Consider the following 113,415-nt stretch of genomic DNA (forward strand, 5'->3'; position numbering starts at 1 on the left):
CGCGCAAGAGTCGCTGACCATCATCGAAGGCTGGACGTTCAAGCAGATGCGCCTGGCGATGGCGAATCACCCGGGACTCAAGCACGATACCGTGGGCCTGTCCGACAAGGAACTGATGGCGAAGATCAGCCCTGAATATGTGCTGCCGGAAGGTCTGTTCTTCCCGGACACGTATCTGTTCGCCAAGGGCGCCAGCGAAATGCAGATTTTCAGGCAGGCGCACACGGCCATGATCGGCCGCCTGTCCGAAGCGTGGGACAAGCGCGATCCGGCCTTGCCATATAAAAACCCGTACGAAGCGCTGATCATGGCTTCCATCGTGGAAAAGGAAACGGGACAAAAGTCCGAGCGCGCCATGATCGCCGGCGTGTTCGTCAACCGCCTGAAGACGGGCATGCTGCTGCAGACGGACCCGACCGTGATCTATGGCATGGGCGACAATTACCAGGGCAAGATCCGCAAACGCGACCTGGAAGCGGACACCCCGTACAATACCTACACGCGCGGCGGCTTGCCGCCCACGCCGATCGCCCTGGCCGGTGCGCAATCGCTGACGGCGGCGCTGGCGCCGGCCCGCACGCAGGCGCTGTATTTCGTCGCGCGCGGCGACGGCACCAGCCAGTTCTCGGCCAACTTGCCCGACCATAACCGCGCCGTGAACCAGTATCAGCGTTAATATCATCACAAGATTAAGAGTTTCATGACACAACACTATCAACCCCGCTTCATCACCTTCGAAGGCATCGATGGCGCGGGCAAGTCGACGCATATCGGCTTTGTCACCGACTACCTGCGGCAAAGGGGCGTGAGCCTCGTCTCGTCGCGCGAACCGGGCGGCACCAGCCTGGGCGAAAAGCTGCGCGAACTGCTGCTGCATGAAAAAATGCATCTGGAAACGGAAGCCTTGCTGATGTTCGCCAGCCGCCGCGAACACATCGCCCAAGTCATCGCACCCGCCCTGGAACGGGGCGAGTGGGTCATTTCCGACCGCTTTAGCGATGCCAGCTTCGCCTACCAGGGCGGCGGCCGCGGCATGGATCTGGGCAAGATGGAAGCGCTGGAAGCATGGGTGCACCCGCACTTGCAGCCGGACCTGACGTTTTTGTTCGACGTGCCGCTGGCCGTGGCCCGCGCCCGCCTGGACGCCACGCGCGCGCTCGACAAGTTCGAGCAGGAGCGATCGGACTTCTTTGCCGCCACGCGCAACGAGTACCTGCGCCGCGCGGCCCAGTTCCCGGAACGCTTCCGCATCATCGACTCCACGCAAAGCATTGCCGACATCCAAGTGCAACTTGCGCAATTACTTGATATTTTGCTCGAACAAAGCGTCGCAACACACTGATTTACAAAGAATAAAATGACCAGTTCTCTCTATCCGTGGCAACAGGACGCCTGGCAGCAATTGCAAGCCTTGCGCCCGCGCATGCCGCACGCCATTTTGTTCCATGGCGCGCAGGGCATCGGCAAGGCCGACTTCATCGAGCATTTTGCGCAAGCGCTGCTGTGCGAAGACGTGCGCGCCGACGGCCATGCCTGCGGCGCTTGCGCCTCGTGCGGCTGGTTTAGCCAGGGCAACCATCCCGATTACCGCCGGGTCCGTCCGGAAGCGCTGGAAGACGAGGTGGCCGACGACGGCGAAGAGGGCGAAGGCGCGAAGAAAAGCGCCAAGACCAAGACGCCGTCGAAAGACATCAAGATCGAGCAGATCCGCAACCTGGCCGATTTCATGAACATCTCCACGCACCGCCAGGGCTTGCGCGTGGTGGTGCTGTACCCGGCCGAGGCGCTGAACACGCCCGCGTCGAACGCCTTGCTGAAGACGCTGGAAGAGCCGCCGCCGGGCACCTTGTTCCTGCTGTCCTCGAACAGCCTGGACCGCTTGCTGCCGACGATTCTGTCGCGCTGCAGGAAATTCGCCTTGCCCATGCCCAGCCACGAGCAGGCCTTGACGTGGCTCAAGCAGCAAGGCTTGAACGATGCGGACAGCTGGCTGCGCGAGCAGGGCGGCGCACCGCTGGCCGCGCTGGCCCAGTCCGAGTCGGGCGGCCGCGAAGAGACGGAACAGTTGCTGCAAGTGCTGGCCAATCCCGGCGTCGAAGCGGCCCTGAAGGCTGCCGACAAATTGCAGAAGGCGCCGCTGGCGCCGCTGGTGGCATCGCTCCAGCGCTGGCTGTACGATGTGTTTTCCGTCAAATTGTCGGGCACCATCCGCTACTACCCGCGCCACCGGCGCGAACTGGAAGCGCTGGCAGGACGCATCAACGTCAGCCGTCTGATGGCCGCCATCAAGGCGGCGAACGAGCGCCGGGCGATTGCCGAGCACCCCTTGTCGCCCAAGCTGTTCCTTGAAGATATGCTGCTCGATTACGCTTCCAGTTGCCAATAAAATCAAGCGCTTGCGTTGCTGATTTAATGTAACTTCTCTTTGTGGCGTTTGCCACGCTTGGCCCCTGGTGTTACAGTCAAGGCACTGGACAGCAATGGAGGCGTGCATGAAACGAGTCACTGGCATCGGCGGCATCTTTTTCCAGGCGCAAGACCCAGCCGCGCTGCGCGCCTGGTACCAGCGCCACCTGGGCCTGGACGTGCAGCCCTGGGGCGGCGCCGCCTTTAGCTGGACGCATGCGGACGGCCAGCCCACGGCGGGTACCACCATCTGGTCGGTGGCGGCCAGGGACAGCGAGCAATTCCTGCCTGGCAAGGCTTCCTTCATGATCAATTACCGGGTCGACGACCTCGATGCGCTGCTGCAAGCCTTGCGCGACGAAGGCTGCACGGTGCTGGACAAGGCGCCCGATTCGGAATACGGCCAGTTCGGCTGGGTCATCGATCCCGAGGGCAACAAGGTGGAGCTGTGGCAGCCGCCACAGGGGCAGTAGGCGGAACCTGCCTCGTTCAGCGATAATACCGGCTCAGATAACGATCCCTATTTATTATGCGCGACATTATTGCTGGATTCCTACGCTTCCAAAAAGAGGTTTTTCCTGAGCGCCGCGAGTTGTTCAAGACCCTGGCCACGGGACAAACCCCGAAGGCCCTGTTCATTTCCTGCTCGGACAGCCGCATGGTGCCGGAACTGGTGACGCAGCGCGAACCCGGCGAACTTTTCGTGATCCGCAACGCGGGCAACATCGTGCCATCGTACGGCCCGGAACCGGGCGGCGTCAGCGCCACGGTTGAATTTGCCGTGTCCGCCTTGAATGTAAGCGACATCGTCATTTGCGGCCATTCCGATTGCGGCGCGATGAAGGCGATCGCCACGTGCGCCTGCCTCGACCACATGCCGGCCGTGCGCAGCTGGCTGCACCATGCGGACGCGGCGCGCATGATCAACGAATCGGTCGACCATCCGACGGAACAGTCGCGCATCGATGGCATGGTGCGCGCCAACGTGGTCGCGCAACTCAATAACCTGCGCACCCATCCTTCGGTGGCCTTGGCCATGGCGCAACACCGGCTGACCCTGCACGGCTGGGTGTACGACATCGAGAACGGTTCCCTCGACGCGCTCGATGAGTCGACCGGCAACTTCGTGCCGCTCGCGGAACATCCTGCCTCGCAGATGTAATCGGCTGCAAGCCTCCGAACCGCCCCGGCAGGGGACGCGCCGCCGCCGTTCCCCTGCCAGTTTTTGCTCCCTCCGGTACAATCCCGCCTTATGTATATCGATTCCCATTGCCATATCAATTTCCCCGAGCTGGCCGCTCGCATGCCCGAGATCCTCGCCAAGATGGCGGAGAACAAGGTGACGCACGCCCTGTGCGTGTCCGTCGACTTGCCGGACTTCCCGCAGGTGCTGGCCCTGGCCGAGCAGTATCCGCATATCTTTGCGTCCGTCGGCGTGCATCCCGATTACGAGGATACGCCCGAGCCGTCAGTGGAAGACCTGGTCCGCCTGGCCGACCACCCGAAGATCATCGCCATCGGCGAGACGGGCCTCGACTATTTCCGTTTGACGGGCGATCTCGAGTGGCAGCGCGAGCGTTTTCGCACGCACATCAAAGCTTCAAGAATCACGCGCAAGCCCTTGATTATTCACACAAGAGCGGCCAGTGAAGACACGATACGCATCATGCGCGAAGAGGGGGCTGGCGTGGCCGACGGCGGCGTGGCCGGCGTTATGCATTGCTTTACGGAATCGCTGGAAGTGGCGCGCGCCGCCATCGACATGGGTTTCTATATTTCGTTTTCCGGCATCGTCACCTTCAAGAGCGCCAAGGATTTGCAAGCCGTGGCCCTGGAAGTGCCGCTCGAGCGCATCCTCATCGAGACGGATTCGCCGTACCTGGCGCCCGTGCCGTTCCGCGGCCGCATGAACGAACCGGGCTATGTAGCCCACGTGGCGGAATACCTGTCGACCCTGAAAGGCATCCCACTGGAGCAGGTGGCGCGCCAGACGACGGACAATTTCTTCAAGTTATTCAATCAGTTGCCATAACTTCTTAAGGTCAGACATGATGAAAAAACTCGCGCTGGCGATGCTGCTGTGCTGCGCTAGCGCCAGCCACGCGGCGCCGGAACCGGATGCCTTCTTCCGTGCCGTGTCCGTCAACAACGCCAGCGGCGTGCGCGACATGCTGGCCGAGGGCATGAACCCGAACCAGCCCGACGCGCAGCGCGGCGACATTCCCCTCGTGCTGGCCTTGCGCGACGATGCGGACCGGGTTTTCAAGGTGCTGCTCGACGCACCCGGCATCGACATCGAAGCCCGTTCGGCCAACGGCAACACGGCGCTGATGATGGCCGCCTATAAACACAAGCAGGACGCCGTGAACGCCTTGCTGGCCAAGGGCGCCAAGGTCAACCAGAGCGGCTGGACGGCGCTCCACTATGCGGCCTCGGCAGGCGACTTGCCCATCATGAAGATTTTATTGGGCCGCGACGCCGTCGTCGATGCGCGCGCGCCCGCCAACGTCACGCCGCTGATGTTCTCCGCTCGCGAGGGGCAGGAGGGTGCCGTCAAGCTGCTGCTGTCGTGGGGAGCGGACGCCAGCCTGAAAAGCGACCATGGCTGGACTGCCGCGCAGTTCGCCCAGGCCGGCGACAAGCCGGGTGTGGTCGCCATCATCGAAGCGGCACAGAAGGCGCGCGCGGCCAGAAAGTAATCTTCTGGCAATATTTTCCATGCCAGCGCTGAAATTGGCATGGAATTGCCTCTCAGCTCAGCCCTTTGTTCTCCGTGCCGATTAACGATAATGATCGTGTCGCATTAATCAGGAGATTTTTCGCATGGGCAATCACATCAACGTCAGGCGCCGGCTGGTTTGTCGCCGCCCCTCGCGCAGCCCGTGCGATAACACTGCTTTCTGGAATGACAAAACCGATCGGCCATCGGAGCCAGACTCCAAGAGGACAGACATGCTGAATGAACGAGAAATCGAGAGTTGTTATCTGGGGCAATTTATCCCCGTCCATTACCACCACAATATGTTGATGGACCAGAACCGCATGCACGGGTTCAAGTCGGCGATCGATTACGCGGTGAAGCCTGGCATGAAAGTGCTGGAGCTGGGCGGCGGCACGGGTGTGCTGTCGTGGTTTGCGGCCGCGCGCGCCGACAAGGTGTGGTGTGTGGAGTTCAATCCGGACATGGTCAAGGAAGCGCGCAAGATGCTGGCGCTCAATCCCAACGGTGAAAAAGTCGAAGTCGTCCACGCGGACGCCTTCGAATACCTGCCGCCCGAGCCCGTCGACGTGGTCATCTGTGAAATGATCCATGTCGGCATGCTGCGCGAAAAGCAGGTGGAAGTGATCGAATCGTTCAAGCGCCGCTACCTGGCCCGCTTTGGCGGCCCGCTGCCCATCTTCCTGCCCGAAGCCGTCATCATGGCCGTGCAGCCGATGCAGCAGGAATACGATTTCGAGGGCTTTTATGCGCCCATCGTGCAATTCCAGGAAACCACGGCCATCCACCCGGGCGTGCAGGAGCTGGCGCCGCCTTCCGTCTACAGCATCATCGACTTCAGCCAGCCGACGGACAGCGTCTTCGGCTTCGACGGCAAGTTCGTCGTCGAGCGCAGCGGCACCCTGAACGCCTTGCGTTTCGTCACCAAAAACATCCTGGCCGTCGTGCCCGAGCGCTCGACCACGATCGACTGGCTGAACCACTACATGTGCTTGCCGCTGGCCACGCCGGTGGCCGTGAAGGCGGGCGACGTGCTGCAAGTGAGCTTCCAGTACCGCGCCGGCGGCTCGATTCCTTCGCTGGAAACATCGATCCGCGCGCAGGTGATCTATGACGTGAACCTGCAGCCTGTTACGCAGAACGCCGTCTACGCCTGAGTGTCATTAACGTAAAGGCAACGCCGCAGCGATTTCGTCCTGCGGCGTTTGTCCATTCAGGGTATATTTCGTCTTTTACCCACTGGACAGCTTTACTATCATGGAACAGATCGATCAGCGTTACCTCGTGCAACAGAACAAAATCAGCGATGGCGAGACCAAGCCGCCTGTGTTTGCCAAGGTAATGCGCAGCAAGGAAGGCGTGTTTGAAGGCGTGTCCTTCATCAAGTCGAAGGACAAGGCCTCCATCCTGACCATCGAAGATGCCAACCAGGCCATCAAATGGGCCACCAGCAAGAAGCCGAATGCGCATGAATACATCACGAAAGTGATTTGCGTCGGTCAATAAAGGTATCCGCAGGCGCCGTTCATTCCCGTTTTTGCACCGTTCATCCCCCCAGCACGCAGTTCATCGCACGGCCGTTGCCGCCGTGGCGGCGCTTGCATATAGTGGCCTCACGGTAGCGGGGCAAGCACGGCTTGCTCCGCACATTTCATTCTAGGGGGACGCAATGCTGGGATTTGTGCTGTGGCTGCTGCTCTTGCTCGTATGCTGGCCCCTGGCCTTGCTGGCCCTCGTGCTGTATCCGCTGGCCTGGCTGCTGTTGCTGCCATTCCGCTTGATCGGCATCGGCGTGGAAGGCGTGTTTGAATTGCTGCGCGCCATCGTCATGTTGCCGGCCCGCGTGCTGGGCGGCGGCCCGCGATAAACCAGATATTTTCCATAAAAAATGGCGCCCTCGGCGCCATTTTTGTTTGCGGTACTGCTTGGCTTACAGGTCGACCATGAAACCGGCGCCGATCGATTTCTGCGAATAGTTGTAGTCGATCAAGCTCTGGCCATAACCGGAGAACAGTTGCAGATAGCCTTTCAGGTTGGCCTTCAATGGGAAAGCCCAGCTTGCCTGCATGGAGCCATGCTTCTTGCTGAAATTGCGGCGGGCCGTCACGGCATACTCGTGGCCCTTGTTGCGGTAGCTCACGCGCAAGTCGCCATGCCCCAGGTAATCGGTGATGTCGATATTATCATTGTCGGTCTTGCCATTGTCGAGGCGGTGCCAGACACGGGCCGTGACAGCCAGATTGTCTTTTTCCATGCCCAGTTCGGCATACACGCGGTTCCAGCTGCGCGATAGCGTCGACGTCTGACCGTTGGACTGGTGCACGAGGCCGAAGTTCAGGTAATTGAATTCCACGCCCGCGAAATTCTTGTTGATCGGCATGATCAGCATCAGTTCCGGCTGGTAATTGGTCTCGCGGAACGGGCTCGAGGCCTTGCGGTTATACGCTTGCCAGAAACTTTGCTGCGTGTAGCCGAACCACATGTCGAGCGGCGTGCCGGCGATGTCTTCCAGCAGCTTCATCTTGAAGCTCAGCTGGAACGTCAGTTCCACATGCTGGCTCTTGATGCCGGCCGGCGTGAAATCCTGGAACGGCTCGTCGTTGGACGCATCGCTGTAATTGGCCAGCAGCAGATAGGTGTCGCGGTGCGGGCGGAAGTTGAACAGGCCGCGTTTCGAGGCCTCGTTGAGTTCCCACGATTGCTGGGTGCGCGAAATCGGCGCTTCCGGCGGCGCCGCGCCTGTCTGTGCGACGGCAGGAATGGCCGCGTTGACAGCGTCCGGCGTGGCCACGCCAGGCGGACTGACGGGAGTGATGGGGGCGGCCTCGGCTGCCGCTGCCAGGGTGACGGCAGCGGTGGCGGAATCACCGCCGGCCGCGATGGTGGCTTTTTCCGCCGCCTTGGCCAGGGTGTCGAAGCACCCCAGGCGGGCGCTGGCGTCGCCAAGCACGGCGCAACGCTGCATTTGCTGTTCCAGTTCGCCGGCCATGGCCAGCGCCGGCGATGCCAGCAGGGAAGAGAGGATTATTTTTCTTAGTTGGATAGTCATAGGCTGAGTAGGGCATGTCGTTCGGTGCGCACCTGGGCTGCATGCCGGCGGCGTCGCCTTGCATGGCCGGATGCCATGCGTATTGATTTTTATTAATCTTTGTTGAATTAAAGTTCAAAAATTAACGTCTGGAAGTATAGCCGAATCCGCAATTAGTCTCCGTGCGCCTGACGTGTGTGCGCCTGCCAGTGTTGCGTGCATGGTAAACAGCCCGCTGCCGTGCCGGCCAAATCGATGTCTGCTACACTGGAAAACCGGGTGCCGGGGCTAGCCATGGAGATTGTGATGACCCGCAAAACACCTATCGAGCGCTACCGCAACATCGGCATCAGCGCCCATATCGATGCCGGCAAGACCACCACCACCGAGCGCATCCTGTTTTATACGGGGGTCAATCACAAGATCGGCGAAGTGCACAATGGTGCCGCCACCATGGACTGGATGGAGCAGGAACAGGAACGGGGCATCACCATCACCTCGGCCGCCACCACGGCCTTCTGGAAAGGCATGGCCGGCAACTTCCCCGAACACCGCATCAACATCATCGATACGCCCGGCCACGTGGATTTCACGATCGAGGTCGAGCGTTCGATGCGCGTGCTCGACGGCGCCGTGATGGTGTATGACGCCGTCGGCGGCGTGCAGCCGCAGTCGGAGACCGTCTGGCGGCAAGCCAACAAATATCACGTGCCGCGCATCGCCTTCATCAACAAGATGGATAGGGTGGGGGCCGATTTCCTGCGCGTGCGCAAGCAGATCGCCGATCGCCTGAAGGGCGTGGCCGTGCCCATCCAGTTGCCGATCGGCGCCGAAGACCATTTCACGGGCGTGATCGACCTGTTGAAAATGCGCGCCATCACCTGGGACGACGCCAGCCAGGGCGTGCAGTTCAGCTATGGCGAGATTCCCGCCGAGCTACAGGCGCAGGCACAGCAGTGGCATGAGCACATGGTCGAACACGCGGCCGAAGCCAGCACGGAGATGACGGAACGCTATCTGAATGGCGACACCTTTACGGAAGCCGAGCTCAAGCAAGCCTTGCGCGCGCGTACCATCCGCAACGAAATCGTGCCCATGCTGTGCGGCAGCGCGTTTAAAAACAAGGGCGTGCAGGCGATGCTCGACGCCGTCATCGAATACCTGCCGTCGCCCATGGAAGTGCCGCCCATCATGGGCCATGACGAGCACGATAACGAGGTGGAGCGCCATCCCACGGACGACGAGCACTTTGCCGCGCTCGCCTTCAAGATCATGACGGACCCGTTCGTGGGGCAATTGACGTTCTTCCGCGTGTATTCGGGTGTGGTGAACTCGGGCGACATGGTCTACAACCCCACCAAGAGCGCGCGCGAGCGGCTGGGGCGCATCCTGCAGATGCATGCGAACGAGCGCAAGGAAATCAAGGAAGTGTATGCGGGCGACATCGCCGCCGCCGTGGGCCTGAAAGCCGTCACCACGGGCGACACCTTGTGTGCGCTCGATCACATCATCGTGCTGGAAAAGATGATCTTCCCGGAACCCGTGATTTCGCAGGCGGTCGAACCGAAGACCAAGCCTGACCAGGAAAAGATGGGCATCGCCCTGAACCGCCTGGCGCAGGAAGACCCGTCGTTCAAGGTGCATACGGACGAGGAATCGGGCCAGACCATCATGTCGGGCATGGGAGAATTACACCTGGAGATACTGGTCGACCGCATGCGCCGTGAATTCGGCGTGGAAGCCAATGTCGGCAAGCCGCAGGTGGCGTACCGCGAAACCATCACACGTGCGGTGGAAGACGTGGAGGGCAAGTTCGTCAAGCAATCGGGCGGACGGGGCCAGTACGGCCACGTGGTGCTGAAACTTGAACCCTTGCCGCCAGGCACCGGCTACCAGTTCGTCGATGCCATCAAAGGCGGCGTGGTGCCGCGCGAATTCATCCCCGCCGTCGACAAGGGCATCGTCGAAACCTTGAAGTCGGGCGTGCTGGCCGGCTATCCGGTCGTCGACGTGAAGGCAACGTTGACCTTTGGCTCCTACCACGACGTCGATTCGAACGAAAACGCGTTTCGCATGGCCGGTTCCATCGCCTTCAAGGATGGCATGCGCAAAGCCCATCCCGTGCTGCTCGAACCGATGATGCAGGTGGAGGCGGAAACGCCGGAAGAGTTCATGGGCAACGTCATGGGCGACCTGACGGCTCGCCGCGGCATGGTGCAGGGCGTCGACGACGTCCCCGGCGGCGCGGGACGCATCGTCAAGGCCCTCGTGCCGCTGGCGGAAATGTTCGGTTACTCGACAACGCTGCGTTCGCTGACGCAGGGCAGAGCCACCTACACGATGGAATTCAAGCACTATGCGGCCGTGCCCAAGCATATCCTCGACCAGGTGGCATCTGCTGGCAAAGCGAAGTAGGTCGGATTAGGCCCAGCGGGCCGTAATCCGACACCATCGTTGGCCTGAACCGCTGGTGATGGTGTCGGCTTACGCGCTGTGCGCTAACCCGACCTACGCTCAAGATGGCGTACGGGCCTTTCCCATTTTCGGCGCCACTGTTACATTAACTGCCAGTCCACCAACACAGGAGAGAGCATGGCCACCGCAGAACAGAAGCAGGAAGGACAGCACCGCGACAGCAGCGACTTTGTCATCACGCAGACTTTCGACGCACCACGCGAACTGGTGTTCCGCTCATGGGTGGAACCGGAGCGCCTGGCGCAATGGTGGGGCCCCGTCGGCTTCGAATTGAGCGTGCTGGCGCTGGATCTCAAACCGGGCGGTGTTTTCCACTACGGCATGCGCGCCGACAATGGCTACGAGATGTGGGGCAAGTTCACTTACCAGTCTATCGAAGCGCCCGAACGCATCGTTTCCATCCTGTCGTTTGCCGACAAGCAGGGGAACGCCGTGCAGCACCCCGTCAGCGCTACTTGGCCGCTGGAATCGTTCAATGTCATGACCTTGACCGAGGAGAATGGCAAGACGACGATGACGTTACGGTCCACGCCGCACAAGGCGACGGATGAGCAGCATGAGACTTTTGTCGAGGGGCATGAGTCGATGACGCAGGGGTTCAGGGCGACCTTCGCCCAGCTAGCCCAGTACCTGGCGCGTGTTCAGTGATCGTATTGTTTTGATTGCTTAAAAACGGCGGGCCAGAGCCGCGGGCCTGAGAAAATGTCCATGGCTGCGTTGCTTGGGCTCGCCGTACATGCGTACTGTCTTCGCCCGCGCGCCTTGCCCTGGCCATTTTTCAGGCTCGCTGGGCCCGGGGAGCCTTTGTTTGAGGCGCGGGTGGGTTCTTGCTATAGTTGTCAGTTGAGTAACATCTGGTATCGGTCAATTCAGACTTCGACGTGCCGAACAGGCAAACCATTTAGCAGGGCCGTCTCGTACACGCGTTTTGCCAAGTCTTCATCTTCAATCAACAGTACCCTATGGTTTAATCTATTTGTCGACAGGTATCGCACTGCGTTGACTGGCTCCTCCAGCACAATCAGTTCTTCTTTGCGAGCGAGGGCGGCAATGGTGCGGGCTTCCTTTGATTCAAATTCCCCTAAGGAAAATACCTGGCAGCCATGCAGTCGTGCCGTTACTTGCTGGAGAGGTAGTGTCTTGAATTCTTCTACTATCTTTCTTGCGGACATGCGTTCTCGTGCCGATCCGCCGGTTATGGAGAACTGCAAAGACAGCGCGATATTGTTGCCTGCGATGTACGTGAGTTCCCAACCTGGCTGAGAACCGTCCCACAGATATTGATACTGGTGCATATCGTCGTGTTTCGTCATGATTAAAGGCGCATTCTCAGTCAGATCACCGATGCCGTGGCGCCGGATACCATAGTGCTTAGCATGCGCCAGAACATCCCGCTGCCTTGTGTGTGGATTGTTGCCTGTTCCTCATGTTCCAGCTCGTCCCTGAGGATTGCTCTAATGGCGCCAGTTGCATCATCGCCGTCGCTCAACATGGAGAGTAGGTGCCGCAGATGCTGATGGCCGCTTGCTCTCCCGCATGGTTCACCTTCATTGCCCGGTTCGAAAACTGCGTATTCGCATGCATTGATCGCGTACCTTATTGATTCTTGTCGTTCTCCATCCCCAACATCCCCCGAACCACCACCAAAATCATCTCCCAAGCATTCGACGTCGCCGCAATCTCGTCATAGTGACTTGCCCCCGGCAAAATCAGCACCTCCGCATGGTCACCGGCTTTCACGGCTTTCGCTGCGTAATCGTGTGCCACGCGGGGCGGGGAGATGGTGTCCAGTTCTCCCGTGACAAGGACGGTGCGGCTGCCGTTGGGGATCAGGTCGGCGGCGTTGGTGTCGCTGTAGATGTCGGGGCGCTCGGTGCTGGCGCTGCCTGCCAGCTGGGCGATGTCGCGCTCGCAGCTGGTCTTGATCAAGTCCTTTTCATGGCGCAGGTCGGCCAGGCCGCCCAGGCTGACGATGTTTTTGACTGGCAGGAACTTGTCGCGGTACAGGGGGCTGGTCTTTGGCAGTTTTTCCCGTCCGGCGATCCATTGCACCAGCTGGCCGCCGGCCGAGTGGCCCATCGCCAGGATGCGATTCACGTCCAGCTGGTATTGGGGCGCGTGCTGCTGCAGGCTGTCGAGTGCCGCGTGCATGTCTTCGTAGGTGCCCGGATAGCCGCCGCCCGGCTCGTCGACGCGCCGGTACTCGACATTCCACACGGCGATGCCTTGCGCGACGAGGGCGCCGGCCACGTTGCGCATCTGCTTGATGCCGCCAAAGGCCACCGTCCAGCAGCCGCCATGCACGAGCACGACGACGGGGAACGGGCCGCTGCCGTCGGGTAGGAACAGCTGCGCGTATTGCGACGGCGCGGGGCCATAGGCGATCTGCGCCGTGGGCGGGGGGCCGTTCAGGGCCAGGTAGTCGTCCAGGCTCATGGGGGCAGCGACGGCGCCGTGGGCACAGGCGAGCAGGGCGGTGGCGATCAGGGAGGACGGCAAGGAGGTAGGCATGCTGGAATTCGCTTGAGAAGAGAGCAACACTTTAGCATAGCGGCACGTGCAAGTAGAGATCAAGCGATGCGCTGTTTTCCTCCTGCAAGAGGGTTGCCCCATGGTATATTCCGGGCATCAGTTTTCCCCTTATCGACACGGTGCACGCAAACAACATTCTTTCCTTGCTGGACGCCGAGCATAGTGCGCTGGGCAGCATTGCGGCAGGCGCTGACCTGGCCCACGCATTGGAGCATTTGTTGCTGGCGCTGCAAGCGCTGGCCGACGGCGGCGCCCATGCCTGCCTAGTGCTGATCGACGAGTCCGACCGCTTTTGCGGCTTGTCCGCGCCCAGCCTGCCACAAGACCTGTGCCTGGCCTTGCGCCACGGCGGCGAACAGCCATCCCCGTTCGGCACGGCGGCCTTTTCCGGCGCGCCCGTGTATTGCGGCGATATCACGCGCGACGTGCACTGGAGCGCGGCGCGCAAGGAAGCCTTGCTGCACGGCTACCGCGCCTGCTGGGTTGCCCCCATATTCGGCGCCAAAGGGCATATCCTGGGCGTGCTGGGCCTGTTTTTCCAGGTGACATGCCATCCCACGCAACCGGAGATCGAACTGCTGGCGCTGGCCGCGCGCGTGGCCGCGCATGTCATCGAGCGGGGCCAGCTGGAACAGGCGCTGCACGACAGCCGCGAACACTTTCATTACGCCATCGAACTGAACACGCAAGTGCTGTGGACGGCCGATATCGACGGCAAGCTCGACTATGTCGCGCAGCGCTGGCGCGAATGGACGGGCGGCAACGGCCTGGGCACCAACTGGCTGGAAGCCATCCACCCCGAAGACATTCCCCATTCCTTGGCGGCCTGGAGCGAAGCGGTGGGCAGCGGCCAGCCTTTCGACCAGGAAATGCGCGTGCGCCGGCAGGATGGCCAGTACCGCTGGGTGCATTCGCGCGCATATTGCCGCCGGGACGAACGCGGCCAGGCCGTGAAATGGTATGGCTCGTGCGAGGATATCGACGAACATTGGCAGGCGCGCAATGCCTTGCTAGACAGCGAGGCGCAGTTCCGTTCGCTCGCGTCCACCATGCCCAACCAGGCCTGGCTCGCGCATGGCAGCGGCGCCACCTACTGGGTCAACGAACAGGTGTGCGAATACACGGGACAATCGATGAAGTCGCTCGTGTCCAGCGGTTTCCGCCACTGCGTGCATCCAGACGACGTGCAGACCACGCAGAGAAGCTGGGACCGGGCCGTCGCCACCGCCAGCGCCTATGAACAGGAGTTCCGCATGCGCCGCGCCAGCGATGGCGCCTACCGCTGGTTCCTCGCGCGCGCCTTGCCCCTGTTCGACGAGGCGGGCAAGGTGCTGCGCTGGGTGGGCACGAATACGGACGTGCAGGAACAGAAGAACGTGCTGGAAAAGATGGCCTACCTGAATTCCTCGCTGGAAGTGGAAATGGCCAACCGCACGGCCGACCGCGACCGCATGTGGCGGCTGTCGACCGACATCATGCTGGTGGCCGATCTGTCCGGCATGATCATCGCCGTCAATCCCGCTTGGAGCAAGATACTCGAGCGCCCGGAAGTCGAATCGCTGGGCATGGACTTCATCAGCCTCGTGCATCCCGACGACCGCATGGCAGCCTTGCAGGACTTGTCGCGCCTGGCCCATGGCGCGCCCACCTTGCGCATGGAAAACCGCTACCGGCGCCGCGATGGTGGCTACCGCTGGATTTCCTGGACGGCCGTGCCGGCGCAAAAGCTGATCCATGCCATCGGCCGCGACGTCACCGATGAAAAAGAGGCGCGGCTGGCGCTGGTGCGCAGCGAGCAAGCTTTATTGCAGGCGCAAAAGCTCGAATCGATCGGCAAGCTGACGGGTGGCGTGGCCCACGATTTCAATAACGTCCTGCAGATCATTTCCGGCAATTTGCAGTTGCTGAAACTGACGGTGGCCGACAATCCGCAGGCGGCCCGCCGCCTCGATTCGGCCGCCTCGGCCGTCGAGCGGGGCGCCAAGCTGTCGTCGCAGCTGCTGGCCTTTGCGCGGCGCCAGCCGTTGAAACCGCTGGTGACGGACCTGGGCCGGCTGCTGCGCCGCATGCATGAGCTGATCCGCCGCGCGCTGGGCGAGGCGATTACCGAAGAAACCTTCATCAGCGACGGCCTGTGGCATACGCTGGTCGACCCGAACCAGATGGAAAACGTGCTGCTGAACATGGCCATCAATGCGCGCGATGCGATGGACAAGGGCGGGCGCCTGACTTTTACCCTAAGCAACGTCACGCTCGACGCCGCCTACGCCAGCCAGCATGCGGACGTGCTGGAAGGGCAATACGTGCTGCTGACCATCACCGACACGGGCCATGGCATGGAGCGCGACGTGATCGACCAGATATTCGAGCCCTTCTTCACCACCAAGCGCGAAGGCGAGGGCACTGGCCTGGGCCTGTCCATGGCGTACGGCTTCATCCGCCAGAGCGCGGGCCACATCAAGGTGCACAGCGCGCCGGGCGCCGGCACGACGTTCAAGATTTATCTGCCCCGTTCGTTGGAAAAACTGGCCGAACCGCCACCGAGCCTGACGGGCCCCGTGCTGGGCGGTGGCGAGACCATCCTCGTCGTGGAAGACGATGCGCCCGTGCAGCACACGGTGGTCGATATGCTGCGCGGCCTCGGCTACGACGTGCTGCATGCCGATGACGGCGCCTCGGCCCTGGCCCTGCTGGGCACGGGCGTGGCCATCGACCTGCTGTTTACGGACGTGGTCATGCCCGGCCCCGTCAGCAGCAAGGAACTGGCACAGCAGGCCAGGCTGCTGCTGCCGGAACTGGCCGTATTGTTTACCTCGGGCTACACGCACAACGCCATCATGCAGGGCGGGCGGCTGGACCCGGGCGTGGAGCTGTTGAGCAAACCGTACCAGCGCGAAGACCTGGCGCGGCGCATCCGCCATTTGCTGGCCGACCGCCGCCTCGTGGGCGCGCCCGACCCGTCCGGGCGGCGCATCCTGCTGGTGGAAGACAATGACGATGCGCGCGAAATGACGACGGAAATGCTCAATATGCTGGGGCACACCGTGCACGGCGTGGCCAGCGCGGAAGCGGCCATGCCGCTGTTGGCCATGCCGGGCCTGGACGTGCTGGTGACGGACATCAGTCTGCCCACGATGTCCGGCCTGGAACTGGCGCGCCATGCGCGCGCGCACTGGCCGCAGCTGGACGTGGTGTTTGCTTCCGGACACGACTGGGGCGCCAGCCTGATGCAGGACGCCAGCGCCCGTTTCCTGCGCAAACCGTTTGGCCTGGAAGAACTGGCCAGCGCACTGAAGGCGCGCCGGCTCGACGTTTACTAAACAGTTAGGCTGGCGCCAGCAAGGCTTGCTGCAACTGCTCGACGCTAAATGGTTTGACGAGGAAGCGCGCCTGCGGGTCCAGCACGCCGGAATTGGCCGGCGCATGGCCGGTGGAAAACACCACTTCCAGCTGCGGCTGCTCGCGGGCCGCCAGCTCGGCCAGCTCGACGCCCGACATCCGCGGCAGGCTGATATCGGTCAGCAGCAGTTCCAGTCCCGGCGTGCCCAGCAGGGGCAAGGCTTCTTCGGCCGTGCCCACGGCCAGCACCGTGTGGCCCAGCATGGCCAGCAGGTCACCTGTCATCGCGCGCGCGTCCGCATTATCTTCCACCAACAAAATATGTCGTCCCGCCGGCTGTGCGGGTGCGGCTGGTTGCGGCGGCGCCAGCTGCGCGCGGTACTGGTGCAGGGCCGTCACGTGGCGGCCATTGGCCAGCAGGTGGCGGATGCGCCGCGCCAGGTCTTCGCGCCGGTACGGTTTGCTCAACAACTCCACGCCCGGTTCCAGCCGGCCGCCCTGCATCATGGCGTCCTGCGTGTAGCCCGAGGTAAACAACACGGCCAGCTGCGGCAGCAGCACGCGGGCCTGGCGCGCCAGCGCCGTGCTGGCCACCTTGCCTGGCATCACCACGTCCGTAAACAGCAGGTCGATGGGCACGCCGCTGCCGATGACGGCCAGCGCGCTTTCGCCATCGCTGGCGCGCAGCACGACGTAACCGAGGCCGCGCAGCATGTCGACCACCGTCGTCTGCACCTGCACATCGTCTTCCACGACAAGGATGGTTTCCTTGCCGCCCAGCACGGGGCCGTCCAACTGCAGCGGCAGTTCCGTTTCCGCTTCCAGCGAGCGCGGCAGGTAGATGCGGAAGGTGCTGCCATGGCCAGGCAAACTGTCCACCGTCAGGTGGCCGCCGCTCTGGCGCAGGAAGCCGTAGGCCATGGAAAGGCCCAGGCCCGTGCCTTCGCCTTCTTTCTTTGTCGTGAAGAACGGCTCGAAAATCTTGTCCAGCAGCTCGGCCGGAATGCCCGCGCCCGTATCCGAGACGGCCAGCAGCACGTAGTCGCCGGGCGCCACGTCCGCATGGCGGGCCGCGTAATCGCTGTCCAGCACGATGTTGCTCAGCTCGATGGTCAGCTGGCCCTGGCCATCCATGGCGTCGCGCGCATTGATGGCCAGGTTGAGGATGACGTTTTCCAGCTGGTGCGGGTCGACCAGAGCACGCCAGCAGTCGTCGGCCAGCAGCCAGCGCGTTTCGATGGTTTCGCCCGTGGCGCGCCGCAGCAGCTCTTCCGTCGAGTGCAGCAGCTGCGCCAGGTCCGTCACCAGCGGTTTCAATGGCTGGCGCCGCGCAAAGGCCAGCAGCTGGGCCGACAGCTTGGCACCCCGTTCCACGGCGGCCGAGGCGCTGGCGATGCGCTTGGCGGCCAGCGGGTCGCTGTCCAGGCTCAGCTGCAGTAGTTGCAGATTGCCCGAGATAATTTGCAGCACGTTATTGAAATCGTGGGCCACGCCGCCCGTCAGCTTGCCCAGCGCTTCGAGCTTTTGCGATTGCAGCAGGGCCATCTCGCTGTGGCGCAACGATTCCTGCATGAGGCGCAAGGTGTTTTGCGCCTCTTTTTCCACGGTGACATGGCGCCCGGTGGCAAATATCAGGTCGCCTTCGGTGGCCGTCACCCACGACAGCCAGCGGTGGCCGCCATCGCGGTGCCGGTAGCGGTTTTCAAAGCTGGGCCTGGCCTCTTGCGTCACTTGCGCCAGCGCCTGGCGCGTGACGGCCGCATCTTCGGCCAGCACGAAGTCGAACAGGCTGCGGCCCAGCATTTCCTCGGGCAGCCAGCCCAGGATGGCGCCGGCGGCCGGGTTGACGGCGGCAAAGCAGCCTTCGGCATCGATGGCCACCATCAGGTCTTGCGCGCTGCGCCACAGGCGCTCGCGCTCGCTGTTGCGCGCGGCCAGTTCCGCTTCCAGCTTCTTTTCCACGGTAATGTCGCGCGCGCTGCAATACACCTTCTCGCCCTCGGGCACGGCCACCCACGACAGCCAGTGCCAGCCGCCCAGCTTGTGGCGGTAGCGATTTTCGAAGCGCAGCGCCGGCTGGCCCTGGTTGGCCGCATCCCAGGCCGCATAGGTGCGCGGCAAGTCGTCCGGATGGATCAGCTCAAAAAATTTCGTCGTGCGGATTTCCTCGCTAGACCAGCCCAGGGTGGCTTGCCAGGCGGGGTTCGAGTGTTCGAAATAGCCGTCGAGGTTAAGCACGCCCAGCAAGTCGGGACTGACGTTCCAGGTGCGGCCGAATTCGCGCGTGCGCTCGGCCACTTGCGTTTCCATGCTGGCAGTCAGGGCGCGCAAACGCGATTCAGCCCGGGCCCGCAAAATGGTCGACCAGACGCGTTCCGACACTTGCACGGCCAGTTCGATCTCGTCCGCATGCCACAGGCGCGCCGCGCTGCTGTGCACGACGAACAGGGCCGCCAGCTGGCCATCCTTGGCAATCGGAATGTTCAGGAAGGCACGGATGCCAAGACGCGCGAACGCGGCCAGCGCGGCCGGCATGGCTGTGCGCGGGTCGCTTGCCACATCGCTGACGGCCAGCGCCTGGCCGGTGGCAAGCGCATCGGCCAGGCGGGCCGCATAATCGCCGAGGAAATACTCGCCGGCGGCGCCCGGTGCCAGACCATCGCTCCACGCATGCTGCAGGGTGGGGCACTGTAGGGTCTGGTCGATATCGAAACAGGCCACTTGCTGGGCGCCCAGGCGCTGTCCCAGCAGCTGCGCCGACAGGGAAAGAATCTCGCCCGTGTCTTGCAGCAGGCGCAGCCGGCGTTCCAGTTGCAGCAAAAAGGCGACGCCGCTGGCGCCGGCCTGGCTGCGGGGGACGGGTGTGCTGGTCATGCCGGCCTCAGCTGCCGGCCAGCGGCAGGGTGACGCTGAACAGGGCGCCATTGCCGGGCTGGCTTTGCAAGGTGATGGCGCCGCCATGCGCATCGACCAGCTGCTTGGTGATGAACAGGCCCAGGCCCAGTCCGCCTGTGCGGTCCTGGTGCATGACGCGCTCGAACGCGTCGAAAATGCGCTCCTGGTCGCGCGCGTTGATACCGATGCCATGGTCGCGCACTTCGATGACGGCGCTGTTCTGCGTGTGCGCCAGGCTGATTTCCACGGGCTGGCCCTGGCCGTAGCGCACGGCATTGCTGATCAGATTGACAACGATCTGTTCGACGCGGAAGGCGTCCCAGAAGCCGTGGATGGGCTCGAAGGCCATCACTTCCAGTACGCTGCCCGTGGCGGCCGCATACGGGCCCAGGTCGTCCGCCACGCGCCGCACGAGGCAAGTCAGGTCGACGGCTTCGCGGCGGATCGACAGCTTGCCGCTGGTGATGCGCGACACGTCGAGCATATCGTCGATCAGGCGCACCATGCTGCGGATTTGCCGCCCGTCGCGTGCCACCATCTTGCCCAGCTTGTCCGGCTCGAAGGCGGCCAGGTTGCCCCGTTCGAGGTTGACGGTGCGCATCTGCGTTTCCAGGAACAGCGTGTTCAACGGCGTGCGCAGTTCGTGCGCCACCATGGACATGAATTCATCGCGCAGGCGCAGCGAGCGCTGCAGTTCAGCCTGCGTGGCGCGCAATTCCTTCAATAACGCTTCCTGCTGCTGGCGGCTGTGCTCGAGCGCCTGCACCTGGCGCCGCGTCTCGCTGCGCTGCTGGTGCAGGGCGACAAACACGTTGACCTTGCTTTGCACGGCATTGATGTCGAGCGGCTTGTGCAGGAAATCGACGGCGCCGCTTTCATAGCCCTGGAAGGAAAAATTCATTTCCTTGCCGGCCGCCGTGACGAAGACGATGGGGATGTGGCGCGTCTTTTCCGTGCCGCGCATCAATTGCGCCAGCTCAAAGCCATCCATCTCCGGCATTTGCACGTCGAGGATGGCCAGCGCGAAATCGTGCTCGAGCAGCAGGGCCAGCGCTTCTTCGCCGGACGAGGCCTGATAGACGCTGCGGTCGCTTTCGCGTATCAGCGCGTTGAGCGCGCGCAAGTTCTCCGGCAAGTCGTCGACGATCAGCAGTTTGGTGCTTGTTTCATTCATCATGTTTCATTCCTGGCATGTGCCGTCCAGCGTAGTGGGAAGCGGCGTGCGACGGCGCACGCTTGCGGTAGAGCTTTTCAGGACCCGGCAATGGCTCGAAGTCGGGGGCAAAGCGCGTGAAATGCGTGCTTTCCTTGCTGCCCAGTCCCAGGAATCCCCGGTGGCACAGCGAATCGTGGAACAGGCCCAGGGCCCGTTCCTGCAAGGTTTTATTAAAGTAAATCAAGACGTTACGGCACAAAATCAATTGCGTTTCAATAAACACGCTGTCCGTGGACAAGCTGTGGTCGGCAAAGTTGATTTTGTCGAGCAGACGCTGCTGGAAACGTGCCGTGGCATGCTCGACCATGTAATAGTCGGCCAGCTGGCCCAGGCCGCCCGCGGCCAGGTAGTTGGCGCCATATTCTTCAAGCCGGTGCAGCGGATAGGCGCCGCGCGCGGCCGTGGCCAGCGCTTGTGGATTAATATCGGTGGCGTAGATCGTGCTGCGTTCGAGCAAGCCTTCCTCGTGCAGCACGATGGCCAGCGACAGCGCTTCTTCCCCCGTGCAGCAGCCGGCCACCCAGATGGTCGGCGACGGGTAGGTTTTCAGCACGGGCACCACGTGTTCACGCAAGGCGCGGAAAAATGCGGGGTCGCGGAACATTTGCGTGACGGGCACGGTCAAAATCTGCAGCAGGTCGCCAAAGGCGGCCGGGTCGTCCAGCACGCGCTGCTGGAGGGCAGGCACATCTGCACAATGCAAGCGGTCTAGCGCATGATTGAGGCGGCGCCGCTGCGAGGGCAGGGAATAGTCGCGAAAATCATAGCTGTAGCGCTGGTACAGCGCTTCCATCAGCGCGTGCAGCTGCGCGTCCGTGGTGCGCTGGGACATCAGATGCGTTCCATCTTCGGCATCCACACGCGCAGCAGCGAATACAAACGATCAAGGTCGATCGGCTTGGCCAGGTAATCGGACGCGCCCGCCTGCAGGCATTCTTCCTGGTCATTCTTCATGGCCTTGGCCGTGATGGCGATAATCGGCAGCTTGTTGTAGCGGCCATCGGCGCGGATCAGGCGGGTCGCTTCCAGGCCATCCATGCCCGGCATCATGACATCCATCAGCACGAGGTCGATATCGTCCACGCTGTTGAGCTTGCTGATGGCTTCGAAGCCGTTGCGGCCGATTTCCACCACCACGCCTCGCTGTTCCAGCGCATTGGTGAGGGCAAAGATATTGCGCACGTCGTCGTCCACGAGCAAGATCTTGCGTCCTTCAAACACGCGTTCGCGGCTGCGCACCTGCTGCAGCATGCCCTGGCGCTCGCTCGACAGTTCCGATTCCACCTTGTGCAGGAAGAGGGTGACTTCGTCGAGCAGGCGTTCGGGCGAACGGGCACCCTTGATGATGATCGAGCGCGAATACTTCATCAGGTCCGCTTCTTCCTCGCGGCTCAGGTTGCGGCCCGTGTAGACGATGACGGGCGGGAACGAGCACAGCTCTTCATGCTCCATGCGTTCGAGCAATTCGTTGCCCTGGATATCGGGCAGCTTCAAGTCGATGATCATGCAGTCGAAAATCTGCGTTTTGAGCAATTCCAGCGCCTGCTCGCCCAGCGCCACGGCCGTGATCTCCACGTCGTCGTCGCTGATCAGGTGCACCACGCTTTCGCGCTGGCGTTCGTCGTCCTCTACCAGCAGGATGCGCTTCATCTGCTGCGTGAATTTCGATTCGAGCTTGCGGAACACTTCCTTCAGCTGCTCGCGTGTGCGCGGCTTGGTGGCGTAGCCGATGGCGCCCAGCTGCATCGCTTCCTGGATCTGGTCGTTGCCAGACACAATGTGCACAGGAATGTGGCGCGTCAGCGGGTTTTCCTTGAGCTGCTGCAAGACCAGCAAGCCCGGACGGTCCGGCAAGCCCATGTCGAGCAGGATGGCGTCGGGCAGGAATTCCTCGGCCAGGCGCAAGCCTTCATCGGCGCCGTGCGCCACCAGGCAGCGGTATTGCATTTCATGCGCGAGGTCGAACAGGATGCCGGCAAACGACGGTTCATCCTCGATCACCAGCACGGAACGCTGGCCCGTCTTGGCGGCCGGCACGCTGTCGCGGTCATCTTGGAAGGTGGGCAGCGGCACGGGCTTGGCGGCGGGCGCCGGCCTGGGCGCGGCGGCCGCGATTTTTGCAGGCGCTTGCAGCACTGCGGCCGGGGCCGGCTCTGCTTCCACGGCGCGCTCCGGCATGACGGCCGGCAGCACCAGGGTAAACGTGCTGCCCTGGCCTGGCGTGCTGGCCAGCTCGATGCTGCCGCCCAGCAAGGCGGCCAGGTCGCGCGAAATCGACAGGCCCAGGCCCGTGCCGCCATAGCGGCGGCTGGTGGTGCCGTCGGCCTGGTGGAAAGCGTCGAAAATCTTGTGCTGCTGGTCGTCGGCAATGCCGATGCCCGAATCCTGCACCTGGAAGCGCACCTGGCCATCCGCGCCGCTGCTCACGTGCAAGCTCACGGTACCCGTATCGGTAAACTTGATGGCGTTCGACAGCAGGTTTTTCAGGATTTGCTCGAGGCGCTGGCGGTCGCTGACGAGCGACGGCGGCGTATCCGGCGCTATCTTGACGCTCAGTGTCAGTTTCTTTTGCTGGGCCTGGGCGCCAAACAGCATTTTCATGCTGCTGAGCAGTTCGTCGAAAGGCACGCTTTCCGGCGTCAATTCCAGCTTGCCCGCCTCGACCTTGGAAATGTCGAGGATATCGTTGATGAGGGTGAGTAAATCGTTGCCGGCCGAATAGATGGTTTGCGCAAACGTCACTTGCTCCGGCGTCAGGTTGCCGCTGGTGTTGTCCGACAGCAGTTTCGACAGGATCAGCGAGCTGTTCAGCGGCGTGCGCAGCTCGTGCGACATGTTCGCCAGGAATTCGGACTTGTAGCGGCTGGCCCGCTGCAGCTCTTCCGCGCGCGCTTCTAGTTGCGCGTGCGCCTGGACGATGGCCATGTTTTTCTGGTCCAGCGACAGCGCCTGCACGGCCAGCTGCCCGTTCGACTGCTCGAGCGCCGCCTTTTGCTCTTCCAGGTGGGCTTGCGACTGTTCCAGCACGCGCGACTGCTCGCCCAGCTCTTCATTGGCTGTGCGCAGTTCTTCCTGCTGCACTTCCAGTTCTTCATTCAGTTGCTGGGTTTCTTCGAGCACATTTTGCAGGCGCTGGCGGTACAGGGCCGCCTCCAGCGAGGTGCCGACGTTTGCCGCAATCAGGTTCAGCCATTCCTTGGCGCGGGCGCTGACGGGATGCGTAAAGCCCAGTTCGATGACGCCGTTGACGACGCCTTCATTGTTGACGGGCGCCAGGACCAGTTCCAGCGGCGCGCCGCGGCCCAGGCTCGACGTCACGGTCAGGTAGTTCTCGGGCACTTGCTGCACATGCTTGAGGCGCTTTTCGCGCGCCGTCTCGCCCACCAGGCCTTCGCCCACCTTGAACACCTGTTTTTCCTTGACGCCCTGTTCGTTGAAACCGTACACGGCCGTGCGGCGCAGGCTGCCATCCTCGTCGACGACGTACAGGGTGGCGATGGCCACGTCGAGGCGGTGGGCGAGGAAATCGAGCACGTGCCGTCCCAGTTGCGGCAAGCCCAGCTGGCCGCTCGTGTGGGCCGCCAGTTCCGTCTGCCCCGTGCGCAGCCACGCTTGCTCCTGCAGCACGTCGTTGTCCTTGCCGCGCTGCTCGAGCGCATCGTTGTAGATATCGGAAAGGCGCAGCAGTTCGCGCCGTCCCAGGTAGGCGAGCAAGCCCGACAATCCCAGGCTGAGGATGAGGAATACGACGACGGCCAGCATGGTGCGGCTTTCGGCCGTATCGGCCCGTTCCTGGCGCAGCCGCTGTTCCATGGACAGGAAGGCGAGGAATTCGCGGCGGATTTCGTCAAACTCCAGCTTGCCTTCGCCCTGGCGCACGCGCGCGAGGAATTCCTGGTTGTTGCGGCGCTGTGCGATCACGCCTTCGGCGTAATCGAGCCACTGGCCTTGCAGCGCGCGGATGCGGCGCAAGCGGTCCACCTGGATGGGGCTGTCAGATACCAGGTCCAGCAGGGTGGTCATTTCCACGGCGATCTTGGCCTTGCCCGATTTATACGGCGCAAGGAAAGTTTCATCGCCCGTCAGCAGATAGCCGCGCATGCCCGTTTCCAGGTCGACCGACAATTTCATGACTTCATTTGCATTGCCGATCACCCGTTCGGAATGCTCGACCGAGCGCAAGGCCGACAGCAGGTAGGCGATCAGGGCGACGAACACGAGGGCCGTGACGACCCCGATGACCAGTGGCAAGGTCACGTTGCGGGCGAGGATGCGGCGAAAGCTGAAGGAGTCGATCGGGGTCTTGGTATTCATCATGTCCGTGTAAGGCTGTCGCGAAAAAATCAATTTTAATTGAAATGCAAGATTTCTGGTGGTCAAGCATAGCGTGCGCTAGCATAACAGCCTTGGGGCATTTTTCGCAGGCGCAAGGTAGTGCAATGCGGGGCAGCGCACAGATGAAGGTAGAGGAAAAATCAAGCTGGCCACGATTGAGGCAGATCAAAGAGATTGGTTGTTGACATCCTAAGATGCAGGAGGTGGCGACGTCCAAGCGGACGGCCGCCGTGTGCAAACCAGCCCATGCAGGAGGACATCATGGCTAATCAACTGATCCGTCGCGATCCGCAAAACCCGCTAGCACGTTTCGACCCGTTCAGCGACATGGAAGAATTCATGCACGACTTTTTCGCACCCGCCTTGCGCTTGCGCGATGGCGGTTCGGCACGCATGCGTGTCGACATTTCCGAAACCGAACAAGCCTATCAGGTACAGGCGGACATTCCGGGCGTCAACAAGGACGATATCAAGGTCTCCATCGACGGCAGCCGCGTCTCCATCAGCGCCGAACTCAAGGATGAGCGAGTGACGCGCGACGGCGGCGGCAAGACCGTGCGCAGCGAACGCGAGTACGGCCAGCAGTACCGCAGTTTCGTTCTGCCGCACGAGGTGGACGAGGCCGGCGCGCAGGCCCGCTATGAAAATGGCGTGCTGCTGCTGGACTTGCCGAAGAAGGAAGGCACGGGTGGGCGGCAACTGTCGATACAGTGAGCCGGGCCGGGCCGGGTTTTAGCTGCGTAGGTGAGATTAGCGCAGCGCAATCCGGCAATCTTCGTGGCGGCGCCTGTCGGCTTACGCCCTGCGGGCTAAGCCGACCTACGAAAAAACGCCGGACGGTGCCGGCGTTTTTTGGGGTGTTACGGGTGGCGGGGCGCTGCCACCCCAGTTGCCTCTCTATATATGTCAGTTTTAGCTGCGTAGGTCAGATTAGCGCAGCGTAATCTGGCCATCTTCGTGGCGGCGCCTGTCGGCTTACGCCCTGCGGGCTAAGCCGACCTACGAAAAAACGCCGGACGGTGCCGGCGTTTTTGGGGTGTTCCGGGTGGCGGCGCGCTGCCACCCGGATTGCCTCTATATATATGTCAGTCTATATGTCAGTCGCGGATTTCCAGCGCCCTGTTCAGGCTCAGCGCGGCCAGCGAGGCGACGGCACCCGACAGCAGGTAGAAGCTGACATAGGCGAGGCCGAAGTTGGCCGACAGGCCCAGCGCCACGAGCGGTGCGAAGCCGGCACCGACCAGCCAGGCCAGGTCGGACGTCAGGGCCGCGCCCGTGTAGCGGAAGCGGGCAGGAAAGTTGGCCGTCACGGCGCCGGCTGCCTGGCCGTAGGACAAGCCCAGCAGGCTGAAGCCCACGAGGATGAAGACGTCCTGGCCCGTATTGCCGCCACCCATCAGGGTTGGCACGAAGGCGCTGAAGATGGCGATCAGCACGGCCAGCACGCCCAGCGTGGTGCGGCGGCCCACTTTATCGGCCAGCACCCCGGAAATCACCACGCCGACGGCGGCCAGCACGGCGCCCAGCATCTGGATTTGCAGGAAGTCCGAAGCGGAACGCGTCTGGTAGACGGAAATCCACGACAGCGGGAAGACGGTGACGAGGTGGAACAGGGCGTAGCTGGCCAAAGCGGCGAGGGCGCCGATCAGCACGTTGCGGCCCTGGCCGCGGCTCATTTCAAACACGCTCACGGGCTGCAGTTCGCGTTCGTCGAGCAGGCGCGCATATTCATTCGTCGACACGAGGCGCAGACGGGCAAACAGGGCTACCACGTTGATGGCGAAAGCCACATAGAAAGGATAGCGCCAGCCCCAGTCGAGGAAGTCTTCATCCGTCAGGGTGGTCAGCATGAACCAGAACAGGCCGGCGGCGATCAGGAAGCCGACCGGTGCGCCCAGCTGGCCCAACATGGCGTACCAGCCGCGCTTGTTTTCCGGCGCGTTCAGTGCCAGCAGCGAAGGCAAGCCATCCCACGAACCGCCCAGCGCCACGCCCTGGCCAATGCGCAGCACGGACAGCCAGATGATGGCGGCAAAGCCCAGGTGCGAGTAGGTCGGCAGGAAGGCGATGCCGGCCGTCGACACGCCCAGCAGGAAGAGGGCGAATGTCAGCTTGGCGCTGCGTCCCATGCGGCGCTGGATCTCCATGAAGATCACGGTGCCGAACGGACGGGCGATGAAGGCGAACGAAAAGATCAGGAATGCATATAATGTACCCTCCAGGCGTTCTTCAAACGGGAAGAAGACGCGTGGAAACACCAGCACCGAGGCGATGGCGTAGACAAAGAAGTCAAAGTATTCGGAAGCGCGGCCGATGATCACGCCGACGGCGATCTCACCGGGGTCGATATGCGATTCGACCGTGCCGGCCCCGCGTGCGTCGCGCAGGGAGTGGGGGGAAAAGTCGGCGGGTACATCCCCGCTGTGTATGCGCGTGCTGGACATGATGATCGTCTCCAATATAGTTTCGAGTTCGGCCAACGCGTAACATACCCCGGGTGTCTCACGCCCGGAGTAGGACTATTCAATAGATAGCTGTAGGAAAACTCCGCAGCCACCCAGTGAAAATCCGAGCAAGGGGTAGGACAAAACGTCCAATTGCCAACGCGCTCCAGTGAGAATACAGTACCATATCTTCATCCCCTGTACTGGACTTTCCTGTATGTTTTCATTAAAAGTTCGTCGCGGACTGCTTCTTTTACCTCTCGCATTGTTGGCTGGTTGCAATACGGTGGTACTGAATGCGTCTGGTGACATCGCAGTTCAGCAAGGCAATTTGATTGTCATCTCGACATTGCTGATGCTGTTGATTATCGTTCCGGTAATCGCCCTGACCCTGCTTTTCGCATGGCGCTATAGAAAAAACAACACCGCGGCCAAATACGAGCCGGACTGGGACCACTCGACTCGCCTCGAGCTGATTATCTGGGGCGCGCCCCTGTTGATCATTATCGTGCTGGGCCTGCTGACCTGGATCAGTACCCACACCCTCGATCCATACCGCCCATTGAGCCGTATCGACGCCAACCGTCCTATTCCTGCCAGCCACAAGCCGATGATCGTCGAAGTCGTGGCCCTGGACTGGAAATGGCTGTTCATCTACCCGGAGCAAGGCATCGCTTCCGTGAATGAACTGTACGCGCCTGTCGATCGTCCAATCCGCTTCAAGATCACCGCGTCGTCCGTCATGAACTCGTTCTTCATCCCCGCACTGGCAGGTCAGATCTACGCCATGCCGGGCATGGAAACGCAGTTGAATGCCGTCATCAACAAGCCTGGTGTCTACAAGGGCTTCTCCGCGAACTACAGCGGTGCCGGTTTCTCGGGCATGCGCTTCAAGTTCCACGGTGTCAATGATGCGGACTTCGACAAATGGGTGGAATCGGCACGTGCCGGTGGCGGCGCGCTGAACCGCGACGACTACCTGTCGCTGGCCCAGCCTAGCGAACGCGATCCGGTCCGCCGCTACAGCGCCGTGCCAAACGACCTGTACAAGGCAATCCTGAACCGCACCATCGTTTCCGACGCCCTGTGCGTGACGCCGGTCCAGCCATATAAGTTGACGATGGCAAATAGCCCGGTAGCGGCCGTAACGGCAGTAGTCGCTAGCGATGCAGTGGTTGAAAAGGGCGTTCAAGCCAAGTAACAACTGCATGAATCCCGCAGCGCATTGCGCTGCAGATACTGGCGCCGTTTGCCTGGCGCCTCCCTTTTTTCTCTGAGAGTAACAATGCTAGACCATATTGATCTGACGAAGCTTATATTCGGCCGTCTGACTTGGGATGCAATTCCATTTCACGAACCTATCCTGCTGGTGACCTTTGCCATGGTTGCCCTGGGCGGTATCGCACTCGTTGCGGCACTGACGTATTTCCGCGTCTGGGGTACCCTGTGGCGCGACTGGATCACCAGTATCGACCATAAAAAAATCGGTATCATGTACATGATCCTGGGTCTCGTCATGCTGCTGCGCGGCTTTGCCGACGCGCTGATGATGCGTACCCAGCAGGCTGTCGCCTTTGGCGACAATGCCGGCTTCCTGCCACCGCATCACTACGACCAGATCTTCACCGCTCACGGCGTGATCATGATCTTCTTCGTCGCGATGCCTTTCGTGACGGGTCTGATGAACTACGTGGTGCCGCTGCAAATCGGCGCGCGCGACGTGGCTTTCCCATTCCTTAACAACTTCAGCTTCTGGATGACCACCATGGGCGCCGCCCTGGTCATGGCGTCGCTGTTCGTCGGCGAATTCGCCCGCACGGGCTGGCTGGCGTATCCACCGCTGTCGGGCATCGTCGGCAGTCCGGACGTGGGGGTAGACTATTACATCTGGTCCTTGCAGATTGCCGGGGTCGGGACGCTATTGTCCGGTGTCAACCTGATCGCCACCATCGTCAAGATGCGCGCGCCAGGCATGACCTGGATGAAAATGCCCGTCTTCACCTGGACGGCACTGTGCACCAACATCCTGATCGTCGCCGCTTTCCCGGTGCTGACGGCTGTGCTGGCCATGCTGTCGCTGGACCGCGTTGCAGGCTTTAACTTCTTCACGACGGAACTGGGCGGCAACGCCATGATGTACGTCAACCTGATCTGGATCTGGGGTCACCCGGAGGTCTACATCCTGATCCTGCCGCTGTTCGGCGTGTTCTCGGAAGTCGTCGCCACGTTCAGCAGCAAGCGTTTGTTCGGCTACGCCTCGATGGTGTACGCCACGTGCGTCATCATGATCCTGTCGTACCTGGTATGGCTGCATCACTTCTTCACCATGGGTTCGGGCGCCAGCGTCAACTCCTTCTTCGGCATCACGACGATGATCATCTCGATCCCGACGGGCGCGAAGATCTTCAACTGGCTGTTTACCATGTACCGCGGCCGTATCCGTTTTGAACTGCCCATGCTGTGGACGATCGGCTTCATGGTCACCTTCACCATCGGCGGCATGACCGGCGTATTGCTGGCCGTACCACCAGCTGACTTCGTGCTGCACAACAGCCTGTTCCTGATCGCCCACTTCCATAACGTGATTATCGGCGGCGTGGTCTTCGGTGTCTTCGCTGCGATTAACTACTGGTACCCGAAAGCCTTCGGCTACAAGCTCGACGTGTTCTGGGGCAAGTGCTCGTTCTGGTTCTGGTTCGTCGGCTTCTACCTGGCCTTCATGCCGCTGTACGTGCTGGGCCTGATGGGCGTGACCCGTCGTGTCAATCACTTCGAAGATCCATCGTTGCAAATCTGGACCATCATCGCCTGGTTTGGCGCTGTCTCGATCGCACTGGGTATCGGCTCCATGCTGATCCAGTTCTTCGTCAGCTACCGCAACCGTCACGCTCTGCGCGACGTGACCGGTGACCCATGGGGCGGCCGTACGCTGGAATGGTCGACGTCGTCGCCACCGCCAGACTATAATTTCGCCTTCACGCCACAAGTGCACGAACTCGATGCATGGACTGACATGAAGAAACACGGTTACCAGCGTCCGACGTCCGGTTTCACGAAGATCCACATGCCGAAGAACACCTGGGCTGGTTTCGTGATCGCCGCACTGTCCGCACTGGTCGGTTTTGGCCTGATCTGGCAAATGTGGCTCGTCGCCAGCATTGGCTTCGTGATCATGATGGTTACCATCATCGTCCATACCTTTAACTACAAGCGCGATTACTACATTCCTGCGGAAGAAGTGGTCCGTACCGAAGACGCTTATACTAAATTGCTGAGCAGCCATGTCTGATACCATCGCCCATAACACCGGCGCCGCTGGCGCCGCACCAAGCACGCGCAGCTACTTTGTGCGCGAGCACCACCCGGAAAACGGCAGCCTGCTGGGTTTCTGGCTCTACCTGATGAGCGATTGCCTGATCTTCGCCTGTCTGTTCGCCACGTACGCCGTGGTCGGCCGCAGCTACGCGGACGGCCCGACGGGCGCCGCGCTGTTCGATCTGCCGCTGGTGGCCGTCAACACGGCCATGCTGCTGCTGTCGTCGATCACCTACGGCTTCGCCATGCTGGCCATGCAGCGCAAGCAATTGCGCAGCACCCTGGTCTGGCTGGGCATCACGGGCCTGTTCGGCCTGGCCTTCCTGTCGCTGGAAATGTATGAATTCGTTCATCTGATCCACGAAGGCGCCGGTCCGCAACGCAGCGCGTTCCTGTCGTCGTTCTTCGCGCTGGTCGGTACCCACGGCTTGCACGTGACGTTCGGCGTGATCTGGCTCGTGACCTTGATGTTCCAGTTGAACAAGCATGGCCTGACCCCGGAAAACGGCCGCCGCATGATGTGCCTGTCGCTGTTCTGGCACTTCCTGGACGTCATCTGGATCGGCGTCTTCACCTTTGTCTACCTGATGGGAGTGCTGCCATGAGCGACCACCACACACACGGCGATAGCCACCACCATGACAACCACGATCATGGCAGCCTGAAAAGCTACACGATCGGTTTCATCCTGTCGGTGATCCTGACGGCCATTCCTTTCTGGCTGGTGATGACGAAAGCCATCACCAACTCGGGCACCATGGGCCTGGTCCTGCTGGCGTTCGCGGCTGTTCAAGTGGTGGTACACATGGTGTACTTCCTGCACATGAACACCAAGTCCGAAGGCGGCTGGAACATGATGGCGCTGATCTTCACCATCATGATCGTGGGCATTGCCATGGCCGGCTCCCTGTGGGTCATGTACCACATGAACCACAACATGATGCCGGATCTGATGCCTGAGTACATGCATACGAAAACGGCTCCATGATGAGTAATACGCGCCCAAGCAACACCGGGCGCGCCCCTGGCGCCGCATCGCAAGATGCCGCGCCAGGCCCACGCGGCATGGCTGTGCGCTACGCATTGGCCTTGCTGGCGGGGATCTTGTTTGCCGGTTTCTGTGCCTTGGGCACCTGGCAAGTCAAGCGCCTGTTCTGGAAGCTTGACCTGATCGAGCGCGTCGAACAACGCGTACATGCGCCCGCAACGGACGCACCTGGACCCGCAGCCTGGGCCAGCATCACGCAGCAAACGGACGAATACCGCCATGTGCGACTCTCCGGTACCTATCTCCCCATTTTTAATACCCTGGTGCAAGCAACGACGGCACTGGGCAGCGGTTACTGGCTGATGACGCCATTGCGTCTGGCCGATGGCAGCACCGTGCTGGTCAACCGCGGCTTCGTGCCGAAACGCGAAGGCATCGCCGCCAGCACGCCGGCCGGCATCGTGCACGTCGACGGCTTGCTGCGCGTCAGCGAGACGGGCGGCGGTTTCTTGCGCGAAAACAGTCCTGCCACGCAGCACTGGTATTCGCGCGACGTGGCCGCCATTGGCGCCTCGCACATGCTGACCAACGTGGCGCCATATTTTGTCGACGCAAAGGCAAAATCGGAAATGGCCAGCGACGCACCGGTCGGCGGCCTGACCGTGATTTCCTTCCACAACAACCACCTCGTGTACGCCCTGACGTGGTTCGCGCTGGCCCTGATGGTGGCCGGCATCACGTGGTGGATCGTGCGCGAAGACAAGCGCCGCCGCGCGCGCCGTCGCGCCGGCACGCAAGAGAGCGACCATGCCGGGCAGGATTGAGATCCTGCCCAACCGCGAAGTGTTAGAGCGCGGCGCGGTGGCGGCCGAGATGGAACATCCGGCCGGCCACCAGAACATGAAGCTGCTGATCCAGCTGCGCTGGCTGGCCGTGATCGGCCAGATCAGCACGATCTTCGGCGTGGGCGTGGGACTGGGCATCGCCTTGCCCGTGCCCTACATGCTCGAAGTGCTGTCCTGCCTCATCGCTTTTAACCTTGCCAGCCTGTTGCGCTGGCACGAACGCCAGCCCGTCTCCAACACGGCGTTGTTCCTCGCGCTGCTGGTCGACGTCACCGTGCTGACGGCCCAGCTCTACCTGAGCGGCGGCATCAGCAATCCGTTTGCCTTCCTGTACTTATTGCAAGTCATCCTCAGCGCCGTCCTGCTGGAAGTGTGGTCGACGTGGATCATGGTGGCCATCACGAGCCTGTGCCTGGCCGGCCTGGCCTTGCTGCCCGGCCCCTTGATTCTGCCGATCGACCCCGAGCGGGGCTTTTCCAGCCTGTACGTGCAAGGCTTGCTGATCTGTTTCATCCTGAACGCCGCCTTGCTGGTGGTATTCATCACGCGCATCAACCGCAACCAGCGCGCCGGCGACGCCAAGGTAGCGGACTTGCGCCAGCGCGCGGCGGAAGAAGAGCACATCATCCGCATGGGCTTGCTGGCATCGGGCGCCGCGCACGAGCTGGGCACGCCGCTGGCGACCCTGTCCGTCATCCTCGGCGACTGGCGCCGCATGCCGGAACTGAGCAAGAACAGCGAATTGCTGGAAGAAATCACGGAAATGCAGGCCCAGTTGCAGCGCTGCAAGAGCATCGTCAGCGGCATTTTATTGTCGGCGGGCGAGGCGCGCGGGGAATCTTCCGTAAAAACGACGATCAATACCTTCCTCAATGACCTGGTCGACGAGTGGCGCACCAGCCGCCCGATCCAGGGTTTCGAGTACGATAACCGCATCGAGCAAGACGTGCCCGTCGTCTTCGATTCAACCCTGAAACAGACCATCTGCAATGTGCTCGACAATGCGCTGGAAGCGTCGCCCGAGTGGCTGCGTTTCGAAGCGACGCGCGAAGCGGACGCCTTGCACCTGGTCATTACCGATGCGGGCCCCGGCTTCGAACCGTCGATGCTGACGCACCTGGGTAAACCGTATCAAAGCAGCAAGGGCAAGCCCGGCGGCGGCCTCGGTTTGTTCCTGGTGGTCAATGTCGCGCGTACCCTGGGCGGCACGGTGACGGCACGCAACCGGGTGCAGGGCGGGGCGGTGGTGCACCTGGCCTTGCCGCTGGCGGCCATCAAACTGGAAAGAGAAAGCGACCACCATGCAGGATGACCGTCTGTTACTGATCGTGGAAGACGATGCCGCGTTTGCCCGCACCCTGGGCCGCTCGTTCGAACGGCGCGGCTACCAAGTCATCCTGGCCACCAATTTCGACGAAGCGAGCGCCTTGCTCGAGCAGCATTGTCCCGACTACGCCGTCGTCGACCTGAAACTCAATGGCAATACGTCGGGCCTGGCCTGCGTGCAGATGCTGCACCAGCACGATCCGGACATGCTGATCGTCGTGCTGACCGGCTACGCCAGCATCGGCACGGCCGTCGAAGCCATCAAGCTGGGCGCCTGCCAGTACCTGGCGAAACCGTCGAACACGGACGACATCGAAGCGGCCTTCGGCCACGTGGCCGGCAATGCCGACATCGAACTGACGAACCGCGCTACCAACATCAAGACCCTGGAATGGGAACGCATCCACGAAATGCTGGCCGAGACGGATTTCAATATCTCGGAAACGGCCCGCCGCCTCGGCATGCACCGGCGTACATTGGCGCGCAAGCTGGAGAAGCAGCGGGTGAAGTAAGGCGTTTCCCTGCAAACCTCGCCTGATAAAACCGCGAAGTGTGGCGCGAGCCGGAGTGTTGTTATTTTTGACGCCTGCCCCGATACGGGAGTGAGTGGATGACCAGGGCACTGGGAATGACAGCATCGACGTTGCCAAAGATACGGGTACCATTTTCGTCCTTGAGCATCATTCCTGAATCGACGTCTCCGTCAAGATTGAGGACGGCATTCAGGCCGGTGCCCAGGGCGCCACCCGGGCGAAGTATCTCCGCCAGATCAAACAGTGAGGCGCTCGTCGTCTGTATCAGGTACACCCATCCCTTTTGATCGATACCCACCAGCGAGCGTACGGCCCTGACCGATTGTTGCGACTTGCGTATGCCGTTCACACCATTTTTTTCAATGACCATTGGGCCGGATTGAATGGCAGACAGGCAGTCGGTCGTGGCGATGTCGCTGATTTCATCGATGGCGATGCGTCCATCGCGGTGGATGCAGAGTAAGCGTCTGCCCAGTGACGTCTTGGCTAGTTGCAGGATTTGATCGATGATGGCGTCACAGCGATTGACGTTTTTATACAGCCTGGGCCAGAAGCCGACCTTGACGGCTTGAAATGCTTTCATTTCAAATCGATAAAAAAATGCCGCATAATAAATGAAACGGTGTGCTACCCCACGTAGCAGGCCTCACATGGGGGAGACATGGCACAAGTGCTGAGAATACTGGTGGTTGATGATGTTGAAACAATGCGCAAGGTCACGGCTGGCCAACTGGCCTCGCTTGGCCACGGATCGGTGGATCTCGCAGCCGATGGCTCTGAAGCTTGGCGCATGATTGAGCGCAAGCGTTATGATTTGGTGATCTCCGACTGGAATATGCCGGCGTTGACCGGCATCGCCCTACTGCAGATGATTCGTTCCAGTCCGCGCCATGTGCACATGCCGTTCATTATGATCACCGCCGAGGCCGAGCGCAGCCGCATCGAAACGGCCATCAGCAGCGGTGTCAGCGACCTGCTAGTCAAACCCTACACGGCGGGCCGGCTGGCCACCAGCATCAAGCGGGCGATGGCGCATCAGGTTGCAGCACCGGCGCCGGATAAGGAAACGAACATCGACGCGCCGCAGGCCGCCACACCCGTGGACGATGTGATCGTCAAGCCACCGGCGGCGGTCCATTTACAATCAAGGGAACCGTTGCCTCCGACATTGCTCCTGGTCGACGACACCGCTGACAACTTGTACGTGCTGGCCAATGTGTTCAAGGGCCGCTACCGCATCAAGGCAGCGCACAACGGCGAGAAAGCACTGGCCTTGTGCTGTGGCGACACGCCGCCAGACCTAGTGCTGCTGGACGTGATGATGCCCGGCATGGACGGTTTTGAAGTGGCGCGCCGCATGCGCGAGCATCCCAGCGCAGAAAATGTACCCATCATCTTCGTCACCGCCCTTACCGACGACGCCGCGCGCCTGCAAGGCATGGAGTTGGGCGCGGTGGACTTCATTACCAAGCCAATCGACCCGGCCCAGCTGAAGCTGCGGGTCGACAACTTCATGCGCTACGTCGAGCTGCGCCGCCACTTGCAGACCGACTACGATAATATGCTGGCCATCGCCCGCCTGCGCGATGACGTTGAGGCCATGACGCGGCACGACCTCAAGGGGCCGCTAGCCGGCGCCATCGGCATCGTGCAGTCGCTGATCGACGCCGCCGACCTGGACCGACGACAACTTGAGAATTTGCGGCTGGCGGAGCAGGCCATGCTGCAGGTGACCGACATGGTCAACCTGTCGACCGAGCTGTACAAGATCGAGACGGAAAAATACGTACTCCATGCAGCGCCGCTTCCCATCAGCGACATGCTGCGGCGGGTGGTGGAGACGGCACGCGCCACTTACGCGGGCAAGCAGTTGGTACTGGCGGTCGACACCGATTTCGATGTCGGCACCGACGCCCCGCTGGCACTGGGCGATGCCATGCTGACCTATTCGCTGCTGAATAATCTGATCAAGAACGCCTGCGAGGCAGCGCCCGAGCGCACCCGCGTCATCGCCACGCTGTACGCCGGAAGCCCGCTGCGCATCGAGATCGTCAACAAGGGTGTGATCCCGGAACCGATACGCGAACGCTTCTTCGACAAGTTCGTCACCGACGGTAAGTCCGGCGGCACCGGCCTAGGCACGTATTCGGCGCGCCTGCTGGCGCGCGCGCAGTATGGCGAGGTGGCCTTCGCCGTCGATGACGGGCTCCAGACCACCACCCTGATCGTCAGCCTGCCGTCGGCGGCGCCGCCGGCCTGAGGCGAATCGCGCCCTTGCTTGTCAGGCTGGCTGCACCACGGCATCAAGCGCTTCCAGCGCAGCGTCGAAGTCGAAGCGTTCAATTGCCTGGCTGACTTTGCGCAGCTGTCGCGCCAGCGGGTGGCCGGCGGCTTGCGATTCCAATGTCTCCAGCACATCCAGCGCGGCGGTGTCGCTGTCGGCCAGCAGCTTGCGCAGCTGGGCAAGTGTGGCGGCCGCGTCCGGCGGCAGGGCGGGAGCCGCTGCGATGGCCCTGGCCCGGGTGTTCTCTGCCGCTGCAGTATAGTTGCCCAGTGCGGCCAGGCCGAGCAGCACCGGCGCCAGTTCGTTTTCGACCGCTGTCAGCAACGCGGCCAGTTCGGCCTCGGCTACGCTGGCTTTGCATGCCAGTTCCAGTGCGGTGGCTGTCGCCGCCACACCTTTGGCGCCGATGTTGCCGGCGGTGCCGCGCAAGGTGTGGGCGACCCGCGCCGCCGCCGTGGGGTCGTCGCTTTGCCGCGCCGCCTCGAAATCCTCCCGCAGTCTGGCGTGGCCGTCGCGGAAGCGCAGCAGCATGCGCAGGTAAAGGTCCTGCCGGCCTATGCTGGTCGCCAGGCCGGCGCGCTGGTCGATACCCGGGAGTTGGGCAGGGAGGGCGTCGGCGGCCGTTTTGTCTTCGGCATCGGGCTGCTCCGCCGGGGGCGCTGCTACAGCCGGCTGCGCCGGGCGGATCCACTTGCTCATGGTGGCGAACATGGAGGCGACGTTCAGCGGCTTGGAGATGTGGTCGTTCATGCCGGCCGCCAGCGCCATTTCGCGGTCGCCGGCCATGGCGTTAGCGGTCATGGCGATGATCGGCAGCTGAGCGTAGCGGGGTTGGGCGCGCAGGCGGCGGGTGGCTTCGTAGCCATCCATCACCGGCATCTGGCAGTCCATCAGCACGCCGTCGAAGGCGGCGGTCCCGGCTTGGGTCAGCAGGTCCAGCGCCTGTTGCCCGTCGCTGACGATGGTGAGCACGATGCCGGCGCTTTCAAGCAGCTCGCGCGCTAGTTCCTGGTTCATGTCGTTGTCCTCGGCCAGCAGCAAGCGGGCGCCGGCCAAGCGGGCCTGGTCGGCCACGCTGCGGTCCTGACGCTCGGCCTGTCGTGTCTCCGCCACCACGCCCTTGCCCAGCACCTCACCAATGGCTTCGAGCAGGGTCGACGGCGTGACCGGCTTGGTCAGCACCGCTGGCAGCGCGATCTTCTGGCGCGCCGCCGCTTCCTGCGCGTCGTCACGGCCGAAGGCCGTCACCATGATGACCGATGGGATGTGGGTCACGGCGCCACTCTGCATGCGTTGCAGCGTCTCGACGCCGTCCATGCCTGGCATGCGCCAGTCCAGCAACACCAGGTCGTAGGGCAGGCCCTTGCGCTCGGCCTCGACCATAGTGCGCAGCGCGCTGTGGCCGCTGTCGGCGAGGTCCACCTCCAAGCCGAAACTGCGCGCCATGGTCGACAGGATTTCGCGTGCGCTGGCGTTGTCGTCGACCACCAGCACCCGCAGGCCGAGTAGCTCGTCGGCATGGAACATGCGGCGCGGCTGCACCTCGGCCTGGCGGCCGAAGCGGGCGCTGAAGTGGAAGGTCGAGCCATGGCCCGGGACACTCTCGACCCAGACCCGGCCGTCCATCAGCTCCACCAGTTTCTTGGAGATGGCCAGGCCCAGCCCGGTGCCGCCGTACTTGCGCGTGGTTGAGCTGTCGGCCTGGCTGAAGGACTGGAACAGGCGCTCGCACTGTTCGAGCGTCATGCCGATGCCGCTGTCGCGCACCCAGAAGTGCAGCTCGACCTGTTCCCCGGCCTCGGCCGCCAGCTCGACCCCGACCACGATCTCGCCGCGCTCGGTGAACTTGGCGGCGTTGTTGCCGAGGTTGACCAGCACCTGGCCCAGCCGTAGCGAATCTCCCACCAGCGCCGTGGGGAGGTCGGCCGGAGTGGCGAACAACAGTTCCAGGCCCTTGTCCTCGGCCTTCAGGCCGATCATGTTGGCGAAGTTTTCCAGCACGTCCTCCAGCCGGAACGGCGCCTGCTCGATGCTCATCTTGCCCGCTTCGATCTTGGAGAAGTCGAGGATGTCGTTGATGATGCCCAGCAGGTTCTCGGCCGAGCGGTGCACCTTCTCGATGTAGTTGCGCTGTTTTTTGTCGAGATCGGTGCGTAGCGCCAGGTGGCTCATGCCGATGATGGCGTTCATCGGCGTGCGGATCTCGTGGCTCATATTGGCCAGGAAGTCACTCTTGGCACGGGTGGCGTCCTCGGCGATCTCCTTGGCGCGCAGCACTTCGGCCTCCGCCAGCTTGCGGTCGCTGATGTCGCGCACCGAGGCGCACACGCAAACGCCGCGCTCGGCGATAGCCGGCAGCCGCGACAGGCCGATCTCGACCGAGAAGCGGCTGCCATCCTTGCGCATACCGTGCAGGTCGGCGCCTGTCATGCCCATCTGGCGTGCCGTGCCTTGCTCGATGAAACCATTGCGCGAGCCGACGTGGCGCCCGTGCGCCTCCGGCGGCACCAGCGTTTCGATCGGCAAGCCGGCCAACTCGCCGGCCTCGTAGCCGAACAGCTGGTCGAGCTGCGGGTTGGTCATCATGATCAGGCCGTGCACATCGATTACCAGCATGCCGTCCGGCGCAGCCTCGATGATGCCGCGATACCAGGCCTCGGTGGCTTTCAGCACCACCTGCTGCGCTTCGAGTTCGATCGCCATGGCCTGCACCGCGTGGCTGCGTGCCTTGATTTCCAGCGACATCGCCAGTTTGGGCAGCAGCTCGTCCATCAGCACCCGGCCCGATTCGCTGGGAGCGTCGAAGCCGGCCAGCTCCAGCACGCCCATCAGGCGCTCGCCGTGCAGCAGTGGCAGCACCTGCAGGTGGCGTGGGCGCGACCGCCCCAGTTGCGAGTGAATCTGCACGTAGTCGTCCGGCAGGGCGTCGAGCCGGAGCGGCTGGCGGTCCTGCGCGCACTGACCCAGCAGGCCACTGCCCAACGCCAGTTGCGGCGCCGGCGGATGGTCCGGATCGGCGGCGTAGCTGGCGGCAAGGCGCAATGCGGCGGCGTTTTCGTCAAGCAAGTAGAGCGCGCCCTGGCCAGCCTGCACCAGCGGCGCGAGTAGCGTCAACAGGCGCTGCGCGGCCTGGTCAAGGCTGGCCGCTTGCTGCAGTTCGGCCTGGATCGAGGCTTCCTGCGACTTGATCCAGCGCTGCATGTCGAGCTGGCGCGATTCGACCTGCAACTTGGCGATGGCGCGGGCCAGGTCGCCCGTTTCGTTCTGGTAGTCAGTATGCGGAATCACGCTGTCGAGCTGGCCGGCGGCCAGCGCATCGACCGCCTCGCGCAGGCGGTTGACCGGGCGCCGGATCGAGATGCTGATCCACCAGGCGCATAGCAGCGCCACCGCCAGGCCACCGATCAGCAGGGCGTAGGTGAGGGTGCTGCTGGTGAGGGCGAATTGGCGAATCTGGTAGATGGTGCTGCGGGCGTTGGAATCCTTGACGGCGGCGATCTCGGCCATCTGCCGGTCGGCGGTGCGCATCGCGTGCTGGAAGCGCTCGCTGTTGAGCAGGGCGTTGGCTTCGGCGTTGCGGTGCAGCCGCGCCAGTTCGATTGCCTCGTCGGCGATGCGCTCGGCGCGCGCCAGCATGCTTTCAAAGACGTTATGGCGTTGCTGGTTGTCGATGCGCAGCAGGGTGGCGCGGGCCTCGTCGACGGCAAAGTGTAGCTGCTCGCGCGTCTTGTCTAGCTGTTCGAGCGCCTTGTCGACGGCAACAGGGTCCGGGGCGTTGGCCACCTTGTGCAGCATTAGCTCGAAGCGGTTGAGCTGGATGCGGGCCTCCTTGACCTGTACGATGCCGATCATGCCCTCGCTGAGCAGGCGCTGCATGTCGCTACTCAACTGGTCTTGGGTGCGCAGGCTTTGCAACCCCAGCGCCAGGGCCAGCAGCAGCACTGCGCAAAAGCCGGCCGCAAGCTTCTGGCGCAGGCGCAGCCGTTCAAGATAAGCCAGGGGCGAACGCATGCCGGCGCTCACTGTGCAGGCAGGGTGTGTGCGATGGCGGCAGCCTGCTTGGCCATGTCCTGGTCGCTGTCGGCGTAGCGCGCGGCGATCTGCTGGAAGGCGGGCAGGTTGGCCAGGAAGGCGTCGCAGACGTCGGGATCGAAGTGCGAGCCGCGCCCCTCGGCGATGATCTGCACTGCCTTTTCATGCGGCATGCCTTCCTTGTAGACGCGACGACTGATCAGGGCGTCGTAGACGTCGGCCACCGCCATCAGCCGCGCCGAAATCGGGATGGCGTCGCCGGCCAGGCCTTCGGGGTAGCCGCTGCCGTCCCATTTTTCCTGGTGTGAGTAGGCGATCTCCTTGGCCAGGCGCAGGAAGTCGACGTCCATGCCCAGTTGTTGTTCGGCGTGGGCGATGGCGTCGCGCCCGAGCGTGGTGTGGGTCTTCATGATCTCGAATTCCTCGGGTTCGAAGCGGCCAGGCTTGAGCAAGATGCGGTCGGGGATGCCGATCTTGCCGATGTCGTGCAACGGCGCCGACTTGAACAAGAGCTTGATGGTGTCGGGGTCGAGGAAAGCGCGGAAGCGCGGATGCTCGCTCAGATGTTCGGCCAGCACCTTGACGTAGTGCTGGGTGCGGCGGATGTGGTTGCCGGTCTCGTTGTCACGCGTCTCGGCCAGCGAGGCCATGGCGTGGATCGTGACATCCTGGATCGCGCCCAGCTCGCGCGTGCGGCGCTGGACTTCCTGTTCCAGGTACTCGTTCTTGTCGCGCAGGAAGTCGGCCGCGTCTTTGACCTTGAGTTGGGTGCGTACGCGCGCCAGCACCACGGGCGGGCTGATCGGTTTGGTGATGTAATCGGCCGCGCCCAGCTCCAGACCGTGCGTCTCGTCCTCGCTGGAGGCCATAGCGGTCAAGAAGATGATGGGTATGTCGCGCGTGGCCGGGTCGCCCTGCAGTGCCTGCGCCACTTCGTGGCCGGTCATCCCAGGCATCATGATGTCAAGCAGGATGAGGTCGGGCGGCGGTGCATCGCGCGCGATGCGCAGTGCTTTCTCGCCGTTATTCGCTGCTTTGACCGTATAACTATCCTTGAGCAAGTTGGCCATCAACAGAAGATTATCCGGCGTGTCGTCCACGACAAGGATTACAGGCCTGATGGGACGGGTATAAGATGAGTTCATGCCTAAATGCTCCAATCAGGTCCGCACTAATTTGTTGCCTAGACTATATCTGTGTCCTGTGTGCAAGTAAACCGCATATTAGTTTTGCTATGCGAATCGCTCCCGTCCTACACTACATTCTCCGATCTCTAGGTATATATGGATTGCTCATCACTCAACATTTCGAAAATGACAGTGTGGGGAGGGTGCGCTTAGGGAGACCTCTGCCGCCAAGCTGAACTTCTGCTTTGAGGCCAGGCTGTGTGGAAACGCAGAAAAATTCTGGTTCTTCAAAAATCGGCCTCTCAAAACGCGCGCTACCCCGTTTTCTCGGTGGCGGGAATGGTAACCCTACCCACAAATATTTTGAGATTTGAAGTTTTCACCCAGCCTGGGGCGGAACCAGCCGCTCCCTGCCTCTGCTGGTGGCGTTACGGAAGTTGTCAGTTCAGGGACGACGTCGTTCGCAGCCATTTCGTTATCCCTTTGGATTAGTCGCAGCTATTCAGCGAAAAATCGTCGCAGCTTTTAGCAAAATCAAGTTGGCCTAGCCCTGTGCCGCAATACCTTTCGTCGCGTTTATTTCAGAAAGTCACAACACCGCTGGGAAGCGGCGTGATCTCAAAGGGCTGCTGGCAGCTTGCAGTTCCAAGGCAAGAAGTCATCAACCCGGTTGACGGGATGATCGGTGATATGCGTCAGCACGTGACGCAACCAGGCTTCGGGTGCGACACCGTTCAGCTTGGCCGTGCCGATCAACGAGTAGATTGCGGCGGCCCGTTCGCCGCCGCTGTCGGCGCCGGCGAACAGATAGTTGCGCCGACCAATGGCGACACCACGCAAGGCGCGTTCGGCCGCCGAGTTGTCAATCTCGATGGCGCCGTCGTCGCAGTAGCGCAGCAGCGCCGGCCAGAGCTTGAGCGCGTACAGGATCGCCGCCGCCGTGTCGGACTTGCGCGACAGCGTATCGAGCGTGGAGCGCAGCCAGTGCTCCAAGTCCTCGAGCAGCGGGCGCGAGCGGGCTTGCCGAACTTGTCGTCGTTCGTCGGGCGGCTTGCCCCGGATCTCGGCCTCGATCACATAGAGCTCGGCGATCCGGCGCAGCGCCTCGGTGGTCAGCGGCGTCGCGCGCGCCGCGTGCAGGTCGTGGAATTTACGCCGCGCGTGCGCCCAGCAAGCCGCTTCCTGGATCGTGCCGTCTTCGAACAAAGCGTTGAAGCCAGCGTAGGCATCGGCTTGCAGCACGCCATCGAACTTGGCCAAGTGGGTTTGCGGATGGATGCCCTTGCGGTCGGGCGTGTAGCCAAACCAAACCGCCGCTGGCGTGGTGTCGCCGGCGGGCCGGTCATCGCGCACGTAAGTCCACAGACGGGCCGTCTTGGTTTTGCCATTGCCGGGCGCCAGCACCGGGATCGGCGTGTCGTCGGCATGCAGCTTCGACGCCGTCAGCACGTGGCGGCGAATGGCATCGACCAACGGACGCAGCAATGCGCTAGCGGCGCCGACCCAGTCCGCCAGCAGCGCACGATCGAGGTCGACGCCTTCGCGGGCGTAAATGACGGCCTGGCGGTACAGCGGCAGATGATCGGCGAACTTCGCAACCAGCACATGCGCCAGCAGGCCGGGGCCGGCGATGCCGCGCTCAATCGGCCGGCTTGGCGCCGGCGCCTGGACGATGGCGTCGCAGCAGGAGCACGCCAGTTTCGGACGAACATGGCGGATCACGCGGAAGCTGGCCGGCACGAACTCCAGTTGCTCGGCCACGTCCTCGCCCAGCGGCCGCAGGCCGCCGCCACAAGCCGGGCAAGCATCGGCCGGCGGCGCATACACCTTTTCGTCTCGCGGCAAATGATCGGGCAACGGCCGGCGCACAGACTTCTTTCGCGGCGCCTGGTCGGCCGCCGGCATCTCGCGCGCCGCCTCGGCCTCGTCGGCTTGCAGGTCTTCCAGTTGCAGCTCCAGCTGCTCGATTTGATGATCCAGCTTTTCCGATTTGCGGCCGAATTGCATGCGCCGCAATTTGGCGATCTGCAGCTTGAGGTGCTCGATCTCGACGGCGCGCGTGTTCAGCTGTTCGCGCAGCCCTTCAACCACCTCGTTTTGAGCGAGCAGCAGCACCTTCAAGGCGGCGATGTCGTTGGGCAGGTCGGCTGGGCTGAGCATGTGCCAAGTTTACGCGAGCCTTGTGTCGTTTACAAGGCCGACGTTGGTCTCCAGGTCCGTTCCGGCCGCCGCCAGTCGATGCCTTCAAGCAGCATCGACAGTTGCGCCTGCGTCAACGCCACCGAACCGTTGGTAGCCTGCGGCCAGATGAAGCGACCACGCTCAAGCCGCTTGGCCAGCAGGCACAGGCCATCGCCGCTCCATCACAGGAGTTTGATGAGGTCGCCGCGCCGGCCCCGGAACACGAATACGTGGCCGCTGAACGGATCTTCCTCCAGCGCCGTCTGCACTTTGGCAGCCAGGCCGTTGAAGCCGGAGCGCATGTCGGTGGTGCCGGCGGCAAGCCATACCTTGGTGCCGGCGGGCAGGCCGATCATCGTAGAACCCGATCGAGCACCTGCGCCAGCGCGGCCGCGTTGGGCTGGCCTTCGATTCGCACGCGCACTTCGCCCAGCTCCAGCATGATCGTGCCGTCGGCGTCGGCGTCGGCGTCGGCGGTGGAGTTGCCCGGAGCAGGCGCCGTTGGCGCCAGCACCACTGGCAATAGGCCATCGTCGCGAATCAACGCAGGCACGCCGAGGCGTCCTTGTTGATAGAGGCGGCGCCAGCTAAACACCTGGTTGGCGTTGACGCCGTGTTCGCGTGCAATGCGAGCCACCGAGACGCCCGGTTCCAGCGACAACGCCACCAATGCGCGCTTGAACTCTAAAGAATGCTGCCGATAATGGCCGCGCGCATTCGTCGAAGTGATTGGTTGAAAATTTGTGTCCATAATCAGAATTTGTGGGCACAAATGCTGTGCCAAAATTCGATCATGAATGACGGTGGTCAGGGAGTCCAGACGGCGCTGGGAAGACGCTTACGATGCAGATGACCCCTCTGATTTTTGTTGAATCGTTGATGATTTTCGAGGTATGTTTGCCTTCGGATAAAATCAAGCCGGTCGGTATCGGCTTGATGAGGGAGCGCGTGTAGCCACCGTTAATTGCCGCAGCAGGAGTAATCAGGCGCATCACTTCTCGCAGGCTAAAGGCGATCTGCATGGAATTCTTGTCATGCGGATTGGACAAGTAGCGCACGTCAACGACCGATATGCGCACCAGCGCGGGATTGACACGGATAAGGTGAAAATCCACGGAATCGGCACTGCTTTTGTTCACCGCGACCGTTGCGTCGCTGATCTCTATGCCGGGCGCCACTTTTTTGTACTGCAACGGAATGCCTGCACTTGCCGATGGCATTGCAATGGTCGCCAGCACCGAGATGCCCAGGTAAACAAGTTGCCTTTTGAAATGGGACATTTATTGTTGCCTCATTTTTTTGTTTCTGACGATAATGACGCACGTAATGATGACATCCTTGTTCTGCACATCGGTTGGACTGATCGATAGCAGATGCAAGTTGGGCAATCTTTTATGTTTGGAAAACTGGTCAAAGTTGAGTTTTTTGGCTAGCGAGATATTCAAAACGGGACGGCTCATTGGAATGGAATGATCGGAACCTCCGTCGTCATCGATCGGTTTCTGGTCCACGGTTGCCACATATCGAAAGTCTAGTTGTTCTGTGTCGACGTAGATGGTCAGTTCAACTTCCTGCTCGGGAGTCGAATAGAAAGGGATATTGTTGTCATTGAATTTGCCCCTGGCCGGCAGAATCATCACCTTCGTATAGCCGGAGTCCACATGATCATGCAGGAAGTCCAGAACGTTGGTTTTCAAGGCAGTCGATTCCTTGCTATCCGTATCGGTGCTCAATTTCAGCAATTCTTCCCGTATCAGCGATGGTGGATAGATATATTTTACGATCGGTGTAAAAATGAGTTCTTTGTATCCAATCCCCATGAATCCTAGCGCTCCAAGTAGAAATGTCAATGTGCCAATTTGTGCGGCCAGGAGTTTTAATTTGCGTTTGACGTACAGTTCCATCTGGGCATTAAAGTCTGCATCCTTCTGGCTGGAATCACGCTCGTTGCTGGATGCTTCCATGGGGCGCTCCGGAAGTAAAATAAGGACGGCAGCAAAGGAATACGAGCAATCAATGTCTCCAAAAAACGGTTGCAGCCATGGGGCGCTACATCCGTGGTTAATTCTTGCAGCTGCAGCTGCTTTGGTGCTGATAAATATCTAGATATCCTGCTAAACGGGGGCTATTTCCTGTTTCCATGCGCGGCTCGCCAGCAGCAAGATCATTGAAAAACGCGGCAGGCAATATGGCGACAATGCAGGGTACGCAGGCTAATTGTTATCGAATGTCAGTTCGATCATACTGTCGTCGCTCCAATCCTGCTCCCGCAACGGCGGCGTGAACGACGAACCGCTGAAGGGCACGGGCGCGCTTTTGCCGTTGTAGCTGATGGTCGCGGCCGTGATGCGCCGTGGTTCGGAAAAGCTATAGGTTCCCTTTTGCGACACGAAATTGCAGGGTCCGCCCAATGCGCCCATCGCCGTGCGCATCGCAAAGGGCAGGGTGTCCTTGTCGATGGCCCAATGGACTTCGCACGCCAGCCGCAGGTCGCCCAGGCGGCGGATGGTGTCGCTGGCCGCCGCGCTCCTGACGTAGGGAATCCACCTGACCGAGCCCGCCCCGCGGTTCACGGTCAGCTCGGCCTTCTCATACAGCAGCCCCTGTTCGACGGGCAAGGTGAAGATATTGCGCTCCCCCATCGGTATGGCCATAGCCGCGTCATCGCTTTCCAGCCGCAGCGCGATGGCGTGCATGTCGACGTCGGCACGGCGCGGCTCCAGGATGAAGCGCAGCTGCGCGCCTGGCGCCAGCGCATGTTTTTCCTCGAAGCGCTTGACGCCCTTGAGCATGGCACTGTAGGGCTTCCAGTCCGGGTCGCGGATGCCCTTTACATTGACGGACGCCGCGACATCCTGAGCGGATGGCTCCGTGGCTTGCGCCGTATCCGCCTGGGCCTGTACCGCGGCGCCGTATAAACACAGCATAAGACCAGCTATTGCACGCATATTCATCCTGTTCATTTGAATCCCAAGTAATCTCACCTTGGCAGAGTGTAGAAAAAAACACAGGCGCCAGGTGGTTTTTAAGACAGGATGTCAATCGGGATGAATGGAGTGCTTGAAATCGCGTTTATCCGGATTCACCATCAATGATCCGCAGCTTGCACGGCGGCGCCCGATGTGACCAGGACTTCATGTTCATAGGCGCCCAGATGGCCGTAATGGCCTTTGGGACTGAGATAACCGGCAATATGCACGCGCGGCTGCTCATAGCTTGAATTGGGCGCCACCAGGCCGACGTCCCGCCACGCGACGCTGCCGAAGGAGTTGAACCACCATGCGCCGGCGTCACCGTCCAGGTCAGCATGGGCCGGTTGGAAAACGCTCTTTTCAAAGCCCCGCGACCAGACGCCATCGCGCTCGATGGCACGGTAGCCATAGCCTGCCATGATGTTGATCCGTTCGGACGGATGATCGCGCCAATAGCGTTGGCCATTCACGTAGGCATCTCGCATGGCGGCCGATTGCGTCACGATGCCGCCGGAGGGATGGGTCAAGCCTTGAAAGAACCATTGCGCGTAGTCGGCTGGCGGCGTGGATGCTTGCTTGTCCGCCGCCTGTGTTTGCGCAAACGCATGGGCATATTCAAGAACGATATCGGGAATATTCGCTGCGCTCGCCTTGCCGGCAAGGGCGGTCAATATCAGGAGTGTGGAAATAGATCGCAGCATCACTTTGCACCTTTGTACTGATTAATACCTATGCCGGCGCCAGCCACTCCATCTTCTGCACCTGGATATGCGGATGGCTTTCCAGCGCTTCCCACTCCGGTAAAAAGACAAAGCCCTGTTTCCGGTAAAACGCGGCCGCGCGTGCATTTTCCGGTGCCACGTCGAGCACCAGCCGACGATGGCCATTGCCGACAGCGCATTGTTTCACGGCGTCGACCAGGCCTTGCGCTACGGCCATGCCCCGATATTCGCGATGCACCCACATGGCGATCAGGTGGCACTCGCCATTGCCGGCCACCACTTGCGCGGCCAGGCCGATGGGGTGTTCTCCATCAAAGGCGAGGAAAAACGTGCGCTGGGGCGTGCTGGTGGCGCGCTGCTGCCAGTCGGCATCGGAAAAACCGGCGGCGCTGGCGTGGCTGGCGCCAAAGGCCGTGGGCGCGTCGAGCAGGGCGGCCAGACGCGTGGACTTCAGTGCCGGCCAGTCGGCGGCGGTGGTGGGGCGGATGATAATGTGATTCAATTCTGCGACTTTCCCTAACTGGACGGTGCGTCCGTGGACGATGAAATCTTTTTGTACGCTTCCGCCAGCATCGTGACTGTCGCCACGTCGTTCACGCTGCGTGCTTCGATGACCGTTTCGCCCGCGGAGATGGTGACATCGCCGTTCGCATAGCTGGCGGGAAAGCGCCGCTCCGTGATCTTGTTGCTGATGACATTGCGCGTATAGCGCAACGCCACGAGCCGCTCGCCTTCCTGCTTGATGACGATATAGTTCGGGACGGTGGTGCGTTCCAGTTTCCAGGTGCCGATAAAGTCTTCGACAGGCGCGGCGCTGGCGTGCAGCGAGCAGCAGGCGGCCAGGACGCCCAGGAGCAGCTTTTTCATGGTATTGACAGCCTATGCAAGAGTGGCCTGCAGCGCAGGAAAATACGTCACATATGCTTGAATGGCGTGGCGCCTGTCCTTGGGATGGTGCCCGTCATTGAAGTATCTGGCAATATTAACAGGATCACCGCGTTGCTTGCCGCCGCTCGCATAATTTTGCTCACGCCGTGTCGTATGCACGTCCTGACAATTCCAATAGCGCCTTGGCCTGGGCTACCACCAGCAAGGCTGCGCGATAAAAGGCATCGGGCGAGGAGCTGATATCGTCGATCAGGACTTCCGTGATCCACAAGCCGCTGCTTGCCAGATATTGCGGAAAAGCGCCGCTCATTCCCTCGTGCAAGCCTTGCAGAATGGCGGCCTGGTATTCCTCGGGACACGCCACCCTCCAACGGATGCCAGCTTCCTGATTATCATGAAATTGAATACGCAATCCTGCCGTACGGAAGCGCCCGCCCAGGTGCTGGCTGAACCAAGCGAGGTGTTCTATCTGCAGGGGAACCTTGCTGTGCTGATTTGTCATGCAGGCAAGTCGATGTCAGCGTTTGGCATTAATGGCTGGATGGTAGTTGAGGCTGCCAGGCATCGGAAAAAACCGGCCGCGCCGGCGTGGCTGCTGGTGGTGGTGCGTATCAGCATGCTCAATTGAAGACGATCGCCGTCTTGTGCTCGATGCTGAGCCGGCATGCCTCGTAAGCGGCCAGCCAGGCGACCAGTTCGCGCTCCAGGCCGTCCTCCGCGTCGATGCGCGCATTGATGCGCGCTGCTTCTTCATCGCTCAGTTCGTCACCCAGCAGGAAGATGCCCAGCGCGGGCGCGACCGTGACCAGTTCAGCGCGCAGGCTGTACGAGGAGCCCAGCATGCCGCCCAGCAGCGCGTGTTCCTCATCGGCAAAAATGACTTCCTCGAAGACAAGAGGGAAATAAAAACCTTCGCAATCGGAATGGCAGATCAGGTGGCTGTCAAAGTCATCCTGCGCGGCATCGAGCACCGGATCCTCCGTTGCATCCTCGCCGTCGGCCAGTGGCGTGGCACGCCATTGCGCATCGAGGCGCGCATGGGCATACGCGCGGCGCAGGGTGTGCAGGAAGCTGTATGGAAAGGAATCGAGCATGACGCGCGAGTCCAGTTGCGGCAGCGCAGCTGGTTCGTTGTGCTGTGGCAATCCCGCCTTTTGCAGCAGCAGATTGGCTTCCTCCAAAGCGGTGACGAGCCACTGCGCGCCTTCCGGGTCTTCTTCCAGCAGGTCGGCAAGGGCGCCGACCGAAATTGCCAATCCCATCATGAACTCCTCTAGTTGCAGCTGCGCATCAGTCTAAACCATTTGCCTTTGATCATCATTTACGATTGATCCCACACTTCGATGGTCAGCAGTTGACCGGGCTTACAGGCGGCGATGCGGTCCTGGTGCACGGTAATGCAGCCGGGCCAGCCTGTGAGCCGGTCCTGCGGAAATTCGCCATCCTGCGCTTCGGCGATGCCCGCCTGCAGCAGGGGCACGACGACGTTCGCCAGCGCCGTGTAGCGGTTGGGAAAGCCGTTCGACGACAGCTGGGTTGCCTTGCCATCGTGGCACAGCTGGGCGATCCAGTCGGCGCCGAACAGGCCCGCTTCCCACGTGGCGAGAAAAGCGTCTTTGTTGACTTTCGTCATGTCGGCCATTTGCTCCGGCGTGTCTGTCGAGATAATGGTCCACCAGCCTGACATGGGTTTTCCTTGTGAAAAGTAAAAAATTAACGGGTCATGGCGCGGCGCAGCAGGTAGCTGAGGCCATCGACGGCGGCCACCATCAGCAGCATGGCGACGATGACGGTAGCGGCGTTTTGCATCTGGAACAGCGACAGATGGTATTTCAGCATTTGCCCCAGGCCGCCAGCACCGACGACGCCGAGAATGGCGGCGGCGCGGATATTGTTTTCCCAGCGGTACAAGGTGTACGACATCATCTGCGGCCCGCACTGGGGCAAGGTGGCGTACAGGAACGCCACGGCAGGACGCGCGCCATTGATGCGCAAGGTGGCGGCGGGCAAGGGCGGGCAATTCTCAAACGCATCGGCAAACAATCGGCCCAGCACGCCCATCGTATGCAGCGCCAGCGCCAGGGTGCCCGCGAACGGGCCCAGGCCGGCGGCGATCAGCAGAATCGAAGCCCATACCAGTTCGGGAATCGAGCGCAGCACGTTGAGTATCGCGCGCGTGGCATTGCGCGCCAAGCGACCAAAGCGGCCGCTGGCGGGCAGGGCCAGCAGCGCGCCCACGAGTGCCGCGATCACCGTGCCGATGGCCGACATGGCCAGGGTCTCGAACGTGGCGACGCCCACTTTCATGAGGAAGTTCGGCGCCAGCTCGGGCGGGGCGAAGCCGTACAGGAAGTCGGCGCTCGTGCGCACGGCGTCGGCGCTGAAGAATTCGCCCCATTTCAGGGGCAGGGTGGCGAAGCTGGCGATGACCAGCAGCAGCAAGCCGGCCAGCAAGGCCCAGGTCGACCAGCGCACGGGCGACGGGGTGGGCAGCATGGCGTCAAGGTGATGCTTCATGCCAGCCTCCGGCGCAGCATGGCGGACACGGCGTCGGCGCCCGCCACCAGCAGCACGAACACCATCAGCATGGTGGCCAGTTCGCTGCCCGCCATCATCTTCATCGATTCATCCATGCGCTGGCCCAAGCCGCCCGCGCCGACAAAACCCATGACGACGGAGCCGCGGATCGCGCATTCCCAGCGGTAAATCGTGTACGACACCAGTTCGGCGGCCGACTCGGGCAGGGCGCCGTACAGCAAGGCTTGTAATCTGCCGCTGCCATTGTGGAGCAGGGCGTTGCAGGCGGACGCATCCGACGATTCAAGGATTTCCGCGTAGACCTTGCCCAGCATGCCGCAATAGGTGAGGGCAATGGCGATCACGCCCGCCGTCGGTCCCAGGCCGACGATGCGCACTAATAATAAAGCCCAGACCAGTTCCGGCACGCTGCGCAGCAGCACCAGCAGCGCGCGCACTGCGTGGCGCACGCTGGCAGCCAGCGGCGACACTCGGCCTGAGCCGATGCGCGAAATCGACAGGCGCTCCGTCACCAGCAGGGTCAGTGGGATGGCGCCCAGCATGGCCAGCGCCATGCCGGCCGTGGCCATGGCAATGGTTTCCCAGCTGGATATGGCGACCAGTTGCAGGAATTCCAGCGAGTGGGCGGGCGGCACGAAGCTGGCGATGAATTGCCAGGTGGCGGCCAGGCTTTGCGCATCCCATAAGATCCACGGCTTGAATTCGGCCTGCACCAGCATCGGCCACAGCACGAGCAGCACGACGGCAGCGCCGGTCAGGCGGCCGCGCCAGGCGGGGTCGCGCGGCATGGCGCTGCTCTTCAGCAAAGGGGCCTCGCGGCGTCCAGATTTGTTTCCACGGCCTCGAATTGCAGCGCGTGGTCGGCCTTGTTGCGGTACAGCGCTGCGATCATCGCGTCGCTGACCTTGGCGCCAGGCAAGTCGAAGACAATCTCGCCATCGCGCAGGGCGACGATGCGCGTAAAGCAGGCGCGGGCGATTTCCACCTGGTGCAGGCTGCAGATCAGGGTAGCGTTGCGTTCCGTCGCTTCGGCCTGCAGCACATGGATCGTCTGCAAAGCCAGTGTGGGATCGAGCGCGGACAAGGGTTCGTCGACGAGGAACACTTCCGCATTTGATACGAGCGCGCGGGCCATGCCGCAGCGCTGGCGTTCGCCGCCGGACAGACGGTCGACACGCGCATACAGTTTGTCTTGCAGGTTGAATTTACCGAGCGCTTCCCACGCGGCGCGCGGATCGGCCGGCGCCAGCAGCGAGCGGATAGCCGTCCACAAACTCCATTGCGGCAAGCGGCCCGCCAGCACGGCGTTGACGACCCGCTGGCGCGGCGGCAGCGGCGGCGTCTGCGGCGCCAGGAACAGGCGCGCGCGCAAGCGGTGGCGCGCGGCGCTGGCGACTTGCCAGGGTGAAGTGCCAAGAATGTTCAATGTACCCGATTCCGGGCGCAGCGCGCAGGCCAGGGTGTGCAGCAAGCTGGTCTTGCCAGCGCCGGAAGGGCCGATCAGGGCGATCTGTTCACCTTGGGCCACGTCCAGGCTGAGTTCGCGCAGGGCCAGCGCATTGCCGGGCGCGCCCGCGTGGTGGACGCTGACCTTGTGAAGTTGGAATGTCATGCGATGTTTCGGTTTTTTTTGGGGCGGTGTCGGATTACGCGGCTGCGCCGCTAATCCGACCTACGCCATACAACGGACAGCGTAGGTCGGATTAGTCCGCAGGACGTAATCCGACAGGTTCGGCAATAAAGTTACTTCAACAGCTTCGCATCGCGCGCGGCCGCTTCGATATCCTTGTAGTTCTCGGCCTTGGTCGGGATGAACTTGGTGGCGCGCTGCAGTTCGAGGATTTCCTTGCCTTCGGCCGTAGATGGGTCCAGCGCCAGGAAGGCGTCCGTCAGTTTCTTGCGCACGGCGGGGTTCATGTCGGCGCGCACGCTCCAGTTGTAATCGTAGTAGCCGGGTGTCGTGTAGAACACGCGTACCTTGCTTGGGTCGACTTTTTTCGCTTCGACCAGTTTTTCCCACACGGAGATGTTCAAGGTGCCCGCATCGACCTTGCCGCCGGCCACTGCCGCCACGGTGGCGTCATGCGCGCCGGAAAACGCGATGCGCTTCATGTCCGTGTCAGGATTGATCTTGGCTGCCAGTAAGTAGTAGCGTGGCATCAAGTGGCCCGAGGTCGACGATTCCGAACCGAACGTGAAATTCTTGCCTTTCAGGTCCGACAACTGGTTGATGTCCTTGCTGGTGGTCACAAAAACCGAGCGGAATTTCGTGTCTTCCTCGCGCTGCACCAGCGGGACGATCTTGCCGCCGCTGCGCACGTTCGCTTGCACGAAAGTAAAACCGCCGAACCAGACCATGTCGAGCTTGTTATTGATCAAGCCTTCCACGGAGGCCGCATAATCGGTGACGGGCGTAAATTCCACTTTCATGCCCAGCTTTTTCTCCAGGTAGCTGCCCAGCGGCTTGAACTTGCGCTGCAATTCCGTCGGCGCTTCGTCGGGAATGGCGGACACGCGCAACACTTGCTGCGCTTGCGCCAGGCCGCTGTGGATGGCCAGGGTGGCGGCGACGGTGGCCAGGATGGCGGGAAATTTCGAGAATGTGGTCATGGGACTGCCTTTAAAAAATTGTTCATTAAAATACGGAAACCCCGGTCGTGCCTTCCAGCACGTCGCCAATCACTGTGGCGTCGGCAAAGCCTTCTGCGCGGAAAATCGCCAGCACTTGCTCGACGGCTTCCGGCGCGCAGGCCACCAGCAGGGGGCCGGCCGTTTGCGGGTCCGTCAGAATCGCCTTGTCGATGGCGCTCAGGCTGTTGGCCAGCGCCACTTGCGCGCCATATCCCTGCCAGTTGCGGCCGGAGGCGCCCGTGATGTTGCCGTTTTGCGCCAGTTGCTGCACTTGCGGCAGCAGCGGCACGGCATCCATGGTGATGCGCGCCTGCAACTTGGCGCCGCGCGCCAGTTCCAGGGTATGGCCCAGCAAGCCGAAGCCCGTCACATCCGTCAGCGCATGCACGCCATCGAGCAGGGCCAGTTTCTTGCCCGGGGTATTCAATTTGGTGGTGTTGTCGATCAGGGATGCGTAACCGCCCGCATCGAGTGCATTCTTCTTCAGCGCGGCCGACAGGATGCCCACGCCGATCGGCTTGCCCAATACCAGTTTGTCGCCGGCGCGCGCGCCCGCATTGCGTTTTACCTGCGACGGGTGGACCAGGCCCAGCACGACGAGGCCATAGATCGGCTCGACGGAATCGATGGTGTGGCCGCCCGCGATGGGGATGCCGGCCTGGGCGCAGATGGTTTCGCCACCTTTTAATATGAGGCCGATGGTTTCCACCGGCAGCTTGTTGATCGGCATGCCGACCAGGGCCAAGGCCATGATGGGCGTGCCGCCCATGGCGTACACGTCGGAAATGGCGTTCGTGGCGGCGATGCGGCCGAAGTCGAACGGATCGTCGACGATGGGCATAAAGAAATCCGTCGTGGCGATCAGTGCCTGCTCGTCGTTGAGCTGGTAGACGGCCGCATCATCCGAGGTTTCTATGCCGACCAGCAATTCCTTCGGCAGGGGAAAGCCGCCGCTGCCCTTTAAAATGTCGGCCAGCACGCCCGGCGCAATTTTGCAGCCGCAGCCGCCGCCATGGGCAAATTCGGTCAATCGGATCGGTGTATTAGGTGTTGCTGCGCTATCGGACATGGTCTTCATCCTGCTGAAATAAGTAATTGGGTGGCAAGCCAGGCATCACGCGGCGCTGGCGGTACGGTTGCCGCCGACGATAGCACATAATGCGCGTGCGGCTTGCTCAAAGGCATGCTCTGAAATGTCGGGCAGCACCAGCGGCGTCGCCTGGGCGTAGCGGCTGAAGTTGCGGGCGATCGACTGGCGGTAGACGGGGTCGTAATGCTGGACCAGCAATTCTTCCACCAGCTCGGCCATGCGGCCAGAGGTGGCCAGTTGCTGCCAGTGGGCAATTTTTTCCTTGCCATGCAGCTGCGTCAGCAGGGCCAGCTGCACGTTCAGGCGGGCCGGGTCGCCGACGAAATGCGCATAGTCCTGCATCAGCAATTGCACGCGCTGGTCCGTGGCCAGGCGCACGTCCGTGCAATCGGCCGCGCGCATCTTGTCCATCAGCGCATCGGGCACGCGCAAACGGCCCACCTTCTTGCTTTCCGATTCGATGAACACGGGCTGCTGCGGGTCGAAAGTGCGCAGTTGCTGCCATAGCGCGCTTTCAAACGCTTTTTGCGATGGCTGGTCTTCCTCGGGCAAGCCGCCCAGCACGGAACCGCGGTGGGCCGCCAATTGCTCCAGGTCGATCACTTGCGCGCCTTGCGTGTCCAGCACTTGCAGCAAACGGCTCTTGCCGCTGCCCGTGGGGCCGCACAGCACATTGATGAAGTCGAAGCGCTCGGGCAGGGTGGCCAGCTCGGCGTTCACGTGGCGCCGGTAATCCTTGTAGCCGCCCTCGAGCTGCGTGACGGGCCAGCCGATGCGCGCGAGGATGTGCGCCATGGCGCCGCTGCGGTTGCCGCCGCGCCAGCAATAGACGAGCGGTTTCCAGTGCTGCGGATGACCGAGCAAACCGTCTTCGATATGCCGCGCAATATTCTTCGCCACCAGCGCCGCGCCCAGCTTCTTCGCTTCAAACGCGCTAGTCTGCTTGTATAAGGTGCCCACGCGCACGCGCTGTTCGTCGTTGAGCACGGGCAGGTTGATGGCGCCCGGCAAGTGGTCTTCCGCGAACTCGGACGGGCTGCGCGCATCGATGATGGCATCGAACTCGCTCAAGCGGGGCAGGATGTCGCTGAAAGGCTGAACTGCAGGGTATTTCATCGTGGCGCGGGTGCTGGCAAGGGGAAAGACGTATTATCCCCGATAAACGCCCGTGCCGTCAGTCCCTGCAAGCAATGGACCTCAGGCGGCTCAAGCCGCATCCGTGCCCAGGGTGGCCAGTTCCGTGCTGGCGGCCGTCGCCATCAGGGCAATGACGACCGCGGCGTCGCCCGCGTCCAGGTCGCCGCTGACCTCGAACAAGTCGCTGACGAGAAAATTGACGGCATTGCGCACGCCCGAAATGCTGGCGGCGAGGCCCTGGCAATCCGTGCCCAGCTGCTGGCACGCCGCCTTCATGCCATTGAAGGCGCCGATCTGGCCATTCAAGCCGCCGATCTGGCCTTGCAGGTCGCTGACATCGGACTTCCATTTCAAGTACAGGCCCAGCGCCACGGCCAGGCCGACGAGGCCGAAAGGACCCAGCGCCAGCAGATAGTAATAGCGCTTCTGCGCCGCATCGAGTTCGCTTTGCGCGTCGCCCAGTTGTCCCTGCAAGCTTGTGACCTGGCTTTGCAAACTCGCTTCGACACCTGCGAGCTGGTTGAAATAGCCCATCAATTGCGCCGTTTGCGCCGTTAGCGTGCCGGCCGTGCCATTGGCCGTGCCCTGCAGCTGCTGTGCCTGCTGCTGCAGGGCCGACATGGCCGCCTTGATATCGGGCAGCGGCGCCTGCGCCGACAGCATGCTTTGCACTTGCGCCAGCTGCGGCGTTGCCGCCTGGACGAGGGCGGCAACAGCCTGTTGCAGTGCGCGCGTCTGCATCACCATGGGCTGGATCAAGGCATTGCATCCGGCCTGGATCTGCTGGGCGGCTGGCGGCAAGCCACCGAGGACCGCGATCTGCTGTTGCGCGGCCAGCAGGTTGGCGAGGGTTTGCGTCAGCAGGCCGGCCATGGCGCTCACGCCGCCGCGGCAACGGCCGCTTCGCCCACCGTCTGGCCCTTGGGTGCGACGATGCTCGTGACGCCTGTCATCTGGCCCTTGATGGTGGTGATGTCCGTGGTGACGGCTTGCATTTCCGTGTTGGCGGCCGTCAGGAACAGGGTGCGGATGGTGTCCGTGTTTTGTATGCCTTGCTGGAGGTCGCTGATCAGGCTGCCGAGGTCGCTGCTGAGAAATTCCCACGCGTTTTCCATCTGCGTGGCCGATTGCACGGCCGCCTGCACCTGGTTCGACAGGCTGGCATAGCCGCTGCTGATGCCCGTGGCCAGCTTGACTTCGGCCGTCAGCGACGCTTCCTGCCCCAGCAGGGTCGCCTTTTCATCGTTGAGGTTTTTCAGCGTGATGGCCGACGCCACTTCGCCGCCTATGCCGGCGGCCACGACGGCCACACCGGCCACCACCAGCGGCGTCGACGTGCCTGCCGTGACGAAATCGGCCACGCCGCCGACGACGACCATGAAGGTGCCGCCGACGATGGCCAGCCCGCTCAGCACGGTGCCGGCAATGGCGCCGTCGATCTGCCCCTGGATGGTGCTGAGCTGGCTGTTGATGGAGCTGAGCACGCCATTGTCGCCATTCACGGCCGCGTTCAAGTCGCTGACGGTGGTGGAAAACGAGGCGGAATCCGTGGTCAGGTTGTCGTGCAAGGTCTGCAGGGCGCTGACGACGCCATTCGCGGCCGTCTGGTATTGTTGGGATTGCTGTTGCAGCGCCGTCAGGGTGGCGATCCATTGCGCCTCGGTCGAGCCGGTTGGCAAGGCCGTCAGCACGGCGTTGTTGAGCGCGTAGTAATTGCCGATATTGGCGATGTTGGCAATGATCGTGGGCTGGATGACATTCAGGTAGGCCGTGGCGTGGGTTTGCGCCTGGCCCAGGCCATCGTTGATTTGCGACTGGTATTTCAGCAAATTGGCGTCGCCCGAAAAATCCACGCTGGGCTGCTCGTTGATGCTGTTGGCGTAGGTTTGTATCAGCAGCGCTTGTGAACACTGCGATTTGTTGGCGGTGCTGATGCCTTGTGCTGCCTGGTTTTGATTCGACATGCGCGGCTCCTGGTCGGATGGGTCATTGTGTGGGCGGTCGGATAAACAAGCGGTGGCGCACCGTTCAGGAAGCGCCTGTCATGGCTTGCTCCAGCGGCGCCAGGCTGGCGGCCAGCAGCTGCCACGCCGTGTTGGCGTAGTCGAGCTGCCCGCCCAGCGTTTCGGCGTCGGCGCTGCTGGCCATGCCGGCGACGGCATCGGCAAAGGCGGCCAGACCGGCGCTGACGCCCGTCGCTGGCGGTGCTTGCGGCGACTGGCCCCAGTCCTCGGTCAGTACCTGGGCCGTGTCGAGTGCGTTGTGAAAGGCGCTGCTGAACTGGCTGTTCTGTACCTGCACCACCTTGGCCACGGCCACCAGCGCATCGGCGCCGGCCAGCTGCTGGTAGGCGCTGGCCAGCAGGGCATTGTTGGCGTTCAGGGCCGCGCGGGCCTGGGCCGTCTCGGCCACGCCCTGTTCCGCCGCATCGATGCCTTGCACCACGAAGTCGCCCGATGGCGCGGTCTTTCCATCACCCTGGGCATCGCTGATGGTGGTCATGGTCTTGACGATCAATTCCGTGACGGCAGCGCCCGTCTTGTTGGCGCCGGCGACGATATCGGCGATATTCGTGTTGATGGCGGCTTTCAGCTGGTCGATGCTGGCCGATGACGCGCTGGCGGCGGCGCCGAGGGCGGCGATGGTGGCGGACAGCGCCGTATTGAAGCCCGCGTTGAGCGGCGCCAGTTCGCCGGCGATGACGCGCATGTCGCCCGTCAGCGCCTGGGCTTGCTGGTTGATGTGCCCCGATTGCACGGCCAGTTGCCGGTAGACCTGCGCGATGTCGGCGCGTGTGCCGGCATCCAGCGCCGCTTGCGCCAGCCGGGGCCGTTGCAGCTGGTAGGCGGCGTTCCATAGCGCGGCAAAGGCCGTCGCCTGGCTCAGCAAACCGATGTAGGCGGGCAAGATGCGGTCGCCGGCGGTCATCGCGCGGCTCTTCATTTGCGACTGGAACTGGCTGACCTGGTAGGCCAGGCCGGCATCGACTTGGGCATCAAGGTCGAGATTGGCCTGCTGCTCCAGCAGATCGGCGGCCGTCTGCGTGAACAGGAACTGGTCGCTGGCGGAAAAATAGTCGACTTGCAGGGCCTGCGGCCCTGGATTGGATGTGCTTGCCATAGGGTTTCCGGGAGGGTGGGCGAACGGGAGTCCGCACACTATCGCCCAACCCGCGCTTGCCGCTTTGACCTGCCGCAATCGCGCCGAGGGAACCCTAGCCCAATAATCTGCCCAGCAGCGGCGCCAGCAGCACCGTCACGACACCGGAAAAAATCATCGTCAGGCTGGCCACGGCGCCTTCTTCCGTGCCGACCCGGCGCGCCACGGAGAGGCCAAAGCCGTGCGCGGCGGCGCCATACGGGGCGCCACGGGCGATGCGCATGCGCAAGGGCAGCAGTTTCAGCAGTGGTTTGCCCAGCATCAGGCCGAACAGGCCCGTCATGACGACGAAGATACCCGTCAGCTGGGCCGAGCCGCCCATGTGGCGCGACGCTTCCAGCGCGAACGGCGTCGACACGGAACGGGCCAGCAGGCTGCGCGCCATGTCGCCATGCACGCCCAGCAAGCGGTCCAGCAGCAGGGTAGCGGCGACCGACGCGACGATGCCGGCGCAGCTGCCCAGCGACAGGGCCAGCCAGTGTTTGCGGATCAGCTTGCGCTCCTGGAAGATCGGGAGCGCGAAGGCGATGGTGGCCGGTCCCAGCAGCCACGGCAGCCAGCGCGTCTCGCCGAAATACGTGGCGAACGGCGTCGAGGTGGCCTGCACGATGACGATCAGTAACGCCGAGGTGCAGATGGCGGGCGTGAGCAAGAAGTGCGGATGGCGGCGATGCAGCGCCTGGTTGGCGTAGAACAGCACCAGGGTCAGCAGCAAGAACAGCAGGGACAGGAGCAAAGTGCTCATGCTGCTGCCCTGGCTGCGCGCTGGCGCAGCAGTTTTTGCAGGCGCAGCTTGCGCTCAAAGCCGCACACCCATTCGACGGTGAAGGCCGTGGCCAGCATTACGCTGGCAAAGCCCAGACCGATATTTACGAACAGCATTACACCCTGTGACTTCAACAGCTGCGTAAATTGCACCACCGACACGACCAGCGGGATAAAGAACAGCAGCATATTGGCCAGCAGCCAGTTCGCGCCCAATTCGATGGCGGCAGGCCGCACCCAGCCGGCCAGCAGCAAGGCCACCAACACGAACAGGCCGACCACGCCGCCGGAAAACGGCAAGTGCAGGGCAGAAGCGGCCTCGTCGGCCAGCCACCAGGCTGCGATCAAGATGCCCACTTGCCACACGGTCTGCGCGGGCTGGCGCCAGGCAGGGACGGAGAGTGGGGCGGTGGTGGAATAAGGGACGGCTTTCACGGCGGGCTTTCAAACGGCAGGGGGAAGGTTTCATTGTAGGGACCCCGCATCAAAAGATAAAATGACTTAAACTCATGATTATCATTCGAGTTTGGAATGCATCATGGATATCCGCTCCTTGCGCTACTTCGTCGAAGTTGTCGAGCAAGCCAGTTTTACGCGCGCGGCCGCCAAGCTGCACGTGACGCAGCCCACCGTCAGCAAGATGATCGCCCAGCTGGAACAGTCGCTGGACCTGGCCTTGCTCGATCGGGCCGGTAAACGTTTTACCCTGACGGACGCGGGCAAGGTGGTGCTGTCGCGCGCGCATGAATTGCTGGCCCTGCACGCGGAACTGAAGGTGGAATTGCGCGACCTGCAGCAGCTGGAACGGGGGGAACTGCGCGTTGGCGTGTCGCCGCAAACGCACTCGACCTTGGCGCCGTGGCTGGCCGAGTACCACCAGCGCTATCCCGGTATCGAGCTGAAGATGTATGAAAGCGGCACACAGGCGATCGAGCGCGACTTGCGCACAGGCACGGTGGAACTGGGCACCATGCTCGATTACCCGGGCAATGCGGCCACGTGGCAGGATTTCGAAGCCTTGCCCCTCGTGCGCTCGCCGCTGTGCCTGCTGGCCGCGCCCGGCTCGCCGTGGCAAGGACGCGCTTCCGTGGCCCTGGCCGAGCTGGCCGACAGTCCCTTCATATTCTACGGCGCCGCGTTTGCCCTGAACGACATCGTGCTAGATGCTTGCCAGCGGGCCGGTTTCGCCCCGCGCATCACGGGCCGCAGCGGGCAGTGGGATTTTATTGCCTCGCTGGTACAGCTGGGCGTGGGCATCTGCCTGCTGCCGAAGATGTACTGCGATACTCTGGATCAAACGCAATTTACAGTCATTCCCCTCGATGGCCCGCCCGTGGAGTGGAATCTGATGCTGGCCTGGCGCCGCGGAGGGCGGCTGTCGTTTGCCGCCCGCGCCTGGCTCGAGCTCGTCAGGGTGCGCATGGCGCAGCCCGGGCGATTACAATAGCCGCTCGCCAACCACCGCCAAGCATATGAAGAACACAGGTAAAACCAGACTGAAACGCACGGCAGGCTCGCTGCTGCTCGGATTGTTATGCACGGTGGGACTGATGAGCGAAATGGGCTATGCCCAGGCCGCCATCCCCGTGTATGGCTATTTCGTCAAGAATACCTATCCGCACGACCCCCAAGCATTTACCCAGGGTTTGCTGTTCAAGGATGGCCATCTGTATGAAAGCACGGGCCAGAACGGCCAGTCTTCCTTGCGCAAGGTGGAATTGACGACGGGCAAGGTCTTGCAGAAAAGCATGCTCGACAAAAAAGTGTTCGGCGAAGGCATCACGGACGTGGACGATGAAATCCTCGGCCTGACCTGGGTGTCGAAGACCGGCTATGTGTTCGACCAGAAAACCTTCAAGCTCAAGCGCACCTTCAGCTACCAGGGCGAAGGCTGGGGCCTGGCCAGCGACGGCAAATTCGTCTACATGAGTGACGGCAGCTCCACCATCCGCGTGCTCAATCCGAAGACCCTGGCCGAGGTGCGCCGTTTCGAGGTGAAGGCGGAAGGCCGCCCCATCGAGCGCCTGAACGAACTGGAAATGGTCGACGGCGAGCTGTACGCCAATGTGTGGGGCGCGGACGTGATCGCCCGCATCGATCCGGCCAGCGGTAAAGTTGTCGGCTGGATCGACCTGACAGGCTTGCTGCCGCCGGAACAGCGGGGCACGGCCAATCCCGATGCCGTGCTCAACGGTATCGCCTGGGATGCACGGGGCAAACGCTTGTTTGTCACGGGCAAACTGTGGCCGAAGCTGTTCGAGATCGAGCTGATCGAAATCCAGCGCCGTTGATGTTTCCAATTGGGCAGTGTTGCTGGCGAGGAATCGTTTAGAATTCTGATTCTTCGCCCAGTGCGACCTTTACAGGATGCCATGCTGTCCCTCTCTTTATGCCGCCTGGCGGCCGCCGCCAGCCTGCTTGCCGCCATCTGGCCCGCCGCACAGGCGCAGACCCCCAACATGCCGGTGGTCAGGCAATACGGCGACTTTGCCGTCACGAATGGCCGTTACGACGCTCTCGTCACCTTGTCTTTCCGCCGGCACGGCTACTGGCCCGGCGGCGCGCGCGAAGTGGTGGAAGTGCGGCCCATCAAGGCCACGCGCGAAGGCCAGCCCATGCTGCTGGCCTTTACCAAGGGCTATACGGGCCAGGGCACGATACTGATCGGCGTGCAGAATGGCGAACCGCTGATGCGCCCCATCAGTCCCTTGCAGCGCGACAACATGGTGCGCACGGAACGCGACCCCGAATGGGGCGTGCCGCAACCTGGCCGTCCCGAGATGCTGCTGTTTCCCCGCGACGGCCGCGCGCTTGATACGGGCACGGGCGAACTGCTGTGGTTTGACGTGCCGGGCAACGTCAGCGGCGACTATCCGCGTGCCATGCTGGTTTCCGTCTCGCCCGACGGGCGGCGCGGCGCCTATCTGACGAATGCGCTGACGAAGGTGGGGATCATCGTTGCCACGCGCGATGACGGCGTCGCTGGCGTGCTGGCCTTGCCGCCAGACACCTATCAACGGTGGCTCAAACCTTTGTCTGATGCCGCTTCCGCGCAGGCGAGCGCCGCCATCAAGGCGGGCAAGGGCCGCACGGATTCGATCCGTATCCGGCGCGAGCTGGAACTGGCCTGGTTCGGCCAGCAATTTCAATGGAAACAAGGCAAGAACGGCTTGCAAGTGACGGGGCTGGGCCTCATTTCCGCGCCGCCGGAAGGAAAACAGCCATGACAATATCTAAACTGATCGCCGGCTGCTGCGCCGCCTCCTTGCTGGCCGGCTGCGTGCACGGCGAAACGTTCCCCAAGGATTATCTGGCGCAAGATATCGACAAGCAACAAGCCTTGCTGGAACTGGACGTGGTCTTCGGCAAAGAGCCCGATGACAAGCTGACGTCGCGCGTGACGGCGCGCAATTCCGTCGAGTACACGGGCGCGCCGCACATCGTCGTGCCGTTTTACCAGAAGGGACTCGGCTTCGACCAGGGGTTTGCCGGTACCTATATCTTTGGCGTCGTGTATCCGGTTGCCAAGATCGAGACGGCGACGGCCAGCAGCCGCGTCTTTGGCCAGAAACTGGATGGCCAGCAGCCGGGCAACCCGCGCTACCGCTTCCGCGTGCCTGGCAAGGCGCAGTGGAACAGCAATGAAACCTTCATGCTGAGCTTTGAGCGCAAGGGCCGCCGCGAAGAAATCACTTTCCGCTTCAGCAACGAGCAAAGCTGCTCATCCGCCTTCCTGGCCACCACGCCACACTATGGTTTTCCCATCAAGGTTGTCGCCACGTTCAAGGACAACAAAGGCTGCCTGAAAGTGTGCGACAGCCGCGAGCAATGGCCCGGTTTCTGCGCCTTCCAGCCGCCGCCGGCCGCCTGACTATCACCATGCAAGCCACGCGCCGGCGCCTGCCGGTGCGGCGCTTATACACGCACAGCTTTTGCCGATTCTATTCAATTGTCATCGAATGGCAGCTGAAAACGCCTATTTTCACGGTGTAAGGCGGTCTGCATTGACCCTTGATCAGCACATAAATCTTGCCGCAAAAGTATCTTTCCCAGGCGTATGATTTCTTGCCGTAATCAGCGCGCGCAGATGGCGCGGTGCGGCCCGATATCCGAAACGCATCCTTCCTGTGGAGAGACAGAATGAAAATGCCCGTTTTAGGAAGCACCCAGCCCGCCATCAGCAACCGTCCGCTCGACATGCTGGCCACCGACACGGCGGCCGTGCGCGCCATCGCCCAGGCGGCCGTCAGCGTGGAACTGTTCACCATACCCCTGTACATGGCCACCATGTATTCGATCCAGGGCACGCACCAGATCAACTCGAAAGGCATCACGTATTACGAAGGCCGCCAGTGGCCGGGCATGGGCACGACGGCACGCCCCGAACTGGCCGAGCAGAAAGCCTTCAATATCATCTTCAGCGTCTTCATCCAGGAAATGCTGCACCTGCAGATGGCGGCCAACCTGGCCACGGCCATCGGCACGGCACCATGCTTCACGGGGTCGGAGCTGCAATCGCAGGACCACGGCTGGACCTGCTATGGCGAGCACTGCACCGTGATCCCGCACATCGTCGACTTGCAGGACACGTCCGGCTACCGCCACGTGCGCGTCAACCTGGAAGAACTGAACGACAACCAGTGTGACCTGTTCCTCGCCATCGAGCAACCGGAACAGCAGGCCCGCGCGCAACTGGCCGAGTTCGACAGCCAGGACCACACGAAATACTTCCCGGAAGTGCCGCTGCCGGGCTGGACGCCGGGCAAGCACGTGCACGATCTGCCCCTGTTCGGCACCATCGGCTACATGTACGAATGCTATGCGCGCTACATCAGCATCGAATACACGGATGGCCAGACCCTGTGGCAAAAACTGTTCGTCAACGGCTCGGTGCAGCAAGACATGTTCAACAGCCGGGTCCAGGGCCATGCGCGGGCGGAATTTCCCCGCTTCGACACCTGCTTCGGCCCGCAGGATCAGGATAGCGGCCAGACGGGCTCGTTCAACAAGGCCATCGACATGATGGCGGCCATCACGGACCAGGGCGAGGGCAGCGAAGCGGCCATCCAGCGCTACCGGCGCGACGCGGCGCAGCGCCTGATGGCCGTGCAGCCCGACTACCGCGAAGACCTGGCCGCTTTGCAGTGCGATTACCCGTCCTACGCGAACAATGGCAAGGAGGCCGAATCGCGCGACGCGCAGGCGCGCCACGACAGCGCCCCGTTCGACCATTACGAGCGCTTCGGCCAAGTCAAGTCCATGCTGCCCGTGAAGACCTGGGCCGGCTGGCACAGGGAAGGCCAGCGCTGGAGCGAAGCCATGCTGACCAACGAGCGCTACAATCCGGCCACCGCACCGAAGAACATGCCCGCGCCGGCCGACGTGGCGGGCGCCCTGAACCGCCTGAAGGATACCAGCGGCACCTTGGGAATGCTGAGCACGGTGGCCACGGGCGCCATCTACGGCATCACTTCCGTGCTGGACCAGTACTGGCTGAACCAGCAACTGGACTTCCCGTATCCGTCGATGGTGGGCGCGGGCGACCGCATGGCCATCTGCTGGGCCGTGCTGGGCCAGGCGCCAAACCTGGCGACGGGCGTGCCGCTGGCCGACAAGAGCGTGCTGTACCACGCCTGCCAGGGCATGCACCTCGAGGGCGAAGCGTCGTCCACCTGCGCCGCGCTGGCCGTCTACCATACGTGCCGCGGCTCCAACGGCTGCCACGCCCAGGGCGGCTGCGGCTTTGCCCAGGCCGACACGGGCGGCTCCTCCTGCGGCCATTCGGTCAAGGCCGCCGCAGCGCCGGGCTCGCCATGCTATGTGCCGCCACCTCCGCCGGCGGACGATAAAGTCTACAGCGCGCCCAGCGACAACAAATGCGCGAGCTTCGGCGGCTGCGCCGTGCCGATTTCGGCCTCGCAGCTGTATCCGAACACCACGGGCAAGGAACCGCCCGAGCCCGCCACCATGATCCTGTACGATTTCGGCCCCGCGCCCGAGCACCGCAGCAAGCCTCTGGGCCAGACCATGAGCTTTACGCTGGGCGACAACGTCTATGACAAGGCCTGGGAAGCCTACGGCAAGGTGATGGCGGCGCGCGGCACGCCGGTGGGAGCGCCGCCGGCGCCCACCGACCTGCGCCTGGCCTTGCCGCCGTCGACCTGATGCGGGGCATCCTGCACGAGGCGCGGCCGCGCCTGGGCCTACCGAACCTGGGCCTGGGCGTGGGGCTGCGCCCGCCGCACTATGAGCACATCCTGCGCCACGGGCCGCAGGTGGACTGGTTCGAGATCATCAGCGAGAATTTCATCGACAACCACGGCTATGCGCGCCACGTGCTCGAGCAGGTGGCGGCGCAGGTGCCCATCGTCATGCATGGCGTGTCGCTGTCGATCGGCAGCAGCGATCCCCTGAGCCTGGCCTACCTGCGCAAGCTGCGCCAGCTGGCCGCCGAGATCCGGCCCATGTGGATTTCCGACCACCTGTGCTGGACGGGCGCCGCCTCGCTCAACAGCCACGACCTGCTGCCGCTGCCGCTGGACGAGGCCAGCCTGCGCCACGTGGGTGCGCGCGTGCGGCAGGTGCAGGAATTCCTCGGCCGTCCCCTGATCCTGGAAAACCCCAGCACCTACGTGGAGTTTGCCCAGTCCAGCATGCCGGAATGGGAATTCCTGGGGCGCCTGGCCGAGGACACGGGTTGCGGGCTCTTGCTCGACGTTAATAATGTCCATGTCAGCGCGCATAACCACGGCTATGACGCGGCCGCCTATATCCGCCAGCTGCCGCACGACCACATCGTGCAGATCCACCTGGCCGGGCCGACCGTCTGCGGCGCCATGCTGATCGATACCCACGATGCGCCCGTGCCGGCCGCCGTCTGGCGCCTGTACGCGCTGGCGCAGCAGCTGACGGGCGGCGTGTCGGCCCTGCTGGAATGGGATGCGGAGATTCCCCCGTATCCGCAGCTGCTGGCCGAACTGGACAAGGCGCGCGCGGCGGTGCGGGGCGAATTCGCGGACGCCGCGCCAGCCAAGGTTGCCGCCGCCGTCTCCACGCCGCTGGGCTTTCACCTGGAGGCGGCCCATGCGCCGTAACGCCGCCGGGGATGCCAACACGCCGCTGGCGCAATTGCAGGCCTGGTTCCTGACGGCCATGACGGCGCCCGGCGGCGCCGTGCACGGCGCGCAGCTGGCCAGCGAGCGCCACGGCCTGACGCAGGAGCAAGTGTTGAAACGGGCGCAGGGCGGACCTGCGCCGCTGCACATCCATGCGGACGGCTACGTGCAGCGCCTGCTCGAATGCCTGCAGGCCGACTATCCCGTCTTGCGCAAGGTCATGGGCGACGAGCTGTTCGCCTTCTTTGCCCGCGCCTATGTGTGGCGCCACCCGTCCGCTTCGCCTACCTTGTATGACCTGGGCGGCGGTTTTGCCGATTTTCTCGCCGCCAGCCAGCGTGGCGCCGGGGCACAGGGAGACGCCTTGCGCTTTGCCGTCGAACTGGCGCAGCTGGAGCGGGCGCGCAGCGAAGCGGGCAGGGCGCCGGGGCTGGAAAAACGGCCGCCGCCAATCTTGCCTTCCGGCCTGGACTTGATGCTGGGAATGGCGCCGGCCTGGCGCCTGGCGCCGTGCACGCGGCTGCTGGCGCTGTCGTTCCCCCTGTGTGCTTTCTGGCAGCAGGCGCAAGCGGCGCCCGACGACGCCGTGCCGGCCCAGCCCGTGGCCGCTCCCGCCTTTGTCGCCATCTCGCGCCTGCATTACCGGCTTGCCATGCAGGAGTTGCCGCCGTGGCAGTTCTACTGCCTGCAAGCGCTGGCCGGCGGCGCGGCGCTGGCGCAATGCGCGCGGCAGGCGGCGCAGTCCAGTGGCAGGGCGCCGGACGAAGTGCTGGCCGACACGATGCTGTGGCTGCCGATGGCGGCCGCGGCGGGGCTGGTCGCGGTCGATGCGTGAGCGGACGGCGGCGCACGCAAAAAAGGCCGATGAAAATCGGCCTCGATGGTCAGTACAAGTATTGCTTAACGGTAAAACGCTTCGACTTTGCCCTTGAGCTTGATCTGCAGCGGACGGCCGCGGCGGTCGAGCGACTTGGTGGAAGCGACCTTGATCCAGCGTTCGCTGATGCAATATTCTTCCACGTCAAGACGTTCCTTGTCGTTGAAGCGGATGCCGACGTCGTTCTCGAACACGGCTGCAACGTGATAAGGGCTGCTAGGGTCGATCGACAGGCGATCGGGCAATGGGGGTAAGGTGGTGGTATCGTTCATGGCCGTCATTATCGCCCAGAATGCGGTTACAGACAACGGCCTTTCGCGTGCCGGCTATCTGGCCGGACGCGAAATGGCGGGTTCGGCCGTGTGCGTGGAGGGTGACGGTAGTGATGAGGAACCGTGCTGCGTTCCCGTCGGGTCGGCCAGCTGAATGGTCGTGCCGTGCTGCCAGGCATCGGCACCGTCCATGATGGCTGGCGCGGCGATATCGGCCCGCTGGCGGCGTTTTTCGGCCGAATCGATGCGGAAACGGCGGTCGCGCGCGGCAACCATGGCGGCGTCGGCCTGGCCATCGTTTGTGAATCCCATCATCAGTTGCGGCACGCCCAGGGGCAAGGTCTTGTGTACATCCGTGTGCCACGTATGCCAGGTCTTGCCATACGTGGCGACGAGTTTTTGCATCAAGGCTTTTTCCGCCACGGCGGGAATGCCGGGGGCGATCAGCTGGCCTGATTTGACTTCATGCACGTGGCTGTGCCACAGCGCTTTTTCCGCCGCGGGCAAACCTTCGTACAGCCTGGCGCTGACGATGTATTCGACGCCCATCAGCTTGGCATCTTTGACATTGCCATCGTAGATCACGCACTGGATCAGCTCTTCATTGACGATGGCGCAATAATGGTGCGCTTCCATCTGGCCGCGCAGATTGCCATTATAGAAATGAAAACCGTCAAGATAGGCGTTCAGCGCCGCAATCGGCGGCCGGGCTTGCAATGCGTCGGCGCCCGCGTCCAGCACGCGCGTGGAGACCCCGGCCGGTGCGCCCGGAGCCTCCACGTTTGATGCCGTATTCCTGGCGCCGCAGGCGGCAAGGCCCATGGCCAGCCCGGCGCACAGCATGGCCGTCAGTGCTTTCATGTTGAGAAGGCGCCTCTGGCCATGTCCCCGGGATCAGGATTTGTCGTCATTCTTGTGGCTTTGACGTCCCGCTTCCACGTGCTGCTCATGCGTGCCGCCGCGCGTGCCGGTGCCGGAACCCGATTGCTGGCCCGACTGTTGGCCCGATTGCTGCGAGCCCGATTGCTTGTCGCCGTCATTCTTGTGGCTTTGGCGGCCTGCCTCGACGTGCTGCTCGTGCGTGCCGCCCTGGGTGCCGCCCGACGATTGGCGGGTGCCGGACTGTTTGTCCGACTGCTGGCTGCCCGATTGGCCCGATTGCTGTTTGTCCGATTGGCCGCCCGATTTGTCGTTGCTGTTCGAAGTCATGGTCATGTCCCCTATGGTTGGTTTGCGTAATCATCCGGTTCAACATTGGCTGCACCGTTGAGACCATTCTCGCTGCCTGCGTCGGGCTTAGCCATAGGGACACGACTTGTCGCCACGTAGGAAAACTCCGTGGTGGATGACAACCATTTCTAGATTGCTACTACAGATGCCGCGTTTCCTGCGGCGGCCTATTCCACTCGTCATGCCGGCCATCGACAAAGGTGACGGGCACTTGCGCCAGCTCGGCCGCCGATGCGTCATCGAGGCAGTTGACGCCGATGCCGACGAACGGGCCGCTGCGGGGCGAATCGCCGCGGCCAAACGGGCGCACGCCGCAATGGCGGCAAAAATAATGGCGCTCGCGGCGCTCGCCGAAGCGGTATTCGCTCAAGTCTGCTTCACCGGCCAGCAGGCGAAAATCCGCGGGCGGGACCAGGCTGGCCCAGCAGCGGATTTTCAGGCAGTAGGAACAGTTGCAGCGTAGGCTGGGGGCCGCCAGGTCGATCTCGGCCGCAAAGCGCACGGCGCCGCAGTGGCAACTGCCATGATAGGTTTTTTTCATCTGGCACACTTTACAGGGTTGCCGTACTGTCATGCAACTGCTGGAATTGCGACAGCTGCTGTTGCATCAGCCGCGCATACTGGCCGCCCGCGCGCAGCAGCTCGGCGTGCGTGCCTTGCTGGCAAATCCGGCCTTTCTCCATGACGATGATGCGGTCCGCCTTGACGATGGTGGAAAAGCGGTGGGCGATGATGATCGTGGTGCGCCCTTGCATCAAGGTATCGAGCGCGAGCTGCACCTGCTGTTCGCTGGCGGCGTCGAGCGCGCTCGTCGCTTCGTCCAGGATGAGGATTTTCGGCGCGCGCAGGATGGCGCGGGCAATCGCGATACGCTGCTTCTGTCCGCCGGACAATTGCACGCCCCGTTCGCCCACGAGGGTCTCGTAGCCGTCCGGAAAGGCTGCAATAAAATCGTGGGCATGCGCCAGGCGCGCCGCCGCCACCATCGCTTCGCGCGCCACGACCCGGTCCGGCACGGCAAAGGCGATATTGTCGGCGATGCTGCCGGAAAACAGGGCCGGCTCCTGCTCCACCACGGCCATCTGGCGCCGCAGCTGCGTCACGCCCAGCACGTGCGCATCGATGCCGTCGAACTGCAGGCTGCCCGCGTCTATCTGATAGTGGCCCAGCACCAGGCTGGCGATGGTGGACTTGCCCGCGCCCGAAGCGCCGACGAGGGCGATTTTTTCGCCCGCGCGGATGGACAGGCTGACGCCGTCGAGGGCCGTCACCTGCGTGCGTTCGGGATACGAAAAACGTACGTCGCGCAGCGCGATATGGCCGGCCAGCGGCGGCTGCGGCGCCGCCTCGGGCACGGCGCGGTGGCTGCGCAGGATCTCGAAGATGCGGTCGGTCGAGCCCATCGTGCGCATCCACGTGTTCCAGAATTCGCTGATGGAGCCGGCCGTGTCCGTCACCATGCTGGCATAGATGACAAAGGCCGTCAGCTCGCCCACGCTCAAGCGGCCCTGGCCGATCAGGTGGGCGCCGAAGCACAAGGTGGTCAGCAGGGCAACGAAGGCGAGCAAGCCCTGCGCGCCCTGGAACACGGCCAGCAGCCGCGTGCCGGCCAGGGACACGCCCAGCAGTTCGCGCATCGCTTGCGCGTAGCGCGCCATGGCGCCGCCTTGCTGGTTGAACGCCTGCACCAGGCGCGCATGGGCAAAGTATTCCTGCGCCACCTTGCCGCTGGCGGCCAGGGTGGCGGAAATGGCCCGCGCGCGCTGCCGGTAATTACTGCCTGATAACTTGCCCAGATACAGGCTGATGGGAATGAACAGGGCCAGCGGCAAGCTCAGCATGGGCGACAGATGCAGCAGCATGGCGATGCCGCCCAAAAACACGCACAGCGAGCGCAAGGCATTGGCCGCGCCGATCGTCAGGCTTTCATGCAGGGCCGACACGTCGGACGTGAGTCGGCTGTTCAGCTCGCCGCCATGGTGCTTGTCGAAAAAGGCGATGGGCTGGTTGATTACCACGTCGAACAAGCGCCGGCGCACGCCCATGACGATCATGTGGCCGCCCGATTGCAGCAGATAGAAGCGGGCGGCCGAGGCCAGCGCATACAGCAGGCTGAAGGCCAGCATGGCGGCCACCATGCCCGGCGTAACGCCGCGCCGCGTCAGTTCCGCCACGTTATCGATGAAATACGCGATGGCTTGCGGAAAGGCCAGCTGCGCACCCACGGTGAGGGCCATGCACAGCAGGCCGGCGGCGATGCGCCAGCGTACCGGGTACAGCAGGCGCAGGCGTTCCAGATGGGGGCCGATGTTTACATGGTTCATGCGGCGCGCTCCTGCGACGGTTCGGCGTTCAATTGTTCGGCCAGGGCCAGCCAGTCTTCATCGCCGATCAGGCCGGCCGCTTCCACCGTGCCCTCGTGATTGACGAACACATAGGAAGGCGAACTCATCAGCGGGTTCACGCACCGGTAATCGCGTAGCGTCAGCCGCGCCGTGGCTTCCCGCAAGATGCTACTGGGCAAAAAGGCGCGCAGCCGGCGGGCCGGTTCTTCACTGATCAGCCACAGGGCCAGGCCGGCGTCCCGCGCCAGCGGCAGCAGCTGTTCGATACCAGCCAGCTTTTCCGCGCATTTCGGACAACGGCTGGCCAAAAACAGCAGCACGGCCGCCTGGCCCGCGGCACCCGGCTGGAAACGCGCGCCGCCAGCCAGGGGACGGGCTTGCACTGCCGGCAGGGGCTCGCCCGGCACCAGCGCCGTGGGCGCGATGCGTTCGCGGCGGCTGGCGCGCAGCACGGCCAGGGTCAGCCAGATATTGCCGGCGACGGCAAAGGCCAGCGCTGCCAGCACAAGTTGCAAGGTCGTATCATCCATCAGCCTGCCTTTGCCAACGTGGCGATGTCGTGCAGGGAAATCACGGCCACGCAGACGATGGCCGCCAGTCCGGCGGCCAGGACCGAGGTGGCGACGGGCAAGGATGCCGTCTGCTCGGATGCGAAATAGGCGCCGTTGATGCCGACCGCCAGCACGTTGCGCAACAGGTCGTATTGCGACACGGGCCGCTCCGCTTCGCCAAAGCAGCTGCAGCGCACCACGCTGTGCGTAAAGTAGCGCCAGGCCAGGACGGCCGTGAGGGTACTCAGCAGCAGCAGTGACAGCAGCATGGGCAGCTGCGTGCCGCCCGCCAGCAGCCAGCCGGCCAGCAGCAGTTCCGCCGCCACCAGGGCCGGTGCGGCAACAGTGGCGACAGCGGGCGCCACGCCGAACGAGGTGGCCAGGTTGCCGCGAAAGTCCCCATAACTGCGCAGCTTGCCCACGCTGGCCGCCAGCAACAGCAAGGCGATCACATAGCGTGCGATATCGGACAAAAAGGCGAGTGCTGTCAGCATTGCGTGCTCCACAGCGGCGCAAAGCCGCCCGGACGCTGGCGCCGCAGCTGCACGCCGTCGCGCGACGCCAGCAGGGCATCGTTCCACGGCTCGTCGGGTGCGCTGCGCAGGGCGCCGCCTATGCTCGATTGCAACTGCGTCGAGATGGCCCAGCCCAGCCGTTCGGCATGGGCATCGCGGGCCATGTTCAAGCCCAGCTGGGCCAGCTCTTCGCGCGTCAGGGCATAGTTGTGCGAGTGGTACCCGGTCACCAGTTGCGCGACGATGGCGCGCCGCGCTTCTGGCGTGGCGTCGGGCAATTGCCAGGCCAGCAATTCCTCGCCGATCTGTGTCAGCTCCAGCGTGGTGCGATAGAAGGCCGTGAGGGAAGGGGGGAAGATGCTGCCGCACAGCAAGGACAGCGATTGCTGGCGCGCCTCGGCCGCATCGACGCCGAACCACTGCTGCGCCATGTCGCCGAAGACCTTGATGTCCAGGCTGGACATGGAGCCGCCGTCGGTGCCATCGAGCTGCGGGTCGATGGGCGAGAACAGGGCGAGGTCGCCGGCGATGATCTCATCGGCGCCCAGGGACAGCAAGGTGGCGGCCGACTGGCAGTGGAAGGGCACGATAAAGCTCAGGTGGCGCGCATGCTGGCGCAGCAGGATGGCGATGCGCCGCGCCGCGTTGACGATGCCGCCGCGGCCGTGCAGCACCACGTCGAGGCGCGCCACGGGGCCGATGCCCTGGCACAGTTCATACAGGGCGGGCAGCAGTTCCATGTCCAGGTGCGAGGCGGCCAGGACGATGGCACGGCTGTCGCGCGCCAGTTCCAGTTCGCGCAGCTGGACGGGGATCTGGTTCAGGTCTGGCTGCGGCATAAGGCTCCTTCGATCAGGGTAGTGGCCACGCTTTCCAGCAGGGGCAAGGCGGGCACCAGTTGTTGCACATACAAAAATTGACCGACAGGATTGTTTTCCAGGAAAACATATTCGCCTTCGGGCGTGACGATGAGGTCCAGCGCACCATACTCGAGGCCATAGCTGTGCACGAAAGCGAGGCAGCGCTGCCGTATGTCATCGGGCAAGGTTGCGGCTTCATAGCGGATGGGGGCCGACATGTCGCGCGAATCGATGGCCGTGCGCGCATCGTCCTGCGAATACAGGCGCGCGGCAAACAGTTGCTGGCCGATCACGGTGACCCGCAATTCATATTGCTTGACGATATATTCCTGGAATTGGCAGCTCAGTTCGCTGACGGCGTCCAGGCTGTCCTGCATGGCGTCGTCGTCGACGATGGTGGTGCCGATGCCGGTGCTGACCCTGTCAACGTCCTCGACGGCTTCGGCGGCCAGGCTCGGCGTGGACATGCTCTTGAAAATGATGGGGCCGCCGACGGTGGCGCGGAAAGCGCGCACGTCGTCGGGCACGTTGGTGATTACGGTGGCGGGCACGCGAAAACCCATGCGCGCGGCCCGCGCCAGCTGTTCGCCTTTCCATTGGGCGCCGCGCAGGGCCAGCGGATGGCTGAGCCAGTAGCAATCGAGACTGTACAGCACGCTGAAGATCGCTTGCTCCGTTTCCAGCTGGGCATAAGCGCGTTCCTGCGGGGTCAGGTCGGCGCTGACGTAGGCATAGTCGGCCGCCTTGCGCAGCCAGACGGCGCCTACTTGCTGCAAGTCAAGCCAGTCACCATCGGGCAAGCGACGCAGGCGCGCGCTGGCGCGGCCGTCCTGCAGGCGCTGGCACAGCTGGTAAGCGCGGGGAAAGGCGTCGAGATCGATACGGAAAGGGGCATGGCCGCGCTCGGCCAGGATAGGGGAAACCAGGTCGGCGTGCAGATCGCCGCTATGGCTGATAATCAATACCTTTTTATGCATTCAGGGGCCTGCGGGGAAGGAAAGTAAAAGGCCTTGCCGTGGCAAGGCCTTCAGTTGGCTAGGGCATCAGCAATACACGCCCGTATCGTTTGGGGAAAAACGCGAACTGTCGCGCAGATTGTAATCTTCCGGATCGCCGTAATACGTGCAGCCGGCCACGGCTACGCCATCGCGCACCTGCCATGGTTGCTTGACTTCCTTGTCTGCCTCTTTCTCCGCCAGTTTGAAAGCAAACAGCTTGGTTTGATTCTGTTTTTGCATTGTCATCCTCTTGTCGTGGTTAAGTGCCGCTTATTGAGTATCCAGTGGCGCCGGTTTTTAAATGCCGGATTTTAAAATTCTTCGTCGATAAAGAATCAGTTAATGTTGGTATTTATTATGAATGCCGCGCGCAGAAATATACTGCGCCGCAATTGGCGCCAGTTCATCAAGTCGGGATTGGAATAAAACCCCGCCAAGGGCGAGGTTCCAAGGTGCTGCGAAGATCAGCAATACTGGCCGCTATCGTTCGGCCTGAGTCGCGAAGAGTCGCGATATTGATCATGGGTGCCGACGGCGGTGCAGCCAGCCACGGCGACGCCGTCGCGCACTTTCCAGGCAGTTGCGGGCGCCGCCTGTTTTTGTACCTGTTTTTCAGCCAGTTTGAATGCGAACAATTTGGTTTGATTTTGCATTGTACTATCCTCTTGTGATGGTTAAGTACTGCTTGCACTGTATGCCATGGTCTATGGCCATTCGATATTAGCGCCGGAATAAATAAGCGTCAATTGAAAATCAATCGTATTCGCGATTATCTGTTTGGAATACTCACCAAATATCACGCGGTCCATTTATATTATTGCAGTGCGATAAATAATAAGGATGGCGTTTTAAATGAACGGCAATCGGTCTGATTATGGATGGCAAACGGATAGCCTAGGCGCGCGGCCACGCACTATAATGGCGCCTGTTGAATGGACAAGGCAGGAGCCACATGATGGAAATGGCAGTTACCGACAGCCTGCGTCAGCTGGCATATGCGCAAGCCGCAGCCTTCGTGCAGACGCTCGACGGGCGCGATCCTGTTGCGCTGCAACGCGACTGGGGCCTGTCGCCGGCCGTGGCCGACGAGATCATCGAAATGCTCGACAGCTATTTTGCGGCGGACCAGGCGCTGTCCCTGGCGCCGCTGGCGCAAGCTTTCGTACCGGGCAAGGGCGGCCGTCCCGCCGTCGACGTGTATGCCACCGAGGCGGGACCGCTGGGCCTGGAATGCCTGCTGCTGGCCGATGGCAAGCCCGGCGAAGCGATTTTGCACCTGGAAATGCCTGGCCACGATGGCGCGCTGCGCCTCCATTACCGCTACATCGGATCCTGAGAAAAAGATGATGAAGAACCTGACTGAACTGATCAGCGAAAAACAGCAGCGCATCTGCGACAAATTCGGCTTGCCGGCGCAGGTGCCCGAACCCATGGTGGCCCTGGCCATCGGCAGCCTGGCGCAGTCGCCCATCTACGGCACGCGCATCGAGCTCCCGGAAAACGGCACGATCAGCTGGTTTATCCATTGCGGTGAACACGACGACGCCAGCGGCTTTTACCAGCCCCTGCATGCGGAACACCTGCACGAGATGCTGCCGCAGGTGGTCGATTACCTGGCCTTGCCCAGCGGTGCCAAGTTCATTCTCGACCGGGAAGGGTACGAGGATGTGTGGCTGGACGAGTAACTTTCTGACTGGCAAGATTATCGTTGACGTTGACAAATAGGTATGGGATGCTGCGGTTCCGTTTTCTCTTGCCGAAAGCCGCATCGTGAAGCCATGCCTGCCGTCCGTCCTGCTCGTCATGGCGCTTGCCGCCAGCCCCACCAGCCATGCGCAGGCGTTCCCCGCAGAACATGATATTGCCACCTTCGTGCGCAGCGAAATGCAGGAGCGCCAGATTCCAGGGCTGCAACTGGCCGTGATACAGCATGGCAAGGTTGTGCTGAAGCGCAACTTCGGCCTGGCCAGTCTGCAATACCAGGTGCCCGTGACGGATACCAGCCTGTTTTCCATCAACTCGGCAACGAAAGCGTTTGCGGGCGTGGCCGTGATGCAGCTGGTGCAAGAGGGCAAGGTCGACCTGGCCGCACCGGTCGGCCAGTACCTGACAGACTTGCCTGTCGCCTGGCAAGCCGTGACGGTGACCCAATTACTCAACCATACCTCGGGCTTGCCCGACGTGCTGGACCAGCGCAGCGGCAAGCTCGTGGGGCCGCTGCCGGACGACGCCGATGCGGCGTGGACAGCCGTGCAGGCGCTGCCCGTGGAAGCCCCGCCAGGCCAGCGCTACCGCTACAACCAGACCAATTACGTCTTGCTGGCGCAATTGATCGAGCGCCAGGGCGGCCAGCCCTTTACCGCCTTCATCCAGCGCCGGCAGTTCGACGTGGCCGGCATGGGGCACAGCGGCTTTGGCGACGCGAAGGATGTGGTCGCCAACAAGGCCAGTTCCTACGTGCTGGACCGTAGCGGCAAGGGCTACCGCAACGTGATCGAAGACTTTCCCGTGTTCATGCGCGCCGGGGCCGGCATCAACAGCAATGCGGGCGAACTGGCCAACTGGCTCATCGCGCTGCAGTCGGGACGCTTGCTGGCGCCCGCCGGTGTGGAACGGCTGTGGCAGCCGACCAGCTTGAATGACGGCAAGCCGGCGCCGTGGGCGCTGGGCTGGCCCACCATCGGCCGCGATGGCCACCGCGCCGTGGCCGGCATCGGCGGTGGCCGCTCGGCCTTTTATGTGTATCCGAACGATGGCCTGGCCGTCATTATCCTCAGCAACCTGGCCGGCGGCCAGCCGGAACAGCTGATCGATACCGTCGCCGGCTTCTATCTTCCCGCCCTGCGCCAGCAGCGCGGCGGCGCGTTTGCCGCGCACTTGCTGCGCAAGCAGGCGGCCAGCGCCGGTTTCGATGGGCTGGACAAGAAACTGGCGGCCATCCTGCGCCAGCACGGCTTGCCGGAACCCACGGAAGACGACTTGAACGCCTGGGGCTACCGCCTGCTTGGGCGGCAGCAGCCGAAACAGGCCGTGGCCGTCTTCCAGCTGGGTGTGCAACTGTACCCGCAAGGGGCGAATGGCCACGACAGCCTGGCCGAAGCGTACGAGGCGGACGGCGCCACGGCGCTGGCCGTCACGCATTACCGCCGTTCGCTGGAACTGGACCCGGGCAACACGCACGCCGTGGCGCGCCTGCGCGTGCTCGGTGCCAACTAGCGGGCTGCCTGGCCGTGCTCGGCCCCGTGCATGGCCAGGTAAGCGGCCAGGTTGTCATCGGCGATGCCCAGGGCGCGCAAGACTTCCCTGGTGAAGGTGACAGGCGCCGTGCCCGCTGCCGTGATGACGCGCTGGTCGGCCACGGCCCACGGCACATCCTGGTACAGGGCCGCGCCCGCATAGCCCGTATCCGCCAGGTTATCGGCCGAATTCGAGGTGTGGCGCACGGTGTCGAGCACGCCCGCCTGCGCCAGCACGCGCGTGCCGTCGCAAATGCCGGCCAGCACCACGCCCTTGTCGCGGGCCGCGCGCAGCAGCGGGCCCAGGTCGGGCGCCTTGCCGCTTTGCCAGAAGCTGCCGCCACACACCATCAGCAAGTCGAGTTCGTCGAGCACGATCTCTTCGAGCGCCAGTTGCGGCGTGACCAGCATGCCGCCGGACGAGGTGACGGGCAAGCCGCCCGGCGTGGCGAACTGCGTGTAAAAGCCGTAGTAGAGCCGCGCCGTGGAATTGAGCAGGGCGGTTTCCCAATCGGCAAAGTTCTCGGTCAGAATGGTGATGGCACGTGTCATGAAAAGTCCTGTCGCAGGTGGAGAGATCAATAGTACTGGCTGGCTAGCCAGCGGGTGCCGAAATCATAATAAAAAGTACTGACAATTTCTGTCAGGAGCGCGCAGGAAATGATGGCACAAGTTGATGGCACAAGTTGCAATGAAAAAGCCCGGCGCCGCCGCAGGAAGCGGCGGGGCCGGGCCCCTGTATTTGCTGCGAGTTTGCTGCCGATTACTTCTCGGCGAACGCGCGCTCGACAACGAAGTCGCCAGGCGTCGAGGTATTGCCTTCCTTGAAGCCACGCGCTTCCAGCATTTCCTTCAGGTCGCGCAGCATGTCCGAGCTGCCGCAGATCATCACGCGGTCTTCGGCAGGGTTCAATGCCGGCACACCCAGATCTTCGGCCAGCTTGCCGTTCTCGATCAGTTCCGTGATGCGGCCCATGTTGCGGAAGTCTTCGCGCGTCACGGTCGGGTAGTAGCGCAGCTTGTCGCTGACCATTTCGCCCAGGAACTCATGCTTCGGCAAATGCTCTTCCAGCAAGTCGTGGTAAGCCAGTTCATCGACCTGGCGCACGCCGTGCACGAGGATCAGCTGGTCGAAACGCTCGTAGATGTCCGGATCGCGCACGATGCTGAGGAAAGGCGCCAGGCCCGTGCCCGTCGACAGCATGTACAGGCGCTTGCCTGGCAGCAGGTAATCGGAGACCAGGGTACCCGTCGGCTTGCGGCCGACGATGACGGTGTCGCCCACTTGCAAATGCTGCAAACGCGACGTCAATGGGCCGCCCGGCACCTTGATGCTGAAAAATTCCAGGTGGTCTTCGTAATTGGCGCTGGCGATACTGTAGGCGCGCAGCAATGGCTTGCCGTCGACGCGCAGGCCGATCATGGTGAAATGGCCATTCGAGAAACGCAGCGACGGGTCGCGCGTGGTGGTAAAGGAGAACAGGGTATCCGTCCAGTGGTGCACGCTTAAAACGCGCTCTTCATTCATCGAACTCATAGTATTTGTTGGCTGGTCAAAAAAATGGTTAGTTGCTGGCAACTGCTGGCAAAAGTGAAACCCTGTGTAGGCCCAGACGCTATTGTACCGGCCTCCACACGAAATTGTTACCGTCTATCGCCGCCATTGCTGCCGCACGCGGTGCCAACATTATAGTGCGAATGGCAAGGCGGGGCTGGAATTGGCCCGGAAACGGGCCGTGGACATGCGCTCTCTTGACCTGGCTCAGTTTTTTGCAGGGCGCGTCAAGAAGCGGCCCGGCGCTGCCAGAACGGCGCATCGCGCCAGCGCTGCTCGGCACCGTAGAAGCCGCGCCGCATCTGCAGATAGGTTTCAAACGCGGCGAAGACGCTGCGCCGGTAGCCGGCCGCCATGCCCCGCTCGCCGGCCAGATAAGCTTCCGCCACCCGCGCCGCATGGATGCCCGAGGCCATGGCCTGGCCGATGCCCAGCGACGAGATCGGGTCGAAGCAGGCGGCCGCGTCGCCCGCCGCCGTCCAGTTCTCGTCGGCCGGCAGCGACGCCACCCGGCTGTGGATGGCGTAATGGCGCAGGGCGCTCGGCGGGGGCAGGCGCGCGAGGATGTCGCCCACATGGCGCGTGCCCATGCCGGCCTCGCGCCAGGGCGCCGCTTCCTTCAGCCGCAGGCGCTTGAGGATGTCGGCATCCGTGATGAAGGCCAGCGCCACGCGCTCGCCCGGCAGGGGCGCGGCGTAATACCAGCCGTGCTGCGTCGTTTCCACCAGGGTGCGGTGCGGCAGGAATTGCGGCTCGTCCAGCTGATAATAAGCGTACAGCGCCACCAGCGAGTCTTCCGTGTGGATCGGACGCTTGCGCTGGCGCACGATGGCCGCCTGCTTGCCGCTGCAATCGATCAGGTAGCGGGCCGTCAGGTCCGTTTCCTGCCCCTCGCTCGCCACGCGCAGACGCCACGGGTCGCCGTGTTCGAGCTGCACCAGTTGCGCCGGGCGCAGCAACGCCACGCCCGCCAGGCGCGCCTGTTGGAGCAGGATGGCGTCATATTGCCGGCGGTCCAGGTGCAAGCCGTGGCCGTGGCTGCTGAAGACGGCTTCGCGCGACATCAGCTCCGCGCTGCCCCACGCGGCCGCGTGGGAAAACGCGGGCAGCTGGGCGCCGTCCAGCAGGTCGCGGCCCACGCCCAGAAAATCCAGCATCGAGAAGATGGACGACGATACCGTTTCGCCGGCCCGGTAATCGTCGAACAGCTGCTTTTCCAGCAAGGCGACGCGCAAGCCCGTGTAGCGGGCCAGGGTCAGGGCGGCGGCAGTGCCGGCGGCACCGCCGCCGACAATGACGACGTCGTAGTCGCGCGATGACGACGTGCTTGGCGTGACACTCAATGGGAAAACCGGCGCCGGTTGGCAGGCTGGATTTTCTTCGGCGTGTCGTGCACGGCCACTTGCGCGCCGCCAGTGGCAAACAGCTGCGATGCCTTCTCGGGCGCCGTCTGCGGATCCTCGTCCTTGAGGAACCAGGCGGGCAGGTAATTCGAATCGTCGCCCGTGATGAAGCTGCTGGCATTGCCGACCCCGACGCTGGCGGCCACGAACTTGGCGTGATTGCGCTCCTTCTCGACAAAGTACGGGTACTGGCGGCCCGACTCGGCATCCTGGTTCTGGTTCACGATGAAACCCAGGTAGTGCCATGAGCTGATCATCTGTGAAAAACTGTTCATGCCGCGGCTGTACATCACCTGCATGCCGGCCGGTACACCGGCAAGCGCCTGTTCTTCCTTGGTGGTGGCGCCGTTGATCACGTTCCACGGGCTTTGCGGCGGCCACCAGTAGGCGTAATAGGTGGGCGGCACGGGGATGAGCGTGTCGGGATTCTTGACGAGGTCCGGATTGTCGAAGTTGATCATCTGCACGGAACAGTCATAGAAGTCGGCCTGCCATGGGATGGCCATGCGCTTGGTCAGGTCGCCCGGTTCGCAGCCGGTGCCGACGGTCGGGTCGTTCCAGTCCAGCGGTTCGCACTCGTCGCGGCCCGCCGACAGGCCGTTTTTTGCGTAATCGGCATCCACGCGGTGCAGGATGGCGTACGGTTTCGCATAGATGATGGGATTGCGCACGCTCCACGTCACTTCGATGCCGGGGCACATGGGTTCGCCCACGCAATTGCCGATGGCCGCCTGATCGAGCGGGTCGATGCCGGGCAAGGCCAGGCCCGGCGCGTCGGCGGCGAATTTGCCGGCCGCCCATTGCTGCAGGGCAAAGTATTGCGTATCCGTCAGCACGGAAAACTTGCTGATGACGTTGTTGCGCACGGAATTGCTGCCCGAATTCAAGGGCACGAGAGGAATGCCGGCGGCGGGGTTCTCCGTGGTGGCTTCGCTGAACAATTGTCCGCCCTGGCCACCGGTGAATCCGGGCGCCTGTTCCTCCGTGCCGGGCCGGATGGCCGACGGCTTCCTGAAATAGCTGAAGAATTTTTCGCGCTGCGGCCGGTTCGCTTCCGACGCATCGGCCACGTCGAAGTTGGGACGGATGAAGGCCGTCATCGACGGCACCGTCGCCACCCACTGGTAATCGCCTATCCTGGCGAGGAAGGGCTGAATGTCCTGCCCGTAATTGACGACGTAGTCGGGGTTCCAGCCATCGCTGCCGCTCCAGCGGGCCGTGTCGTAGGCCTCGGGCAGCGCGTTCTTGTATTTGATGGCCATGTCGGCCACGACGTCATCCCAGGTGGAAATATTCACCAGCTCGGGCGCGAACTTCGGCGAGCCGATGACCACCCACGCTTTCAGTTCCACGGACGGGCTGCCATCCGTGAAATGGATGGTCGCGCTGACGGGGCCGTCGCCCACGTCGTCATTCCACGTGTCGCCGCCGCCAAAGCCCGTGATGCTTTCGGAGCCGCCCGCGCGGCCATAGGCGCCGATCACCAGCAGGTTGCCGCGCGAATCCGTGCGCATTTCACCGAGCGTGCGCACCGGATAGCCTTGCGTGATGGCGTGCGGATCGGGGAAGGACACATGCGCATAGGAACCGGCGCCATCCTTGTCGAAATGGGCCTTTCCCAGCGGCGCATCGAGTGTGCGCGGTCCCGGATCGACGATCAGTTTTTGCCGTGCCTCATCTCCCTTGACGGTGTCATTGCGCAGATTGGTCCAGGACGTGGGCGTCAGATTCCAGGCGGGCGGCGTCTTTTCCCAGGTTTCATAGCTGTTGTATGGGCCGAACATCAGGTCGCCCAGCAGGGGAATGAAGTTCCACCACGCTGCCTTCTTGTTTGCCACGTGCACCGTCCACTCGATCTTGGCAATGTTCGGGTCCTGCAGGTCGACGAGGACTTTTTCGCCGGGACGTCCCGCCACGGACTTGTAGATGCGGAAGCTGGCTGCCTGGCGCCGCACGCGGCCGGCCGCATCCTTGAATTGGGCAACGCGGACCGGCTTGCCATCAACAAGCAGCGGATCGTTGTTGCTGTCGACTTCGATCGGCAGCCCGCCGATCGTTTCCGGCGCCAGATAAAACGAATCATGGCTGTTGCCCACGCGGGCAACGCCGATCGATGGATGTATCGAGTACTGTTCCGTGCTATTCATCAAGTTTTCCCCTGAAAGGTTGGCAATCCTGGTGGCATATCTGGCGGCAGCTACGGGGAAAGATACAGAGAAAAATTGACAAAAAAGTCACCCATTGTCACTGCTCAACAATATTTACCGGCACTCTGATACCGCTCAAGTCAACGATTCGGAAATTTCCTGGCACGCGCAGGCGTAACGGAGCAGGGTAGTGGCGCATGAGCTTGTATGATGTTGCTAAAAAGAATTATCACCAATCCACGCGGGCGACCGCCCGCCAGGATGCCTGTCCAGCAAAGGAAATCATGATGTATAAAACAGTGCGCGACCTGTTCCTGCATTTCAAGGAAGCCGTCCCATTCCGCCTCGTCCCCGCCCTGATCTGCACGGCCTTGCTGGTGAGCATGCTCTTGCTGCCGGCGCCCGATGGCTTGACGCCCAAGGCCTGGGGCCTGGTAGCGATTTTCCTCACCACGATTCTGGCGATCATCCTGAAAGTCATGCCGATCGGCGTGATGGCCATGATGGCCATCGTCATCGTGTCCTTGTCGCAAGTGACGTCGACCTCGTCCAAGGGCGCCATCACGGATGCGCTCAGCAGTTTTTCGAATCCCTTGATCTGGCTGATCGTTGTGGCGATCCTGATTTCGCGCGGCCTGAAAAAGACGGGGCTGGGCAGCCGCATCGGCCTGCTGTTCATCTCGCTGCTGGGCAAGCGCACCATGGGCATCGGCTACGGCCTGGCCATCTGCGAACTGGTGCTGGCGCCATTTACGCCAAGTAACACGGCGCGCGGCGGCGGCATCGTCCACCCCGTCATGAAGTCGATCGCCAATGCCTTCGATTCGGACCCGGCCAAGGGCACGGAAAAGAAGGTCGGCACCTACTTGGCCCTCGTCAACTACCACGCCAACCCGATCACCTCGGCCATGTTCCTGACGGCCACGGCACCCAACCCGCTCGTGGTCGACTTCGTGGCCAAGGCCAGCGGCCAGAGTTTCCACCTGACGTGGACCACCTGGGCCCTGTGCATGCTGCTGCCGGGCCTCGTCTGCCTGCTGGTGATGCCCCTGATTATCTACTGGCTGTCGCCACCGGAACTCAAAGCCACGCCCGACGCCGTCACCTACGCCAAGGCGGAACTGAAAGGCATGGGTCCGCTGTCGCCGTCGGAAAAAGTCATGCTGGGCACCTTCGCCCTGTTGTTATTACTTTGGGCCAACGTGCCGGCCATGCTGTTCGGCCCCGCGTTTTCGCTCGATGCGACGGTGGTGGCCTTTGTCGGCTTGTTCGTGCTGATCATTACCGGCACCATCGACTGGGATGATGTGCTGTCGGAAAAGAGCGCCTGGGACACTTTGGTGTGGTTCGGCGCGCTCGTCATGATGGCCGAGCAGCTGAACAAGACGGGCGTGATCGCCTGGTTCTCGGCCGGCATGAAGGCGGCCATCGTCGCCAGCGGCATGGACTGGCTGCCGATCGCCGGCGTCCTGGTGCTGGTATTCGTTTTTTCGCATTACTTCTTCGCCAGCACGACGGCCCACATCAGCGCCATGCTGCTGGCCTTCCTGACGGTGGGCCTGCACCTGATCCCGGCCGAATACCACGTGCCCTTCATGCTCATGATGACGGCCGGCTCGGCCATCATGATGACCCTGACCCACTACGCGACGGGCACCTCGCCCATCATCTTCGGCAGCGGCTTCGTGACGATGGGCAACTGGTGGCGGGTCGGCTTCATCATGTGCGTGATCGAATTGCTGATCTTTGCCGTCGTCGGCACGACGTGGTGGAAGGTGCTGGGTTACTGGTAATACCAGCGGCCAGCAGTCAGCTGCCTCGTCACGGCAGCTGGCCGCGCACGACGTGCAGCAGATACTCGCGCGCGGCGGTCCGTTCCATGCCTTTTTCCATCAGCGGCGGCAACAGGCGCTCAAACAGCTGGCGCCGCTGCAGCGATGCCTCGGAAGTGTCGCGCCGGTCTGAAAAGAAATCCATCAGGGTCGAGCCGCACAGGCAGTTGCGGTAGACCTCGACGATGGCCACGTTGTTGTCGTCGAAGCTTTGTTTCAGCCCCGAGACGTTCTGGCGCATCGATTGCGTCTGCAAAATGAAATCGTCCGCCGTGGCGAATTCGCGCCCGCAGCAGGCGCAATGCTTGGGGAAGGCGGCTTCGGCCAGCGCGCGCAAGCCTTCGAAGAACAGCTGATCCTGCATGGCGGCTCCTGGTGGCGCGCTAGGCGGCACGGTTGCTGATCTCGATACCATGCGGACCGACCGGTGGCCGCTGCACGCCCGATTCGAAGCGCACGAAGGCTTCGCGCAAATGGTCTTTCAGCAAGGTCTCGTCCCAGGGCTTGGTGATGAACTTGTACACCGAGCCCTCGTTGATGGCCGCCGTGACCGAATGCAGTTCCGGGTAGCCGGACAGCATCACGCGCACGATTTCCGGGTAGATACCCTTGATGCGGCGCAAGAGCTCGTTGCCGGACATGCCCGGCATGCGCGCATCCGTGAGGATCACGCCCACGGCATGGGCGGCCACCAGTTCCAAGGCTTCCTGCGGCTTGCTGGTGCTGAGTATCTGGTAACCCTCCTTGCGCAGCGAGCGGCGCAGGGCGGACAGGATGTGCTCTTCGTCGTCCACCAGCAGCAGCACGCGCTGCGGCGTTTCGGCATGGCAGCTGTCGGGCGGCAAATGGGTGCCCGCATGCAACATCAGATCCATCTCGGCGCCGGGCAGCGGGCGGCTGAAATAATAGCCCTGCATGGCGTCGCACTGGTTGGTATTGAGAAATCCCAATTGTCCCTCCGTTTCCACGCCCTCGGCCACCGTCGTCATGTGCAGCGACTTGGCCATGGCGATGATGGAGCGGGTCAGCGACGCGCCATCCACGCTGTCGGTCACGTCGCGGATGAACGATTGATCGATCTTGACGACGTCGATGGGGAACTGCTTGAGGTAGGAAAGGCTCGAATAGCCGGTGCCGAAGTCGTCCAGCGACAAGGTCACGCCGATTTCCTTCAATTCTTCCAGCGCCTTCACCACGAGGTCGCGGTTCTGCATCAGCACGCTTTCCGTCAGCTCCAGCTCCAGGCAGTGGGCCGGCACGCCGCTGTCGGCCAGCACTTCGCGCACCAGTTGCGGCATGTCGACCTGGCGGAACTGGCGCGCCGACACGTTGACGGCTATCGTCAGGTGCGTAAAGCCGTAGGCATGCCAGACGCCCAGCTGCGCGCACGCCGTGCGCAGCACCCATTCGCCGATGGGCACGATCATGCCCGTTTCCTCGGCCAGGGGGATGAAGCGGTCCGGCGGCACCAGGCCGATGCCGTCGCGGCGCCAGCGCAGCAGCGCTTCCATGCCATAGATCTTGCCGCTGGTAAGGTCGACCTTGGGCTGGTAGTGCAATTCCAGCTCGCCCAGCGCCAGCGCCTGGTGCAGCGCGTGTTCGATTTCGGCCCGTTCCTCCACCAGCACGCCCATCTTGTGATTGTAGAACTGGTAGCCGTTGCGGCCCTTGTCCTTGGCGCTGTAGAGGGCCGCATCGGCCGTCTTGAGCAGCATGTCGCCGCTGTCGCCGTCGGATGGAAACACGCTGGCGCCGATGCTGGTGCTCACGTGCAGGGTATGTTCGCCCAGGACGAAAGGATCGGAGAACACCGCCAGCACCTTTTTCACGATCTGTTCGGCCGTCTCGATGTCGGGCAGGTCGGTCAGCAGGATGACGAACTCGTCGCCGCCCTGGCGGGCCACGGTGTCGCCCTCGCGCACGGCCAGCTTCAGCCTGCGGGCCACTTCCCGCAGCAGCGCGTCGCCCACGGGGTGGCCATAGCTGTCGTTGACGAACTTGAAACGGTCGAGGTCCATCATCAGGGTGGCCAGGTGCAAGCGGGTGCGGCGGGCATGGGCGATGGCCTGGCCGATGCGGTCGTTCAGCAATTGCCTGTTGGGCAAGTCCGTCAGCGCGTCGTGGTTGGCCAGGTATTCAATGCGCAATTCCTGCAGCTTGCGGTCCGTGATGTCCTGCACGGTACCGCGCATCAAGAGCACTTCGCGGCCTTCGCGCACGGCTTCGGCCTGGTGAAAGACGATGCACTCGCCGCCGTCCGGCCGCAGCACCTTGTGTTCGAGGCCATAGCTGGTGCCGCTCGCATGCAGCTCCATGAAGGCATCGAGCAGCAGGGGCCGCTGGTCTTCCGGCAGGCACTGCAGCAGGCGGTCGAAGCTGGTGGGGCCCGCATCGGCATCCAGGCCCAGGATGCGCAACAGCTCCGGCGACCAGTAGCCGTCGCCGCCGGCGATCCGGCATTCCCAGTTGCCGAGGCGGGCCAGCGCCTGCGCGTGGTTGAGGCTTTCCTGGATACGGCTCAATTCGGTGAGCGCGCTGCTGGCCCGCAGCAGGTAGCGCAGCCGGTGCGCCAGCAGCCGCCATTGCATCGGCTTGGAAATGAAATCGCTGGCGCCCGCTTCCAGCGCCTGCTTGATGGAGTCGTCGTCGTCGTTGCCGGTCAGCACGACGATGGGCACGTGCGCGCCGCCGGGCAGACGGCGCAGCTGCTGGCAGCATTCGAAGCCGCTCATGCCGGGCATGGCGACGTCGAGCAGGATCAGGTCGGGCACGCCGCGCTGGAAGGCGGCCAGCGCTTCCAGGCCGCTGGTCGCTTCCTCGATGCGGAAGCCTTCCGGCTCCAGCGCTTCCGTCACGAGGATACGCGTCATGGTGTCGTCGTCGACCACCAGGACCAGTGCTTGCGGGGGCAGTGCGGTATTCATATGGCTTCCTTCTCAATGGCCAGGGCGGCGAGGACACGGTCGAGCTCTTGCTGGATGCCGCGGATATGGTGTAGTGCGCTGCCGACGTCATTGCCGCGCGCGTATTGTTCGATTTCACGGCAGGTGGCCGACAAGCCCAGCGCGCCCACGTTGGCGCAGCTCGACTTGAGCGTATGCGCCGCCAGCTGCAGGGCCGCGGCATCGCTGGCTTCGGCGGCCACTTCCAGCTGGCCCAGCAGGCGCGGGGCGTCGCTGTAGAACAGGTCGATGATGCGCCCCAGCACGTCGGGACGGCCGGGACGCCGCATGGCGCGCAGGTTTTGCAGGGCGGCGGGGTCGAGGATGGCGGCTGATTCCACCGGCGCCACCTCCGTGGTTACTGTAGGCGTTTCCGCGGCAGGCGACGGACGCCAGCGGGCCAGGACTTCCAGCAGGGCGGCGCGCGTGTACGGCTTGGCCAGGTAGTCGTCCATGCCCGCGTCCAGGCACAGTTCGCGGTCGCCGAGGATGGCGTTGGCCGTCAGGGCAATGATGGGCGTGCGGCCTCGGCCTTGCTCGGTTTCCATGCGGCGCAAGCGCCGGGTCGCTTCAAAACCATCCATTTCCGGCATCTGGCAATCCATCAGGATCACGTCGAACGGGTAGCGCTCCCACAGGGCCAGCGCGCGCGCGCCGTTGTCGGCCGGCGTCGCTTCGTAGCCGCTGTCTTCCAGCATGGCCAGGGCGATTTCCTGGTTGATCGCGTTGTCTTCCACCAGCAGCATGCGCAGCGGCGCCTGGCCTGCGGCCGCGCTTTCCGCTGGAGCGGGCAGGGCAGGCATGGCAGCACTCGTTGGCGCCAGGGTGCCGTAGCCGCAGACAGCTTCGATGCAGTGGCGCAGTTCCATCGCCCGCACGGGCTTGGTCAGGCAGTATTCCACGCCCAGCGCCGTCAGCTGGCGCAGCTCGGCCGAGGCGTCCAGCGAACTGAGCATGATAATTTTCAGGGCCGCCATGCCGGCGTCGGCCTTGATCGCGCGCACCAGCTCGGCGCCATCCATGACGGGCATGCGCATATCGATGATGGCCAGGTCGAACGGGCGCCCGCCGCGCAGCGCGGCTTGCAGCAGGTCCAGCGCTTCGGCGCCGTCGGCGGCGCTGGCGGCGGCCATCTGCCACTCGATCGCGTGCTGCAGCAGGATGCTGCGGTTGGTGGCATGGTCGTCCACGATCAGCACGTTCAAGGCGGCCAGCGACACGCGCGGCGGCGCCGCCGGCGGCGCGTCTTCTGGCGCCACGATGCCCACGGCGATGGTGACGGCGAAGCTGGAACCCTGGCCCGCCACGGATTTCAGCACGATGTTGCCATCCATCATTTCCGCCAGCTGCTTGATGATGGCCAGGCCCAGTCCCGTGCCGCCGTATTTGCGCGAAGTGGTGCTGTCGGCCTGGCGGAACGGCTGGAAGACGGCCGCTGCCGCTTCCGGCGCCATGCCGATGCCCGTGTCGCGCACTTCCAGACGGATCTGGCCGGCGGCGGGGCAGCTGACATCGACGGAAATCTCGCCCCGTTCCGTGAACTTGGTGGCGTTATTGAGCAGGTTGGTGAGGATCTGGCGCAGCCGCACGGGGTCGCCGCGCACGTGCTGCGGCACGTCGGAGGCGATGCGGCAGGTAAATTCGATGGCCTTGCGCTGGATGCCGTTGGCAAACAGCGCCACCACATCGTCGATCACCTGGCGCAGGTCGAACGGGATATGTTCGAGCACCAGCTTGCCCGCCTCGATCTTGGAAAAGTCGAGGATGTCGTCGATGATGCTCAGCAGGCTTTCGCCCGAGCGGTGCACCGTGTGCACGAAACGCTGCTGCTTGGGGCTCAGTTCCGTACGCTGCAGCAATTCCGTCATGCCCAGCACGCCATTCATCGGTGTGCGGATCTCGTGGCTCATCTTGGCCAGGAATTCCGACTTGGCGCGGTTGGCGGCGTCGGCCTCGGCCTTGGCCTGCTTGAGCGCCAGGTCGCGCTGTTCCACGTGCTCGAGCATGCCGTTGAAGCCCTTGATCAATTGCCCCAGTTCATCGCTGCCATGCTGCGCCACGCGCACCGACAGCGCCTTGCCGCCGCGGATATGGGCAATCGCATGGGACAGGTGCGCCAGCGGCCTGGCGATAGACGCGCTGATCAGCCCCGTGATGGCCACGCAGGCCAGCAGCAGCACCAGCGCGATGCCGAGGATCAGCATGAAGGCATGGCGCACGCCATCGCGCACCTGGGTCACGGCGTCCTGCTGCTGCCCCGTGATGCGCGCCACCTGCTGCGCGGAATGGGCGGCCTGTTCGCGTTCGAAAGCGCGTACGTGGTCGATGGCCTCGCCCAGCGCCGCCTGGCTGTCCAGCACGCTGCCCTTGGCTTGCACCAGCCGCTGCCCCGACCGTTCCACCGCGTCCAGGTAGGTGTCGACGCTGCGCGTTTCGGCCAGCAAGCCCAGCTGGCCTATGCTTTGCAGCAAGGTCTGCATGGTGCCCATGTCGCGGTGCAGTGCGCCGATGTGCAGCGCGATATCGGCGCCCAGGCGCGTGACGTCGCCGGCGGCCGTGGCGAGCATGACTTCGCCCACGTCGATGCTGATGGCGTCGACGGCCAGGTTGATTTCGCCGCTGGCGTCCTCGATGCGGGCCGAGGTGCGCATGTAGCGGTTGGCCTGCGCCAACCGGTCGCGTCCGATGGCCAGCTGCAGTTCGATGGGATCGAGTTCCTCGGCCAGGCGCAGGAGAGCGGTGGCCAGGGTGGCGCTGACTTGCTCCTTGAGCGCGGCATAGTGCACCTGCTGCGCCGCGCTGGCGCCGGCCTCGGCCAGCAGCCCTGCGCGCAAGGCCAGCAAGCCGGCGGCGGGATCGAGCATCTGGCGCGCCGTGGCCAGCAGTGTCGTTCGCAGCGCCTGCTGGGCGGGGCTGATGTCGCGCTCGCCGCTTCCCTGCAGATGGGCGACGGCCGCCGTCAGCCGTTCGCGCAAGGGTGCGATGCGGAAGCGGTTCTTCACGGCCTCCGTCTCGGCCAGCGCAATCTGCATGTCGAGGATGCTCTTGCGCAAGTCGGTCAGGTAGCGCGCGTTCTCGTTCAGGCGCTGGCTTTGCAGCTGCACTTCGGCTGCCGTCGCCTGTGCCTGGCTGTCGACCAGGCGGATCTTGCCGCGCGCGGCCTTGGCGGCGGCCTTGATCTGCGCCAGGACCTGGCCCATCTCCATCGCCTGCGCCTTGTAGTAGGCCTCGTTTTCCAGGCGCTTGCGCACGGCGACGCGCATGCGCTGGAATTCCTGTTCGAAGGCCGCGTGATAGCGGGCCGCCTGCGGCTCGCCGTGGCGCCGCAATTCATTGCGGATGCTCTCGGCGGCCTGGATATTGGCGACGATCTTGTCCGACACCTGTTCCAGCTGCGCCAGGTCTTCCGCCTTGCCCAGCTCGAAAAAGTCCGACGCCATGTCCTGCACGGTGTAGCGCAGGCGCAACACGTCCGTGTACAGCGGCACGGTCCGGTCGGTCAAGCCATGCACATGGGTTTCGATGCCTTTCACCAGCAGCAGGCTGGCCGCCGCCATGGCCGCCACGCCCGCCAGCAGGACGCTGGTACTGATGATCAGCTTGGTCCTGATTTTCATGCCTGGCTCCAGGGCGGGCTGGAAAAGTGGGCGCGCATCACTTCGCGCCAGGCCCCGGGTCCGCCGGCACGATCTTGCCGTCGGCGATGCGGGTCAGGAAGACGGCTGTCGATGCCTGGTGGTTGTCGGGCCGCAGCGTCACCCGCATGCCGCCCAGATCGAGGCGGTCGAACGTTTCGAAGCTCTGGATCAGACGCTCGCGCGTGAGGTCGGTGCCCGTGCGGCGCAGCGCCGCCACCATCAGGGTGGCCGAGATGCAGCCTTCGAAACTGACGAAAGACAGCGTGGCCGCCGGCACATGTTTGGCCAGCAGCGCGGCGCAGTCGGCGGCGATCGGCAACTGGCGGTCGTCCGGCAAGGGCACTACTTGCGAAATGACGATGTTGTTGCCTTCCGTGCCCAGCAGTTGCAGCAGGCTGTTCGTGCCGACAAACGATACCGTGGACAGGGCCGCCTTCAACCCGGCCTGGCTGGCTTCGCGCACGAACGCCGCCACCGGCGTGTAGGGGCCGGCCATGACCACCGCTTGCAGGTCGTGCCCGATCAGGGCCGCCAGTCCCGCCTTGACGGCCGTGGTGCCGCGCTGGAACGAACCCTTGGCAACGAGTTCCAGGCCGCGCCGTTGCAGGGCCCGCACGGTGCCGTCGAGCACGGCGTTGCCGAAACCGTCGTCCTGGTACAGCACGCCAAAGCGCTTGACGCCCCGGCTGGCAAAATACTGCACCAGGGCATCGGACTCATCGTCATAACTGGCGCGGAAGTTGATGATTTCATGCACCACGGGGTGGCGCAAGGTCATCGCGCCCGTAAACGCGCCCACCAGCGGCACCTTCATTTCCTGGACGATCGGTATGACGGCGTTGGTCGTGGGCGTCCCTACGTTGCCGAACAGCGCGAACACCTGTTTTTCCTCTACCAGCCTGAGCGTTTCGCTGATGGCGCGGTCCGGATCGTAGCCGTCATCGGCGACCACCAGCTCGATGCTGCGGCCATGGATGCCGCCGCGCTGGTTCGCTTCCTGGAACACGGCCGTTGCGCCGTCGAGCATGGCTTTCCCCAGCCCCGAGGCCGCGCCCGTTTGCGCATTGACCATGCCCAGACGGATGTGCGTCTCGGTGACGCCCGGTTCGGCGGCGTGGACCATGCCGGCCACGAGGGTGATAGCGAGCCAGCAGCATTCCGGGAAAACGCGCATGAGCTACCTTTATGGAGGTTGACCGGTATCAATTGGCACAGGGTTGACAACGAGTATGGAGCAAATTGCCAACGCAAAACTCACACATAGTCACAGTCATGGTCACGGCGCGGAAAGCAGGCCAGATACGCCTCAGGACACGGGCAGCTGCACCACCACCTTGCCCCGTGCACGGCCCTGCGCCAGATAAGCCAGCGCCTGTTTCGCCTCAAGAAAAGGAAACACACTGTCGATGACGGGGCGGATGCTTCCCGCCTCGATCAGGGCGGCGATCTGCGCCAGCTGGCCGCCGTCGGGACGCACGAAGTGGAAGGCATAGCTGGCGCCGCGCCGCCGCGCCAGGCCGATGATCTTGCGGCTGAGCAAACCAAACACCAGTTTCAGCACCACGTTCATGCCGCGCGCGCGGGCAAAGGCGGCGTCCGGCGGACCGACCAGCGAAACGACGCGGCTGCCGGGCTTGACGATGTGCAAGGCTTTTTCCAGCCCGTCGCCGCGCACCGTGCCCAGCACGGCGTCGTAATCGCGCAGCACGTCCTCGAACGGCTGTTTCTTGTAGTCGATGACCTCATCGGCGCCCAGGCCGCGCACCAGTTCCACGTTCGCCGTGCTGGTGGTGGTGCCCACGCGGGCGCCCAGGTGCTTGGCCAGCTGGATGGCGAACGTGCCGATGCCGCCGGAACCGGCCGGGATGAACACTTTCTGGCCCGGCTTCAGCTGCATGCGCTCATGCATCGCTTGCCACGCCGTCAGGCCCACCATGGGAATCGACGCCGCCTGCACGAAATCGAGGTTGGCCGGTTTCAGCGCGGCCGCCTGTTCGGGCACGATGGCAAATTCGGCCAGGCTGCCGTGCGGGGTGTCGAAAATGCTCGCATACACGGCGTCGCCCACTGTAAAGCGCGTGACGCCGCTGCCCACGGCCACGACCACGCCGGCCACGTCGCTGCCCAGGGTGGCCGGCAAGCGCGTTTTCAAGATCGGCTTGAAGTCGCCCTTCGGGATCAGGTTGTCGATGGGGTTCAGGCCGACGGCGTGCACCCGCACCAGCAATTCGCCGGGGCCGGGCGTGGGGCGGGGCAGTTCCGCAAACGCCGCATAATCGAGGCCGCCGTATTGTTTGAGTTGCAAAGCTTGCATGATGTTCTCTCTGTATGCTGAAAAGGCGCCGGCGCTCAGGCCAGGCGCAGGTCCTTGCGCAAGCCGGCGTCCAGCAGCGCGGCCGGCATGAAACGGCGCATCAGGCGCAAGCGCGCCGCCAGCGGCCCGGCCGTGTAGCGCAGCTTGGGCTTGCTTGTCTGCGCCGCCGCCAGGATGGTGTCGGCCACGATAGCCGGATCGTCGGCGCCGGCCATCAGCGTCTGCAGCCGGCTGGTGATGGCCGCGCTCACTTGCCGGTAGGCGGACAGCGGCGTATCGGGCGCCAGCAGATTGGCTTCGAACGTGGTTTTCGTGTAGGCCGGTTCGATGACGCTGGCGCGGATGCCCCAGCCGCGCACCTCATGGTCGAGCGATTCAGTGTAGCCCTCGATCGCGTGCTTGGTGGCGGAATACAGCGCGCCGTAAGGCATGGGCAAAAAGCCCAGGACGGAACCGATATTGAGGATGCGCCCGCCACCTTGGGCCCGCATGTGCGGCAGCACGGCCAGGGTCATGCGCAGCACGCCATAGAAATTCGTGTCGAAGATGGCTTGCGCCTGCGCCACGCTGCTTTCCTCTGCGCCACCCGGGGCCACGCCGAAACCGGCGTTATTCACCAGCAGGTCGATGCGGCCTTCGCGCTGGATTACCTCTGCCACGGCGGCAGCGACGGACGCATCGCTGGTGACGTCGAGCGCCAGCATCGCATGGCCGGCCGCGGCCGCTTGTCCGCCGCGGCGGCTGGTGCCGTACACCGTGTAGCCCGCTTGCGCCAGGCGCCGGGCCGTGGCCGCGCCGATGCCGGACGAGGCGCCGGTGACGAGGGCAATCTTCTTGTTGTTCATGGCAATTCCTTCAGGGGTTGACAGCGTTGGATATGGTATATGACGATCATCATATTGTTGTTTCAAAAAAAGCCCGGGACGGATCAAGGTCCCGGGCAGGGCAATTAGCTGGGTGTTTGAAACTGCGCCAGGGTGGCCGCGCACAGCGCGTCCGACAGGGCCGGCTCGTCCACGGCGCGCGCGAGAATGGTGGTGCCGATCATGGCGCACACGGTCGCCATCGCTTGCGCATGCGCTTCGGGCTGGCCCCAGTTCGGCAACTGGCGCGCGAACAGGTCGATCATTTCCTTGATATGGATGGTGGCGGCGCGCCGCACCTCGGGCGCCTGGCGCGGCATTTCCGAGCCCAGCGCCGACACGGGGCAGCCTACCTCGATGGCGGCGATGTGTTCGGGCGACAGATACGCGGCCAGCATGGCCTGCAGCGCCTGGCCAGGCGGGGCGGCGGCCGCCACCCGGGCCGCCAGCGCCACCGCTTCGGCGCCCGCACGGTCGCCCGCTTCGGCCAGCAGCGCGTCGCGCGAGGCGAAGTGTGCGTAAAAGCCGCCGTGCGTCAGGCCCGCTTCCTTCATGATGTCGGCCACGCCCGTGCCCGCATAGCCGCTGCGGCGGATGGCGCGCGTGGCCACCTCGACGATGCGTTCGTGTGTGGCTTCCTTGCGGCTTTGCGCCGCCGGTTTGTTCGGTGAGTTCTGCATGACGGTCATCATATCGCAGTTTTCAACAGCGTGCACGCGAGGCGCTCAGAACAGCCCGGCCGTCCAGTCGGTGAACGCCCGCATCGCCGGGGAGAGAAAGCGCTGATGCGGGTAGAGCAGCGATACGGGCACGGGCGCCGGCCGCCTGTCGGCCAGCACCTCGACCAGTTCCCCTGCCTGCAACTGGTCGCTTACGAGGATCTCGGCCAGCTGCATCAAGCCATGGCCGGCCAGGCCCAGCTCGATGTACAGCTCCGTCTCGTTGACGGCGACCGTGCCGGGGACGGGAATGGCGATGCTGGTACCGTCTTCGATGAAATGCAGGTCGCTGCCGCGCCGCGCCGTGCTGGAAAAGTAATGGACGGCCCGGTGTCCTGGCAAATCCTCGAGGGTTGCGGGAACACCGTGTTCGGCCAGATAGGACGGCGCCGCGCAGGTGATCCAGCGCAGCTCGCCCAGGCGGCGCGCGACCAGGGCCGAATCTTCCAGGCTGCCTGTGCGGATCACGCAATCGACGCCTTCCTGTATCAAGTCCACCTGGCGGTCATTGACGCCGATCATCAGGTAGATGTCGGGGTAGCGCTGCTGGAATTGCGCCAGCTGCGGCAGGATCACGGCATGGGCAATGCCGCTAGGTATATCGACGCGCAAGCGTCCCTGCGGGCGCTCGCTAGCGCCTTGCAGGCTCGCTTCGGTATCGGCGATCAGCTCGAGGATCTCGCGGCAGCGGTGGAAGTAGCGCTCGCCTTCCGGTGTCAGGCTGAGATTCCTGGTGGAGCGGTGCAGCAGGCGCGTCTGCAAATGTTTTTCCAGCCGCTTGATGATGGCGGTCACCGACGATGCGGGCAAAGCCAGGGTCTGCGCCGCGCGCACGAAACTCCTGCTCTCGACCACGCGAAGGAATACCTGCATTGCTTGTACGCGGTCCATGTCTTGTCTTCGTAGCAGTAGGGGAAACGGCACTATAACCCAACATTATTCGGATTTTCTGCATGCTGAAAACACACTGCGCTACTTTTTCCCCTTGCTTGCCCGCATTAGACTGCGTGCAACCCATTAGCTATAGCAGGAATCAAGCATGTCTGAACAAGACCAACTACTGGCGCCACTGGCCCCGGCACCCCGCAAGATGCTGATCAAAGGCGCCACCATTATCAGCATGGATGGCAGTGTCGGCAATGTGCCCAAGGGCGATATCCTGATGGCCGATGGCGTCATCGCCGCCATCGGTCAGCATCTGCAAGCCGACGGCGCCGAGGTGATCGATGCCGCGCAGATGATCGCCATTCCCGGCATGGTCGACACCCACCGCCATGCCTGGGAAGGCCAGCTGCGCCGCATCAACCCGAATGCGGCGACGCTCGAGGACTATTGCAACGCCACGCATTTCTCGTTCGCCAAATACTACCGGCCGCGCGACATCTACGTGGGCAACCTGCTCACGGCCCTGGGCGCCATCGATGCCGGCATCACGACCGTGATCGACAATTCGCACAATAGCCGCACGGCGGCGCACGCCGACGCGGCGGTCGAAGCGCTGCTCGACGCGGGCATCCGCGCCGTGCACGCCTCGGGGGCACCCGTGTCGGGCGAGTGGGACAAGGCGCATTGGCCAGGCAACCTGGCGCGCCTGCAAGCCAAGTATTTTACGAATCCCGACAGCCTGGTGACGCTGGCCATGATGGCGCAGCTGGAACCGGAGCAGTGGGCCGTCGCCCGTCAATTGGGTATTCCCATCGTGACCGAGTTTTTTGGCGCTGGCATGGCGGACGAGCTGGAGGGCTTGCACCGGCAGGGGCTGCTCGGCAGCGACAATATCTTCAACCACTGCACCTGCCTGCCGGAAGCGGGCTGGCGGATCTTGCGCGAGACGGGCGTGCGCGTCAATGTATGTCCGCGTTCGGATGCCCACTACGGTATCGAGGATGGCATGAACGCCTGGCAGGCGGCGCACCAGCACGGCATACGCCCCGGCCTCAGTGTCGACAACGAGACTTCGTATAGCGGCGACATGTTCATGGAAATGCGCGTGGCGTTCTACCTGCAGCGGGTGATGGGACATCGCCAGGGGCATCGCCATGCGGCGGCGCCCACCGATGCCTTCCGCTTGCTCGAGGCCGCCACGATAGACGGCGCCGCAGTGGCAGGGCTGGAGCAGCGCATTGGCAGTTTGGCGCCAGGCAAGCAGGCCGACCTGGTGCTGATACGCACCGGCGACCTCAATGTATATCCTGTCAATAACGCCATCGGTACCGTCGTGCATGCGGCTGAGCGCAGCAATATCGATACCGTCATCATTGGCGGGCGCGTGCGCAAACGCGGTGGCGTCGTGCTGGGCGTGGATCAGGCAAAACTGCGCGCCGCGATCGACGAATCGTGTGGCCACCTGTTCAGTGCCGCCGATTATCAGCCCGATCTGTTTGCCCAGTCGTTCGCAACTATCCACCAGGCGTAGGCAGCGCCATATGGGCTCTGCCTACGCCAGCATTTCAGGATCAGGCCAGCTTGCGCTTGCCTGCCGAAACGCGGTTCCAGCCATAGCCGGCGACGATGATGGCCACGATGGCTGCCTGCGCGAGCAGGGTTTCCATGGTCGGCAGGATGCCCAGCAAGTCGATGCGCACGAAATCGACGGGGGTGACGCCGACCCAGCCCGCTTCCTGCAGCGCGGCCACGCCTTTGCCCATCAGGATGACGGCCAGCACGGCCACGAAGGCGGACGTCCACGAGAAGAACTTGCCGATCGGCATGCGGGCACTCGTGCGCAGCAAGGCCCAGGCGATCACGACCAGCAGCACGATGGCCACGAGGAAGCCGCCCAGCAGGGCGCCGCCATTGCCGTCCGCCGCCAGGGCGGAATAGAACAGCACGGTTTCAAAGACTTCGCGGTAGACGGCGATGAAGGCCAGGGCGAACAGGCCCCAGGCGGAGCGCCGGCTCATCGCGGCCGTGAGTTTCTCGTGCAGGTATTCCTGCCAGCGCCCGGCGCTGCTCTTCTGGTGCATCCACAAGCCCACGCTGAGCAGGACCAGGGCCGCGAATACGGAACCGAGACCTTCGCTCACTTCCCGGCTGGCGCCGCTGATGGTCACCAGATACGTCGCCGCCACCCACGTCAGGCCGCCCGCCACCAGCGCGCTGGCCCAGCCCGCATGCACGTAGGCGAGCACGTCGTGGCGCTTGGCCTTGCGCAGGAAGGCGATGATGCCGATCACGATCAGCAGCGCTTCCACGCCTTCGCGCAGCAAGATCGTCAGGGCGCCGATAAAGGTCGTCATCGGGTCGGCCTTGGCGTCGCCCAGTTCCGCTTCCACGTGGGTAAACAGTTGCTGCAGTTTTTCACCGGCCGCTTCGGCGTCGGCTACCGTGCCCTTCGCCACGGCGGAGCGGTAGGCCAGCATGGCGTTTTCCACGGCCAGCAGCAGGGATTTGTTGCGCGCGCCGACCATCGGCTCGATCGGCTCGAAGCCGTCCAGGTAGGCAGACAGGCCCAGGCGCGTGGCGCCCGCACGGTCGCCCGCGTGCATGGCGGCCAGGCTTTCGGCCAGGCGCAGACGCGACAGGGCCAGACCGGCCGGCTTGTGCGCTTCGGCCTTGTCGGCATGGCTGCGCAGATACGCCGTCAGCGCTTTGGCCTCGTCCGCGCCCAGCTTGGCGGCAACGGCTTCCTGCGTCAGGGTCGTCACGGCGGCCAGGTCCGCGTACAGCTTCTTGGCCCGTGGATCGTCCTGCCACAGCTTTTCACCATGCGCGCTGGCCGCCGCATCGTGCGACATGCCGCCGATATAGAAAGCCAGGTCCCAGCGCTCGTTTTCGGACAGCTGGTCGAAACTGGCCATCGACGTGCCGGCCACGCCTTGCGAAATGACCTGGTACAAGGCCATCAGGCTGCGCGACTGCGCCCGTTCGCCATCCGTGAAGGCGATCGGTTTCGGCTCCAGGCTGGCCGCCAGCGGACCATCGCCGCCGCCGGCCACGCCGTGGCAAGAAGCGCACTGGGCCGCATACAGGGCCGCGCCACGCGCCAGGTTCGGCAGCACTTTCGGCGCCACGGGTATCGGGTAGGCGGCAATCAGCAAGCCGTTCGCATAGTGCGCCAGGCGCTTGACTTCCACGCCATCCGCCTTGGCGACGACGGCTTTGCGCAGGTCGGCGATGGCGGCGGCAATGGCCGCCTGGGAGGCGTGGGCGGGCAGGGCGGCGATCTGCGTCGTCGCGTTGTCCGTGAAATCGAGCATTTCCGCGTATTCGGCCTCGCTGACCACCTTGCCGTGCTCGACGGCGCCGCTGTAATCGACGGCAACGTAGTCAATCAATTGCCACAATTGCTTGGCGCCAGCGCCGGGATCGGTTGTTTGCGCGTGCGCGCCACCGGCCAGCAACAGGCTGGCGGCCACGAGCGGATAGCACACGAGCCATTTCTTCATAGAACTGAACATGATTCTCATTCTCATTTGTCGTTAACCCGGCGACTATAGGACAGACCGTGCGGGGTGTCAACGGCGCACGGACCTTGTCCTGGACGATAGTGCGGACCAGGCGCCGGGAGGCGGCAGAGAATGGGACGGCGGAAAACGCGTGCTACTGGCCAGATGCCGGCTTCGCGTACAGGCCCCTGGCCAGGCCATTATCCGCATCATCGACTTGCAGGCCGCCCTCGACGACACGCAGGGCCAGCTTCTGGAATGCCTGGCCCCTGAGCCATTGGGGATCGGTGACGGCGAACGCGGCGATGCGCTCCTGCGCGCGCTCCGCTGGCACGGCCAGCCATTGATAGTCGGCTTTCGAGCCCTGGCGGCGCAAGCCCGCCCGCACCCAGCGTTCCGACGCCGGCATGCGGACGATGGCGTCGCCGTTCGCCACGCTGACAGCCGTGGCCGTCTTGCCGCTTTGCGCTTCGAATTTCACTTCCACGCCGGCCATCGGTCCCAGCCGTGGAAAACCGACGATGGCCACCCACAATCCCGCTTCGGCCGCTTTCTGGATGCGCATTTCCGATTCCTCGAACACGCGGAACTGCGGTTCCTTGCCGCCATTGCCCGCCACCAGGGTCACCGTGTCGCCCGAAGCGCGCCACTCGCCGCTCGCTTGCTGGTCGGTATTGCCATAACTGAGCATCCATTCGAAGGTGCCGTCCTTTTTCAGCAGCAGTTCGGAGCCCGTTTCCATGACGCCTTGCAGATAATAGTGGCCAGGCAGTGACGACGCGGCTGGCTCGGCCGCGCTGGCCCAGCTGGCCGAAATGGAGAAAGCGAGGGCGGCGCAGGCCAGCAGGCGCGAGAGGGATTGCTTCATCGGTGTGTCCTTGTTGTGTTTTTATGATAAGCCATCATAACAACGGCAATTAAATTGCCGTCGCACGACACACCGGAATGCTGGCGTCGCGTTTACTTCGCGCTGAAATCGAGCACGACGCGCGCGGCAACCTTGCCGTGTTCCAGGCGGCTGAAGATCTCGTTGATGGCCGACAGCGGCTGCAATTCCACGTCGGCCTTGACCTTGCCCGTGGCGGCAAAGGCAAGCGCCTCGGCCATGTCCTGGCGCGTGCCCACAAAAGAGCCGCGTATCGTCACGCAATTGGCGACGACGTCGAACAGCGGCGTCGGGAAGTCGCCCGGCGGCAAGCCCACCAGTACGCAGGTGCCGCGCTTGCGCGTCATCGCCACGCCTTGCTGGAAAGCGTCGAGCGACGGCGCCGTGATCAGCACGCCGTGGGCGCCGCCCCCGGTCGCTTCGCGCAAGGCTGCGACGGGGTCGCCCTGGCGCGCATTGATGGTCACTTCGGCACCGAGGGCGCGTGCGTGTTCCAGCTTGCCGTCATCGATGTCGACGGCCGCCACGCGCAAGCCCATGGCCAGCGCATATTCGATGGCCAGGTGACCGAGTCCGCCGATGCCGGACACGGCCAGCCATTCTCCCGGCCGCGCGCCCGTTTCCTTGATGCCCTTGTAGCTGGTCACGCCGGCGCAGATGATGGGCGCCGCCTGCACGGCGGACAGTCCCGCCGGGATATGCGCGACGTAGCGCGGGTCGGCCAGGATGTATTCGGCAAAGCCGCCATTCTTGGTGTAGCCGCCGAACTGCGCTTCGGCGCACACGGTTTCCCAGGCCGCCAGGCAATGTTCGCAATGGCCGCAAGCCGAATAGAGCCAGGGCACGCCGACCCGGTCGCCCAGCTGCACTTCCGTCACGCCCGTGCCCACGGCCACCACCAGGCCGATGCCTTCGTGGCCGGGAATGAACGGCGGCGACGGCTTGACGGGCCAGTCGCCGCGTGCCGCATGCAAATCCGTGTGGCAAACGCCGCACGCTTCCGTCTTGACGAGGATCTGGCCAGGGCCGGGTACCGGCACGGGCACCTCGCGCAGCACCAGCGGCTGGCCCAGTTGCTCGACAACGGCGGCTTTCATGGTAGTGGGTGTCATGGTATTCCTTATGAAGTGGGTAGGGCGTAGAGCAGGGCGCAAGCCATGGTTTGCTGAACAGAAGCTTGCGAATGATCATATTCTGCTGCACACGATACGAAAATTGATTGATCTACATCAACATACTGAGCGGGAAACCAGCCACCTTGAAGGACGATTCAGTCCTGCTGTCGCGTTGAAGGAAAGCCGGGCCTGAGGTATAATGACAACTCGGCGTGTGCTGCGTGCGCCCGGGGCTACCCCGAATACGGAGAACGACATTTTCGTTTTCCGTGAGGTTTTATGATGCGCGCAGCGTTCCATCTCTATTGGCGTCAACTGATTGAAGCACCGCTTTCTGCGGGCGCTGTCTTTTCCCTTTCCCACTCCTCGTCTACGCCTGCCCGGCCTGCTTGTGCTTGTGCTTGTATTGGCACTTCTTCCGTCATTGACCTCGCCGCGCGTGCTTGCGTCCGGAGGGCCTGGTGCGTCGTGGACATCCATTCGTTCAAGGAGCATGCGGCATGAGCACCACTGCATCACCGAAACACCATTCCGTTCTACAGCGCTTCCTCGCCAGTGACGCGGCGGGCGGCATCCTGCTGATGGCAGCGGCCGTTGCCGCCCTGATTATCGCCAACAGTCCGCTGGCCGGCGCCTACCAGCATTTTCTGCATTGGCAAACAGGTCCCGTGCTCAGCGACAAACTGGGCCCGATGACAACCCACCTCTGGGTCAACGACGGGCTGATGGCGGTCTTTTTTCTCCTGGTCGGGCTCGAGATCAAACGGGAACTGGTCGATGGCCGGCTCTCGACGTGGGAGCAGCGGCGCCTGCCGGCATTGCCCGCACTGCTGGGGATGGCATTCCCGGCCGCGATCTACGTTTTACTGACTGCGAAACAGCCCTTGCTGATGAATGGCTGGGCGATACCTGCCGCGACGGACATCGCGTTCGCCATGGGAGTGCTGGCGCTGCTGGGACGCCATGCGCCCTTGTCCTTGAAACTGCTGCTTGTTTCAGTGGCTATTATCGATGACATGGGCGCTGTCGCCATCATCGCCGTTTTCTATACCGCCTCCATCAATGCCGGCGCACTTGCCGCCGCGGCCGCCATCGTCGTGGTGTTATTTGCCTTGAACAAGCTTCGCGTGATGAAGCTGTGGCCGTATCTGATCGGCCTGGCCCTGCTTTGGTATGTCACGCTGCTCTCCGGCGTGCACGCAACGATCGCCGGCGTAGTGGGTGCCTTCCTGATCCCCTACATTCCATCCCCAGGCACGCCGGATGCGCCTGATTCGCCCCTGCACCGGCTCGAACACGCCTTGCATCCATGGGCCGGTTTCCTGATCGTCCCGGTATTCGGTTTCGTCAACGCTGGCGTCTCGTTCGCCGGACTCCCGCCATCAGCCATGTGGGCGCCGCTCCCGCTTGGCATTGCCGCAGGTCTTTTCCTCGGCAAGCAACTGGGCGTGTTCGCTGGTGTCATGCTGGCGGTCAAGAGTGGACTTGCTGGCAAGCCACGCGGCAGCACCTGGCTGCAAATTTATGCGGTCTCGATGCTTTGCGGTATCGGTTTTACGATGAGCCTGTTCATCAGTGGCCTGGCATTTCCTGGCCATCCAGCGTATGTCGAGGAAGCCAAGATCGGCATCCTGCTTGGCTCTCTCCTGTCGGCCATCGTTGCTTGCCTGATTCTGCGTTTCGCCCCGAAGGCAAAAGACCAGCTTGAGCATGAAAGTGTGCAGGCAGACGAAATTCGTCGCGATGGCGATGTTGTGACTATGTAATGCGGCACTCCGTCGAGGCCTGCACTTGGTCTCGACGGATCCCATGTCAAACAGTCTTTCCAGGTAGCTGTACGCAGAAAAACAGGTTTACATTAATTTCATGTTTCGATTATTATGGAATTATAGAATTAATTATCGCCGCGTTGGCCGGCACTACGCCTGAGCTAATCAAGAAAGGATTTACCATGAATAACTTGCCCAACATCAGCGACGCCCACCTCGATACGCCGACCCTCGATAAACTTGCGCCGCCGACGGTGGCCACGCATCCACCGCGCATCCTCTTGCTGTATGGCTCGCTGCGTGAACGCTCGTTCAGCCGCTTGCTGACCCTGGAGGCGGAGCGGCTGCTCCAGCATTTCGGCGCCGAGACGCGGGTGTTCGACCCGCATGGCTTGCCCATGGTCGACAGCGTCAGCCCTGATCACCCCAAGGTGCAGGAGCTGCGCGCGCTGTCGCTGTGGTCGGAAGGCCAGGTCTGGTGCAGCCCGGAACGCCATGGTGCAGTGACGGGCGTGTTCAAGTCGCAGATCGACTGGCTGCCGCTGGAAATGGGCAGCGTGCGCCCAACGCAGGGGCGGACCCTGGCAGTGATGCAAGTGTCGGGCGGCTCGCAGTCGTTCAACGCCGTCAACAGCTTGCGCGTGCTGGGCCGCTGGATGCGCATGGTGACGATCCCGAACCAGTCATCCGTTGCCAAGGCATATCAGGAGTTCGATGACAACGACCGCATGAAGCCGTCGCCATACTACGACCGCCTGGTCGACGTCATGGAAGAACTGTATAAATTCACCCTGGTGGTGCGCGACCGCTCCGATTACCTGACCAGCCGCTACAGCGAGCGCAAGGAGTCCATGCCGGTTGACGTGCGCGCGCTTGCCAGAGCGGCCATGGAGCACGAAACGCCAGTCAAGTAAGCTGTTTTCATCGCGGCCCGCACGCCGGGCCGCCACTTTACGATGACTCAGTCGAATTCCTGGTTTGAAAGGACAGCATGAAAATCTTGGTGTTTCTTGGTTCAATACGCACCAGCACGCCGCCGCAGCCGGCGCGTCTCGGCGAGCGTGTAGCCAAAGCCTGCGCGGCGCAGTGCAGTCAAGATGGCCACGACGTGGTGCTCATCGATCCATTCGATTACGACCTGGGCGATGTGTTCAAACCGCACTTTTCCTATGCGAAAGGACGCGCACCCTTGCCGTTGGAGCACCTGGCCAGTGAGATTGCCGGCGCCGACGGGTATGTGATGGTCAGCCCCGAATACAATCATTCAATGAGCCCGGCGCTGGCGCATCTACTGAACCATTTTGGAAGTTCCCTGTTTGCTTTCAAGCCCAGTGCCATCGTGACTTATTCGGCAGGGCAGTGGGGTGGCGTGCGCGCAGCAGTGGGCATGCGCGCTTTTCTGTCCGAGCTCGGCTGTTTGCCAGTGTCGGCCATGATCCATATTCCGGCCGCACATACTGTTTTTGCTGCCGATGGCAGCTTTGCGCCTGAAGTCGATAGCACGCGTTGGGTTTCCTATATCGAGCGCACCTTTTCCCAGCTGACCTGGTGGGCCGAGGCCGCTAGGCGGGAGCGTGCCCGCTCGGGAGGAACAGGACCTTCGCCGGCTTTCCTGCGCGATCCTTCTCAACGCAATGCGCCGTGAGGTCGCATATGGCGAATTATTGCTAGAATGACACTTTGCAGCGCCGTGCACAGTTTACGGCCGAGTTCCTTCCTGCCACTTCACGTCTATTTGGATCCCACTGATGATTCGACTTGCCACTACCGCCGATGCCGCCGCGATCGCCACGATCTACAACCATTACGTCAGCAGCTCCACCATCACGTTCGAAGAGCAGGTGGTTGGCAGCGACGAGATGGCCCAGCGTATCGCCTCTGTCGGCGCGCAGTTGCCGTGGTATGTTTTCGAGCGCGACGGCGGGATTCTCGGCTATGCCTACGCCACGCCCTGGCGCGCCCGCAGCGCCTATCGTTTTTCCGTCGAATCGACGGTGTACGTTGCGCACGAATGCGTGGGGCAAGGCGTCGGCCGGCAACTGTACAGCGTGCTCATCGATGACTTGCGTCAGCGGCAGCTGCAGGTGGTCATCGGCGGCATCGCGCAGCCCAACAACGCCAGCGTCGCCTTGCATGAGCGCCTGGGATTCGAGCAAGTGGCCATGTTCAAGCGGGTCGGCCGTAAATTCGACCGGTGGATCGACGTGGGGTATTGGGAGTTGCAGCTGCAGGACGAGTAAGCGCCCCGTTGCTGCTCACTTGGCGACTTTTCAAAAAATTACTTTCCGGCACCGAGGTCTCTTAGTGATTTCGGGGCATACAGCGCGCTTTGAAATTCCGGCACGTATTCATATTTGATCATCTTTCCCAGCTTTAATGATTTGATATAGGTGGAAAAGCTGCCGTCGCCCAGTTGCAGGCCGACCGCATCCGCGCTCGTGCTCGACGCGTGGCTCAACTGGCGGGAAACGGCATAGCCATACGTGAGTTTCCCGGCGCCATCCTTGTTGGTGAAGCTGTTGCTCACCACATGGGCCGTGTGCGACAGGTCGCCCAGTTTTTTGCCTGCAAAAACAAAATCGAGCTTGCCGGTTGCGCTATCCATGACTTCAAAGGAAACGTTTGCGTCCGTTTCCTTCACCTCGATACCGGTCAGCCACTTGGGCAGATTGTAGCCAACCACGCCACGCACCCTGGCCAGTTCCGTGTTGACGGGAAGCTTGAGCACATAGCCCCAAAAATCTTTGGACAGCGATTGGCCCAGCAAGGTGAACGGGCCAAAGCTGGCGCTGCCCGGCTTGCTGGTGACAATCGCCAGGGACACTTCATTGTAGCTGTCATTGTCGCAGTACTCATACGCATAGGCCGTCAATGCCACCGCGCCCCGGCCTGGCCACACTTGCAGCGGCTGGACTTGCTTCAGTATGTCTGCCGGCATCAGCTTCTTCAGGCGCGCGAGGTCCGCCGTAAATACGGCCGTGATCTTGCGGTTCTTGTAATAGAAATTCGGCGAATACGAGTCAAAGCCGATGGACACCTTTTCTTTTTGCATGTCCTTGAACCAGCTCAGGTCAAGCTCCGGCGCTTCCGCTGCGATGACGGATAAAGGCGGATTCGAGCGAAAGCGGTCATACAGGCCGCCTGCGGCCACCGGGACGGCATGGCCCGCTATATCGATGATGAGCTGCCTATTTTCGACAGCGTGTTCCGCCCGGGACGGGCTTGCTGCAATACTCAATACCAATGCGGATACCGCCGCGGCGATGTTCATGTTCATTGCTTGCACCTTCCATGTTGGATTGGGAAAAACTCCATTAAAAGCCGCTATGCATCCGGCGGCGATACTGCCGGTTCCGGAAGGCGGTGTCCCATTGCTGTATCAATAGCGCCAGCGCAGGCGCCACGTTGGGCCAGGTATGCTTGCCCAGGCTCAGGCGCCGCAACTGATATTTCACCATCGCCATATAGGCAATGGACGACAGCACCTTGTTTTTCCAGGTGATGGTCCGGAGCAAGGGGCTTGCCGATTGATCGGAACGCCATGCTTCAGGCAGTTGCGGGTCGAGCGCCAAGGCCGTTCCCATGCCCGCCATGGCAATGCCGCTGTCCAGCACTTGTTGCACCACCTGGTAGCGGCGTATGCCGCCCGTTACCATGATGGGCATGCTGGCCACCGTGGCGATATCCTTGGCGAACTCGAGGAAATAGGCTTCGCGGGCCAGGGTACGGCCGTCGCGGGTCTGGCCGTGCATGGCAGGGGCTTCATAACTGCCGCCGGACAACTCAATCAGGTCGACGCCCAGGGTATTGAGCATGGAAACCACCTGCTTGGCGTCATCCGAACTGAAGCCGCCTTTCTGGAAATCGGCCGAATTGAGCTTCACGGCAACGGCAAAGCCTTTGCCGACGGCTTGCCGCGCCTCCTTGACGACGTCGACCAGCAGCCGCGCCCGGTTTTCGAGGGAACCGCCCCAGCGGTCGGTGCGCTGGTTGGTCAGAGGCGAGAGGAACTGGCTGATCAGGTAGCCGTGCGCGGCATGGATTTGCACGCCCGTAAAGCCAAAGCGCTCCGCCAGCCGGGCGCTGTTGACAAAGCGCTGCTTGACGTCGGCAATGTCGGCCTCCGTCATTGCGCGCGGCGCCGAAAATTGCTTTGAAAAGTTGCCCAGGTCCATGGGCACGACTGACGGTGCCACGGTTTCCTGTCCCAGGGCAGCAGGCATCTGGCGCCCCGGATGGTTGATCTGCATCCAGATATGCGCGCCGCGTGAACGGGCCGTGCGCGACCATTGCTCGAAGCGGGCGCCAAATTCCTCAGACTCAAGCACCACGCCGCCGGGTCCCGTCATGGCGCGGCGGTCGATCATCACGTTTCCGGTGATCATCAGACCCACGCCACCGTCCGCCCACGACTGGTACAGGCGTATCAGCTCGTCCGAAGGCGCGTGGTCCTTGTCGGCCATGTTCTCTTCCATGGCGGCTTTGGCAAGACGGTTCGGAACGACTGTCCCGTTGGGCAATGTCAGTGCGGTAAAGGGTTTCATGCTGATCTCCAAGGTTGCGATAGCCCCACGATAAGCTTTAAGCTAACTTGAAGGTCAAGCCCCGAATCGAAAAAATTGCAATCTCCCTTGCGTCATCACCCGCCGCTTGACATTCAAGCTGGCTTCAAGCTTATAGTTGAGCATGGCGTCGTGATGACACGGATAGGCAAGCACAAAAAATCAGCGGGGAAGTGATGAAAATTGGTGAATTGGCCAAGCGCAGCGGCTTGGCGGCCTCCACGATTCGGTTCTACGAATCCAGGGGCCTGTTGAAAGCCGTGAGCCGGCAATCGAATGGCTACCGCGACTATCCTCTGGAAGCGGTGGCGGTACTGTCCATTATCAGCGACGCGCAGCAGGCGGGCTTTTCCCTGGACGAAATCAAGCAAGTCTTGCCCGAGGATAGCTCATCATGGAAACATGATGAGCTGATGGCCGCACTGAAAAAGAAGATTGCCGATATCGAATCGCTGGAAGTGCGACTGGCCCAGAACAAGGCCCATCTTTTGTCGCTGATTCAACTGATCGATGCAAAACCCGAGGATGTGGACTGCAAGGACAATGCCGCCAGGGTGATGGAAAGCCTGGGGTTAGGCAGTAAAGATTGACTATGCGATTGACTATGCGATTGACTATGCACGGTGATGCCTGCGTCGAGGCATCACCGTGCTGTCACGATGCTTTTAAGGTAACAAGGTAAAGTTGACCCCAAGCTGATTCGCCGTGGAGATATCCACCGATGGCACGGATTGGACCGCATAGCCGTTCGCTGCCGCCTCCACCTTGTATTTGCCGGTACCGGGCAGCGTATTGGCCTGCGCCGTGAATACCAGGGGCAGGGTGGCGCTGTACGGCGCCAGTTGCGGCGCAACGGTAGGCAGGGTCAGCGCATAGGCGCCGGTGGCAATATCCACGCCCTGGTACTTGACCGTGACGGTGGGGCCGGCCGCGAAACTCTGCTTTGCCGAGACCGTCGCGACTTCGGTGATGCTCACTGGCGCCAGGGCGACCGTACCGCCGATGATGCCTGGAGCCGTTGCGGCAGCGACGAGATTGATCGGCGCGCTGGCGCTGCTGAGCGTTGTGGTGCTCGTCGCGGTGGCGACCGGCACGGCGGCGATGACGGCAGTGGCGCTGTTGTCGGCGGTGATGACGACGTCATAGTTACCGGGAACGAGGCGCGCCAGATAGAATTCGCCCGTCGTCGCGTTCGGCGCGGTGGCGGCGACAATCGTGCCGTTCTGCTGCGCCGTTACCATCACATGTTGCGTCAGCAAGGCAGGGGGGACAAAACCGTTGATACCGTTCAGTACGGTTGGCACGACTTTGACGACCGGCTTGAGCGCAAAGCCGCCATTGCCTTTCCTGACGACGGATTTGCAGGCGTCGAAGTCGAGTACCAGGTCGACCCGCTGCCCCGCAGCCACGTCAAACTGGTTGACCAGCTTGATGCCGCTCTGGACCGCGCTGGGCGTATCGAGGGAAACCTCGTTGACGGTGCCGCTCGGCACCACCGAATTGGCCATGGCCGAGCCGGCATTGGCATCGAGCACCAGGCGCAGCTGCGTGTAGCGGCCGGGCGTCAGCGGGGTTTGCCCCAGGTTTTCCAGGGCGCCATTGGTCAGGTTCAAGAGGTTGATCTTGCGCGCGGGGCTGAGCGTAATATCGGTCCAGCCCGCATCGGTATCGCCCGCCGTGGCGCTTTGGTGCACGCGGACCTTGTTGACGGTCACGTTGACGGCGTCGAAGCCGCACGCTGGCGCATCGGTGATGGCGACGCCCAGCGTCCCGCTCAGGTTGGTATCACTTGACGATCCACCGCCGCCGCAGGCCGACAGCAGGGCTGCGGCGGTGACGGTGCTGATCATGCCGCAGGTACGCAATAAGTGTGTCATGGAGTTTTCTCCTCGAATGGTGGCCAGGGTGGCAAGTTGCTGGGATTTCATGTTCAGTCTCCTTGAGAGCCACGGAAAAATTGCGGCTGGTAGAGTAAGAACGACGGGCGAGCTGGATTTCATCCATCACCGGCAACTTTTTTTTCGCGATCCAGCCCTGACTTTACGGCCTGGCTTCGGGCGCGATGCGGAATGCTTCGCCGACCAGGCCGTAACCGGCCTCGGGTGAGCGTTCCCCGCTGCTCATGCGCTGCGCCCGCGCAGCCAGCTTGGCCACGGCGGCGCGGCCTGCCACCAGGTCGGGTTTGCGCATGCTTTGCGCCAGCATGGCTGCCACGATGGGCGCGGCAAACGATGTGCCGCGCACCACGCCATAGGGCTGCGGGCCGACGGCGGCGGCCAGCATCTGGCTGCCGGGCGCGGCGAACATGACCTGCGGGCCGCGCGCCGCTTCCGGCAGGATGCGCCGTTGCGCATCGGCGCCGCTGACGCCGATCACGCCAGGATAGCTGGCCGGATACAACGGTGGCGCCGCCGGGCCGTCATTGCCCACGGCGGCGATCAGCAGGTGGCCGCGCTTGAGCATGGCCTGCACCGCGCGTTCGAGCATCTGGTTGGGCGGTCCCACCAGGCTGACGTTGACCACTGGAACTTGTTCGCGTGCAAGCCAGGCCAGCGCCTCGATGATCTGGTCGACGGCGCCACCCGTTTCACTGCCGCAATAGGCGTCGGCCGCATACAGCCGGGCTCCCGGCGACACGCCATGAAAGCGGTCAGCGTTTCCGATCAGCAGCGAAGCCACCGCCGTCCCATGCGCGCTGGGCACGACGCGGCCGTTGCATCCCCAGCGCCGGATGGCCGCCTTCTGCAAGGCCTGGTGCGTGCTGTCGACGCCGCCATCGACCAGCCCCACGCGCACCGGACCAGCCGCGGCAGGACGGATGGCGCGCTGGCCGGTGGCGGATGGCTTGCCGGACTGGCCGCTGCTGAGATACAGGTGGTTGAAATCATGGCTGCCGCCGGGATCGAGCGCTTGCAGCCGCGCCAGCGCCTCTTCCGTGCTGTAACGCTCCGGCGCGCCGAGCGTCACCAGTGTTTCGCCCAGCCCGCCCAGGACCCGCTTGCCAAGCACGCTGAAACCCTCGGCGCGCGCCGCTTCCAGTACGGCGGCGGGCGGCGACCATGCCAGCAACTGCCGCCGCAGCACGGGCTCGCCGCGGGGATCGGCTTCGATCACGTCGCGATATACGCGCAGCAGGTTTTTCACTGCGCGCGCACGCGATTGTTGCGGATTGGCCCCTTCACCAGTCTCGTCAGTTTCGCCGCGATTGGCTGCATTGGCCGCCTTGGCTCCATTGGCGGCATTGCCAGAATTTCCGGGTTGCATCCAGTTTTGCTGTTTGAGCAAGCCCGGCGGGTCCCTCTGCAAGCCCATGCCCATTCCGTTGCCCATGCCTATACCATTGCCATTACCCCGCGGCATGGGCATATTCATCGAGGGATTCATGGCCGGGCGGTTGCCGTGGCCCTGGCCTTGACCATGGCCCTGGGCATGGACGGCGGTACCGGCCAACAGCAGGGGCAGCAGCGCCAGGAGATGCCGGGCGGGAGAGGCTAACAGGAGCAGGCTAGGGGGCATGGCGGAATATCCGGGGCATTCGGTGAAACAGGATGTTTCATTATATTAAGCCTAAATGGCTGGGGGATGGACTAAAATCCCGTACCCCATCGTTTACCAGAGAACAATGACGCCACACGTCGCATCGCTCCACACCGAAATTGCCGCCTTGCTGCCGCGGCTGCGGCGCTTTGGCCGGGCAGTCACGCGCAACCATGAAGATGCCGATGATCTCGTGCAGGTCGCCATCGAACGGGCGCTCAAGCATAGCGGCCAGTGGGAAGCGGGGTCACGGCTCGACAGCTGGCTGTTCAGAATCATGAAGAATGCCTGGATAGACGAGGTGAGGGTGCGGGTACGGCGCGACCGGCTGTTTACCAGCGAGGAGGAGGGACAGTCCGTTGGCGACGATGCGTCCGAAAGGCAGGTGCATCGCCTGGCTGTACAGCAAGCAATCAGCCGGCTGAACGAGGACCAGCGCATGGTGGTGGCCCTGGTGCTGATCGACGGCATGCCTTATAAAGAGGCGGCGCAGGTGCTGGACATTCCGGTCGGCACGCTGACCAGCCGCCTGGCGCGGGCGCGCGAAGCGCTGCAGGCGCAGTTGTCCGATACGGAGAGGGTAAAATGACGCAGTTCTCTGATGAAATCCTGATGGCATTTGCCGACGGCGAGCTGGACCCCGACACCAGCGCGCAGGTCAAGGCCGCGATGGCTGGCGACGCCGCGATGGCCCGGCGCGTGGCCCAGCATCGCGCCATGCGCGACGACGTCTACGCCAGTTTCGCCCCGATCCTCGACGAAGTCGTGCCGCAGCGCCTGCGCGACGCACTGCGCCCGGCCGAACCGGCGTCCGCCAGCCCGGCGCCAGCGTTCATTCCAAGGCCCGCCGCCAACCACAGCCGCTGGGCCTTGCCCGCGTGGGGCGCGCTGGCCGCGACCCTGGTCGTTGGCGTACTCATCGGGAAAATGGCCTTGCCCATGCTCGAATCCGGCGGCCGCCAGGGCCATGCCACCGATGCCGTCAGCACCTCCGATGGCCGCATGGCGGCAGGCGGCGTGCTGGCCCGCGCATTGTCGCAGCAGCTGGCCAGCGCGCCAGGGCAGGGGCAGCCTGTCAGCATCGGCATCACGTTCCGCTCGGCCGACGGTCAACTCTGCCGCAGCTTCACGCTCCACGACGGCGCCAGCCAGGCCTCGGCCCTGGCCGGCCTCGCCTGCAAGGCGCCCGAGGCTGGCGGCCCGTGGGTCATTCCCGTGCTGGTGGAAACCCAGCCGGAAACGACGTCATCGGCGGCTTACCGCATGGCGGGCAGCGCCGCCCCGGCCATTTTGCAGGCGATAGACGCGCGCATCGCCGGTCAGCCCCTCGACGCGGACGCCGAGCGCCAGGCGCTGCAGCAACTCAAGTAAGGCCTGACTGCCGACTGCCTCAGAAATCGACGGCGGCCGACAGTTGCATGGTGCGGGGTGCCGACTGCGAAACGGTGCCATACGAGGCCACGCCGGCCCAGTAATGGCGGTCGAAGGCGTTCATCAAGCCGGCGCGCAAGGTCGTCGCCTTGCCGGCGATCGCCGTGCGGTAGCGCAAGCCCAGGTCGACCTTGGTCCACGACGGCACCGATTGCACGTTTGCCTGGTCGACAAACTGCTTGCTCGTGTAACTGACGGCGCCCGTGGCCGTCAAGCCAGGCCAGTACGGCAGATCCCATTCGCCGCCCAGGTTGGCCATCGACGTCGGCACGCCCACGGGGCGCTTGCCCATGGTGGCGGCGTTGTTGGTCTTCACCAGGCGCCCGTCGAGCAAGGTGATGCCGGCCAGCAGGCGCACGGCCTTGCTGGCGGCGCCGGACAGGTTCAGCTCCA

The 113,415-nt window shown here is 63.0% G+C and carries 106 protein-coding genes and 1 pseudogene (2 of these 107 running past the window's edge); 42 read left to right on the forward strand and 65 right to left on the reverse strand.

Annotated features, from left to right (window positions below):
* From mltG to KO538_RS16490, 10 genes are all read left to right on the forward strand, one after another.
* Positions 1-676 carry the 3' portion of an endolytic transglycosylase MltG gene (gene mltG, locus KO538_RS16445; RefSeq protein WP_034756592.1) on the forward strand. 311 nt of this gene lie to the left of the window's left edge, so the window shows 676 of its 987 coding nt (coding positions 312-987); its start codon lies off the left edge, out of view; its stop codon occupies positions 674-676.
* 24 nt (positions 677-700) lie between these two features.
* Positions 701-1,342 (forward strand): dTMP kinase, encoded by a 642-nt coding sequence (tmk, locus tag KO538_RS16450; protein WP_034756150.1) that lies wholly within the window; start codon positions 701-703, stop codon positions 1,340-1,342.
* A gap of 15 nt (positions 1,343-1,357) precedes the next feature.
* Positions 1,358-2,386 carry a DNA polymerase III subunit delta' gene (locus KO538_RS16455; protein WP_034756153.1) on the forward strand — a complete coding sequence of 343 codons (1,029 nt, stop codon included), beginning with the start codon at positions 1,358-1,360 and terminating at the stop codon, positions 2,384-2,386.
* A 106-nt stretch (positions 2,387-2,492) separates the two neighbouring features.
* Positions 2,493-2,879 (forward strand): VOC family protein, encoded by a 387-nt coding sequence (locus KO538_RS16460; protein ID WP_219328987.1) that lies wholly within the window; start codon positions 2,493-2,495, stop codon positions 2,877-2,879.
* Positions 2,880-2,935: 56 nt separating this feature from the next.
* Positions 2,936-3,568, forward strand: coding sequence for a carbonic anhydrase (locus KO538_RS16465; protein WP_034756156.1), 633 nt, complete (start codon positions 2,936-2,938; stop codon positions 3,566-3,568).
* A gap of 90 nt (positions 3,569-3,658) precedes the next feature.
* On the forward strand, positions 3,659-4,438 hold the full coding sequence (locus tag KO538_RS16470; protein ID WP_034756159.1) for a TatD family hydrolase: 780 nt from the start codon (positions 3,659-3,661) through the stop codon (positions 4,436-4,438).
* Between the two features lie 16 nt (positions 4,439-4,454).
* Positions 4,455-5,105 carry an ankyrin repeat domain-containing protein gene (locus tag KO538_RS16475; RefSeq protein ID WP_219328988.1) on the forward strand — a complete coding sequence of 217 codons (651 nt, stop codon included), beginning with the start codon at positions 4,455-4,457 and terminating at the stop codon, positions 5,103-5,105.
* A gap of 253 nt (positions 5,106-5,358) precedes the next feature.
* Positions 5,359-6,282, forward strand: coding sequence for a methyltransferase domain-containing protein (locus KO538_RS16480; RefSeq protein ID WP_034756162.1), 924 nt, complete (start codon positions 5,359-5,361; stop codon positions 6,280-6,282).
* A gap of 100 nt (positions 6,283-6,382) precedes the next feature.
* Positions 6,383-6,631, forward strand: coding sequence for a hypothetical protein (locus KO538_RS16485; RefSeq protein ID WP_034756165.1), 249 nt, complete (start codon positions 6,383-6,385; stop codon positions 6,629-6,631).
* 163 nt (positions 6,632-6,794) lie between these two features.
* Positions 6,795-6,992, forward strand: coding sequence for a hypothetical protein (locus KO538_RS16490; RefSeq protein WP_128143192.1), 198 nt, complete (start codon positions 6,795-6,797; stop codon positions 6,990-6,992).
* Positions 6,993-7,055: 63 nt separating this feature from the next.
* On the opposite strand, the gene KO538_RS16495 is transcribed toward KO538_RS16490, so the two are convergent.
* Entirely contained in the window at positions 7,056-8,174 is a 1,119-nt protein-coding gene (locus KO538_RS16495; RefSeq protein ID WP_070302464.1) for a phospholipase A, read from the reverse strand.
* 285 nt (positions 8,175-8,459) lie between these two features.
* Between KO538_RS16495 and fusA the strand changes: the two genes are divergently transcribed.
* The gene (gene fusA / locus KO538_RS16500) at positions 8,460-10,568 is read left to right on the forward strand and encodes an elongation factor G (protein ID WP_219328989.1); all 2,109 of its coding nucleotides are present in this window, start codon (positions 8,460-8,462) and stop codon (positions 10,566-10,568) included.
* A 177-nt stretch (positions 10,569-10,745) separates the two neighbouring features.
* A complete protein-coding gene (locus KO538_RS16505) occupies positions 10,746-11,276 on the forward strand; it encodes an SRPBCC domain-containing protein (RefSeq protein ID WP_219328990.1) in 531 nt (176 codons plus the stop codon).
* Between the two features lie 221 nt (positions 11,277-11,497).
* Here KO538_RS16505 and KO538_RS16510 read toward each other — a convergent pair whose 3' ends face one another.
* Both KO538_RS16510 and KO538_RS16515 read right to left on the reverse strand, forming a co-directional pair.
* Positions 11,498-11,941: a hypothetical protein gene (locus KO538_RS16510; protein ID WP_219328991.1), complete on the reverse strand. Its 444-nt coding sequence runs from the start codon at positions 11,939-11,941 to the stop codon at positions 11,498-11,500.
* A 283-nt stretch (positions 11,942-12,224) separates the two neighbouring features.
* A complete protein-coding gene (locus KO538_RS16515; RefSeq protein ID WP_219328992.1) occupies positions 12,225-13,139 on the reverse strand; it encodes an alpha/beta hydrolase in 915 nt (304 codons plus the stop codon).
* 140 nt (positions 13,140-13,279) lie between these two features.
* Between KO538_RS16515 and KO538_RS16520 the strand changes: the two genes are divergently transcribed.
* Entirely contained in the window at positions 13,280-16,480 is a 3,201-nt protein-coding gene (locus KO538_RS16520; protein WP_374106858.1) for a PAS domain-containing protein, read from the forward strand.
* 4 nt (positions 16,481-16,484) lie between these two features.
* Here KO538_RS16520 and KO538_RS16525 read toward each other — a convergent pair whose 3' ends face one another.
* From KO538_RS16525 to KO538_RS16540, 4 genes are read right to left on the reverse strand one after another with little or no spacing between them, the layout of a single operon-like run.
* On the reverse strand, positions 16,485-19,373 hold the full coding sequence (locus tag KO538_RS16525; RefSeq protein ID WP_219328993.1) for a PAS domain S-box protein: 2,889 nt from the start codon (positions 19,371-19,373) through the stop codon (positions 16,485-16,487).
* 7 nt (positions 19,374-19,380) lie between these two features.
* The gene (locus tag KO538_RS16530; protein WP_034748043.1) at positions 19,381-20,571 is read right to left on the reverse strand and encodes a hybrid sensor histidine kinase/response regulator; all 1,191 of its coding nucleotides are present in this window, start codon (positions 20,569-20,571) and stop codon (positions 19,381-19,383) included.
* The gene (locus KO538_RS16535) at positions 20,561-21,442 is read right to left on the reverse strand and encodes a protein-glutamate O-methyltransferase CheR (protein WP_219328994.1); all 882 of its coding nucleotides are present in this window, start codon (positions 21,440-21,442) and stop codon (positions 20,561-20,563) included. The genes KO538_RS16530 and KO538_RS16535 overlap by 11 nt, the downstream gene beginning before the upstream one ends.
* Complete coding sequence (locus tag KO538_RS16540) at positions 21,442-24,924, reverse strand: response regulator (protein WP_219328995.1); 3,483 nt, start codon at positions 24,922-24,924, stop codon at positions 21,442-21,444. Before KO538_RS16540 ends, KO538_RS16535 begins: the two co-directional genes overlap by 1 nt.
* A gap of 282 nt (positions 24,925-25,206) precedes the next feature.
* On the opposite strand from KO538_RS16540, the gene KO538_RS16545 reads away from it, so the two are divergent.
* Positions 25,207-25,659, forward strand: coding sequence for an Hsp20/alpha crystallin family protein (locus KO538_RS16545; RefSeq protein WP_219328996.1), 453 nt, complete (start codon positions 25,207-25,209; stop codon positions 25,657-25,659).
* Between the two features lie 383 nt (positions 25,660-26,042).
* Here the strand turns inward: KO538_RS16545 and KO538_RS16550 are convergent, their stop codons facing one another.
* The gene (locus KO538_RS16550; protein WP_034748049.1) at positions 26,043-27,389 is read right to left on the reverse strand and encodes an MFS transporter; all 1,347 of its coding nucleotides are present in this window, start codon (positions 27,387-27,389) and stop codon (positions 26,043-26,045) included.
* A 217-nt stretch (positions 27,390-27,606) separates the two neighbouring features.
* On the opposite strand from KO538_RS16550, the gene cyoA reads away from it, so the two are divergent.
* From cyoA to KO538_RS16585, 7 genes are all read left to right on the forward strand, one after another.
* On the forward strand, positions 27,607-28,590 hold the full coding sequence (gene cyoA, locus KO538_RS16555) for a ubiquinol oxidase subunit II (RefSeq protein WP_046682726.1): 984 nt from the start codon (positions 27,607-27,609) through the stop codon (positions 28,588-28,590).
* An 84-nt stretch (positions 28,591-28,674) separates the two neighbouring features.
* A complete protein-coding gene (gene cyoB / locus KO538_RS16560; protein WP_046682725.1) occupies positions 28,675-30,678 on the forward strand; it encodes a cytochrome o ubiquinol oxidase subunit I in 2,004 nt (667 codons plus the stop codon).
* On the forward strand, positions 30,671-31,309 hold the full coding sequence (cyoC, locus tag KO538_RS16565; RefSeq protein ID WP_034748055.1) for a cytochrome o ubiquinol oxidase subunit III: 639 nt from the start codon (positions 30,671-30,673) through the stop codon (positions 31,307-31,309). The genes cyoB and cyoC overlap by 8 nt, the downstream gene beginning before the upstream one ends.
* On the forward strand, positions 31,306-31,692 hold the full coding sequence (gene cyoD / locus KO538_RS16570; RefSeq protein WP_034748058.1) for a cytochrome o ubiquinol oxidase subunit IV: 387 nt from the start codon (positions 31,306-31,308) through the stop codon (positions 31,690-31,692). Before cyoC ends, cyoD begins: the two co-directional genes overlap by 4 nt.
* Positions 31,689-32,516, forward strand: a complete 828-nt coding sequence (locus KO538_RS16575; RefSeq protein ID WP_219328997.1) for an SURF1 family protein — start codon at positions 31,689-31,691, stop codon at positions 32,514-32,516. The genes cyoD and KO538_RS16575 overlap by 4 nt, the downstream gene beginning before the upstream one ends.
* A complete protein-coding gene (locus tag KO538_RS16580; protein ID WP_219328998.1) occupies positions 32,500-33,849 on the forward strand; it encodes an ATP-binding protein in 1,350 nt (449 codons plus the stop codon). Before KO538_RS16575 ends, KO538_RS16580 begins: the two co-directional genes overlap by 17 nt.
* Positions 33,839-34,375, forward strand: coding sequence for a response regulator transcription factor (locus KO538_RS16585; protein WP_034748067.1), 537 nt, complete (start codon positions 33,839-33,841; stop codon positions 34,373-34,375). Before KO538_RS16580 ends, KO538_RS16585 begins: the two co-directional genes overlap by 11 nt.
* A gap of 61 nt (positions 34,376-34,436) precedes the next feature.
* Here the strand turns inward: KO538_RS16585 and KO538_RS16590 are convergent, their stop codons facing one another.
* Entirely contained in the window at positions 34,437-34,979 is a 543-nt protein-coding gene (locus KO538_RS16590; protein WP_219328999.1) for a phosphodiester glycosidase family protein, read from the reverse strand.
* Positions 34,980-35,057: 78 nt separating this feature from the next.
* Here KO538_RS16590 and KO538_RS16595 point away from each other — a divergent pair, with 78 nt between their 5' ends.
* Complete coding sequence (locus KO538_RS16595; RefSeq protein WP_219329000.1) at positions 35,058-36,656, forward strand: hybrid sensor histidine kinase/response regulator; 1,599 nt, start codon at positions 35,058-35,060, stop codon at positions 36,654-36,656.
* A gap of 21 nt (positions 36,657-36,677) precedes the next feature.
* Here KO538_RS16595 and KO538_RS16600 read toward each other — a convergent pair whose 3' ends face one another.
* The 12 genes and pseudogenes from KO538_RS16600 to KO538_RS16655 all read right to left on the reverse strand — a co-directional run bounded on the left by KO538_RS16600 (position 36,678) and on the right by KO538_RS16655 (position 48,912).
* Positions 36,678-40,691 carry a response regulator gene (locus KO538_RS16600; protein ID WP_219329001.1) on the reverse strand — a complete coding sequence of 1,338 codons (4,014 nt, stop codon included), beginning with the start codon at positions 40,689-40,691 and terminating at the stop codon, positions 36,678-36,680.
* A gap of 8 nt (positions 40,692-40,699) precedes the next feature.
* Positions 40,700-41,857, reverse strand: a complete 1,158-nt coding sequence (locus tag KO538_RS16605) for a two-component system response regulator (protein ID WP_051959249.1) — start codon at positions 41,855-41,857, stop codon at positions 40,700-40,702.
* Between the two features lie 600 nt (positions 41,858-42,457).
* Positions 42,458-43,999, reverse strand: a complete 1,542-nt coding sequence (locus KO538_RS16610) for an IS66 family transposase (protein WP_219329002.1) — start codon at positions 43,997-43,999, stop codon at positions 42,458-42,460.
* A gap of 29 nt (positions 44,000-44,028) precedes the next feature.
* Positions 44,029-44,376 (reverse strand): annotated as a pseudogene (gene tnpB, locus KO538_RS16615) (IS66 family insertion sequence element accessory protein TnpB).
* Positions 44,373-44,804 (reverse strand): transposase, encoded by a 432-nt coding sequence (locus KO538_RS16620; RefSeq protein ID WP_257620411.1) that lies wholly within the window; start codon positions 44,802-44,804, stop codon positions 44,373-44,375. The pseudogene tnpB and the gene KO538_RS16620 overlap by 4 nt, the downstream one beginning before the upstream one ends.
* 7 nt (positions 44,805-44,811) lie before the next feature.
* On the reverse strand, positions 44,812-45,300 hold the full coding sequence (locus tag KO538_RS16625) for a hypothetical protein (protein ID WP_219329003.1): 489 nt from the start codon (positions 45,298-45,300) through the stop codon (positions 44,812-44,814).
* Positions 45,301-45,984 carry a hypothetical protein gene (locus KO538_RS16630; RefSeq protein WP_070302340.1) on the reverse strand — a complete coding sequence of 228 codons (684 nt, stop codon included), beginning with the start codon at positions 45,982-45,984 and terminating at the stop codon, positions 45,301-45,303.
* Positions 45,985-46,233: 249 nt separating this feature from the next.
* Entirely contained in the window at positions 46,234-46,947 is a 714-nt protein-coding gene (locus tag KO538_RS16635) for a hypothetical protein (RefSeq protein ID WP_219329004.1), read from the reverse strand.
* A 161-nt stretch (positions 46,948-47,108) separates the two neighbouring features.
* The gene (locus KO538_RS16640) at positions 47,109-47,693 is read right to left on the reverse strand and encodes a hypothetical protein (protein WP_219329005.1); all 585 of its coding nucleotides are present in this window, start codon (positions 47,691-47,693) and stop codon (positions 47,109-47,111) included.
* A 28-nt stretch (positions 47,694-47,721) separates the two neighbouring features.
* Entirely contained in the window at positions 47,722-48,216 is a 495-nt protein-coding gene (locus KO538_RS16645; RefSeq protein WP_080698461.1) for a GNAT family N-acetyltransferase, read from the reverse strand.
* A 14-nt stretch (positions 48,217-48,230) separates the two neighbouring features.
* Positions 48,231-48,581, reverse strand: coding sequence for a hypothetical protein (locus KO538_RS16650; protein WP_034748073.1), 351 nt, complete (start codon positions 48,579-48,581; stop codon positions 48,231-48,233).
* Positions 48,582-48,741: 160 nt separating this feature from the next.
* Positions 48,742-48,912, reverse strand: a complete 171-nt coding sequence (locus KO538_RS16655) for a hypothetical protein (RefSeq protein ID WP_161781473.1) — start codon at positions 48,910-48,912, stop codon at positions 48,742-48,744.
* Between the two features lie 84 nt (positions 48,913-48,996).
* On the opposite strand from KO538_RS16655, the gene KO538_RS16660 reads away from it, so the two are divergent.
* Complete coding sequence (locus KO538_RS16660) at positions 48,997-49,230, forward strand: hypothetical protein (protein ID WP_219329006.1); 234 nt, start codon at positions 48,997-48,999, stop codon at positions 49,228-49,230.
* Here the strand turns inward: KO538_RS16660 and KO538_RS16665 are convergent.
* The 13 genes from KO538_RS16665 to KO538_RS16725 form a co-directional block, all read right to left on the reverse strand.
* A complete protein-coding gene (locus tag KO538_RS16665; protein ID WP_257620412.1) occupies positions 49,223-49,867 on the reverse strand; it encodes a hypothetical protein in 645 nt (214 codons plus the stop codon). The two genes, KO538_RS16660 and KO538_RS16665, sit on opposite strands and share 8 nt — an antisense overlap.
* A 56-nt stretch (positions 49,868-49,923) precedes the next feature.
* Positions 49,924-50,289: a hypothetical protein gene (locus tag KO538_RS16670; RefSeq protein WP_219329007.1), complete on the reverse strand. Its 366-nt coding sequence runs from the start codon at positions 50,287-50,289 to the stop codon at positions 49,924-49,926.
* Between the two features lie 26 nt (positions 50,290-50,315).
* The gene (gene phnE / locus KO538_RS16675; RefSeq protein WP_219329008.1) at positions 50,316-51,119 is read right to left on the reverse strand and encodes a phosphonate ABC transporter, permease protein PhnE; all 804 of its coding nucleotides are present in this window, start codon (positions 51,117-51,119) and stop codon (positions 50,316-50,318) included.
* A complete protein-coding gene (locus KO538_RS16680; protein ID WP_072454139.1) occupies positions 51,116-51,928 on the reverse strand; it encodes an ABC transporter permease in 813 nt (270 codons plus the stop codon). The genes phnE and KO538_RS16680 overlap by 4 nt, the downstream gene beginning before the upstream one ends.
* A gap of 11 nt (positions 51,929-51,939) precedes the next feature.
* On the reverse strand, positions 51,940-52,752 hold the full coding sequence (locus KO538_RS16685; protein WP_219329009.1) for a phosphonate ABC transporter ATP-binding protein: 813 nt from the start codon (positions 52,750-52,752) through the stop codon (positions 51,940-51,942).
* 131 nt (positions 52,753-52,883) lie between these two features.
* On the reverse strand, positions 52,884-53,750 hold the full coding sequence (locus tag KO538_RS16690; protein WP_219329010.1) for a putative selenate ABC transporter substrate-binding protein: 867 nt from the start codon (positions 53,748-53,750) through the stop codon (positions 52,884-52,886).
* 25 nt (positions 53,751-53,775) lie between these two features.
* Positions 53,776-54,840, reverse strand: coding sequence for a selenide, water dikinase SelD (gene selD, locus KO538_RS16695; protein WP_219329011.1), 1,065 nt, complete (start codon positions 54,838-54,840; stop codon positions 53,776-53,778).
* Between the two features lie 45 nt (positions 54,841-54,885).
* The gene (gene mnmH / locus KO538_RS16700) at positions 54,886-55,977 is read right to left on the reverse strand and encodes a tRNA 2-selenouridine(34) synthase MnmH (protein ID WP_219329012.1); all 1,092 of its coding nucleotides are present in this window, start codon (positions 55,975-55,977) and stop codon (positions 54,886-54,888) included.
* A gap of 90 nt (positions 55,978-56,067) precedes the next feature.
* Positions 56,068-56,871: a hypothetical protein gene (locus KO538_RS16705; RefSeq protein WP_219329013.1), complete on the reverse strand. Its 804-nt coding sequence runs from the start codon at positions 56,869-56,871 to the stop codon at positions 56,068-56,070.
* A gap of 5 nt (positions 56,872-56,876) precedes the next feature.
* Complete coding sequence (locus KO538_RS16710) at positions 56,877-57,962, reverse strand: HBL/NHE enterotoxin family protein (protein WP_219329014.1); 1,086 nt, start codon at positions 57,960-57,962, stop codon at positions 56,877-56,879.
* A 64-nt stretch (positions 57,963-58,026) separates the two neighbouring features.
* Positions 58,027-59,118 carry an HBL/NHE enterotoxin family protein gene (locus tag KO538_RS16715; protein WP_034748103.1) on the reverse strand — a complete coding sequence of 364 codons (1,092 nt, stop codon included), beginning with the start codon at positions 59,116-59,118 and terminating at the stop codon, positions 58,027-58,029.
* A gap of 94 nt (positions 59,119-59,212) precedes the next feature.
* Positions 59,213-59,902: an LrgB family protein gene (locus KO538_RS16720; RefSeq protein WP_219329015.1), complete on the reverse strand. Its 690-nt coding sequence runs from the start codon at positions 59,900-59,902 to the stop codon at positions 59,213-59,215.
* On the reverse strand, positions 59,899-60,357 hold the full coding sequence (locus tag KO538_RS16725) for a CidA/LrgA family protein (protein ID WP_219329016.1): 459 nt from the start codon (positions 60,355-60,357) through the stop codon (positions 59,899-59,901). The genes KO538_RS16720 and KO538_RS16725 overlap by 4 nt, the downstream gene beginning before the upstream one ends.
* A gap of 103 nt (positions 60,358-60,460) precedes the next feature.
* On the opposite strand from KO538_RS16725, the gene KO538_RS16730 reads away from it, so the two are divergent.
* The 7 genes from KO538_RS16730 to KO538_RS16760 all read left to right on the forward strand — a co-directional run bounded on the left by KO538_RS16730 (position 60,461) and on the right by KO538_RS16760 (position 67,872).
* Complete coding sequence (locus KO538_RS16730) at positions 60,461-61,369, forward strand: LysR family transcriptional regulator (RefSeq protein ID WP_219329017.1); 909 nt, start codon at positions 60,461-60,463, stop codon at positions 61,367-61,369.
* Between the two features lie 25 nt (positions 61,370-61,394).
* Positions 61,395-62,213: a glutaminyl-peptide cyclotransferase gene (locus tag KO538_RS16735; protein ID WP_219329018.1), complete on the forward strand. Its 819-nt coding sequence runs from the start codon at positions 61,395-61,397 to the stop codon at positions 62,211-62,213.
* A gap of 81 nt (positions 62,214-62,294) precedes the next feature.
* Positions 62,295-63,149: a hypothetical protein gene (locus KO538_RS16740; RefSeq protein WP_051990890.1), complete on the forward strand. Its 855-nt coding sequence runs from the start codon at positions 62,295-62,297 to the stop codon at positions 63,147-63,149.
* Positions 63,146-63,793 (forward strand): hypothetical protein, encoded by a 648-nt coding sequence (locus tag KO538_RS16745; protein ID WP_219329019.1) that lies wholly within the window; start codon positions 63,146-63,148, stop codon positions 63,791-63,793. The genes KO538_RS16740 and KO538_RS16745 overlap by 4 nt, the downstream gene beginning before the upstream one ends.
* Before the next feature lie 269 nt (positions 63,794-64,062).
* Entirely contained in the window at positions 64,063-66,087 is a 2,025-nt protein-coding gene (locus KO538_RS16750; protein WP_219329020.1) for a ferritin-like protein, read from the forward strand.
* A complete protein-coding gene (locus tag KO538_RS16755; protein ID WP_219329021.1) occupies positions 66,087-67,016 on the forward strand; it encodes a DUF692 domain-containing protein in 930 nt (309 codons plus the stop codon). The genes KO538_RS16750 and KO538_RS16755 overlap by 1 nt, the downstream gene beginning before the upstream one ends.
* Complete coding sequence (locus KO538_RS16760) at positions 67,006-67,872, forward strand: DNA-binding domain-containing protein (RefSeq protein ID WP_219329022.1); 867 nt, start codon at positions 67,006-67,008, stop codon at positions 67,870-67,872. Before KO538_RS16755 ends, KO538_RS16760 begins: the two co-directional genes overlap by 11 nt.
* 65 nt (positions 67,873-67,937) lie before the next feature.
* Here the strand turns inward: KO538_RS16760 and KO538_RS16765 are convergent, their stop codons facing one another.
* From KO538_RS16765 to KO538_RS16815, 11 genes are all read right to left on the reverse strand, one after another.
* Positions 67,938-68,186 (reverse strand): DUF3297 family protein, encoded by a 249-nt coding sequence (locus KO538_RS16765; RefSeq protein ID WP_010398340.1) that lies wholly within the window; start codon positions 68,184-68,186, stop codon positions 67,938-67,940.
* A 54-nt stretch (positions 68,187-68,240) separates the two neighbouring features.
* Positions 68,241-69,047 (reverse strand): OBAP family protein, encoded by an 807-nt coding sequence (locus KO538_RS16770; protein WP_219329023.1) that lies wholly within the window; start codon positions 69,045-69,047, stop codon positions 68,241-68,243.
* Between the two features lie 33 nt (positions 69,048-69,080).
* A complete protein-coding gene (locus tag KO538_RS16775; protein ID WP_051990946.1) occupies positions 69,081-69,395 on the reverse strand; it encodes a hypothetical protein in 315 nt (104 codons plus the stop codon).
* Between the two features lie 160 nt (positions 69,396-69,555).
* The gene (locus KO538_RS16780; RefSeq protein WP_219329024.1) at positions 69,556-69,957 is read right to left on the reverse strand and encodes a GFA family protein; all 402 of its coding nucleotides are present in this window, start codon (positions 69,955-69,957) and stop codon (positions 69,556-69,558) included.
* 10 nt (positions 69,958-69,967) lie between these two features.
* Entirely contained in the window at positions 69,968-71,740 is a 1,773-nt protein-coding gene (locus KO538_RS16785) for an ABC transporter ATP-binding protein (protein ID WP_219329025.1), read from the reverse strand.
* Positions 71,737-72,291 carry a redoxin domain-containing protein gene (locus KO538_RS16790; RefSeq protein WP_219329026.1) on the reverse strand — a complete coding sequence of 185 codons (555 nt, stop codon included), beginning with the start codon at positions 72,289-72,291 and terminating at the stop codon, positions 71,737-71,739. Before KO538_RS16790 ends, KO538_RS16785 begins: the two co-directional genes overlap by 4 nt.
* Entirely contained in the window at positions 72,291-72,806 is a 516-nt protein-coding gene (locus KO538_RS16795; RefSeq protein WP_219329027.1) for a MauE/DoxX family redox-associated membrane protein, read from the reverse strand. Before KO538_RS16795 ends, KO538_RS16790 begins: the two co-directional genes overlap by 1 nt.
* Complete coding sequence (locus tag KO538_RS16800; RefSeq protein ID WP_219329028.1) at positions 72,800-73,666, reverse strand: hypothetical protein; 867 nt, start codon at positions 73,664-73,666, stop codon at positions 72,800-72,802. Before KO538_RS16800 ends, KO538_RS16795 begins: the two co-directional genes overlap by 7 nt.
* Entirely contained in the window at positions 73,648-74,664 is a 1,017-nt protein-coding gene (locus tag KO538_RS16805; RefSeq protein ID WP_219329029.1) for a RimK family alpha-L-glutamate ligase, read from the reverse strand. The genes KO538_RS16800 and KO538_RS16805 overlap by 19 nt, the downstream gene beginning before the upstream one ends.
* 66 nt (positions 74,665-74,730) lie before the next feature.
* Positions 74,731-74,925 (reverse strand): hypothetical protein, encoded by a 195-nt coding sequence (locus KO538_RS16810; protein ID WP_034748139.1) that lies wholly within the window; start codon positions 74,923-74,925, stop codon positions 74,731-74,733.
* Positions 74,926-75,149: 224 nt separating this feature from the next.
* Complete coding sequence (locus KO538_RS16815; RefSeq protein ID WP_034748143.1) at positions 75,150-75,338, reverse strand: hypothetical protein; 189 nt, start codon at positions 75,336-75,338, stop codon at positions 75,150-75,152.
* A 299-nt stretch (positions 75,339-75,637) separates the two neighbouring features.
* On the opposite strand from KO538_RS16815, the gene KO538_RS16820 reads away from it, so the two are divergent.
* The 3 genes from KO538_RS16820 (at position 75,638) to KO538_RS16830 (ending at position 77,901) form a co-directional block, all read left to right on the forward strand.
* A complete protein-coding gene (locus KO538_RS16820) occupies positions 75,638-76,021 on the forward strand; it encodes a hypothetical protein (protein WP_219329030.1) in 384 nt (127 codons plus the stop codon).
* A 10-nt stretch (positions 76,022-76,031) separates the two neighbouring features.
* Entirely contained in the window at positions 76,032-76,370 is a 339-nt protein-coding gene (locus KO538_RS16825) for a hypothetical protein (protein ID WP_219329031.1), read from the forward strand.
* Between the two features lie 85 nt (positions 76,371-76,455).
* Positions 76,456-77,901: a serine hydrolase domain-containing protein gene (locus KO538_RS16830; protein ID WP_219329032.1), complete on the forward strand. Its 1,446-nt coding sequence runs from the start codon at positions 76,456-76,458 to the stop codon at positions 77,899-77,901.
* Here the strand turns inward: KO538_RS16830 and KO538_RS16835 are convergent.
* The 4 genes from KO538_RS16835 to lodA all read right to left on the reverse strand — a co-directional run bounded on the left by KO538_RS16835 (position 77,898) and on the right by lodA (position 83,026).
* Positions 77,898-78,473, reverse strand: coding sequence for a type 1 glutamine amidotransferase family protein (locus tag KO538_RS16835; RefSeq protein WP_219329033.1), 576 nt, complete (start codon positions 78,471-78,473; stop codon positions 77,898-77,900). The two genes, KO538_RS16830 and KO538_RS16835, sit on opposite strands and share 4 nt — an antisense overlap.
* A gap of 211 nt (positions 78,474-78,684) precedes the next feature.
* Positions 78,685-79,458, reverse strand: a complete 774-nt coding sequence (locus tag KO538_RS16840; RefSeq protein ID WP_034748152.1) for a ferredoxin--NADP reductase — start codon at positions 79,456-79,458, stop codon at positions 78,685-78,687.
* Between the two features lie 245 nt (positions 79,459-79,703).
* Positions 79,704-80,819, reverse strand: a complete 1,116-nt coding sequence (locus KO538_RS16845) for an FAD-dependent oxidoreductase (protein ID WP_219329034.1) — start codon at positions 80,817-80,819, stop codon at positions 79,704-79,706.
* Positions 80,816-83,026 (reverse strand): CTQ-dependent lysine 6-oxidase LodA, encoded by a 2,211-nt coding sequence (gene lodA, locus KO538_RS16850; RefSeq protein ID WP_219329035.1) that lies wholly within the window; start codon positions 83,024-83,026, stop codon positions 80,816-80,818. Before lodA ends, KO538_RS16845 begins: the two co-directional genes overlap by 4 nt.
* Positions 83,027-83,313: 287 nt before the next feature.
* Here lodA and KO538_RS16855 point away from each other — a divergent pair, with 287 nt between their 5' ends.
* The gene (locus KO538_RS16855; protein ID WP_219329135.1) at positions 83,314-84,819 is read left to right on the forward strand and encodes an anion permease; all 1,506 of its coding nucleotides are present in this window, start codon (positions 83,314-83,316) and stop codon (positions 84,817-84,819) included.
* Between the two features lie 28 nt (positions 84,820-84,847).
* Here the strand turns inward: KO538_RS16855 and KO538_RS16860 are convergent, their stop codons facing one another.
* The 8 genes from KO538_RS16860 to KO538_RS16895 form a co-directional block, all read right to left on the reverse strand.
* Complete coding sequence (locus KO538_RS16860) at positions 84,848-85,222, reverse strand: hypothetical protein (protein ID WP_034748164.1); 375 nt, start codon at positions 85,220-85,222, stop codon at positions 84,848-84,850.
* A 19-nt stretch (positions 85,223-85,241) separates the two neighbouring features.
* Positions 85,242-87,782: an EAL domain-containing protein gene (locus KO538_RS16865; protein ID WP_219329036.1), complete on the reverse strand. Its 2,541-nt coding sequence runs from the start codon at positions 87,780-87,782 to the stop codon at positions 85,242-85,244.
* Positions 87,779-91,417: a response regulator gene (locus KO538_RS16870; protein ID WP_219329037.1), complete on the reverse strand. Its 3,639-nt coding sequence runs from the start codon at positions 91,415-91,417 to the stop codon at positions 87,779-87,781. The genes KO538_RS16865 and KO538_RS16870 overlap by 4 nt, the downstream gene beginning before the upstream one ends.
* A 37-nt stretch (positions 91,418-91,454) precedes the next feature.
* On the reverse strand, positions 91,455-92,612 hold the full coding sequence (locus KO538_RS16875) for an ABC transporter substrate-binding protein (protein ID WP_257620413.1): 1,158 nt from the start codon (positions 92,610-92,612) through the stop codon (positions 91,455-91,457).
* Between the two features lie 132 nt (positions 92,613-92,744).
* Positions 92,745-93,752, reverse strand: coding sequence for an NADP-dependent oxidoreductase (locus tag KO538_RS16880; RefSeq protein WP_219329038.1), 1,008 nt, complete (start codon positions 93,750-93,752; stop codon positions 92,745-92,747).
* A 35-nt stretch (positions 93,753-93,787) separates the two neighbouring features.
* On the reverse strand, positions 93,788-94,597 hold the full coding sequence (locus tag KO538_RS16885; RefSeq protein WP_219329039.1) for an oxidoreductase: 810 nt from the start codon (positions 94,595-94,597) through the stop codon (positions 93,788-93,790).
* A 104-nt stretch (positions 94,598-94,701) separates the two neighbouring features.
* The gene (locus KO538_RS16890) at positions 94,702-95,307 is read right to left on the reverse strand and encodes a TetR/AcrR family transcriptional regulator (RefSeq protein WP_219329040.1); all 606 of its coding nucleotides are present in this window, start codon (positions 95,305-95,307) and stop codon (positions 94,702-94,704) included.
* A gap of 33 nt (positions 95,308-95,340) precedes the next feature.
* Entirely contained in the window at positions 95,341-96,225 is an 885-nt protein-coding gene (locus KO538_RS16895; protein ID WP_219329041.1) for a LysR family transcriptional regulator, read from the reverse strand.
* 148 nt (positions 96,226-96,373) lie between these two features.
* Between KO538_RS16895 and KO538_RS16900 the strand changes: the two genes are divergently transcribed.
* Positions 96,374-97,750: an amidohydrolase family protein gene (locus KO538_RS16900; protein WP_219329042.1), complete on the forward strand. Its 1,377-nt coding sequence runs from the start codon at positions 96,374-96,376 to the stop codon at positions 97,748-97,750.
* A 40-nt stretch (positions 97,751-97,790) separates the two neighbouring features.
* Here the strand turns inward: KO538_RS16900 and KO538_RS16905 are convergent, their stop codons facing one another.
* The 3 genes from KO538_RS16905 to KO538_RS16915 form a co-directional block, all read right to left on the reverse strand.
* Positions 97,791-99,734, reverse strand: coding sequence for a cytochrome c/FTR1 family iron permease (locus KO538_RS16905; protein ID WP_219329043.1), 1,944 nt, complete (start codon positions 99,732-99,734; stop codon positions 97,791-97,793).
* A gap of 142 nt (positions 99,735-99,876) precedes the next feature.
* Positions 99,877-100,590 (reverse strand): copper resistance protein NlpE, encoded by a 714-nt coding sequence (locus KO538_RS16910; protein WP_219329044.1) that lies wholly within the window; start codon positions 100,588-100,590, stop codon positions 99,877-99,879.
* 92 nt (positions 100,591-100,682) lie between these two features.
* A complete protein-coding gene (locus KO538_RS16915) occupies positions 100,683-101,720 on the reverse strand; it encodes a zinc-dependent alcohol dehydrogenase (protein WP_034748193.1) in 1,038 nt (345 codons plus the stop codon).
* Positions 101,721-102,223: 503 nt separating this feature from the next.
* Here KO538_RS16915 and nhaA point away from each other — a divergent pair.
* From nhaA to KO538_RS16935, 4 genes are all read left to right on the forward strand, one after another.
* Complete coding sequence (gene nhaA, locus KO538_RS16920; protein ID WP_219329045.1) at positions 102,224-103,489, forward strand: Na+/H+ antiporter NhaA; 1,266 nt, start codon at positions 102,224-102,226, stop codon at positions 103,487-103,489.
* Positions 103,490-103,674: 185 nt separating this feature from the next.
* Complete coding sequence (arsH, locus tag KO538_RS16925) at positions 103,675-104,406, forward strand: arsenical resistance protein ArsH (protein WP_219329046.1); 732 nt, start codon at positions 103,675-103,677, stop codon at positions 104,404-104,406.
* A gap of 77 nt (positions 104,407-104,483) precedes the next feature.
* The gene (locus KO538_RS16930) at positions 104,484-105,137 is read left to right on the forward strand and encodes an NADPH-dependent FMN reductase (protein ID WP_219329047.1); all 654 of its coding nucleotides are present in this window, start codon (positions 104,484-104,486) and stop codon (positions 105,135-105,137) included.
* Between the two features lie 103 nt (positions 105,138-105,240).
* Positions 105,241-105,732 carry an arsinothricin resistance N-acetyltransferase ArsN1 family B gene (locus KO538_RS16935; protein ID WP_219329048.1) on the forward strand — a complete coding sequence of 164 codons (492 nt, stop codon included), beginning with the start codon at positions 105,241-105,243 and terminating at the stop codon, positions 105,730-105,732.
* Positions 105,733-105,770: 38 nt separating this feature from the next.
* Here KO538_RS16935 and KO538_RS16940 read toward each other — a convergent pair whose 3' ends face one another.
* A complete protein-coding gene (locus tag KO538_RS16940) occupies positions 105,771-106,643 on the reverse strand; it encodes an acetoacetate decarboxylase (ADC) (RefSeq protein ID WP_219329049.1) in 873 nt (290 codons plus the stop codon).
* A gap of 163 nt (positions 106,644-106,806) precedes the next feature.
* Positions 106,807-108,036: an NADH:flavin oxidoreductase/NADH oxidase family protein gene (locus tag KO538_RS16945; RefSeq protein ID WP_219329050.1), complete on the reverse strand. Its 1,230-nt coding sequence runs from the start codon at positions 108,034-108,036 to the stop codon at positions 106,807-106,809.
* A gap of 194 nt (positions 108,037-108,230) precedes the next feature.
* Here KO538_RS16945 and KO538_RS16950 point away from each other — a divergent pair, with 194 nt between their 5' ends.
* Complete coding sequence (locus KO538_RS16950) at positions 108,231-108,644, forward strand: MerR family transcriptional regulator (protein ID WP_219329051.1); 414 nt, start codon at positions 108,231-108,233, stop codon at positions 108,642-108,644.
* Positions 108,645-108,719: 75 nt separating this feature from the next.
* Here KO538_RS16950 and KO538_RS16955 read toward each other — a convergent pair whose 3' ends face one another.
* Together KO538_RS16955 and KO538_RS16960 are read right to left on the reverse strand one after the other, a co-directional pair.
* Positions 108,720-109,982, reverse strand: coding sequence for a DUF4382 domain-containing protein (locus KO538_RS16955; RefSeq protein WP_257620414.1), 1,263 nt, complete (start codon positions 109,980-109,982; stop codon positions 108,720-108,722).
* A 112-nt stretch (positions 109,983-110,094) separates the two neighbouring features.
* Positions 110,095-111,318: a S8 family serine peptidase gene (locus KO538_RS16960; protein ID WP_219329052.1), complete on the reverse strand. Its 1,224-nt coding sequence runs from the start codon at positions 111,316-111,318 to the stop codon at positions 110,095-110,097.
* Between the two features lie 358 nt (positions 111,319-111,676).
* On the opposite strand from KO538_RS16960, the gene KO538_RS16965 reads away from it, so the two are divergent.
* Positions 111,677-112,180 (forward strand): RNA polymerase sigma factor, encoded by a 504-nt coding sequence (locus KO538_RS16965; protein WP_219329053.1) that lies wholly within the window; start codon positions 111,677-111,679, stop codon positions 112,178-112,180.
* Positions 112,177-112,962: a hypothetical protein gene (locus KO538_RS16970; RefSeq protein WP_219329054.1), complete on the forward strand. Its 786-nt coding sequence runs from the start codon at positions 112,177-112,179 to the stop codon at positions 112,960-112,962. Before KO538_RS16965 ends, KO538_RS16970 begins: the two co-directional genes overlap by 4 nt.
* A gap of 19 nt (positions 112,963-112,981) precedes the next feature.
* On the opposite strand, the gene KO538_RS16975 is transcribed toward KO538_RS16970, so the two are convergent.
* Positions 112,982-113,415, reverse strand: the 3' end of a protein-coding gene (locus KO538_RS16975) for a TonB-dependent siderophore receptor (RefSeq protein WP_219329055.1). The gene runs 1,726 nt beyond the window's last position; 434 of the gene's 2,160 nt are visible here — the last part of the coding sequence; its start codon lies off the right edge, out of view — the gene reads right to left on this strand; its stop codon occupies positions 112,982-112,984.

The sequence above is a fragment of the Janthinobacterium sp. NKUCC08_JDC genome, from assembly GCF_019345575.1.
In the GTDB taxonomy this organism is placed as follows: domain Bacteria; phylum Pseudomonadota; class Gammaproteobacteria; order Burkholderiales; family Burkholderiaceae_D; genus Janthinobacterium; species Janthinobacterium aestuarii.

Excerpts from the sequence above, each read along its gene's own strand:
- tmk (WP_034756150.1), top strand. The coding sequence starts at position 701 with ATGACACAACACTATCAACCCCGCTTCATCACCTTCGAAGGCATCGAT.
- KO538_RS16455 (WP_034756153.1), top strand. The coding sequence starts at position 1,358 with ATGACCAGTTCTCTCTATCCGTGGCAACAGGACGCCTGGCAGCAATTG.
- KO538_RS16460 (WP_219328987.1), top strand. The coding sequence starts at position 2,493 with ATGAAACGAGTCACTGGCATCGGCGGCATCTTTTTCCAGGCGCAAGAC.
- KO538_RS16465 (WP_034756156.1), top strand. The coding sequence starts at position 2,936 with ATGCGCGACATTATTGCTGGATTCCTACGCTTCCAAAAAGAGGTTTTT.
- KO538_RS16470 (WP_034756159.1), top strand. The coding sequence starts at position 3,659 with ATGTATATCGATTCCCATTGCCATATCAATTTCCCCGAGCTGGCCGCT.
- KO538_RS16475 (WP_219328988.1), top strand. The coding sequence starts at position 4,455 with ATGATGAAAAAACTCGCGCTGGCGATGCTGCTGTGCTGCGCTAGCGCC.
- KO538_RS16480 (WP_034756162.1), top strand. The coding sequence starts at position 5,359 with ATGCTGAATGAACGAGAAATCGAGAGTTGTTATCTGGGGCAATTTATC.
- KO538_RS16485 (WP_034756165.1), top strand. The coding sequence starts at position 6,383 with ATGGAACAGATCGATCAGCGTTACCTCGTGCAACAGAACAAAATCAGC.
- KO538_RS16490 (WP_128143192.1), top strand. The coding sequence starts at position 6,795 with ATGCTGGGATTTGTGCTGTGGCTGCTGCTCTTGCTCGTATGCTGGCCC.
- KO538_RS16495 (WP_070302464.1), bottom strand. The coding sequence starts at position 8,174 with ATGACTATCCAACTAAGAAAAATAATCCTCTCTTCCCTGCTGGCATCG.
- fusA (WP_219328989.1), top strand. The coding sequence starts at position 8,460 with ATGACCCGCAAAACACCTATCGAGCGCTACCGCAACATCGGCATCAGC.
- KO538_RS16505 (WP_219328990.1), top strand. The coding sequence starts at position 10,746 with ATGGCCACCGCAGAACAGAAGCAGGAAGGACAGCACCGCGACAGCAGC.
- KO538_RS16510 (WP_219328991.1), bottom strand. The coding sequence starts at position 11,941 with ATGACGAAACACGACGATATGCACCAGTATCAATATCTGTGGGACGGT.
- KO538_RS16515 (WP_219328992.1), bottom strand. The coding sequence starts at position 13,139 with ATGCCTACCTCCTTGCCGTCCTCCCTGATCGCCACCGCCCTGCTCGCC.
- KO538_RS16525 (WP_219328993.1), bottom strand. The coding sequence starts at position 19,373 with ATGACCAGCACACCCGTCCCCCGCAGCCAGGCCGGCGCCAGCGGCGTC.
- KO538_RS16530 (WP_034748043.1), bottom strand. The coding sequence starts at position 20,571 with ATGATGAATGAAACAAGCACCAAACTGCTGATCGTCGACGACTTGCCG.
- KO538_RS16535 (WP_219328994.1), bottom strand. The coding sequence starts at position 21,442 with ATGTCCCAGCGCACCACGGACGCGCAGCTGCACGCGCTGATGGAAGCG.
- KO538_RS16540 (WP_219328995.1), bottom strand. The coding sequence starts at position 24,924 with ATGAATACCAAGACCCCGATCGACTCCTTCAGCTTTCGCCGCATCCTC.
- KO538_RS16545 (WP_219328996.1), top strand. The coding sequence starts at position 25,207 with ATGGCTAATCAACTGATCCGTCGCGATCCGCAAAACCCGCTAGCACGT.
- KO538_RS16550 (WP_034748049.1), bottom strand. The coding sequence starts at position 27,389 with ATGTCCAGCACGCGCATACACAGCGGGGATGTACCCGCCGACTTTTCC.
- cyoA (WP_046682726.1), top strand. The coding sequence starts at position 27,607 with ATGTTTTCATTAAAAGTTCGTCGCGGACTGCTTCTTTTACCTCTCGCA.
- cyoB (WP_046682725.1), top strand. The coding sequence starts at position 28,675 with ATGCTAGACCATATTGATCTGACGAAGCTTATATTCGGCCGTCTGACT.
- cyoC (WP_034748055.1), top strand. The coding sequence starts at position 30,671 with ATGTCTGATACCATCGCCCATAACACCGGCGCCGCTGGCGCCGCACCA.
- cyoD (WP_034748058.1), top strand. The coding sequence starts at position 31,306 with ATGAGCGACCACCACACACACGGCGATAGCCACCACCATGACAACCAC.
- KO538_RS16575 (WP_219328997.1), top strand. The coding sequence starts at position 31,689 with ATGATGAGTAATACGCGCCCAAGCAACACCGGGCGCGCCCCTGGCGCC.
- KO538_RS16580 (WP_219328998.1), top strand. The coding sequence starts at position 32,500 with ATGCCGGGCAGGATTGAGATCCTGCCCAACCGCGAAGTGTTAGAGCGC.
- KO538_RS16585 (WP_034748067.1), top strand. The coding sequence starts at position 33,839 with ATGCAGGATGACCGTCTGTTACTGATCGTGGAAGACGATGCCGCGTTT.
- KO538_RS16590 (WP_219328999.1), bottom strand. The coding sequence starts at position 34,979 with ATGAAAGCATTTCAAGCCGTCAAGGTCGGCTTCTGGCCCAGGCTGTAT.
- KO538_RS16595 (WP_219329000.1), top strand. The coding sequence starts at position 35,058 with ATGGCACAAGTGCTGAGAATACTGGTGGTTGATGATGTTGAAACAATG.
- KO538_RS16600 (WP_219329001.1), bottom strand. The coding sequence starts at position 40,691 with ATGCGTTCGCCCCTGGCTTATCTTGAACGGCTGCGCCTGCGCCAGAAG.
- KO538_RS16605 (WP_051959249.1), bottom strand. The coding sequence starts at position 41,857 with ATGAACTCATCTTATACCCGTCCCATCAGGCCTGTAATCCTTGTCGTG.
- KO538_RS16610 (WP_219329002.1), bottom strand. The coding sequence starts at position 43,999 with ATGCTCAGCCCAGCCGACCTGCCCAACGACATCGCCGCCTTGAAGGTG.
- KO538_RS16625 (WP_219329003.1), bottom strand. The coding sequence starts at position 45,300 with ATGTCCCATTTCAAAAGGCAACTTGTTTACCTGGGCATCTCGGTGCTG.
- KO538_RS16630 (WP_070302340.1), bottom strand. The coding sequence starts at position 45,984 with ATGGAAGCATCCAGCAACGAGCGTGATTCCAGCCAGAAGGATGCAGAC.
- KO538_RS16635 (WP_219329004.1), bottom strand. The coding sequence starts at position 46,947 with ATGCTGTGTTTATACGGCGCCGCGGTACAGGCCCAGGCGGATACGGCG.
- KO538_RS16640 (WP_219329005.1), bottom strand. The coding sequence starts at position 47,693 with ATGCTGCGATCTATTTCCACACTCCTGATATTGACCGCCCTTGCCGGC.
- KO538_RS16650 (WP_034748073.1), bottom strand. The coding sequence starts at position 48,581 with ATGAAAAAGCTGCTCCTGGGCGTCCTGGCCGCCTGCTGCTCGCTGCAC.
- KO538_RS16655 (WP_161781473.1), bottom strand. The coding sequence starts at position 48,912 with ATGAGCGGCGCTTTTCCGCAATATCTGGCAAGCAGCGGCTTGTGGATC.
- KO538_RS16660 (WP_219329006.1), top strand. The coding sequence starts at position 48,997 with ATGAAATTGAATACGCAATCCTGCCGTACGGAAGCGCCCGCCCAGGTG.
- KO538_RS16665 (WP_257620412.1), bottom strand. The coding sequence starts at position 49,867 with ATGATGGGATTGGCAATTTCGGTCGGCGCCCTTGCCGACCTGCTGGAA.
- KO538_RS16670 (WP_219329007.1), bottom strand. The coding sequence starts at position 50,289 with ATGTCAGGCTGGTGGACCATTATCTCGACAGACACGCCGGAGCAAATG.
- phnE (WP_219329008.1), bottom strand. The coding sequence starts at position 51,119 with ATGAAGCATCACCTTGACGCCATGCTGCCCACCCCGTCGCCCGTGCGC.
- KO538_RS16680 (WP_072454139.1), bottom strand. The coding sequence starts at position 51,928 with ATGCCGCGCGACCCCGCCTGGCGCGGCCGCCTGACCGGCGCTGCCGTC.
- KO538_RS16685 (WP_219329009.1), bottom strand. The coding sequence starts at position 52,752 with ATGACATTCCAACTTCACAAGGTCAGCGTCCACCACGCGGGCGCGCCC.
- KO538_RS16690 (WP_219329010.1), bottom strand. The coding sequence starts at position 53,750 with ATGACCACATTCTCGAAATTTCCCGCCATCCTGGCCACCGTCGCCGCC.
- selD (WP_219329011.1), bottom strand. The coding sequence starts at position 54,840 with ATGTCCGATAGCGCAGCAACACCTAATACACCGATCCGATTGACCGAA.
- mnmH (WP_219329012.1), bottom strand. The coding sequence starts at position 55,977 with ATGAAATACCCTGCAGTTCAGCCTTTCAGCGACATCCTGCCCCGCTTG.
- KO538_RS16705 (WP_219329013.1), bottom strand. The coding sequence starts at position 56,871 with ATGGCCGGCCTGCTGACGCAAACCCTCGCCAACCTGCTGGCCGCGCAA.
- KO538_RS16710 (WP_219329014.1), bottom strand. The coding sequence starts at position 57,962 with ATGTCGAATCAAAACCAGGCAGCACAAGGCATCAGCACCGCCAACAAA.
- KO538_RS16715 (WP_034748103.1), bottom strand. The coding sequence starts at position 59,118 with ATGGCAAGCACATCCAATCCAGGGCCGCAGGCCCTGCAAGTCGACTAT.
- KO538_RS16720 (WP_219329015.1), bottom strand. The coding sequence starts at position 59,902 with ATGAGCACTTTGCTCCTGTCCCTGCTGTTCTTGCTGCTGACCCTGGTG.
- KO538_RS16730 (WP_219329017.1), top strand. The coding sequence starts at position 60,461 with ATGGATATCCGCTCCTTGCGCTACTTCGTCGAAGTTGTCGAGCAAGCC.
- KO538_RS16735 (WP_219329018.1), top strand. The coding sequence starts at position 61,395 with ATGAAGAACACAGGTAAAACCAGACTGAAACGCACGGCAGGCTCGCTG.
- KO538_RS16740 (WP_051990890.1), top strand. The coding sequence starts at position 62,295 with ATGCTGTCCCTCTCTTTATGCCGCCTGGCGGCCGCCGCCAGCCTGCTT.
- KO538_RS16745 (WP_219329019.1), top strand. The coding sequence starts at position 63,146 with ATGACAATATCTAAACTGATCGCCGGCTGCTGCGCCGCCTCCTTGCTG.
- KO538_RS16750 (WP_219329020.1), top strand. The coding sequence starts at position 64,063 with ATGAAAATGCCCGTTTTAGGAAGCACCCAGCCCGCCATCAGCAACCGT.
- KO538_RS16755 (WP_219329021.1), top strand. The coding sequence starts at position 66,087 with ATGCGGGGCATCCTGCACGAGGCGCGGCCGCGCCTGGGCCTACCGAAC.
- KO538_RS16760 (WP_219329022.1), top strand. The coding sequence starts at position 67,006 with ATGCGCCGTAACGCCGCCGGGGATGCCAACACGCCGCTGGCGCAATTG.
- KO538_RS16765 (WP_010398340.1), bottom strand. The coding sequence starts at position 68,186 with ATGAACGATACCACCACCTTACCCCCATTGCCCGATCGCCTGTCGATC.
- KO538_RS16770 (WP_219329023.1), bottom strand. The coding sequence starts at position 69,047 with ATGAAAGCACTGACGGCCATGCTGTGCGCCGGGCTGGCCATGGGCCTT.
- KO538_RS16775 (WP_051990946.1), bottom strand. The coding sequence starts at position 69,395 with ATGACTTCGAACAGCAACGACAAATCGGGCGGCCAATCGGACAAACAG.
- KO538_RS16780 (WP_219329024.1), bottom strand. The coding sequence starts at position 69,957 with ATGAAAAAAACCTATCATGGCAGTTGCCACTGCGGCGCCGTGCGCTTT.
- KO538_RS16785 (WP_219329025.1), bottom strand. The coding sequence starts at position 71,740 with ATGAACCATGTAAACATCGGCCCCCATCTGGAACGCCTGCGCCTGCTG.
- KO538_RS16790 (WP_219329026.1), bottom strand. The coding sequence starts at position 72,291 with ATGGATGATACGACCTTGCAACTTGTGCTGGCAGCGCTGGCCTTTGCC.
- KO538_RS16795 (WP_219329027.1), bottom strand. The coding sequence starts at position 72,806 with ATGCTGACAGCACTCGCCTTTTTGTCCGATATCGCACGCTATGTGATC.
- KO538_RS16800 (WP_219329028.1), bottom strand. The coding sequence starts at position 73,666 with ATGCCGCAGCCAGACCTGAACCAGATCCCCGTCCAGCTGCGCGAACTG.
- KO538_RS16805 (WP_219329029.1), bottom strand. The coding sequence starts at position 74,664 with ATGCATAAAAAGGTATTGATTATCAGCCATAGCGGCGATCTGCACGCC.
- KO538_RS16810 (WP_034748139.1), bottom strand. The coding sequence starts at position 74,925 with ATGCAAAAACAGAATCAAACCAAGCTGTTTGCTTTCAAACTGGCGGAG.
- KO538_RS16815 (WP_034748143.1), bottom strand. The coding sequence starts at position 75,338 with ATGCAAAATCAAACCAAATTGTTCGCATTCAAACTGGCTGAAAAACAG.
- KO538_RS16820 (WP_219329030.1), top strand. The coding sequence starts at position 75,638 with ATGATGGAAATGGCAGTTACCGACAGCCTGCGTCAGCTGGCATATGCG.
- KO538_RS16825 (WP_219329031.1), top strand. The coding sequence starts at position 76,032 with ATGAAGAACCTGACTGAACTGATCAGCGAAAAACAGCAGCGCATCTGC.
- KO538_RS16835 (WP_219329033.1), bottom strand. The coding sequence starts at position 78,473 with ATGACACGTGCCATCACCATTCTGACCGAGAACTTTGCCGATTGGGAA.
- KO538_RS16840 (WP_034748152.1), bottom strand. The coding sequence starts at position 79,458 with ATGAGTTCGATGAATGAAGAGCGCGTTTTAAGCGTGCACCACTGGACG.
- lodA (WP_219329035.1), bottom strand. The coding sequence starts at position 83,026 with ATGAATAGCACGGAACAGTACTCGATACATCCATCGATCGGCGTTGCC.
- KO538_RS16855 (WP_219329135.1), top strand. The coding sequence starts at position 83,314 with ATGTATAAAACAGTGCGCGACCTGTTCCTGCATTTCAAGGAAGCCGTC.
- KO538_RS16860 (WP_034748164.1), bottom strand. The coding sequence starts at position 85,222 with ATGCAGGATCAGCTGTTCTTCGAAGGCTTGCGCGCGCTGGCCGAAGCC.
- KO538_RS16865 (WP_219329036.1), bottom strand. The coding sequence starts at position 87,782 with ATGAATACCGCACTGCCCCCGCAAGCACTGGTCCTGGTGGTCGACGAC.
- KO538_RS16870 (WP_219329037.1), bottom strand. The coding sequence starts at position 91,417 with ATGAAAATCAGGACCAAGCTGATCATCAGTACCAGCGTCCTGCTGGCG.
- KO538_RS16875 (WP_257620413.1), bottom strand. The coding sequence starts at position 92,612 with ATGCGCGTTTTCCCGGAATGCTGCTGGCTCGCTATCACCCTCGTGGCC.
- KO538_RS16880 (WP_219329038.1), bottom strand. The coding sequence starts at position 93,752 with ATGCAAGCTTTGCAACTCAAACAATACGGCGGCCTCGATTATGCGGCG.
- KO538_RS16885 (WP_219329039.1), bottom strand. The coding sequence starts at position 94,597 with ATGAACAACAAGAAGATTGCCCTCGTCACCGGCGCCTCGTCCGGCATC.
- KO538_RS16890 (WP_219329040.1), bottom strand. The coding sequence starts at position 95,307 with ATGATGACCGTCATGCAGAACTCACCGAACAAACCGGCGGCGCAAAGC.
- KO538_RS16895 (WP_219329041.1), bottom strand. The coding sequence starts at position 96,225 with ATGGACCGCGTACAAGCAATGCAGGTATTCCTTCGCGTGGTCGAGAGC.
- KO538_RS16900 (WP_219329042.1), top strand. The coding sequence starts at position 96,374 with ATGTCTGAACAAGACCAACTACTGGCGCCACTGGCCCCGGCACCCCGC.
- KO538_RS16905 (WP_219329043.1), bottom strand. The coding sequence starts at position 99,734 with ATGTTCAGTTCTATGAAGAAATGGCTCGTGTGCTATCCGCTCGTGGCC.
- KO538_RS16910 (WP_219329044.1), bottom strand. The coding sequence starts at position 100,590 with ATGAAGCAATCCCTCTCGCGCCTGCTGGCCTGCGCCGCCCTCGCTTTC.
- KO538_RS16915 (WP_034748193.1), bottom strand. The coding sequence starts at position 101,720 with ATGACACCCACTACCATGAAAGCCGCCGTTGTCGAGCAACTGGGCCAG.
- nhaA (WP_219329045.1), top strand. The coding sequence starts at position 102,224 with ATGAGCACCACTGCATCACCGAAACACCATTCCGTTCTACAGCGCTTC.
- arsH (WP_219329046.1), top strand. The coding sequence starts at position 103,675 with ATGAATAACTTGCCCAACATCAGCGACGCCCACCTCGATACGCCGACC.
- KO538_RS16930 (WP_219329047.1), top strand. The coding sequence starts at position 104,484 with ATGAAAATCTTGGTGTTTCTTGGTTCAATACGCACCAGCACGCCGCCG.
- KO538_RS16935 (WP_219329048.1), top strand. The coding sequence starts at position 105,241 with ATGATTCGACTTGCCACTACCGCCGATGCCGCCGCGATCGCCACGATC.
- KO538_RS16945 (WP_219329050.1), bottom strand. The coding sequence starts at position 108,036 with ATGAAACCCTTTACCGCACTGACATTGCCCAACGGGACAGTCGTTCCG.
- KO538_RS16950 (WP_219329051.1), top strand. The coding sequence starts at position 108,231 with ATGAAAATTGGTGAATTGGCCAAGCGCAGCGGCTTGGCGGCCTCCACG.
- KO538_RS16955 (WP_257620414.1), bottom strand. The coding sequence starts at position 109,982 with ATGAAATCCCAGCAACTTGCCACCCTGGCCACCATTCGAGGAGAAAAC.
- KO538_RS16960 (WP_219329052.1), bottom strand. The coding sequence starts at position 111,318 with ATGCAACCCGGAAATTCTGGCAATGCCGCCAATGGAGCCAAGGCGGCC.
- KO538_RS16965 (WP_219329053.1), top strand. The coding sequence starts at position 111,677 with ATGACGCCACACGTCGCATCGCTCCACACCGAAATTGCCGCCTTGCTG.
- KO538_RS16970 (WP_219329054.1), top strand. The coding sequence starts at position 112,177 with ATGACGCAGTTCTCTGATGAAATCCTGATGGCATTTGCCGACGGCGAG.